Raw genomic sequence first — 115,343 nt, forward strand, 5'->3', positions numbered from 1 at the left:
TTGTAAAGTTGGAATTTATCAATCGAATTCCCTGCATTTCACGCTGCAAAGCGCTTATAGCAGAACTTGTCGCGCGCTCCCGTTAGTTTAAGTGGATTTTTTCACAATATTAATTTGCCTTTAGGCTATTTTATTTTTTAAACGGAAGCCTCGGACTTTCGTCTTTATATATGGAATAAGTCCATCCTCCATTTTCCATTGTTGAACATTTGTCATTATTGCAAGAAAAAAGATAGGTCTGCTCTTCAGTACGGACACTTACCTCAAAATAGTAAGGGAAGACTCCGCCTTTATTTTTATCAATACTTGTTTCAATAGCAATGATGTTGTCTTTTTCTACTATATTTTTATAATCTTCACTTTCAATTGTTTTTAGAACCATTTCACTTAAAATAACCTTTTCTTCTGAGGAAGGTTCATACCATTGTTCAACCACAAGCCATTTTCCTAATATATATAAATTTACACTTAAACTTATTATCAATAAAGCAAGCACAATCTTTTTCTTCATATATCCCCCATCCTTTATTTAAGTCTTTACTAACCTGCTCCTTTAGTTTAACATTAATTTCCTTTTAGCTGACAAAGAAAGAAGCACTCCTTACTGAAGGAATGCATCCTTTAGCTTAATAAACAGATGTTTCACTTCCCAATTTCACTTCCTTTAAAAAATACAATATTTAAAATGAAAGACCAGGCAAAAGCAGATATCAACCCAATCCAAAAAATAGCGAAGTTTGAAAACAAGTAACTATTTAAAATATAGTAATATGTTTGGTTTATAAACAAAGTTATTAAGAAGGTATAAAAGCCAACAATACAACCTTTTTCTCAATCATCTGTTTCCTTTTTAGTCATCTTTTTGAAAAATAACCCCATCCTATACCCTCATTTCTATATTGTTTCTTTTAATATAATCTGCTACTTTACTTTAACATTAATTTCCATTTAATTGATATAAAAAAAGGCGTTCCTTGTTAAAGAAACGCTCCCGTTACTTTAAGTACCTTTAGGGGTCCTGTATCAAAACGCTGAAAACATACGTTAAGCAAACTTCGTCATTTCTTCTCACTTCGAAATTAGAACGGTGTCGAATGAAATTTCTTTTTAAAAAGAAGTTTTTGAGTTCTTATTAAAGAATTTAATTTCTTAATTGAGTATTAACTATTAAAAGAAAGGATGAATGGAATGAAAAAGGGATTCAAATTAGGGATGAGTGTTTTGGCGTTGTCGATGGGGTTGTTCATTCCTTCTACTGCCTTAGGAAACACTGTAGTGCCGTTAGGTCCAGGAGAGTGGGATATATTAGGGACAAAATCAATTACATTAGGGAATGGAACGGTAACAATATATGATTCTAAACTTTGGTCAGGCGGTGGGATTATAGATTATATATAACCGGGGCGGATCCCTTGAATGTAATTTCAATAATGGTTTATGAAATGGATGGTGAAAGTAGTAGCTTTGTGGACGGTATTATTAAGAATGGAAACGGAAATGGCGAATTTAAATTTAGTACTCGAAATTTTACCGATGGAGACAATGGTAAAGCAGAATTAAAGTTTCAGATTTCTGGTTCATTACAGCCATCTGATAATATTATTGTTTCTTTTCAAGATTGATAAAGCTTAATTTTGAATATTTTTCGGAAGCACTTTAACTGAGAAATTATATTTAGAAAGCTCACTTTTATCTAAAACTTCTTTTGAAATTGTTTTAATTTCTTCTTCTTTTGTTGCGTCTCTATTTACTTTAGGGATATCAATTATAAACACCCAACCATTTTCTACGTTATATTGAATGGCTGTGCTTCCAAGAATTTTATAGTTATTGGCTGTTAACTTATCAGTGATTTGGTTAAAAACCTTTGATTTATTCATCTGTTCCATTTTAAGTTGAATTTCCTCTACTTCTTTAGAGCTTGTTAGTTGTTGTTGAGCAGTGGCATTATTATTTAATTGGTTTAAAAAATAAAATGTGCTAACTATCACTAATAAACTGATTAAACAAATAAAGATTAGTTTTTTTCTCATACTTAATCACTCCTCTAATACAATTTTTAAATAGGATATGTAAATTTTTATCAGGTATGCTATGATCAAGAAAAAGTGTATTAGGGGTTCCGGTATTAAAGCACGTAAAACACTCTTGTTGCACTAACCTGTCCGTTAGTTGAATTAGGGATGCTCTTATTGAACAATCGCTCACCGTTAATTGATTAAGAATTAAAAAGCCCCATCTCTTTCCATTGGTCAAAATACTTTTGATAACCCATTTCCTCAGCAGTCATAGTATATTGCATACCTTCCAATCTAAAAGTATGGATTCCTGACAAGGCTTCATAGGTCAGATCCCCTTCTAGATCCCCGAAAAGCGTTTCGAACGTATTCACGTCAACTGATGTTGTGTTTCCATTCTCGTAGGTTTCAAGAAGAATGAAATCAACCTCTCCCTGTCCTGCATCTCCCTTAAACATCAAACCTTTTTCATTTAATGACAAATACAATTGATTCATATTCATTACCTACTCTCCCTAAAAAGTCACTACCATATGGAACTAACCTGTCCGTTAGTTTAAGTGTAACTCTTCACATTCTCTATATTTAGTTTAACATAAATTTTTCCATTAATTTATAAAACTTCTATGTAGATATGTTTATATAAACATATACAAATTAATATAACCTTTAAAACCATTGCAAAAAGCACCTCGGATTGAGGTGCTTTCTCCATTCAATTTAATACACAATTTTTACTGCAAATTCACAAAAGTACTCGTCAACAAAACCCGTTACTATAAAGAGCACTTTTTATAAATGTCTACTTTATAGGGTACATCTATTTGTGTTGAGATTTTATTAGTGTAAATCAAAGCTTATAGTTGGTGGCAGCAGTCAAGCAATTACTGATTTTTAAAGCCCATACGGCCGTTAATCGTCTGACCCGGACTTTTTAATTGAAACATATTCGATCCATCGGAGTAATCAATCTTTAATTCTTTATCGTAAAAGACCATTTTAGGTTTTTCCACAAGAATTGGGAATTTGTTTGTTTCAATCGTTACATCCCCCTCTTCTGCTTCATCAACGTACCAAAGGACCGGTACACCATTCATCACACATCCTGTGCCTTCAGTATCGTATTTTAATTTTACATAGCCATTTTCATTTTTCATTTTTTCGCGAATTTTTTCAGCAGCTCGTTCCGTGATTTCAATTTTCATAGAAATATCCCTCCAGTTTCTTTAAGTATAACAGGCGAGTGCAGTGATTAAGAGTAACTTGCTTTTCAATCGATTTTCATTCATTATTTAGTTGAAAACGTTTCATAAATAATGGAGGTGCAACCAATTGGATAAAGTTCAAATTAAAGTAATGGATAATGGTTCATTAAAGGTTACAGGAGATGTGGAATTAATTGATGCAGATGGAAACCTTTTTCAAACAAAGAATGTGTTTTCGCTTTGCAGATGCGGCTTATCGCATAAGATGCCTTTTTGTGACGCTTCCCATAAAGGCAAATTTGAATCCTGTGTTCGTGCTGAGAAAATTTTAGATGAATAAATTTGCCAATTAGTTATTTTGAATGGAATCCCTTTTTGCCGACTGCCTCCACGATAGAAGGAAACAGCGTATGGATCTTCGCCAATCCATTCATCCATGCCGGTAAATTGATTTCCCTTTTATTAGTAAATATAGACTGTACCGTTTTAGATGCAACTTTTTCAGGATTAAGCATGTACCGTTTAACACTCTTCGCATATGTGCCGGATGAATCAGCCTGATCAAAAAAAGAGGTATCAATCGGACCGGGATTTATTACGGTGACAGCGATATTTTCCTCCGCTAATTCCATCCGCAAGCTGTTGGAAAAGCCGATCACTGCAAACTTAGTGGCAGAATAAATGCTCGACTTGGGAGTAGCGAGCTTCCCTGCCTGTGAAGCGATATTGATGATATGAGCTTTATTTCCTCTTTTCATAATAGGAATAACTGATTTTGTCAGGATAATCAGTGAAAGAACATTCACATTAAACATATCCTGCACTGTTTGTATGGAGGTTTGATCCAATCGTTCAAATAGACCAAAACCCGCATTATTTATTAATACATCGATTCCTTCCGCTTTCTCATTTACTGAATTAATAAGGCTTGGAATTTCGTGAACGTTTCTCAAATCGTATGGGTAAGCTAGAACTTCCCTTGCCCCAAGAATGCAGCATTCCTGTACAATCGCTTCCAGTCTGCTTTCGTTTCTTCCTACTAATAAAAGGATTGCACCCTGCTGTGCACATTTTTTGGCGATTTCGACTCCAAGCCCGCTTGAAGCACCCGTAATCATAATCTTTTTACCTTCCAATTTCCTGCTCATTTACTGGCTCCTTTATGTTCGTCAACGCACCGTAAAGAAAAGCATCTCCCCGGCGGTCTACTATTTCTATTTCCCCAAGAGACACTAGATAATCAATCTGCCCCATTGTTTCGGATAATGTTAATCCGAGCTGCTTTCGATAAACAGAGGGAAATAATTGCATACATATTTCAAACGCAGTTGATTCTTTTTGAGCAATAAGCTGTTTTACATACATTGCGCGCTCGTGCTGTTTTTTCAATCGATGTGATAGTAGATTTGAAGGATCTGACACCACAGGACCATGTCCGGGAAGCACAGCAGAAAGAGGCATATCTTGCAGTCTCTTTAAAGATTCATTGTATTGCAGCTGAGGCAGTGGTCTAGGTTCACCTGAACTGAACGGAGGCTCAATTAGAGGGTTAGAAGATACGTTTGAAAGCAGCATATCTCCTCCAATTAACAGCCCGTCGTTTTCTCTGAATAAAGAGATATGACCCTGAGAATGCCCTGGTGTCTCGATGACTTTCCACTTGGAGGCACCCTGGAGAATATCTCCTTCTGAAACCGCTTGATCAATCCCTCTATTTCCCAGCGCCTGCAGTGGCTCCTTCATTTTTTCAATCAGGACAAAATAAGATTCAGGCAGTCCCATGGATGAAAAAAATGTTTTATAAAATACGTCGTGATCTTTTATAAATTCATCGTCTCGGACTAAAAATCTTTCCCCCTCTTTCGATCCAATAACTGCTGCGTGAGGAAATCGTTCAATTAAACCGGCATGATCGGGGTGATGATGAGTCAGCACAACTTGATCGATTCTCTCAGGGACTAGTCCGATTGCTGAAAGTTGACTTTCAAGCGCTTCCCAAGCTTCGTTTGTTTTTGGGCCTGTATCTACTAAAGTCATTCTCTCACCCTTTATAACATATACATGAACATCTCCCACAGCAAACGGAGTAGGGATGGTTAATTGTGCTATATCTCTATACCAGACTGTCATTATTAATGCCTCCCAATTTAATGAATAGTCATTCACTTCTCTTCTAGTGTAGCTCTAATTTTAATAAAAGTCATCTTGTTCTTAATAGTGCTTGACAGAAAGTCAGAAGGTGCGCATAATCACTTATAATCAATCCATCTCCTAATGCAATGATAAGGACCAGTAGATAATGCTGATACGAAAGAGATCGGAGTTCAGCGGCTGAAAGACTCCGACGTGCCTCACATTATTGAACCTGCCTTTGAGCGACAGGAAAACCTGTCCGTTCTCCCTCGTTACGGGTGAAGAAGAGTGCCGGATTATTCATGTTCGGCAAATTAAGGTGGTACCACGGAAGCAGCCCTTTCGTCCTTTTACACAGGATGAACGGGCTTTTTTGTATTCAGGAAAGCGATAAGCCTAAAAACACTTTATGTCCTGACTCATTTCTTGTTTGACCTTCCGCTATAGCAGTCCAAGCAGTAATTAGAAAGCTCTGTTAGAAGGTTTAAACTGGATCATTCAATGTAAAGCAAAAAATTAAATCGTTAAAAAAGGAGGAATTGGAATGAAAGTTGTTTTCCTCGGAGCTGGGTCCATGGCAGAAGCACTTATACAGGGAATGGTTCAAGCTCCAAAACTAAAGGACATGGATTTGTGGGTAACGAATCGGTCTGATTTTGATCGACTTCAGAAGATAAAGGATTCTTATCAGATAAATATCAGCTATGATTTAGGAACGATGCTTAATGGAACTGAGATCATTGTTCTTGCAATGAAACCGAAAGATGCCAAAGCTGCTCTTGAGACTATCCGTCATTATGTTACCCCGGATCAGCTGATTATATCTGTTCTTGCAGGCTTGTCATCTGAGTTTATTGCAGAGCGTCTAAAGTTTAATATGCCCATTGCAAGAGCCATGCCAAATACATCTGCTTCGATTCAGCAATCCGCAACAGGATTGGCCTTTAATGAATTCGTTTCTGAAAGACAGCAAGGGTTAGCTTTTTCTATTTTTTCTGCTGTTGGAACTGTGACGATTGTAGACGAAAGCAGACTTGATCTGGTGACTGGCTTATCAGGCAGCGGACCCGCTTATATCTATTATGTAGTTGAAGCGATGGAACAGGCTGCCGTTGAACTGGGTCTTACACCTGAGGAAGCAAAACCATTTATCCTTCAAACGCTTGAAGGTGCCTCTAAAATGCTGACATTAACGAATCAATCCCCATCTAACCTTAGAAAAGCAATTACCAGTGAAGGCGGGACGACAGAAGCTGGAATTAAACAACTTGAAAAACATCATGTCAAAGAAGCATTTAAAGACTGTATTAAAGAAGCCACCGAGCATTCAGGCAGGCTGCGTACTTTATTTGAACAGTCTGATTAAGCATTAGCATTTGCTTGTTGGCCTTAAATTCTATTACGCTTATTAAAAAAAAAGGAAGAGGTCGCGATGATAATTCTACTAAGCCTCATTACTCTTTTCTGGTTTTTAGTTGCGATTGATACATTCAGGGGATTGGCAAATCTGAGTGACCTGGCATCTGAGCCCCCGACGGTCTCAGCAGGAATGGTCAGCATAATCATTGCCGCAAGAAATGAAGAGGATACCATCGAAAAAAGCATCCGTACGCAGCTTGGGCAAACCTATCAGCCTGTTGAATGGATTTTAGTGAATGACCGGTCAACAGATGAAACCGGCAAAATAATGGAAAAGCTGGCTCGGCATGATTCAAGAATTCATGTTCTTCATGTTCATAAGCTTCCTGAAGGCTGGCTTGGTAAAAATCATGCTCTTCATATTGGAGCGCTTAAATCCACGGGGAATCTGCTTATTTTTACGGATGCAGACGTACATTACGAACCGGACTTGCTTGCGAAGGCAGTTGCTTATTTTACAAGAAACTCTCTTCATCATTTAACTATTTCACCCAATCTGAAGGCAGAAGGCATCTTATTAAAAGGGTTTATTTCTTTTTTCTTATTCGGTTTCTCCTATTTCAAACGGCCATGGTCCGCAAATCAGGATCATAAAAAAACCGGAATGGGCATTGGTGCTTTTAACATGCTTAGCAGGACAGCCTATCAGAAAATAAACGGCCATAAAAAAATCAGAATGCGTCCAGATGATGATTTGCAGCTGGGGATGCTTGTAAAGAATAACGGGTTGAAACAACGTCTAGTTACAGGTCTTTCTCTTCTGCATGTAGAATGGTACCCCTCTTTGAAAGAAGCAATTAAGGGGCTTGAGAAAAATACATTTGCCGGTCTTCACTATAGCTATCTGCTTGCTGCGGCGGCTGTAGCTGGTGTATTTGTTTCACAGCTTTTACCTTTCCTCACTTTATTTCATAGCGACGCATCTGTGAGAGGGATGAGTGCTCTTTCAGTCGTATTGCTGGCTTTAATCAGCATTGCTATTATAAAAAAACTGACGTTGTTTTCTCCCTGGATCGTTGCCCTGTTCCCCCTATCTGTCCTGTTGTTTCTTTATGCTATTGGGAGAGCCGTCTTTCTTACATTGCAGCGCGGCGGGATTAAATGGAGAGGCACTACCTATCCACTTAAAGAAATTAAAAAACAGCTTAGAAAGAGCTGATCTTTTGGTTCTCATGAAACGGCTTGTTATACTATTTAGGAACTCTAAACAGTCCAGGAGGCAGATTAATGACAACCGCTTTATTTTCCCCTTATACAATCAAAGATGTAACATTAAAAAATCGAATCGTCATGGCGCCAATGTGTATGTATTCGAGCCATAACAAAGATGGAAAAGTAGAAAACTGGCATAAAATTCACTATAGCACCAGAGCGGTAGGACAAGTAGGCCTGATCATGCTCGAAGCTTCGGCCGTTACGCCACAAGGAAGAATTTCAAATGAAGACCTCGGCATTTGGCATGATGACCATGTTGCCGGGCTTAAAGAACTTGTATCTCTTATTAGTCAAAACGGCTCAAAAACGGCCATTCAAATTGCCCATGCCGGCAGAAAGTCGATGGCAGACGGAGACAGTATCGCACCAAGCAGTATTCCGTTTAATGACCAGATGAAAACTCCTTTAGAAATGTCCATTGAAGATATTCAGGAGACTATTGAAGCCTTTAAGCAAGCAGCAAGAAGAGCTGATGAAGCAGGTTTTGATATTATTGAACTACACGCTGCACACGGGTATCTGATTAATGAATTCTTGTCTCCCCTATCCAATCAAAGAAAAGACCAGTACGGGGGCTCTCAAGAAAATCAATACTTATTTTTAAAAGAAATCATTCATGCGGTGAAAGAAGTGTGGAGCGGACCTCTTTTCGTTCGCGTTTCAGCCAGTGACTGGGACGATCGCGGTCTCGCTGCTGAAGATTATATACCTTACGCCAAATGGATGAAAGAACAAGGTGTAGATTTAATTGACGTCAGTTCAGGAGCAGTCGTACCTGCAAGAATACAGGTTTACCCAGGCTATCAGGTTAAAATGGCCGAAACAATACGGACTGGGGCACAAATTCCTGTCGGTGCCGTTGGATTAATTACAAGCGGGATTCAAGCTGAGGAAATTTTAAAAAATGAGAGAGCAGATCTGATTTTTCTTGCCCGGGAATTGCTGCGGGATCCATACTGGCCCAGATCAGCTGCTAAAGAGTTAAAAACCGAAATAGAGTCACCGGTACAATATGAACGTGGCTGGAATAATTAAAAAAGCACCTGGAGCAGCATCGTTTGCCGCTTCAGGTGTTTTCTCGTGTAATAATGCCGGTTTCACTAAAATCATTGGCGAGATGGCTGTTTGGAAAAATGTCTCTTGCTTCAGCTATTAAAGATTCACCATCTTCTTCAATATAACGGGAACTTATATGTGTTATCCACAGTTCTTTCGCCTCTGCTTCCTTCGCTACCGAAGCTGCGTGCGCAGTAGTTGAATGAAAATACTCATGCGCCATTTCCTCACTCCCGCGTTCAAATGTGGCTTCGTGAACTAACAGATTCGCATTTTTTGCAAGCTGTATGGAACGGGAGCACAAGCGTGTATCTCCAAGTATCGTTACGATTCGCCCTTTCTTATCCTCACCCAAAAAGTCCGTTCCATTAATCTTGCTTCCGTTCCATTCAATCGTCTGCTTTTCTTTCAGTTTTTTATAGATCGGGCCGGGCTGAATGCCAAGCTCTTTTAATTGTTCAACCAGCAATTCTCCAGGCTGATCTTTTTCTACTATGCGGTAGCCAAAGGATTCAATTCCATGATCAAGTTTCCCTACTTCAATATGGGTCTCTTCACCTTCTATGATCATGCCATCATGCACTTCAACTATTTTAACTTGATATCTAAGATAAGTAGAGCTGACCTGCAGAGATGTTTCAATGAACGTCTTGATTCCTTTTGGCCCATATACCGTAACAGCCTCTTCCCCTCCCTGAAACGATCGGCTTGAAAGCAAGCCTGGCAAACCGAATAAGTGATCCCCATGAAGATGGGTAATAAAAATTTTTTCAATACGTCTCGGTTTTATGGTCGTATGTAAAATTTGGTGCTGTGTGGCTTCCCCGCAATCAAAGAGCCAAATTGATCCTTTTTTATTCAATCTTTTAAGCGCAATAGCAGAAACATTTCGATGCTTTGCAGGCACTCCTGCTCCAGTTCCTAAAAATAATACTTGCATGCTGCACCTCCATTTGAGCAATATCATATCATAATTACTATTTTAGTGTGAAAAAGATCTTTTTGTTTACATAATAAAATTATACATTAATCTTAACTTGTTGCAAGCTATCCATTTAGGATGAATTCATCTGCCATGTTGCAAAACGGTTGCATATACGTGAATGCATCTATACAATTTAGATATTGTATTTAGCAGTACTTCTTTAGCTGAAATTAGTATGACTACTATAAAAGTGAGGTCCTTAAACGTGACACAAGAAAAAACACAACCCACATTGATTATGATTTTTGGTGCAACTGGCGACCTTGCAAAAAGAAAACTGTTTCCTTCACTCTATCAGCTCTATTTAAAAGGAAGCCTTTCAACTAATTTTGCAATGCTGGGGGTCGGACGAAGAGAATGGTCACATGACCGCTTTAAAGAACATGTTAGAGAATCACTTGAAGCATCGTCTCATTCAAAAGAGCACATTGAGACTTTCATCGAGCATAGTTTTTATCAGTCCCATGATGTTTCAGACTCTGACTCTTACATACAACTTAAAACCCTGGCAGATCAGCTTGATGAAACTTTTTCGTTAAAAGGAAACCGTATCTTTTACCTTGCCATGGCGCCTGAATTTTTCGGGACCATAACAGATCATTTGAAGCAGGATGGCCTGACTGATACAGACGGATTCTGCCGCTTGGTTATTGAAAAACCATTTGGGCATGATCTGCCTTCTGCATCTGCTTTAAATAAACAAATTCGTCAATCATTTTCTGAGGAACAAATCTACAGGATTGACCACTATTTAGGCAAAGAAATGGTACAGAACATAGAAGTCATCCGATTTGCGAATGCGATTTTCGAACCGTTGTGGAATAATCGTTTTATTTCAAATATACAGATCACATCGTCTGAAACGCTTGGTGTTGAAGAGCGCGGCAGATACTATGAAACAAGTGGAGCTTTAAGAGATATGGTGCAAAATCATATGCTTCAAATGGTAGCACTTCTTGCCATGGAGCCTCCTATAAATTTAAGCACAGATGAAATCAGAAGTGAAAAAGTTCGAGTGCTTCGTGCTATGCGTCCTGTAGAAGGCAAAGAAGTGGATGAGTATTTCGTTCGCGGTCAGTATGGCAGCGGAAAGGTCAACAATGAACCTGTTGACGGCTACCGTGACGGAGAGAACGTAGATTCTCAGTCCAATACTGAAACCTTTGTTGCAGGCAAAGTCTTGATTGATAATTTCAGGTGGGCGGGTGTTCCATTTTTTATTCGAACAGGCAAAAGAATGGCCGTCAAGTCCACAAAAATTGTCGTTCAATTTAAAGATATCCCAATGAATCTTTATTACAATAAGGAACATTCACTGGACCCTAATCTGCTAGTGATTCATATTCAACCTGATGAAGGAGTAACGCTGCATTTAAATGCTAAAAAAACGAGTGAAGGTGTTAATACGAAGCCTGTAAAACTTAGTTATTCTGCCAGCAGCATAGATGGCATTAATACACCTGAAGCATATGAAAAGCTGCTTTATGACTGCATTGTGGGGGACGCTACGAATTTTACACATTGGGATGAAGTAAGAAAATCATGGAGTTATGTTGACAAGATTTCTGATCACTGGGAGTCGACAAAAGAAGAGTCCTTCCCGAATTATGCACCTGGTTCAATGGGACCGGAAAGAAGCTTCAAATTACTCTCTGACGATGGTTTTGAATGGTGGGCTGTCGGAGAACTGGATAATAAGAAATAAGGAAAAACCAAGACTTAAACAACTATCCGTTGTCAGTCTTGGTTTTTTTATATCTTATTAAAGTACTGAACTATTTAGGATCCCCCATTTTTCTGGACCATTGAATCATCGGCCATTGCAGCAGCACTCTTCCCCATAGCAGCAGAGGCATTGGCTTTAATCCTCGTTTCAATGGTTTATTTTGAATCGCCATGTAGACATTTGCCGGCCAAACAGCGATTAAAAGCCATGTCAGCATTTTACTGGCAAGCTCGGTTCCCCTGTTAATTACCAGAAAAATACCGATCAGAATTTCTGCTATGCCCGACACAATTACAAGCATTTTTTTAAATGGAAAAAAAGGCGGAACGATCCTCATAAACATTTTTGGTTTTTTAAAATGCATAATCCCCGCAAATGCCATAAATGCACCGAATACCCTTGAAAAGAATCCCATGTCCATATCCCCCTTGTAAAAAAACCTCTTTCTTGTGAAAGAGGCTTGATCTTCTATTATTCCATCCACTCCGTATGGAAAGTACCTTCTTTATCAACTCGCTGATACGTGTGTGCACCAAAATAATCACGTTGTGCCTGGATTAAGTTTGCAGGAAGTGTAGCTGTACGGTAGCTGTCATAATAAGCAAGTGCCGTAGAAAATCCTGGAACCGGAACTCCGTTTTGAACAGCAAGAGAGATCACTTCACGCAGTGCAGACTGATAAGATTCAACAATCTCTTTAAAATATTCATCCAGCATCAAATTAGCCAATCCCGGTTCACGGTCATAAGCTTCTTTGATTTTTTGAAGGAATTGCGCACGAATAATGCAGCCTCCTCTGAAAATCATCGCAATATCACCAAATTTAAGATCCCAGTTGTATTCCTCTGATGCTGCTTTCATTTGAGCAAAGCCTTGAGCATATGAAGCGATTTTAGACATGTAAAGTGCACGGCGGATCGCTTCAATCACTTCTGTTTTCTCTTTTTGCGGAGCCACTGGTGCAGGACCGTTAAGCACTTTGCTCGCATGAACCCGCTCTTCTTTTATCGCAGAAATAAAACGGGCAAAAACAGATTCAGTAATAATAGGCAGAGGCGTCCCAAGATCCAAAGCGCTCTGGCTTGTCCATTTTCCTGTACCTTTTTGGCCTGCTTTATCCAAAATAACATCTACCATCGGTTTGCCGGTTTCTTCATCTTTTTTCTTGAAAATATCCGCTGTGATTTCGATTAAATAACTGTCCAGCTCACCCTTGTTCCAATCGGCAAAAACCTCATGCAGATCTTCCGCGGTAAGTCCGAGTACATTTTTCATTAAAAAGTAGGATTCGGCAATCAGCTGCATATCAGCATATTCAATGCCATTATGCACCATTTTCACGTAATGTCCCGCTCCATCTGGTCCAATATAAATGCTGCAGGCTTCACCATTTACTTTTGCAGAAATCTGTTCGAATATAGGAGCTACCAAATCATAGGCCTCTTTCTGTCCTCCAGGCATGATAGATGGTCCTGTTAATGCTCCTTCTTCTCCGCCTGATACTCCAGTTCCAATGAAGTGAACACCGTGTTCGCTTAGTTCCTGGTTGCGTCGGATTGTATCTTTATAGAACGTGTTTCCACCGTCTATTAAAATATCACCTTTATCCAGCAATGGTAATAAGCTGTTAATGGTGGCATCCGTTGCAGCTCCTGCTTTTACCATTAAAAGAATTTTTCTGGGAGATTCTAAAGAGTCGACAAATTCCTCAAGGCTGTATGTACCATAAATTTGTTTTCCTTGAGATTCTGAAATCATATCATCCACTTTAGAAGATGAACGGTTGTAAACAGCTACTGAAAATCCTCTGCTTTCAATATTCCAGGCAAGATTTTTCCCCATTACTGCAAGGCCTACTACACCGATTTGTTGTTTTGACATGTTTAACGTCCTTTCTTTTGCAGATTGTAGTACGTGCTTAAATAAAACATCCAATTAATCAATCCTTATTGTAACACTATTTAAGCTAAAGGCGAAAAAAATGCTTTCAATCATGATCCTTTAAAAAGTCTTTACTGAAACTCGTTTCTGCTGCAGGAAATCGAGTCTCTCTTTTAAATTCAATGCCCCGGTTTAACTTGCCGGAGCCATATCGTTTATTGATTTCTTCAAGTACTTTATCTACCGGTTCATGTTTAGCATCTTCTTCATAGGAAAACAAATCAAGTTGTTTTACAGCCTGTTTTCGTTCCACAAGCTCCTGACCTGTTACACCAAGCAAACGGATCGAACTGCCATCCCAATGAGCTAAAAACAGGGATTTTGCAGCTGCCAGCAGGTCATCTTCATGATTAATCGGGCTTTTTAATGTACAGCTTCTTGTAATCGTTTTTCGATCTTTAAATCGAATCATGATGGAAAGGCTGTAACACAGCATTCCTTTAGCTTTCAGCCGCTGACTCACCTTTTGAGAGAGTTTAAATAAAACAGCTATCAGTTCGGACTGGTTAGACACATCTTTTGGCAATGTTGTAGAATTCCCAACACTTTTAAAATCATAAATACTTTCAGGGTCCACTTTCCTCTCATCAAACCCATTTGCCCGGTCTTTCAATCTTTTCCCGTTTATGCCGAGAAGGGCTTTAAGCTGAATCTCCTCTCCCTGGGCTAGATCTCCAATCGTCTTAACTCCTATATTGTAAAGCTTTTGAGCTGTTTTTTCTCCAATTCCGTGCATTTCCCTGACATCTAAAGGCCACATAATGAGCGGAACATCTCTTTTTCTCAAAACCGTAATACCCATGGGTTTTTTCATATCTGAAGCCATTTTAGCAAGAAATTTACTGGGTGCTACGCCAATGCTGCATGGCAGATCAAGCTCGCGCAAAATACGGTCCTGAATGGTTTGAATCAACTCGATCGGTTCATGGTCTGCTAATTCGGTTATATCTACATACCCTTCATCTATAGATACAGGCTCTACGAGTGTTGTAAAGGAGCGGAGGATGTCAAACATTGCTTTAGACGCTTCCCGATAACGGTCAAAATTCGGCCGCTGAACGATCAGGGAAGGGCAGAGTTTCTTAGCTTCCCATAATGGCATCGTTGTTTTAACACCAAAAGATCGTGCTTCATAGCTGCACGTAACCACGATTCCTTTTCTTTCTTCAGGGTTGCCCGCTATGGCCAGGGGCTTTCCTTTTAATGATGGATCATGCGCTGCTTCCACCGATGCGTAAAAGCTGTTCATATCAACATGCAAAATGATTCTGCCCCTTTTTTTCATACCGCACCCCCCTACGCTTATTGTACAACAACTGCAGTTAATCACATATTTTGAAGAATCCTTTGCATCATTCTCTCCCCTGCTTGGGACCAGATTCCTTTTACATATGTCTTCAAAGTATGAAAATAGTAAAGGACAAAAAAGAATGTTATCACGAAAAGTCTAGGTTCGTGATAACATTCTATTAATTTTTTGATGCCGTCCATGCTGCTCACATAATCAGTTCTTACTTTAGTGCATTTATTTAACAAAAGGAACCTTCTGTTAAAGCGCCGCATTCGTTTCTGTTTTTAACTTGTCGATATAGGTGACAACTTCCTTCATTCCTTCAAGGCTGTTTGCCATTTTAGCTGGATCCACTAAAGTAATTAAACGATTTTCTACTTGAGCAATCCCAGTTATATAGTTTGCTTTTGAATAAGCGATCAGACCCATTTCTTTTATAGAAGAATCAGATAGACTGAGGATCTCACGCGCTTCCTTTACACGCAGGGCCAGTATAAGATTATCCGTTTTTAAGACAAGAATATTCGCATGATTCATTTCATTTCCTGTACGCTGTCCCAAGATTTTTTCATAATCAAGAACCGGCAGCAAATCTCCCCGCACATTGGTAATTCCGAGCATATAATCAGGTAAATGCGGGATCGGTGATATAGCTTCATTCTTTTCAATTGAAAGAACAGATTCAATCTTGACCGCATATTCTTCGCTGCCACTGGTAAAAATCACATATTTTTGACTGTTATCCATGTAAGAACTTCCCTTCATTTCCAATAGATAAGTCTAATGTACCATATATCGATTGAGGGAAGTAGATTTTTTTACTTAACGATTGGCAACTTCCTTTACAATTGAAACAAGAAGTTCCGTCAATTTATTAAGTTCTTTAATAGGCATTTTTTCATTTTTCGTGTGGATCTCTTCGTATCCAACAGCCAGATTTACTGTTGGCACTCCCATTCCGGCAATTACATTCGCATCACTTCCGCCTCCACTAGTGAGCAACGCCGATTTTCTGCCAATTGCCTCTACGGCTGATAAAGCGATTTGTACAACCTCATCCTGCTCTTCGAACTTAAATCCTGGATACATTACTTCTATTTCAATCTCAGCCGTGCCGCCCATCTCATTTGCCGCGTTTTCAAACGCTTCTTTCATTGCCGCTGCTTGAGCTTCCATCTTTTCAGGAATGAGTGAGCGTGCCTCTGCTAAAATATCTACTCTGTCACATACAATATTTGTCGCGCTGCCTCCTTCGAATCGTCCGATATTAGCTGTTGTTTCTTCATCAATTCGGCCAAGCGGCATAGCAGCAATGGCTTTTGATGCAATGGTGATAGCAGAAACACCCTTCTCAGGTGCAACACCAGCATGAGCTGTTTTTCCATGGATGACGGCTCTTATTTTAGCCTGTGTGGGAGCAGCAACGATTATGCCCCCCACTTCTCCGTCACTGTCAACAGCAAAACCGTATTTCGCTTTTACATAGTCAGGATTAAGTGCCTTTGCACCGACAAGTCCTGATTCTTCTCCAGCTGTAATGATAAATTGAATGGTGCCGTGCTCGACTTGCTCTTCTTTCAGTTGATGAACTAATTCGATCATTGCCGCAATGCCTGCTTTATCATCCGCACCAAGGATCGTTGTTCCGTCTGAATGAACGTATCCCTCTTTAACAATTGGTTTTATTCCTTTACCTGGTGTGACCGTATCCATATGCGAAGTAAAATAGATCGGATCTGCTCCATCTTTTGTTCCTTCAAGCGTGCAAATTAAATTGTTGGCTCCATGCCCAGTTTCATCCATGCTGCTGTCTTCTTCAACATGTACGCCCAGTGAACTGAATTTGTTTTTTAGTACTTCCGCTATTTCAGCTTCATACTTCGTTTCTGAATCCACTTGAACCAGCTCTAAAAATTCTTCTAATAATCTTTTTTCGTTAATCATCAAAATTACCTCCAATTATGTATTCACGGTGTTTAGTATACCGTGAAATGATACGATTCACAAAACCTTGCCCTTAAAGAGGGATATTGCCATGCTTCTTTTTGGGACGGTCTTCTTTTTTGTTTCTGAGCATATCAAGAGACTGTATCAATTTAATTCTGGTTTCCCGTGGATCAATGACATCATCGACCATTCCTCTAGCAGCAGCCACAAAAGGATTGGCGAATTTTTCACGATATTCTTCAATCTTCTTTGCTCTTGTCGCTTCTGGGTTTTCGCTTTGAGCAATTTCTTTGGCAAAAATGATATTCGCTGCTCCCTGTGGACCCATTACCGCTATTTCAGCATTAGGCCATGCAAATACAAGATCTGCGCCAATTGATTTACTATTTAATGCAACATACGCACCGCCATATGCTTTGCGCAGGATAACTGTCAATTTTGGCACTGTTGCTTCCGAGTAAGCATATAAAATTTTTGCTCCGTGTCTAATAATGCCGCCATGCTCCTGTTTAATTCCCGGAAAAAAGCCGGTTACATCTTCAAAGGTTATTAGAGGGATATTAAATGAATCGCAAAAACGAATGAATCTTGATGCTTTATCACTGGAATCTATGTCTAATCCTCCTGCCATAACCTTAGGCTGATTGCAGACAAGTCCGACTACATCCCCTTTAATCCGTGCCAGTCCAACGACAATATTACGGGCAAATTCTTTTTGTACTTCCATAAATGAATCCTCATCCATAACTTGTTCAATTACCTTTCGAACATCGTAAGGTCTGATGGGATCAAATGGAATGGAATCTGCAAGATCAGGTCTGTCGTCTGATGAGGATGTCACTTCCCCTTTAGGCGGTTTTTCATCATTGGATAGAGGAAGGTAACTCAACAGTTTTCTTACCTGCTCTAGTGTTTCCTGTTCTGTTCCGGCTCTGAAATGAGCATTTCCACTAATGGAGTTATGTATTTTCGATCCTCCAAGATCTTCTGATGAAATTTTCTCACCCGTTACAGTCTCAATTACTTTTGGACCTGTAATAAACATTTGACTAGTCTTATCAACCATAAAAACAAAATCGGTAATCGCTGGAGAATAAACGGCACCACCTGCACATGGACCCATAATGACAGAAATTTGAGGCACTACCCCAGAATAAACAGCATTCCGGTAAAATATATGCCCATATCCATCAAGCGATACGACTCCTTCTTGAATACGGGCACCGCCGGAATCATTAAGCCCAATAAAAGGAGCACCGTTTTTTGCAGCAAGATCCATCACATTGGCAATTTTTTCAGCATGCATCTCACCTAAAGCTCCACCGAAGACAGTAAAATCCTGTGAAAATAAATAGATCGGTCTGCCGTTTACTTTCGCATAACCTGTCACGACCCCGTCTCCATGTCCTTTAAGTCCACCCATGCCAAAATCCGCTGAACGATGCTCGATAAATGGATTTAGCTCCATAAAGGATCCTTCGTCTACTAAAAGATCAATTCGTTCTCTGGCTGTAAGTTTTCCTTTCTCATGCTGACGCGCAATTCGCTCATCTCCACCGCCCAATTCTATTTCTCTTCTGCGGTCATACAGCTCATTAATTTTCTCAAACATATCACTCATGATGAGACTCTCCTTTTTCTCTTGCATGCTCACATAACTCATAGAGAACACCATGCGCCTGTTTTGGATGCAGAAAAGCTACGTCAGCTCCTCCTGCTCCTTTCTTTGGCTTATCTGTAAGGAAAGTAAGACCTTTATCTTTTAGCTGCTTCATTCTTGTTTCAATTCCTTCCTCTTCAAAAGCAATATGGTGAATACCTTCTCCCTTTTTTAACAGAAATTTTGCAATAGGTGACTCATCTGATAAAGGCTCTAGCAGTTCAAGTTTAACGTTGCCTGCATCTATAAATGCCACTTTAACTCCCTGTTCTTTAATAACTTCTTCTTTTAATAAAGTAAGCGTTAACATTTCGGTGTAAAATGGAAGTGATGCTTCTATTGACCGGACAGCAATTCCAATATGGTCCACTTTTTTCATTTTAAAACCCCCTGCCTTTGTCTTCATCTCTTATTGTAACGATATCTCTATCTATTGACTAGCTACTTGCGATTTTCTCACAGGAAAGATAAAATAGAATCACAATGCCTGTATACAAGGAGAGAGCGTATTGCGTAATCGTAAATTCAGAAAAATTGTTGTATATTTAATGATATTTGCCATGCTGGCTTCCACTTTAGCCATCGGATTGTCAATGGTTCTATAAGATTCAGCTCAAACAGCCTTCCTGTTCATACCAGGAAGGCTGTTTTTTACTGAGCAGAGGAAATAAGGTAATCACAAATTGCGTTTGTCACTTCTCTAGTAGAGTAGGCGCCCCCGACATCAGCCGTTTTAATGCCCTGTTTTGTCACTTCTTCAATCGCTTCTATTATGCGTTTAGAAGCATTTAAATGACCTAGATGATCGAGCATGAGTGCTGCAGTCCATATTTGTCCTATAGGGTTTGCCTTCTCCTGCCCTGCGATATCAGGAGCTGAACCATGAACCGGTTCAAACATGGATGGAAATCTGCCATCCGGGTTTAAATTGGCTGAAGGAGCGATACCAATACTCCCCATCACTGCTCCTGCTAGATCCGTTAATATATCTCCGAATAAATTAGATGCCACAATAACATCAAAATTTTGAGGTTTTGTAACAATAAAAGCAGCCAGTGCATCAATATGGATTGATTCTGTTTTAACGTCTGGATAATCTTTGGCTACTTCTTGAAATACACGATCCCAAAACGGCATGCTATGTACAATTCCATTTGATTTGGTGGCGCTTGTAACCTTTGATTCTCTTTTTCTCGCAAGGTCAAAAGCAAAGCGCATGGCCCGTTCAGTTGCTTGTCTGGTGAAAATGGCATTTTGCACTGCTATTTCATTGACTCCATTGTGAATGACACCACCAGATTCACTGTATTCGCCTTCACTATTTTCACGCACCACTATAAAATCAAACTTGCGAGGTGAGTGTAAAGGGGATTGAATCCCATTGATTACCCGCGCAGGTCTGATATTGAGTGAAAGCGATAGCTCCCGTCTAATCTTAATCAGCATCCCCCACAATGAGATATGGTCAGGTATTAGGGCCGGGTTTCCCACAGCCCCCAAAAATACAGCATCAAAACCTTTCAATGTATCGATCGCATGCTCAGGCATCATCTCTCCCGTTTCAATATAGTGATCTGATCCCCAGTTAAAGTCAACCAGTTCTATTTTCAGATCCTCTTCTACCGTTGCGAGCGTTTGCAGCACTTCTTTAGCAGAAGCCATGACTTCCACCCCTATTCCATCTCCCGGCAAGCATGCAATTTTAATTTTTGCCAATACAATTCCTCCTTTTTATCTGAAATCGTCTGGAAATACTGTGAGATTGATATCAAATATGATTGGTAGATAAAAATAAACAGCAATCGTAATAATGATGACGCAGGCAATATTTACCCAGAATCCATTTTTAACCATTTCGATAATTTTCAGCTTTCCAGTGGCAAAGATAATCGCATTCGGCGGTGTACCAACCGGCAGCATAAATGCGCAATTTGCAGCCATCGCAGCAGGCACCATTAAAGCATATGGATGCACATTAATGGCTACTGCCAATGAAGCTAAAACCGGTAAAATCATTGTTGCTGTTGCAGTATTAGAAGTGATTTCTGTTAGGAAAAGGACGAGTGCTGCTGTGATGACAATCATCAGAATAAAATTTACTCCCTCAAGAACCGTCAGCTGTTCACCAATCCAGTTTGCAAGTCCTGTTTCCCTAAATCCTGCTGCAATAGCCAAACCGCCTCCAAATAAAAGTAAGATTCCCCACGGTATGTCTTTTGCTACAGTCCAGTCAAGGAGTTTCTTGCCGCCTGATTTAGCAGGAATTAAGAATAATAGTATTCCGGCCGTAATGGCAATCATTGTGTCATTAATGCCTGGAATCACAAAAAAGTTTTCATTTTCCCATAAAAAGGAGCGGGTTATCCACATAAAAGCAGCAAAAGCAAAGATAATTGCTACCATTTTTTCCTCATAAGACGTTCTGCCGAGTTTCTTTTTCTCCGCCTGTATCAACTCTTTTCCTCCAGGCAGCTGCTTAAGTTGGATCGGGTGGGCTACCCTGGTTAAATAAAGCCAGGTAAAAAACAGCAGAATAATTACGATAGGGGCAGCAAATAAAAGCCACATGGCAAATGAAATCTGAATTCCGTAAAGTTCACTTACAATACCTGCCAAGAGAAGGTTTGGCGGGGTCCCAATAAGCGTTCCGAGACCGCCAATTGTACCTGCATAACCAACAGCAAATAATAATGCTTTTGAGAATTTCTCTTCTTCTAAAGAATAGTCTTTATCAGTGTTTTTTAAGCTTTGAGATACTTGATAGGTTATGGCAGTCGCAATGGGCACCATCATCATGACAGCAGCTGTATTTGAAACCCACATGGATAAAAATCCTGTAGCAATCATAAAGCCTAAGATGATATTAGAGGTCGAGGTGCCAACTATTGAAATAATGTTCAGGGCAATTCTCTTGTGAAGACTCCATCGTTCCATCGCTAAAGCGATCATAAAACCTCCCAAAAATAAAAAGACGATTGGATCACCATAGCTTGCGGTTACAGCAGAGCCTTCCAGCGCTCCGGTTACCGGGAGAAGAACAATAGGAAGCAAAGAAGCTGCCGGTATTGGGATAGCTTCAGTAATCCACCATGTAGCCACCCATAATGTTGTCGCAAGGACCATCACGCCTCCTCGGGACAGTGTTTCCGGCTGAAAAAAGAGAATGGTTATCAGAAAGAGAAGCGGACCAAGGATTAACCCGGTCCGTTGAGGAGTAGTATAACTAGGACCTTGTCCGGATGAATGATCATCTGCTTTTTTCGATTCTGATTTTTCTGGGTCTTCATTCATTTCTTTTCGTCCATCAAATGAAAAAAATAAAAGATTCTTTGTTTTTCTATGTGCCCGCCAAAGTGAAGCTGAAAAATTCTGATAAGACATAAAATCCCCCCTTTGTTTTTAAAGCGCTTACAATTATAATGAATTTAAAACTGTCGACTGTCGACAGGTATATGTAAAAGAATACAAAGCAAATCCCGATCCGTCAAATGAATTTTAAAAATTGTGACAATATTATTATTTTCTTATAAAAGGTTAGTTGACCAAATTTATCCCCTATAACAGGAGGAGATTTAGAATGAACAATCCGATAAAGAAACATAGAGCGATTCATGAACAGGTGCATGAGCTTATCAAAGAAAGGATTATCCAGGGGGACTATCAGCCCAATCAGCGTCTGTATGAAGCGCACTTAGCAAAAGAGTTATCCGTCAGCAGAAGCCCGGTAAGAGAAGCAATCAGGATTCTCGAACAAGAAGGTCTTATTAATCAAGATAAACAATCCAGGCTCTATGTTTACTCTCCCGGCCCTGTAGATGTGGAACAAATTTACCAATGCCGGGAAGTGCTCGAATCACTTGCCGCCTCCCTCAGCGCAGACAACGCGACAAAAAAACAGCTGGATGAAATACTGGCTACTGCGGTCGCCTCACATGATTACATCATGGCGGATCGTAATGAAGACAAGCACCGGTTAATCGAACTGAACAGTTTATTTCATGATTTAATTATCCGTTCAAGTCAAAATAGACGCCTCTTAAAACAGCTTGATAATTTGAGAACGCTCACCTTTATTTATCGCAGGATGAATATTCATGATGAAAATCGAAGAAGAGAAATAGCAGAACAGCATGTTAGAATCGCTGAGTTTCTTGTGAATAGAGAGGGTGATCAGGCCTCCTCGCTGATGAGAGAGCATATAGCCAGTGACAAACGTTTTTTAATGACAATTCTTAAAAGCCAAAAAAACAGTTTGAATGAATAAATCACCCAAACTGTTTTTTTCCTTTTTGGGATGGAAGTCCTCTAAAAGACTGTTTTAGTTGCAGGTATTCTTCCATTTCCCTTATAAATTGATATAACGCAGCTCTTGTTTCAAATTCTTCCCTATTTTTAGGCATGTCCATATCCTCAAAAAGAATTTTCATATCATATAATTTTTTTAAATATAAGATCGCTGTATTCCCCGGATGAATATGTTCACTTAAGTCCTCTACAAATTCGGCAATCATTTTCCGCTGCTCTACAGAAGAAGAAAGGGAAGAAATAAGCGGAAGCATACGCACGATCAATTCAAATTGTTTTTGCCTCATTGAAAAATAAAGATAATAATGACTTTCATTTCTTAAAAAATGGTTTTCTACATCTTGAAAGGCAAGTGTTTTTGCTTCCTTTATCAGCTGATCTGTTAAAGTGATCTCTTGACCGTTCCAGGCTGCATTTTCATCTTTTAAATAGGCAGCGATCTGCACAAAAATCGCATGAAAGTTGGATTCAATTTTTTCCTGAAATTTAACCAGCTTCGCATCCACGCTTGGCATGTACAAATTCATGATCAAAGCGACGCCAATTCCAATAACAATTAATAAAAACTCATTCAAAAGAGATGCAAATGTTACTTGACCGTCCATGAATATATGCACGATAATTACACTGCTTGTAACAATCCCTTCTTTTACATTCAGTGACACTGTAACAGGTATGAAAAAAAGAATCATCAATCCTATGACAATCGGATGGTAACCGATCACTTCAAAAAAAACGATGGAAAAAACCATTGCGAGCATACATGCAACAAACCGGCTCCATGAAGCGTCTACTGACTTCCTTTTTGTATTTTGAATACAAAGAATCGCGATAATTCCAGCGGATGCAAAATTATCGAGATTTATAAAATCTGCTATCATAATGGCAATCGCTGTGCCTATTGCTGTTTTTAATGTACGGTAACCGATTCGAAACATATTTTCCTTCCCCTCAAATATGGAATGATGATGGCCAACGGATTGCTATTATGAAGAGACGTTCGTTTAAAGGACTTTTTGCAAAAAAGCTCTCGCCCTTTCACTCGATGGGGCAGAGAAAAAACTGGCAGGCTCGCCTTCTTCAATCAATTTCCCCTCATCCATAAAAATCACCCGGTCAGCTACTTCTCGGGCAAAGCCCATCTCATGCGTCACGATGATCATCGTAATTCCGGTGTCAGACAAGGATTTTATTACATCGAGCACCTCTTTTATCATTTCAGGATCCAAAGCAGACGTAGGTTCATCAAATAGAAGAAGTGAAGGTTCCATGGCAAGGGCTCTTGCTATAGCAACCCGCTGTTTTTGACCGCCTGACAGGCGGTTTGGGTAATCCCCCGCTTTTTCTTTTAAACCTACTTTCGTTAAAAGGTCATTGGCTAACCGCTCTGTTTCTATTTTTTTAAGCTTTTTTACTTTTTTGGGCGCGTAGGCTACATTTTCCAGTACCGTCATATGAGGAAATAAATGAAAGTGCTGAAATACCATCCCCACGTTTGCCCTAAGCTTTAGTGGATTAAACCCTTTTCCCGTAATATCGAATTCCTTAATTTGAATAGACCCTGACGAGGGAGCTTCAAGCAAATTCAAGCATCTTAATAGTGTCGATTTACCTGAGCCGGACGGACCGATCACGGCAACAACTTCTCCTTCATTCACAGTGGTATGTATGTTGGATAGTACGTTTTGTTCTCCGAAATTCTTGTTTAACCCTTCTATCTTAATCATATACTAATTCCTTTCCTGTCAAACATTTTGTGCCTCAGAGGGATGCATACAATCATTTAAGATTCAAATAAAAAACGTATGCGTTTGCATACGTTTTTTACGCTTATTTACACTTCTTCACAATGAACTTCAAACAAACCCTGAAGATTTGTAATCACAGACATTGGATCATGACCTTCAATTTCGTGCCGCTCTACCATGGATAAAATTTTACCGTCTCTTAAAAGCGCAAAAGATGGCGAGGATGGAGGATAACCTTCAAAATAGCTTCTAGCTTTAGCTGTCGCTTCTTTATCCTGACCGGCAAAAACAGTAACCAGTCTGTCCGGGCGTTTGTCATAATGAATAGAATGTGCAGCTGCCGGTCTTGCAATACCTCCAGCACAACCGCAAACGGAGTTTACCATCACAAGTGTAGTTCCCTTTTCTTCAATTGCTGCTTCTACTTCTTCGGGAGTAGTCAGCTGTGTGTAGCCGGCTGATTCTATTTCTTCCCGTGCTTGACGTACAACATCATTCATAAATATATTAAAATCCATACTCATAGTCCGTTCTCTCCTTTTAAAAAGGTATCTGCATCTTAATAATAGTAGAAATTTCGGACTGAAGCAACTATTTGAATTTTTAATAAAAAAGCAGGTTTGCAGTTTGAAAACCTGGGTAAACTTAAAAAGAATTAAGCTTTAACCCCAAAACTCCCTAGATGATTTGACGGCTTCTTTAAAAGCCGTCCTTTTTTTATTGTGTGAAGAGTTTTTCGATCGCATCTGCAGGAGTAAGTTTTTTTGAGAGCACCTGCTCTTTTAAACGAGATAACTGCTCTTTTCTTCCCTCTTGTTCGATAAATTCATTGAACAGCCTGTCCATCATCAGTTGTGTCATCCACTCGAGCGACTGTGAAGATCTCCTTTTTTCAAACACACCGCTTTTTTGTGTTTCTTCTTTAAAGTGCATGATAACTTTCCAAACCTCTTCAATCCCGTCTCCGGTTATTGCTGAAGATGTATAGGCGGAGGTCTCCCACCCTTCTGTGGCCGGCTTGAGTAAGTGCAGCAGTTGACGGTAGTCCCCTTTTGCCTGGTTTGCTTTTCTCCTATTATCGCCATCAGCCTTATTAATGACAATCGCATCCACCAGCTCAAGAATCCCTTTTTTCATGCCCTGGAGCTCGTCACCTCCCCCAGTCAATGCTAGTAATAAGAAAAAGTCCACCATCCCTCTAACTGTGCTTTCACTTTGACCGACACCCACCGTCTCGACAATAATCACGTCATACCCCGCAGCCTCGCATAACAAGATGGTTTCTCTTGTCATACGATGGACTCCACCAAGCGTCCCTGCTGTTGGAGAGGGTCTTATAAACACATTCGGATCGTGAGCAAGCTGCTCCATACGGGTTTTATCTCCCAGTATACTTCCTCCTGATAAAGTGGAGCTTGGATCGACAGCCAAAATCGCAATCTTTAACTCTTTGCCTATCAGTATTTTCCCGAGAGATTCAATCCAGGTGCTCTTACCGGCACCGGGAACACCTGTAATTCCAATTCGAATGCTCTTGCCTGCTGCTGGCAGAATCCGCTGAATAAGCTCTGAAGCTTGTTTGCGGTGATTTTGCGAACGGCTCTCCACAAGGGTAATACTTTGCGCCAATGCTTTACGGTCTCCATTCAGCAGTTGTTGGGCAAGGGAATCAAGCGGCACTTCCTGGTTGGTTTTTTTCTTGAAAACACGTTTTTTTTTGTGTTTTTGGTATTCTTGATTATGGGAGTCAGTCATTTTGCTCCACTTCCTCATATCCAAGACGCCGATAAATTTCCTCGATTACCTTCTCAGCAGCAGCCGGGATAACCGTTCCTGGTCCAAAAATAGCGGTTGCTCCGTTTTGAATTAAAAACGGATAATCCTGGACAGGTATCACACCGCCGATGACAACAATAATATCTTCTTTCCCCCATTTTTTAAGCGCTTTCATTAAGGCTGGCAAAAGTGTTTTGTGGCCTGCTGCAAGCGAGCTGACCCCTATAACATGTACATCATTTTCTACTGCCTGGGCAGCTGTTTCTTCAGGTGTTTGAAAAAGAGGACCAATATCCACGTCAAACCCCAGATCCGCGAACGCTGTAGCGATTACTTTTGCTCCTCGGTCATGGCCGTCCTGTCCCATCTTCGCAATTAAAATCCTTGGCCGTCTGCCTTCCGCCTCTAAAAATCCATCCGCCAACTCTTTAACTGACTGAATGTCATTGCCCCCTTCAGCGTACGATTGGCTGTAAATTCCACTGATTGATCTTATAACAGCTCGGTGCCGCCCTTTAACAGCTTCAACAGCCGTTGATATTTCTCCAAGTGTCGCTCTTGCTCTTGTTGCATGAACCGCAAATTCTAAAAGATTCCCCTTGCCGCTTTCCACGGCTTTTGATAGATCTTCTAATCTTTTTTGCACTTCCCCGCTGTCTCTATTTTTCTTTAGTGTGTCAAGCCGTTTAATTTGATTTGTTCGTACCGTTTCGTTGTCAATTGACAGGATATCCAGCGGATCTTCCTGCTTCAGGCGATGCTTATTAACCCCTATTATTACTTCTTTGCCTGAATCGATTTTCGCCTGGCGTTTCGCTGCTGCTTCTTCGATTTTCATTTTGGGCAGTCCGGTTTCAATCGCCTTGGTCATTCCACCTAGCTGTTCTATTTCGTTCATATGCTTCCATGCTTTTTCCATTAACTGATTTGTTAGTGTTTCGACGTAGAATGAACCTCCCCACGGATCAATGACCGGGGTTAATCCTGCTTCTTCCTGTAAAAAGAGCTGGGTATTCCTTGCAATCCTGGCTGAGAAATCAGTGGGTAGAGCAATTGCTTCGTCAAGTGCATTGGTATGAAGTGACTGAGTATGCCCCATCGCAGCTGCATGAGCTTCAATAAGCGTCCGCATAACATTATTATATGGATCCTGCTCAGTCAGGGACCACCCTGAGGTTTGAGAATGGGTTCTTAATGCTAGTGATTTAGGGTTTTTAGGCTTATACTCTTTTAGCAATACAGCCCACATTCTTCTCGCTGCTCTCATTTTTGCAACTTCCATGAAGTAATTCATTCCGACACCCCAAAAAAAGGAGAGACGCGGTGCAAAATCATCTATATTGATTCCGGCTTTCAACCCGGTTTTTACATATTCCAATCCATCAGCCAGCGTATAAGCAAGTTCTAAGTCAGCTGGAGCGCCTGCTTCCTGCATGTGATAGCCTGAAATGGATATAGAATTGAACTTTGGCATGTGAGATGCAGTATATGAAAAGATATCTGCGATAATTTTCATTGATACTTCTGGTGGATAAATGTATGTATTTCGTACCATATATTCTTTTAAGATATCATTTTGTATCGTACCCGAGAGCTTCTCCACTGAAACTCCCTGTTCTTCTGCTGCAACTATATAAAAAGCAAGAATCGGTAAAACCGCTCCATTCATGGTCATGGAAACGGACATTTTATCGAGAGGAATTCCATTGAATAATAGTTTCATATCTTCAATTGAATCAATCGCCACACCTGCTTTTCCTACATCCCCCGCTACCCGCACGTGATCAGAATCATATCCTCTATGTGTAGCTAGATCAAAAGCTACAGAAAGGCCTTTTTGTCCCATTTCAAGATTTCTTCTGTAAAAACTGTTGCTTTCTTCGGCGGTTGAAAACCCCGCATATTGCCTGACAGTCCACGGCCGGTTCACATACATGCTCGGATAGGGCCCGCGGGTAAAAGGTTCAAGTCCGGGAAGATCGTGAAGATGTTTTAAAGACTCTGTATCTGATGAATTATATACATTTTTTAAAGGAATTTCTTCATTTGTATCCAGCGGTTCGCCCTTCGGAGCCCTTGATCGCCTTAGAGTCTCCCATTTAAATGGATATTGACTAAAGATTGGTTTCATTTGACTTCACCTCTTTAAGCGGTTTTACAACCTTCTCTAAAAATGAAATGATATTTTTGCCCTCACATATCGAATCAGTTAATCCGCATTCCGTCCATTTTTGCATATGATCAGATAAAATATCCCCTGCAACATAAACGGACTGATTAGGTTTTTTTTCTGTAAGAAGCTTGGTCATTTTATCGGTATAGGCCTCATTTGTTCCACAGATAATTTGAACCGGTGACGTTTGAAGGGTGGATGTGATCTGGTAGTTTAAACCAACTGTATTCAAAATCCCTGATACAAAGTCCAATCTTGCTTTATATTCATTTAACTCGCCTAAGCAAACAAGATCAATTGGCTTTAGATCCCCAGATAAGCTTTCTTTTTGAAGGTTGGTTAATAGTGCTTCCCACTGTTCACTTAATCTGTGCTTTTCAAGCGGTTTGATGACACCTTTTTTCGGTTGTTCATATTGCTCTTTCATAATTTCCTTGTTTACAGAAGCATAACGATTCGTACCTATTATTGCAGCTTTTCGCGTAGCACTATCCATTGCTCTCTGTTCCCACACTTCATTAATTCTGTTTTGAATAAAACCTTCTTTTAACGCTTCTTGTACTCCACCCAGTTCTTCTATTTCAAGAAAAAATGTCCATGCTTTTTCAGCAAGCTGTTTTGTGATTGTTTCAATATAGTAGGATCCTCCGGCGGGGTCCGCTATTCCTTTTAAAAATGTTTCCTCTTTTAGGATTAATTGAATATTTCGCGCAACTCTTACTGCTAAAGAAGAGGGGGATCCATTTAAAGAGTCGAACGGCTCAACATGCTGATAATTTACACCGCCAAGAGCAGCAGCGAACGCTTCATTTCCTGCACGCAGAATATTAACTTGGGGATCCTGTACGGTTTTAGTCATCGGTGAGCTTTGACTTCCAACTGATACAGGTAGATCTCCAACTTGATAACAGTCAATAAAATGACGCCAAAGAGCACGAAACGCTCTTATTTTTGCAATTTCAAGAAAGAAAGTAGAGCCAGCCGCAAATTGTATATGCATTTTTTCAACGATGTGCTCTACTTTCCACCCTTCTTGGGCAAGGTGATTGATCATCCAGGAAGATTCAGCAAGAGCCACGGCTAATTCCTGAACAGCATTTGCACCGGAATGATGATAGGGTACGGTTGAAATGACGATGGATTTTAAAGAAGGCTGCGTATGGGAAAGTTCATTAATTTCGCTTACCCATTGAGCTAAAAACTCTTCATTGACCAGACGGCCAGCTTGAGCCTCGCCAGAAATAAAGTCAAAGCCAAACACACCGGTAACGGGATATGCGTCTTTCAATTCGATTAATAAAGGAAGCCAGTTATTTCTTAGATGACTGTTCAAAATGAATATATGAGGTTTATCCTGAAGAGACAACAACTCTTTTAATTGATTACGGCTCCATTGTCCTTCCCCATCTTCTTTAATCGCAATAACCTCGGAACCATTCTGCAGTTCATTTTCTACTGCTTTACAGGCTTTTTCTGCTGATTCAGCCGATACTTGTTGAGCGGTATACCATCCGCTGTTCAACTCCCACCCGCGGGAAGGATGAAAGCCATCACTATCTGGACGTTCTGTATAGAGGGGTTCGAGCGTTAAGCCTTCATAAGTTTCCGTCTGCAAATCTTTCAGAGAGCGGCCCTTTAAGGTTGATTCCACGAGTTGCTGCCATTGTGAAACGGAATACCTTTCGAATTGCACATTTTCCTGCATCGTATCGCTGCTCAGCAGCTTCCCTCCTCCAAAAATATGTAATCGTTTTCAGTATGTACTACTCTTATTTTAGTACAAAGCGTCTATGGATGGAAGTACAACCATTTTGAGGTGTAAATTCATAATAAAAGAAACCGGTATCGATAAGATAGCCGGTCTTTTCTATGAGCACTCATTTATGTGTAATTAGATTAGTACACAGAAGTATTTTCATCGGATATATTCTCAAGTATTTGTTTAACTCTTTGCAGGAACCGCCCGCAAATCAGCCCATCGAGTACCCTATGATCCAATGATAAACATAGATTAACCATATCGCGCACCCCGATCATACCATGATCCATCACAACAGGCCTTTTTACAATTGATTCCACCTGTAAAATAGCTGCCTGCGGGTGATTGATGATTCCCATTGATTGAACGGACCCGAATGAACCAGTGTTATTTACCGTGAATGTACCACCTTGCATTTCTTCAGATTTTAATTTACCTGCACGCACTTTTTGCGCGAGTTCATTAATTTCTCTTCCAATTCCTTTAATCGTTTTTTCATCTGCATGCTTAATAACAGGAACAAATAGGGCATCCTCTGTTGCGACAGCAATTGAAATATTAATGTCTTTCTTTTGAATGATTTTATCCCCGGCCCACATACTGTTCATTTGAGGAAATTCCTTTAATGCCTGGGCGATCGCTTTCACAAAAAAGGCAAAATAAGTTAGATTAAATCCTTCTTTTGTTTTAAAATCGGCTTTCATAGCATCACGGAATGAAACTAAATTTGTCACATCCACTTCCATCATGGTCCATGCATGAGGGGCCTCATGTTTACTTTTCAGCATATTTGCTGCAATTGCTTTACGAACTCCTGTAACCGGGATTTCAATGTCGCCGGGAGAAGCCGAAATAGCTGGCTGAGCTGTTTTCGCCGGGATTGTCGATTCTGAGGATTTTGATGCTGTTTGCTGTTCTTTCCTCTCCCTGACCTCTGATTCATTTTTCTGAGGAATTCCCCCGCTGTCAATTAGCTTTTGTAAATCTTTACGGGTAATCCTGCCTTCTTTGCCTGAACCATTTACCTGCATCAAGTCTATGTCATGCTCTTGAGACAAACGTAAAACCGCTGGTGAATACCGGGCATTCGAAGATTTCTCTTTTGGCTGATCAGATTTCACATTAGCAGAACTAGGTGAAGACTGCTTTTCATCTTTACTTTCATTTTCGCTGTCAGATGGCTTTTCTGAACTCTCGCCGCCCTCTACTTCAATCGTGCAAATCTCTTCACCAACTTCAAGCGTTTCTCCTTCCTTAACAAGAAGGTCTTTCATTACTCCTGTAAAAGATGAAGGAACTTCTGCATTCACTTTATCCGTATTGACCTCAGCAATCGGATCATATTTATTTACATGATCTCCTGGAGAAACCAGCCACTTTTCAATCGTGCCTTCAGTTACGGACTCTCCAAGCTGAGGCATCGTCATTTTTTCAATTGCCACGCGTACGCCCTCCTTTAATGTCCTTAATATTCGGCTAATTCTTTCATTGCCTTTTCAACTTTATCAGGATTAACCATGAAGTACTTTTCCATCGTCGGTGCATACGGCATTGCCGGAATATCAGGACCGGAAAGTCTCATAATTGGTGCATCAAGGTCAAACAAACAATTTTCAGCAATAATTGCGGCAACTTCGCCCATTATGCTGCCTTCCTTAGTATCTTCGGTTAAAAGCAATACTTTACCCGTTTTAGAAGCCGCTTTTATAATAGCCTCTTTATCAAGCGGATATACTGTTCTAAGGTCGAGAATATGAGCGTCATACCCGTCCTGTGCCAATCGTTCAGCTGCTTGCAGGGCAAAGTGGACACATAATCCGTACGTGATGACCGTGATGTCTTCTCCGTCTCTTTTCACATCTGCTTTTCCAATTTCGAGAGTGTAATCCTCCTCAGGCACTTCTCCCTTGATCAGTCGGTAAGCACGCTTATGTTCAAAAAATAAAACAGGGTCCTCATCACGAATTGCCGCTTTTAATAATCCCTTTACATCGTATGGAGTTGACGGCATGACGATTTTAAGACCTGGCTGGTTGGCAAAAATGGCTTCTACAGACTGAGAATGGTACAGGGCTCCGTGTACCCCTCCGCCATAAGGTGCACGTATCACCATGGGACAGCTCCAGTCATTATTTGAGCGGTAACGGATTTTAGCTGCCTCTGAAATGATCTGATTAATGGCTGGCATAATAAAGTCAGCAAATTGCATTTCTGCAACCGGCCGCATACCATACATAGCAGCACCGATTCCAACACCTGCGATGGCTGATTCAGCAAGAGGTGTATCGATTACGCGGTCTTCTCCGAATTGATCATAAAGGCCATGTGTCGCTTTGAATACACCGCCTTTTTTCCCAACGTCCTCTCCAAGAACAAACACTCGCTCATCGCGTTCCATTTCTTCTTTCATTGCTAATGTAACAGCGTCAATATATGACATTACCGGCATCGGTTTGTTCCTCCCTTAGTTTTCTTCAGCATACACATATTTTAAAGCTGACTCAGGCTCTGCATACGGTGCCTTTTCTGCATATTCGGTTGCTTCATTTACTTCCTTCATGATCCGATCATTGATTTCTTTTTCAAGATTGTCATCCATCACTTTTGTTTCTTTCAGATACGCTCCGAATGTAATAATTGGATCTAGTGATTTAGCTTTTGCTACTTCATCTGGAGATCGGTATGCACGGTCATCATCATCAGATGAATGAGCAGTTAAACGGTAGGATACTGCTTCAACTAGTGTAGGACCTTCTCCGCGGCGTGCGCGTTCTGCCGCTTCTTTGACCACCCGGTATACCTCAAGTGGATCATTGCCATCTACTGTGACACCAGGCATTCCATATCCAATTGCACGATCCGACACATTTTCACAAGCCAGCTGCTTTTCAATTGGAACCGAAATGGCATATTTATTATTTTCACACATAAAAATAACTGGCAATTTATGCACTCCTGCAAAATTTGCTCCTTCATGAAAATCTCCCTGATTTGATGAACCCTCACCAAAGGTTACTAAGGTTACGAGATCCTTCTTTTCCATCTTCCCGGCTAAAGCAAGACCGACTGCATGCGGAACTTGTGTTGTTACAGGAGAGGAACCTGTTACAATCCGGTTTTTCTTCTGTCCAAAATGTCCCGGCATTTGGCGTCCGCCTGAATTCGGATCTTCTGCCTTAGCAAATCCTGAAAGCATTAATTCCCGAGCTGTCATGCCAAAGTGAAGCACAACTCCCATATCCCGGTAATATGGAAGCGCATAATCTTTTTCTGTGTCTAAGGCAAAAGATGCCCCAACCTGTGCTGCTTCTTGACCTTGACAGGAAATCACAAATGGAATTTTGCCTGATCGGTTTAGAAGCCACATCCGTTCATCTATTCTTCTGGCCATCAGCATTGTTTCATAGATTTCCAATACCTGCTCATTGGACAGACCTAATTCTTCATGTCGATTGTTACTCATTTATAATGCCTCCTTTTTTATCCTTAGCCATCTTAAGAGTGGATTGCTTTTCCATCAACTGCAAGAGCTGCTTCACCTATGGCCTCGCTAAGGGTCGGATGAGGGTGAATGGTTTGTCCTACTTCCCAAGGTGTTGCATCCAGTACACGAGCAAGTCCTGCTTCTGAAATCATATCTGTAACATGCGGACCGATCATATGTACACCAAGCAAATCATTCGATTTACGATCTGCAATCATTTTAACAAACCCGTCTGATTCACCAAACACAAGTGCTTTACCGATCGCTTTGAAAGGGAACTTCCCGATTTTTACGTCAAATCCCTGATCTTTTGCTTCCTGCTCTGTCATTCCCACACTTGCAGCCTCAGGACTTGAATAGATACATTTTGACACCAGTGTATAGTCGATTGGCGCTACCTCCATATTGGCTATATGCTCCACTGCGTGAATTCCTTCATGAGAAGCAACATGGGCAAGCTGGAGTCCGCCAATGACATCACCGATTGCGTAAATGTGAGACTCCTTTGTTTGAAGGGCCTTATTTACAGCTATAAAACCTTTTTCAAGTTGAATATCTGTATTTTCAAGTCCAATTCCTTCAACATTTGCCTGACGCCCAACCGATACAAGAATTTTTTCTGCCGTATAGGTTTCCACTTGACCGTTTACATCAGCTTGAATAGATACTTCCCCTGATTTGGATTGGGCGCTTTCTGCATCCACTTTAGCACCTGTTATAATCTTAATGCCTTTTTTCTTTAATAGCTTTTGCATTTCAGATGAGATATCTTGATCTTCTGTAGGAATAATCCGATCAGCATATTCCAAAACCGTTACTTCTACTCCAAAATCGTTCATCATAGACGCCCACTCGATGCCGATCACTCCGCCGCCGACGATAATTAAAGATGAAGGCAGCTGTTCAAGTTCAAGTGCCTGGTCAGAGCTGAGTATTTGACTGCCATCAAGTTCAAGGCCCGGCAATGATCTCGGTCTTGAACCTGTCGCTACAATAACATTTTTCGGGATCAGCATTTCGTTTTCCGTACCGTCAGTCATTTCAACTGAAATTGTTCCAGGCATAGGAGAAAAAATGGAAGGTCCCAAAATACGTCCAAACCCGTCATATACATCTATTTTCCCTTGTTTCATAAGGTGCTGCACACCTTTATGAAGGTGATCGACAATCCCCTGTTTACGGTCTTGAACTTTTGTAAAGTCAAGTGAAACCTCACCTGTTAAAACACCAAATTGCTCTGCATGCTTTGCAGTTGAATATACTTCTGCGCTTCTTAGCAGGGCTTTACTTGGAATACACCCTCTGTGCAGACAAGTACCGCCTATTTTTCCTTTTTCAACAATCGCCGTGGTCAAACCCAGCTGCGAAGCCCGGATTGCTGCAACATATCCACCGGTTCCTCCGCCTAAAATAACAAGATCATACTCTCTGGACATTCAAGAACCTCCTAGTTAATTACGTACCTTCCGCAAAGCATTTGGATATTCTTTTGCTTCTTCTTCTTCCCTGAGCACTCTAAGCGCACCTTCGGCTAAAGCTTGCAGTTCATTTTCACCGGGCTGAACAATAACATCAGCAATCCAGTCGATCCTTTTCCGAATCTCATCGACAAAGTCTTTGCCATAAGCCAAACCGCCTGTAAGGATAATCGCATCGACTTTCCCTGCCACAACCGCACTTGCTCCGCCAATTTCTTTTGCAACTTGATACGCCATCGCATGATAAACTTTTTTCGCTTCCTCATTGCCTTTTCCGATCATTTTCTCAACCTGAACGGCATCGTTTGTTCCAAGGTAGCCTACTAATCCGCCTTGACCTATGAGTTTTTTCATAATTTCTTCACGATAATAATCTCCTGAAAAGCACAGCTCAACCAAATCACCGGCTGGAACTGTTCCTGCTCTTTCAGGACTAAAAGGCCCATCCCCGTGCAGTCCGTTATTTACATCAATCACTCGGCCATCTTTATGAACGCCGACTGTGATTCCGCCTCCCATATGTGTGACAAGAAATGTTGATTTCTCATATTTCCTGCCAAGCTCTTTTGCTACACGACGTGCAACCGCTTTTTGATTCAATGCGTGAAAAATACTCTTCCGTTCAATCAGGGAAAATCCTGAAACGCGGGCGACATCATCCAGTTCATCTACTACTACAGGGTCTACAATAAAGGATGGAATGTTAAGGCCTGAAGCTATTTCATAGGCAATGATTCCACCTAAATTTGAAGCATGCTGCCCGGAATAGCCGGAACGCAGATCCTTTAACATTTCATTATTCACTGCATACGTGCCACCCTCAATCGGGCGAAGCAGTCCCCCTCTTCCACAAACTGCATTTAATTTTGAGATGTTGATCCCTTCTTCATCAAGCGCTTCAAGAATCGTCATTTTCCGGAAGTCATACTGGTCAATAATCTTGGAAAACGATTCAATTTCAGCTGTTTCATGACGAATTGTTTTTTCAAGCACAGCGGTTTCTCCGTCAAATACCCCTATTTTTGTAGAAGTAGAGCCAGGGTTAATGACTAAAATACGGTATTGAATTTCCTGCACGATATTCCCTCCAATATGACAGACTTATGCGCTTTTTCATCCTGCGCATAAGTCCAAAACTCTTTTTATCTACGGCTTAAAATGTGGTGCCCCTGCTGAAGAAACTGGCTTCTTGATTTACTCATTCTTTCAATGCGCTCTTCAGCCATTCTGTCAGCTGCAACGTAGCTTGGTACTTGATCGCGTTTTGCAATGTCAAATACTTTTGCTACATTGTCGTAGATTTTTTCTACATTTTTCATTGCGCGTTCACGGTTGTATCCATATAATTCATCCGCCACGTTTATTACTCCACCGGCATTAATTACGTAATCGGGTGCGTATACAATACCGCGTTCATGCAGGATATCTCCATGACGAGTTTCTTTCAGCTGATTGTTTGCTGCGCCGGCAACTACTTTCGCTTTAAGTACTTCAAGCGTTTCATCATTAATCACAGCACCTAGAGCACAAGGAGTGAAGATATCACATTCAACCCCATAAATTTCGTTCGGTTCAACTGCTGTTGCTCCAAATTCTTCTACAGCACGCATAACAGCTGCTTTATTAATATCTGTAACAATTAATTTTGCTCCTTCTTCATGAAGGTGGCGGCATAAAGTAAATGCTACATTCCCCACGCCTTGTACAGCAATTGTTTTTCCTTCAAGCGAGTCATCTCCGAATGCTTCCATTGCAGAGGCCTTGATCCCGCGGTAAACACCATATGCAGTAACAGGGGAAGGATTTCCTGATGAACCGAATGCAGGTGAAATACCCGTAACATAGTCCGTTTCCTCATGAATAAGGTCCATGTCCATTACAGTCGTCCCTACGTCTTCTGCTGTAATATAGCGGCCTGCAAGTCCCTGAATATACCTTCCGAAAGCACGGAACATTTCTTCATTTTTATCTTTTAACGGATCTCCAATAATGACCGTTTTTCCACCGCCAAGATTTAGCCCGGCAGCAGCATTTTTATAAGTCATCCCTTTAGCAAGGCGAAGCGCATCTTCAATTGCTGCTGATTCATTATCATACGTCCACATTCTTGTTCCGCCTAATGCAGGTCCAAGTGTTGTATCGTGAATAGCAATAATTGCTTTTAATCCGGAAGTTTTGTCCTGACAAAAAACAAGCTGCTCATAATCGTATTTCTCCATATAAGTAAATAATTCCATTTGTAATTCCTCCTAAGGGATGTTTGGTTTAATTAGCTGAACAAATTGCCATTGCCAGTGAATTAAGTTTGCTTTGAGCAGAATCTGAACGGGAGGTTAGGACAATCGGCGCTTTAGCACCTGCTATCACGGCTCCTACCTGGCTATTGCCAAAATACATTAAAGATTTGTATAGAACATTTCCTGCTTCTATGGAAGAAACAAGCAGGATATCTGCCTGCCCCGCTACTTCACCGCCGACATTTTTCTGCCTTGCTGCTTCTATTGAAATCGCATTATCAAGTGCCAGCGGACCATCGACGATGCAGCCAGTAATCTGGCCTCTTCTGTTCATTTGGGTTAATGCTGCAGCATCTAGTGTTGCCTGCATTCCCGGATTGACCACTTCAACTGCTGCTAACGGTGCTACTTTCGGCATCGAAACACCGAGCTTGTGCGCAACATTTACAGCATTTGCAACAATTTGAACTTTCTGCTGAAGATCCGGTGCTACATTCATAGCAGCATCCGTCACAAAGATACTTCTCTCAATTGCCGGCACTTCAAAAAGAGCGACATGCGAAAGCACATTGCCTGTCCGCATTCCTTTTTCCTTATGCAGCACCGCCTTAAGAAGGGGTGCGGTTTTAATATGACCTTTCATCAAAACAGCCGCTTCTTTGTCTCTTACAGCCTGAACCCCTTTTTCCGCAGCGGCCGCAGCATCCACTGCATGGCGCGTTACAACTCTTCCGTTTTGAAGAAGGGACGGAAATTCCTGCGCAATAAGATCATCTATTTTCTTTTCATCACCAATTAAAATGAAGTTTGCCAGTTCCCGTTCCGTTGCCATTTCAACAGCGCGAAGTACTTCTCTGTCCTCTGCTTTAACAACGGCAACGGTTACTTCTTCTTTAAGTCCGGCCTGTTCAATTAATTTGTGAAATGTATTCATTCTAGCTCCCCCTTTCTACTTCAACCTCATATTTTTCAATCTTGTAATATAAGTTGCGAATGGAAATATCCAGTTCTTTTGAAGCAGCTGTTTTATTCCCTTTATATTTCACTAGTGTCTGCTTGATAATTTCTTTTTCAAGCTGCTCAAGCTGCTTCGCAAGCGTTCCTTTTTGCTCGTTTACTTTTGGCTTTTGAGCATGGCTTGTGTGAAGAGGGATCAGATGTTTGGATTCAATCAGTGTATCCTGGTGGTGCATAAAGATCATCGCTCTGCTCAAGACATTTTCAAGCTCTCTGACATTGCCCGGCCATGTATAATCCATAAGCTCTTTGATGGCAGCTGCAGATACACCTTTGACATGTCTGCCAAATGCCTGATTTAAATTTTGCACAAGCCGGTCACAAAGAAGAGGAATATCCATCCTGTGGTTTCGTAAAGATGGCAGCTGTATCGGCAGCTTAGTTAAATGATAGTAGAGCTCTTCAAGAAATTTACCCTCTGCGATTGCCCGTTCTAAATTGTGGTTAGTTGCTGCTATAATTCTCGCTTTCAATAACACAGTTTCCTCACTATTCAGACGAGTGATCGTTTTTGTTTGAAGAGCTCTTAAAAGGGCCTTCTGTGTGCCGGTGCTCAACTCCCCAATTTCATCTAAAAACACACTGCCTTCTCCCGCTTGTTCAAGTAGCCCTTTTTTAATAGCAAGCTCACCGGTTGAAGCATCTCTTTCTTCACTTCCAAACAAGGCTTCTTGCAAAAAGGCAGCAGGCATGGAAGCACAATTGACTTTAAGGAAAGAATAATACCTTCTGCTGCTTGCATTATGGATAGCATGAGCAAACAGCTCTTTGCCGGTGCCTGCTTCTCCTCTGACTAAAACAGTCGTAGAGGTTTTTGAAGCCACCCTTGCCTGTTCGACTACCAATTGTATATCATCTGATTTTCCTATTATGTCTTCAAAGGTATATTTAGCTTCCAGTGTCCGAATGATACGTCTTGCCCTGTCAAGTTCAGAGGTCAGTGACTGTATTTCAGACATATCGTGAATAACGCCTACACTTCCTTTAAGCTGTCCATTCACAATTATTGGCGCAACATTTACCATAACTTCTTTTTTGTTCGGACCAACCAGCATGTTTGCTCCGCGTACCGGCCTTCTCGTTTTTAAAACCTGCATATGCATACTTTCGCCTTCAGAAATATCTGTTGTCGCAGGCTGATTGATTACTTCAGACTCACTAAGCCCCGTGAGACGGGTATAAGCAGGATTGATCAATAGCCCTCTTCCGTGCTCATCCACAACAGAAATAGCTTCGTCACTGGATTGAATAATGGCTTCGAGCATCGTTTGAATTTCTCTTAAATTCGTCATTTCTTCTGCAAGATTGACTACTTCTGTAATATCTTTAAAAACAGCAAAAGCACCGATAACTTCCTTTTGATCATTGATCATAGGAATTCTTGTCGTTACCACCTTCAGCCCATTATCAAGCACCAGTTCCTGATTACTCTCAGTCCGGCCGGTTTCAATAATCCTTGGAAGGCCGCTCATGGGTATAACCTGATAGATCGGCTGGCCCATCGCTTTTTCTTTTAGGATCCCCACCATATTTGAAGCCTGTTCATTAAAGAGAATAATCCGATGGTTACAGTCAATTCCAATCATACCGTCATGAGTTGAATTAACGATTAAGTCCCGAATAAACGATTCATTGCCCATTCGTTCAATGAGCGATTCTTTTTCTGTAAGGAGCTGGTAAATGAGTGAAGCTACACTCCCTGGAACTAAGACCGTGTGGGTGGACCTCGCATTTCTAAGATCGATGAATGTCTGTGCATCGCCCGTAACATCTATAATGATATCTGTTTCTTCAGACAAGTGCTTTTTCCACTCTTTGCCTGTTTCTATGTGTAAAGACTGTGCTAACGCAAGTCCAGGCGCCTGCGGATTGGGATCTACCACTGCATACACCTGAAAAGCATCTGACTCTGCCATCACCCGTAATAAAGCCGTCCCGCCTCGCCCAGCTCCTACAATCAGCACTTTTTGCAATTTTTTTCATCCCCTCTAATATGTAACGCAACTTCTTGCAACTTCTTAATTGTACATGAAAGCCTTTTCCTTGACAATCATTTTTCAAACAAGCATAGTTTTATGTAGAAACTTGCAAGGAGAATGAGAGATGTCACGAATAATCGCACTAATAATATTGCTGATCCCGGGAATTTTTGCTGCATATGGAATCAAATTGATGAGAGATATGTTTTTTGGCATACAAGTATCCTGGCTCCCTGCTTTATGGCTTCAATTTGTACTCGGCTTCTTATTCTTCGCTGCCGGCCTAAGTTTTATCGGCGGTTTTTTATTGCACCGCGACCGAAGAAACAATAAAGTACAGGAACGCTTTAAAACAAAATAAAAACACCTTTCTTTTTTCAGAAAGGTGTTTTTTTATTCTCTATGTCTCCAGAGAGTCTCTAATTTTCATTGCACGGTCAGGAAAATCGGTAATAATTCCTTGAAGACCCGCCTGCATCCATTTTATCAGCTTCCCCTGGTCATTAAGGGTATATAAGCGAACAGGAATATTCATTCTCTGGCAGGCATTCATTAATGCAGGAGTCATGACACGGTAATTAGCATGAATTGCATTGGCAGAAGTTGATGCTGCTAATAGGGATGGATTCACACCTTTTTTTGAATAAATGGGTGCAATCGTTGCGTTTTCATCCAGTTCTCTTAACCTGATAATGGACTGATGGTTAAAAGAGGAATATATTATTCTATGATCAAGATTATAACCTGCAACTTTTTGCAAAACATCTTCTTCCATCCCCTCATATGCGACTTTATCATTTTTTAATTCGATATTACAAAGCAATGAATTACCTTGAAGCCATTCTAATACTTCCTCAAGTGTCGGTACTTTGTTATGAGTGAACCATTTTTTTTTATTATAAGAAGCATCAAGTGCTCTTATCTGCTTTAAGGTTAATGAACCTACCATCCCTGTCCCGTTGGTGGTACGATTCACGGTTTCATCATGAATGACAACAAGATGGCCGTCTTTCGTACGCTGGACATCAAGCTCAATGCCATCGCATCCTGTTTTTTCAGCTTCTTTAAATGCTTTCATCGTATTTTCCGGATAAAGACCGGAAGCTCCTCGATGAGCAAATATCTGACTCATTTTATCACACTCCATTTAGATCCTTATCTATGTCAATACCCTTAAAAGACGAAAAAATGCTTTTAGGATATTGAATAAAAACTGATTACCTGAAAGTGGCTTTTTCATTCGTCTATTGAAACATACTCCCGCTGTTCCTTCATCGCTTCTTCATATGTTTTACTTACTTACGTTAGAGCTTATTATTTTCATGTCTGCCTCCCCAATTAATTCTGTTACCATTTGTATTATATTTTGGACCTCCTTCATTTACCCCCCAAAAAATACGCTTGTTTAACGAACGGGCTATTCGTTAAAGAAGCGTATTGTTTTGTGCAGGTTATTAAGTTGTCTTCCGAGTTAACTCGCTTTATGCTCAAGTCTCAGCTTGTCAGCGACCATGGCGATGAATTCTGAATTCGTCGGCTTGGATTTAGCGACGGAGACAGTGTAGCCAAACAAATTGGAAATGGCATCAACATTCCCTCTATTCCATGCCACTTCAATTGCATGGCGTATTGCACGCTCAACTCGTGAAGCGGTTGTATTAAACTTTTTACCGATGTCCGGATAAAGAACCTTCGTAATAGAGCCGAGCAATTCAATGTCATGATAAACCATAGAAATGGCTTCACGTAAATACATATAACCCTTTATGTGCGCCGGCACGCCAATTTCATGAATGATCCCTGTAATATTAGCATCTAAGTTTTTCGGCTTTGAAGCTGCTTCTCTTGGAACTCTGCGGGTACTTACATGTGATTGCACATTATTCCCCCGCACCTGCCGAATGTTCTGAACAAGATTTTCCATGTCAAAGGGTTTGAGGATAAAATAAGCAGCGCCTAATTCCACTGCTTTTGTGGTCACATCTTCCTGACCAAAAGCGGTAAGCATGATCACATGAGGAAGTTTTGGAAGTTCCATCTGTCTCATACGTTCAAGCCGTCAATGTGAGGCATGATAATATCTAAAAGGCAAACGTCGACTTCTGTGTCATTCAGAACCTCAAGACAATCCTGTCCGTTATATGCAGTCGCCACTACTTCCATGTCCGGCTGATTTGATATAAATTGCTCTAAAGTCGCCACCAATTCCCTATTATCATCCACAATACACACTTTTATTTTATCCACTTTTAAAATCCTCCTCATTCGAATTAACTTCCCCATCACTAATTCGACACTCGCCTCGAGAAATCCTTTATACTTGAAATTTTTTCGAAATACCCATACTTATCTTTACTTTACTTACAAATACTCTTCATTTTGATATATTTCAACAAATTTAGACATTCTGTCGAATCGGACCATGTATGTAGTGTAACACGGTAAAGAAAAAATCACCAGATCATTTATGGGTATATTATAAAAAGAGAATTTCTTTGAAAATTTCTTCTAATGTGCAAAGAAAATACCTGAGACAACTTTTGTCTCAGGCTCATTAACCGGTTCACTTCACTTAAGGTTTAACTTTATTTAATCATGCCGCCAGTATTTAGTATCTTCCTTTTAAGCGCGATAAGCTGCGTGACAGTATCAGTGTCCAAAATAATATTACGAAGCTTGTTTTTGTAACGTATTATGCCCGCTTTGTTTAATCATTTCTTCAATGGTCAATGCATATCCGGAAGTTGGATCATGAACAAGCACATGCGTAATCGCTCCAACAAGTTTTCCATTTTGTATGATGGGACTGCCGCTCATTCCCTGTATGATTCCGCCTGTTTTTTCAATAAGCTTTTCATCCGTAATTCTCACGAGCATACCTGTAATTCCACCAGGTGCCTGTGTTTTAGAACGGACAATCTCAATAGAAAATTTTTCAATGGTGTTATCGCGAAGAACGGTTAGCATCTCAGCTTTTCCTTCTTGTATTTCCGATTGTTTTGCTACAGTTAATGGACTTTTAAATAATTCATGAGCTGGTATTTCTTGAAGCTTTCCAAAAATTCCATATTGCGAATTTCGTGACACGGAACCAAGGATCGCATCATTTGTAGAAAATATGGCGATTTTACCTCCCGGCTTGCCCGAGATTCCCTTTTGAATCCCATCAATATGAGTTTGCATGACTGTTCCTTTTCTCATATTGACCGCTCTTTTCGTTTCTGCGTCTGCTACGACATGCCCCAAAGCACCAAATTGACCGGTTTGTGGATCTATATACGATACTGTACCAATGCCTTGAGTATGGTGCCGAACGTATAATCCCAATTGAGGGATCCCGTCCTCATTGAAAGTTGGATTTACGGATATTTTCATTACTTTTTCGTCCCGTTCAATCTCAAGCTGAATCGTCTTATTATTTTTCGTTTGCTGAGAAAGAACTTGTGACAGGTCTGCTGCTGTTGATACCGACACACCATTTATTTTCTTTAGTGTGTCCCCTACTTCAAGTCCTGCTTTTGACGCTGGCGTGTCTTCAATGGAGGTTTCATTTACCGAATGAAATCCAACGATCATGACTCCATTGGTTTCTAATGAAATTCCAATTGATTGTCCCCCAGGGATTAATTTTACAGATGAAGCATGTATCGATCCGTCCATTGAAGGGAACAACAACAACATATTTATGCTCAAGATCATCAAAACTTTATTAATTTTCAATCCATTTCCCCCCTTCTAAGACTGTCGAGTACTTTCTTAATGTGAGCGAAATCGAGGGGAATTATCACACGCAAAAAAATAAAAAGCCACCCGAAAATGGATGACTTTTCATATTAAGACGAGCAGACGTGCTTTTCCTTCGCTAAATGAATGCTGCACTGGATAATATGGTATTAAGATACTGCCGTTTTTTTGATGGAGTGTGCAAGTTCAAGCAATTCTTTCGCATGACTAAGCGTTAAATCTGTAATTTCAACACCAGAAATCATCCTGCTGATTTCAAGCACCCTATCCCGTTCTTCTAAAGGAGAGACATGTGTGATCGTCCTGTCATTTTTAACTTCCTTTGAAATAAACAAGTGATGATCACTAATCGCAGCAACCTGAGGTAGATGTGATATACAAAGTACTTGCGAATGAATGGATACAGCGTATATCTTTTCAGCAATCGCTTGTGCCACTCTGCCGCTGACTCCGGTGTCCACTTCATCAAATATAATGGATGTGATGCCCTGATGCTTGGAAAAAATGGTTTTCAAAGCTAGCATAATCCTGGATATTTCACCTCCAGAAGCCACTTTAGTTAATGGTTTTAATGGTTCTCCAGGATTTGTGGAAATGAAAAATTCGACGATATCGACTCCGTCTTTTTTATAATGAAATTTTCCAGCATCCCGAACAACCGGCTTATGAAATCGCACCTCAAAAACTGCTTTGTTCATATGTAGTGCCTGAAGCTGTTCATGAATTTCTTCAGTAAGTTTTTTGGCCCACTGTCCTCTTACAGCTGTTAATTGGTCTGCTTCCAATTGAAGGTCTTCAATGATCGAAGTTCTTTTAAATTCAAGGTCTTTAATAGTTGAATCACGATTTGTAATGGATTCGATCTCTTCCTCTATTGCCGCTGAAAATTGAACAATTTCTTCGATGGTTGTACCATATTTACGTTTCAGCTGGTTTATTTCATTTAATCTGTCTTCAATGACCTGAAGCCTGTCTGGATCAAATTCCAAAGAATCCAATTGCTGACGAATAGATTGAGCTGCTTCTTCTAATAAATAAAAACTATTTGCAACACTTTCACTTGTTTTCTCCAGTACAGGATCAATTTCAGCTGCTTGTTCTAGATTGGACATAGATAACCCGATCCAATCAAGGCCTTTTTGCTCTTCTTGGAGAGCATTGTAAGCTGTCTGAAGACTGCTGAACAAACGCTCAAAATTAGCAAGCCGTGTTTTTTCCTCCATCAATTGATCGTCTTCTCCGAGCTGTAAACCCGCTTCCTCAATCTCATTAAATTGAAATTGTATCAAATCAAGACGATGTGCCATTTGCTGCTCATCTTCAGTTAAAGAACGGATTTGCCGCTGTATCTGCTCATATTCCTGAAACAGTTCATAATAAGCTGATTTGGCCGGCAAAATATCCTGGCCGCCAAACTGATCGAGGAGCAGCAGATGCTTCGTCTCATCCATAAGTTCCTGGCTTTCATGCTGGCCATGAACATCGATCAGGGTCGTTCCTACTTCCCTTAACAAAGCAATCGTGACAAGTTTACCGTTTACTCTGCAGGCGCTCTTACCTGATTGTGATATATCACGTTTTAACAGCACCATTCCATCTTCAATATCAATTCCAAGCTCTTTACATTTCCCATAACATGGATGTTCATCATGAATGACGAATATGCCTTCAATTTCAGCTTTTTTTTCACCGTGCCGGACAAATTCTGAAGATCCCCTTCCTCCAACCAGCAACTGAACGGCATCAATAATGATTGACTTACCAGCTCCTGTTTCCCCTGTCAAAACAGTTAACCCTTCTTCAAGGGATAAAGAAAGTTCATCGATAATGGCAAAATTACGTATTGATAATTCCTGCAGCATGTCTTTTCACCTCAATCTTTTAAAGCATATCGATAAAACGCTGTGCAATGATGTCAGTATCTTCTTCCAGTTTACAAATAATTAAACAGGTATCGTCTCCACAAATGGTGCCCAATATTTCATCCCAGTCCAAATTATCGATCAGCGCACCGATAGCGTTTGCATTTCCTGGTAATGTTTTCATAACAAGGAGATGCCCCGCTCCATCTATTCGAACGAATGCATCTGTAAGTGTGCGCTTCAGCTTTTGCAGCGGATTAAATCGCTGATCGGCTGGCAGGCTGTATTTATAACGTCCGTCAATTAGAGGCACTTTAACTAAATGCAGCTCTTTGATATCCCTTGATATGGTTGCCTGCGTTACGGGAAATCCTGCATTTTTAAGTTGATCGACTAATTCATCCTGTGTTTCAATATCATTGTTTACAATGATCTCTCTAATTTTAATGTGACGCTGACCTTTATTGATCATTTTTTTCACTCCAGATTTCATAATGAATATTTATACTTTTATATACGTTTATCCTAACGTATATCAGGACGTTTGTACATTAAAAGCAGAACAGCTATAACTGTTTTTTTAAAAAAAAGCCGGCATCCGCAGATCCTCAAGTTTATGTTGAGGGGTCAGCAGACGCCGGCTGTTTATTTAGCTGTTTTTAATTCATCATGTGCTTCTTTTACTACAGCTTTGATATTGACTTCAGGGGTCTGAAGCTGTTCTGAATCCCGTTTGTATTTTAAGTGAAGCAGGAATTCTATATTGCCATCTCCTCCAGTAATAGGAGAATGTGTGGCCCCTGAAACTTCATATCCTTCTGCATATGAAAATTCAATAATTCGGCTTAATACTTGTTCATGTATCGAGGATTCTCTGACGATTCCTTTTTTTCCAACTTGATCCCGTCCCGCCTCAAATTGCGGTTTAACAAGAGCTATAATTTCACTGTTGTCGAGTAATAAGGTTTTAAGAACCGGCAGGATAATTCTCAGTGAGATAAATGACACATCAATAGAAGCGAAATTGGGTAAGCCTTTAATTAAAGCGTCTGGGGTTAAATAACGGAAATTTGTTTTTTCCATCACCACGACTCTTTCATCCTGCCGGAGCTTCCAGGCAAGCTGATTGCTTCCTACATCTACTGCATAAGACATGGCAGCACCATTTTGAAGGGCGCAATCTGTAAATCCTCCCGTTGAAGATCCTACATCTATCATTTTTTTCTCTTCTACATTAATCCTGAAATGCTTAAGCGCTTTTTCGAGCTTAAGTCCCCCACGGCTGACGTAAGGAAGAACATTGCCTTTGATCGTCAGGATGGTGTCTTCAGGAATTTTTTCACCAGGCTTATCCAGCCGGACTTCATTAGCATAGACAATCCCGGCCATAATGGATCTTTTTGCTTTTTCTCTAGTTTCTGCCAGTCCCTGATCAACCAGCATAATGTCGATTCGCTGTTTTTGTACTTTCATGTTTACGCCCTTTGCTGTTTTACTGGAGCAAGCGTTTGAATTACTTCAACTGCTCTGTCATCCGTCAGATTAATTTCTTCTAGAAGTTTGTCTACACTGCCGTGCTCAATGAATTGATCCGGAATCCCCATCCGTTCGATTCTGATGTGTTCTGCCGCTTGATCATGAGCAAATTCAATAACCGCACTGCCAAAACCACCCTGCAATACCGCTTCTTCAATGGTTAAAATCGGCAGACCTTCAGCAAATAAGTCTTTTAACATAGATTCATCAAGCGGTTTAATAAAGCGGGCATTTACGACTCTGGTTGAAATTCCTTTTTTTGAAAGCTTGTCCGCTGCACTTTTAGCAAGAGAGATCGTTGTCCCAAATGTAAGGATTACTGCATCAGTTCCAGGAACAAGTACTTCCCAGCTTCCAATCGGAATCGTCTTAAGCTCTTTATCAAGCTTTACGCCCAGACCGTTGCCTCTTGGATATCTCATGGCAATAGGTCCGTCATTGTATTCTATCGCTGTATTAACCATATGTTGACCTTCATTTTCGTCTTTTGGCATCATAACAACCATATTAGGCAAATGGCGGAGAAAAGCTATATCAAAAACACCCTGATGAGTTTCTCCGTCGGCCCCGACCAATCCTGCTCGGTCAATGCCAATAAACACATTTAAATTTTGCCGGCATATATCATGAACGACCTGATCATAAGCCCGTTGAAGAAAAGTAGAATAGATCGCAAGGAACGGTTTCATATTTTGGGTTGCCAGACCTGCGGATAAAGTTGTTGCATGCTGTTCAGCAATCCCTACATCAAACATTCTGTCCGGGAATTCGCTTGCAAATCCTTCAAGCTTAGAACCAACCGGCATGGCAGGCGTTACCGCTACAATCCGTTCGTCCTCTCTGGCAAGTTTTCTGACAGTTTCACTTACTAGGGAACTCCAGGCAGGAGCAATATTTTTTGATTTGATTAAGTCCCCTGTATCGATTTTATAAGGACCTGTTCCATGCCAAGTCCCCACAGTGTCACTTTCAGCCGGGTTGAACCCTTTCCCTTTTTTAGTTATCACATGAAGAAGAACAGGTCCTTTTGTTTTCTTAGCGTATTGAATGTTTTCTTCCAGTTCCTCAAAATCATGGCCATCAACTGGTCCCAGATACGTAAATCCGAGTTCCTCAAAGAATACTCCTGAAACTAGCAGATACTTTAAGCTGTCCTTAACACGTTCAGCCGTCGTGGCAAGTTTTCCGCCAACTGCCGGGATTTTTTTGAGCAAGTATTCTAACTCATCTTTTGCCCAATTGTATTTTCCGGCTGTTCTCAATCGGCCGAGTATACTGTGGAGCGCACCTACATTTGGGGCAATCGACATTTCATTATCATTTAAAATGACAGTAAGATCTTTTTTCTCATGACCAATATGGTTAAGTGCTTCAAGAGCCATACCGCCTGTCAGTGCTCCATCACCGATAATGGGAACGACAAAGTTTGCATCTCCTTTAATGTCACGTGCAATAGCCATCCCCATTGCAGCAGATAATGAAGTAGAGCTGTGACCGGTCTCCCAGACATCGTGCTCGCTTTCAACCATTTTAGGAAAGCCGCAAAGTCCTTTAAATTGCCGCAGTGAGCCGAATTGGCCGCCTCTGCCTGTTAAAATCTTGTGGACGTATGACTGGTGTCCTACGTCCCATAGCAATTTGTCAGTGGGGGAGTCAAAGTGTTTATGAAGAGCAAGTGTCAATTCTACAACACCGAGGTTTGGTCCAATATGCCCTCCCGTTAAAGATAAATTGCTGATTAAAAATTCCCGTATGTCTTCACTCAGACTTTCAAGTTCTTCTTTCCCCATATTTTTCAACAGGGACGGATCCTTTATTTTTGTAACATCCATCGGGATCACTCACTTTCATCCAGGGTTAAATATCCTGCTTATTTTTCATTTTTGTTTTCTTTGTATCTTTTATTATAACAATATGTAGCTTTTCCTCAACAAATTGTAGGGTTTTGCCGGCTCGAAAGATAATATCACGGGAAAATTCGATGGCGACAGACTTTCCGATCGCCTTTCCGCCAACCGTCAATGCAGCAATCAGGCTGGTGAGGCCGATATTTAAGCTGTTTTCCAGCAATGATCCAGAATTCATTTCAAATTCAGCTGCCAGCTGGATAATTACGATTGTTGCAGCCGCTCCACTTATTATACCCGCTATATCTCCAATTACATCATTGCAAAAGCTCGCAAATCGATCTGCATTGCGCACAATACGAATCGAATGGCGAGCGCCGTATACTTTATTTGCAGCCATCGCATGAAAAGGCTTTTCTTCCGCCGCCGCTGCGGCTATACCCAGCATATCAAAGAATACTCCTGTGATGACAATAACCAGAACTACAATCAGCCCTATTGTCCAGGTAACCTGATTCAGCACACTTGTAGAAGCAAGCGAAAAAATAGCCGCTAACACAGCTGTGATAACGGCTATACTTATACTCCATTTTAGTGTTTTATGTAAAAATTTCTTCATTTTATTAAACACACCAATCGTAAATAAAAATGGGGGTCATGATTGAAGTTAAAATTACGGCTTAGGTCCAGTAGGTTTTCCCAAACCAATACCAGCTGTTGCCATACTGGCGGTTTCCCTTTAAATTGGCTTCAGCTATGTCGCCATATGCCGGACTGGATTGCCACTTAGTCCGCACTGCAAGCCTTCAATCACGCTTTAAAGACAGTCTAGGAGATTTCCTCGGCAGCCTTACACTAGATTCCTTATCCTCTTTTGCAGAAATGATTTCATGCGGACGGAAAAGAACATATTAATGGCCAACTAATATGTTCCCTGTAACCGCAATCCCCTCATTCTCCACTCATGGCAGGCTACGCTGCGGTTGATTGTCATCACTCCCGCAGGTTCATACAATCGTTTTTATTGCATACGCTTATGCTAAAAAAACGAAAGCCTCCGCGGTAATCGGGTCATCGCCCACATGCCATTGTGGATCGCCCGAAAACCTTTACTCCCAGAAAAAGCCCAAGGCTGGGCGCCTCAAGCCAAGACCAGGAACTTCATCGATATGCCCTTTAGTGGATTTTTAGGCCCACCTTCGGAATCGGAAGACCGACTAGAATACTGCACCACCCTATTTGAAGTATTGTATCATAAATTCCAACATTTTTTCAGCAAAATGCTTATGAGCTGCGTTTGGCAATCATATCCGCTATAGAGTGTAACAAACTTTGTTCAAATTGAAGAGCAGATAAACTTTTTTTTGCTTCAAGTATGTGGAATTCAAGCTTTTGTTTTGCTTTGTCCATTCCAAGGAGGGCAGGGTAGGTGCTTTTATTTCTTGACTGATCACTCCCCACCGGTTTGCCAATTTCTTCTTCTTCACCTTCAACGTCGAGGATGTCATCCCGGATTTGAAATGCCAGCCCTATATGCAAAGCATACTGTTCAAGATGGTGTAATTGTGCAGCAGTTGCCTCACTCATTATGCCTCCAGCCAGTACTGCAAATTGCAGCAGTCTTCCTGTCTTCCTTAAATGAATGGATTCAAGTTGATCAATTGAGAGTTGTTTGTTTTCTCCTTCAATATCTGCAACCTGCCCCCCAACCATTCCTTCAGGACCTGAGGATTTGGCAAGTTCACTTATAATCCTTATTTTTTGATCTGAAGATAGATCGCTTGACGAAATAAGCGAAAAGCTTTGTGTTAACAACGCATCACCAGCCAAAATGGCCAGTGCTTCGCCAAAGACGATATGGTTGGTCGGTTTTCCTCTTCTTAAATCATCGTCATCCATACTTGGAAGATCATCATGTATGAGAGAATACGTATGAATCATCTCCAGCGCAGCAGCTGTTTTCATTCCTCTTTCACAATCTTTCTCAAACGCACTCATTGTAGCCAAAACTAGTAAGGGGCGGATGCGCTTGCCTCCAGCATCAAGTGAATACTTCATCGCCTTTTTTAATGAATCAGGAGCGTCCTGCCGATCCATCTCTTTAGATAATTCAAGCTCGATTTTCTTTTTGTATTTATCGATAAAATCTTCTAAAGGAATCATGATCCTTCTTCCTCTGTTTCAATGTCAAGAGGCTTTTCTCCTTCTTCTGTCATAACCGTAGCCATTTGCTTTTCTGCTTGCTGAAGCTTGTCATGGCAAAGTTTAGAAAGTTCCATACCCTTTTGGTAGATCGTTAATGCTTCTTCAAGCGGCACATCCCCTTCTTCTAGCTTTACTACAATCGTCTCGAGTTCATTCATTGCTTCTTCAAATGAAAGTTGTTTTTTTGCTGTCATTTTACTTCACGCTCCTTGACTTCATTAACGGTGCATAATAAATCCTTTGAGGGCAGAGAAACACGAATTTCCTGACCGCTTTCTATAGCAGATTCATCTTTGATTAATTTATTTTCTTTATCATACACCAAACTGTATCCGCGTTTCATTACTCCAAGGGGACTAAGTGCCTGAAGCGTACCTATAACTCCATTGAAATGGGCAGATTTTTGTTTTACCATTTGGTCCATTCGATAAGAGATCAATCGATCAAGCGAGGAAATTCGCTCATGCTGAATCGAAATCATTTGCTTTGGATGCATGCGATCGAGCCGGTGACTCATCCCTTTGAGTGTCTCACGCCTCGAATCGGAAAGCTGATACAATTCTCTCTTCAGTTGAAGCATCAATCTGTCAAGCCGCTCCATCTGCTGCTGATAGAGTCTTTCCGGTTTTTTAAAAATGATCGATCCTGAAAGCTTGCTCAATTGATGTTTTTTATGTGTTACTAACTCATTCATTGCTCTCCTATTTCTCATTTCTTTTGTCATCAGCCGTTCACGGACTTCATCAATATGAGGAACTGCCATTTCTGCTGCTGCCGTTGGTGTAGGGGCTCGATAATCGGCTGCAAAATCTGCAATGGTCGTATCTGTTTCATGCCCTACAGCGGAAATAACAGGGACCTTAAAATTCGCGATCTTTCTTGCAACGGCTTCTTCATTGAATGGCCAAAGTTCTTCAATAGACCCCCCGCCTCTTCCTACAATAAGCAATTCAAGAGAAGGATCCTGTTCGGCTTTTTCCATTGCAGATACGATACTTTGAGATGCTTTATCTCCCTGAACTGAAGCTGGATATAACTTAATTTTAGCGATCGGGTACCTGCGCTGTACAGTGGTAATGATGTCCCGGATCACCGCACCTGTAGGTGAGGTCACTACCCCAATTGTTTTAGGATATAGAGGCAATGGTCTTTTATGGGAGAGGTCAAATAATCCTTCTTTCGAGAGTTTTTCTTTTAGCTGCTCATAGGCTAAAAAAAGTGCTCCAACACCTTCAGGCTGCATGGATTTCACATAAAGTTGGTACTGGCCGGACGCTTCATAAACGGACACATCTGCCGTAATTAGGACCATCATGCCGTTTTCAGGGGTAAATTTAAGCTTACTGCTGTTGGCAGAAAACATGACGGAAAGGATTCTGGCTTTGTCATCCTTTAAGGTAAAATAACAATGGCCGCTTGAGTGACGTTTGAAATTGGATATTTCTCCTTGAATGAGGAGATTGTTTAAGTGAGGGTCTGCATCAAACTTTCTCTTTATGTATTTGGTTAATGCATTTACTGTGAGATATTTCCTTTCGCTCATGCTCTTCTTCACTTCCCTTCCATCAATAGCTTACATAATTCATCAGCAGTATTTCAATTATTAAAGCCAGGATGATGGAGAATAGTTAATCTTGTATGATAGTAAAGGAGCCGGCTGCTGAAGAGCCGGCTCCTTTACATAAATCAATTGCTTAGGTTCAAATCCACTACGTGCTTTTCTGCTGACTGCACCGTATTGGCGAGCAGCATTGTAATGGTCATAGGACCCACTCCGCCGGGCACTGGTGTAATGGCATGAGCTTTTGATCGACAGCCTTGAAAATCAACGTCTCCGCATAATTTCCCTTCGTCATCGCGGTTCATTCCTACATCAATAACGACAGCTCCCTCTTTTATATGATCATTCGTGATCAGTTCCTTTATTCCCACTGCAGCTATTAAAATATCTGCCTGCTTCGTGTGAAATGCAAGGTTTTTTGTTTTGGAATGACAATACGTTACGGTAGCATTTTCTTTCAATAGCAATTGCCCCATCGGTTTTCCTACAATGTTGCTTCTCCCCACTATCACAGCATGCGCTCCTGACAGAGCGATGTTTTCAAATTTAAGCATTTCAATAATTCCATACGGTGTGCACGGAACAAATCCATCTCCGCCTGTCATTAATCGTCCTGCATTTATAGGATGAAACCCGTCCACGTCTTTGGACGGATCGATGCTTTCAATTACATTTGTCTCGTTAATATGGGAAGGGAGAGGAAGCTGGACCAGTATGCCATGTATAGCTGGATCTTCATTTAATTCAGCTACCTTATCGAGCAGTCCCCGCTCAGTGATATCCTCATCCAGCCTGATTAGGGCAGAATGAATACCATGCTTTTTGCAGGCTTTTTCTTTCATGGAGACATAGGTTTTAGATGCTTGATTATTTCCAACTAACACAACTGCAAGTCCAGGTGTGATGCCGGATTGTTTTAAGGCAGTTACTCTTTCTTCAATCGTTTCCCGTATGTGTTGAGATATTTTTTTTCCATCAATTATTGATGCAGTCATATTAAAATTGCCTCCCCGTGAGTTTTAATCCCGCGAATGCAATGTACCTAATAGTTTAGATAATACCCCATTCACGAACTTACTCGATTTGTCATCACCGAAACGCTTGGAAATTTCAACTGCTTCATTCAACACCACATTATGAGGTACATCTTCTTTTTTATACAGCAATTCATAAAGGGCTATACGCAGAATGTTGCGGTCTACACGAGCCAGGCGCTCCATTTTCCAGTGCTGAAGATGCTCCTGGATCATCTTGTCGATTTCTTCTTTATGCTCATTTACACCGACCACTAATGATTCCAGGTACTCATCTTGTCCTTCATCTTCTAATACATTATCAATTGCCTCAAGTGGCTCCATCTCATTCATGTCCATTTGAAAGAGGGCCTGAAGTGCTTTTTCACGAGCCGTTCTTCTTTTCATTGCTTCATAAACTCCTTCACTAATTACGTATGTTTCCATGTCATAAAAAGATCATAGCATAAAATAACCGCACCGCATAACGGAACTTTGCGGATTCATTATTTTCATAAAAATGAAAAAACAGGCGCATATTCAATATGCGCCTGTTTTTAGTTATTCGGCTTCTTGTTCTTCCTGTTCAAGCTTTTGAGATTCAAATTGAATACCGACTACATGAATATTTACTTCTTCTGCAAGCAGAGCCGTCATGTTCTTAAGTGTCTGGCGGATATTGTCCTGGATTTTCTGTGCAACAGACGGAATGGAAACACCAAATTTGATGGTGCAGTAAACGTCTACTATAATGCCTTCTTCACCAAGCTCCACTTTGACACCTTTGCCGTGGTTTTTCTTGCCGAGGCGTTCAACAACACCTGAGGCAAAGTTCCCTCTCATTTGTGCTATACCTTCAACTTCAGAAGCAGCGATCCCTGCAATTACTTCAATCACTTCAGGTGCGATCTCAATTTTTCCAAGTTGATTGTGTTCCAAGCTGTTCATCTGCAATAGTTGCGGTTGATTTTCAGCCATGTAATCGACCTCCATTTCAGTCCTTTTTAGCCATAATATCATATGTCTCTAAAAATTTTGTGTTAAAGTCTCCTCCTACAAATGTTTCATGCTCAAGTAAGCGCATATGGAATGGAATCGTCGTATGGACACCTTCAATTACAAATTCGTCTAACGCTCGTTTCATCTTGGCAATTGCCTCGTCTCTGGTAGCACCGTGCGTAATTACTTTTGCAATCATCGAATCGTAGTAAGGAGGGATTATATAACCAGGATATGCAGCAGAATCAATTCGTACTCCCAGACCACCCGGAGGAAGATACATTTCTATTTTGCCAGCTGAAGGCATAAAGTTTTTCTCAGCATTCTCTGCGTTAATTCTGCATTCGATCGACCATCCTGAAAAGGTTACTTCCTCTTGAGTTAAACTTAATGTTTCACCGGAAGCTACGCGGATTTGTTCTTTTATAAGGTCCACGCCCGTAACCATTTCAGTAACCGGGTGCTCGACCTGTATGCGTGTGTTCATCTCCATAAAGTAAAAGGATTTCTCTTTTGAATCATAAATAAACTCTACCGTACCAGCTCCAGTATAGTTAACAGCTTGTGCTGCTTTAACAGCGGCATCTCCCATTTGAGATCTGATCCCCTGATCCAGAGCAGGTGAAGGGGATTCCTCCAGCAATTTTTGGAGCCTGCGCTGTATCGTGCAGTCTCTTTCTCCTAAATGGATAACCGACCCATGACTGTCGGCCATCACTTGAATCTCGACATGTCTGAAGTCCTCTATATATTTTTCTATGTAGACTCCAGGATTGCCAAAGGCGGTTTCAGCTTCTTGCTGAGTGATTTTAATTCCTTTTAATAGATCCGCCTCACTGCGCGCGACTCTTATCCCTTTTCCGCCGCCGCCTGCTGTTGCTTTAATAATAACAGGGTATCCCATGTCATTTGCAAGTTCAGTCGCCTCTTCGTCACTTTTTATAATTCCTTTTGAACCAGGTACGATTGGAACACCTGCTAGGCGCATTGTTTCTCTTGCTACGTCTTTTGTTCCCATCTTAGAGATTGCTTCAGGGCTCGGTCCTATGAAAATAATATTGCATTCGCGGCAAAGCTCTGCGAAGTCCACATTCTCTGCAAGAAATCCATAACCTGGATGAATAGCATCAGATCCGGTAAGTTTTGCTGCACTAATGACATTTGTAAAATTTAAATAGCTGTCTCTCGAGGCTTTTGGGCCTATACAGATTGCTTCATCTGCCATTTGAACATGCAGGGCTTCTTTATCTGCTTCAGAATAGACGGCCACTGTCTCAATATTCATCTCATGGCAGGCACGAATAATGCGTACAGCTATTTCTCCTCGATTGGCAATTAACACTTTTTTGATCATTTGAATTCTCTCCTAACTATTCCTTCACAAGAAAAAGTGGTTGGCCGTATTCAACTAGCTGACCGTCTTTAACCAGGATCTCAACTATTTCCCCTTTAACTTCTGCTTCTATTTCATTAAATAGCTTCATGGCTTCCACAATGCAAACCGTAGAATCTTCATTCACCATTGAGCCGACTTTTACGAAAGCTTCAGCATCTGGTGAAGAGGCATGATAAAATGTGCCTACCATAGGAGATTTGATTTCAACCGTCCCATCCCTGTTTGCTTGTGTTTCCTGCTGGACTTCCGGTGCAGGTTTTGTGCTGTCAGCAGGAGCTGGTTGAGCAGATTCAGGCGCAGGCTCTGCCTGTTCCTGTACAACTTTAGCAATTGCAGGCTGTTTAGCGGTTTGAACCTGTTTTTTTAATTTAATTTTTTCCCCGTCATTTTCATAAGTAAATTCATCAATGGTAGATTGATCAATCAGTTTGATAAGTTCTCTAATCTCTTGTACTTTTAACATAGTGGACACTCCTTGGCCTTTTTATAATAATGAATTAGTAGCAGCTGCTAATATCATACGTTAATTGAATGTTTGAATTCAACAGCCACCTGAAAAAAAGTCATATACAGGTGAAATGGCTTACACTGTTGCCATTGTATCATAATATGTAAAAGTTAGGTCCACCCCGGATGCATCCTTTCGTTTATCCTTTCTCCCACACAAAAAAAAAGAAACTAGCTAAGTGCGCTAGTTCCAAGGGATTCAGTTATTCTCCTTCGCCAGGCTGGAACTCTACATGAACCACCTTCGATTCTCCAAGCTCTTTTCTGCCTAATTGAATTAATTCATTGGCAGCTTCCTTTGAATGGCTGTTGTCTGCTGATTTTACAGAAATAATAATACGGTCTTCTTCTGACCGGACAAGAGCATCTTCATAGCCCAGGCCTTTGATCATCGTTTCAATCATCGCTTCTTTCGTTTCAAGATTTGTCAGATCATTAATTTCAGTGAAAGCTTCGTTTTTCTCGTCAGCAGAAAATTCATTTGACGCCACTTTTGTTCTCAATTGATCCTTTAGAGAATTCCGTTGATCCTGTACTTCCATTCTGAGCACTTCAAACATTTCATCTTCAACTGCTTCAGCTGAAACGTCCACATCATCTTCTACTACCCATTCTTCTCCATCTTCTCCAAGAACCATATCAGCTGTATCGTCCGGCATAATCGGAGCAGCCTGATCTCTCGGCGACGTTACATAGTACACAGACAAAACGACTACTAAACTAACCATTGTTAACAGCCATACCGTTTGTTTTTTCAGCATCATTGGTCACGACTCCTTCTGTTTGGTTGAAATAACTGCCACGCGGTGAGTAGAAATATCCATCACACGGGCAACTGATTCTGTGATCCATTTCTTCACCTTTATGTTATCTGCTCCTTCTGCCACAATCATGACACCCAGAACAGTTGGCTTTTCTACATAACTTAAAATCGGATCCCCATTTTGACCCTGATTTCCAAGAACCAGTTCTCTAGTTGAAGAGCGCCTGTCCATAGAAGATTCTTCATTTTCCCGTTGATCGGATGATTGATCCTGCTGGAGCGTTTCGTTTTTTTCGTAAATTTTTCTTTCACTCGTAGCCAGATTGACCATCACATTTACATCATTCGTTCCCAGTGCCTTTTTTAATATATCTGCTAACTGTTTTTCTATATCTTTTTCCATCTCTCTGATGGGTTCATCTTTTAAAGATTCACTTTCGCTTACCGCGTTTGCCGGATTTGAAGGAAGCTCCTGAGCAGGAGGCTTCGTTCCTTGCAGCAGCATCATGAGTGCACCTGCTACAACTAATACCATGACCAATTGCAGTTTTCGATTAGATGTCGGATCTCTTGAGGAAGCGATCCAATCCCTCAGCTTGTCCCATCCCTTTTTATCTGCCACAACTTCACTCCCCTACCTGCGTTAATTTGATGGATGCTGCCGGCACTCCCCATTCCTGCGCCAGCAGCAGCAGCAGCTCCTGTTCACTGTCAGAAGAAATTTGTGACAACCCGCTTAACTCCACTTCTACTTCTCCCTTGAATTCTTCTATTGAAGAATCGTTCGGCCAGATGATTACATTGGAAAGCTCGACATCAAACTCTTCCAAAACGATGGGGTTTGCCTGTTTTGCCAGCTTGTCTGATACCTCACTCCATATGTATGATTGATGTTTGTTATTCATGTCATGAATCATAGCTTCGCCTTCTTCTTGTTCTGCTGAAATACTCTGTTCAATTTGTGAAAATGGAATCGTGACAATCGATTCTTCATTTCTGAAAAAATAAAACAGAGGCTCCAAAAGCAAAATAAGCAGGAGACCACCTAATGCCAGCCTGATAAATGGCCGCCATGAATTTGATGGAACAAGCAGATCAGACAATGCCATCAGTACGACTAGTACTAAAAGATTAATGACCCATTGATAAACTGCATCCACAGTATCCACTCCTTATCGAATCATCAACGGTATATTGCTGACGATCAGCAGCACCACTATCCCAAGCAAAAACATGATGGATACTAAAACCAAAGCTCCGCAAAGATGAAAGAGGCCCTTGCTGACAGCATCAACAGCTTGTACCATTCCAGGGTGGCCTAAAGGCTCCATTACGACTGCACATATCCTATACATAAACGCGATAACAAGAATCTTAAGCGCCGGAAAAAGCACCATAATTCCTAAGACCAGCGCTCCTGCCAGACCAACAGCATTTTTAGCCAGTACAGTTGAAGCAAGCAAGAGATCCGTTGTATCTGCTACAACTTTTCCAATGAACGGAATAAACTGCCCAGCAATGGTTTTAACGGTTTTTGCCCCGACTCCATCTGTGACCGATGTTGTTACTCCCTGGACAGAAAAAATGGACATATAAATCATGACCACCACCCCTAAAAGCCACATCCCTACCTGCCTGCAAAGCCCGGCCATTTTAGAGGTTCTAAATGAAATAGATATCGTGTCTACAATATCGAGAAGAATGGATAGTACAAATAAAGGAACAAGAAAATACTGCATAAGATAATGGCTGAATTGAACAATAAAAAGGAGAATGGGATGAGAGGCAGCTGCCGTGGTAACGCTGCCTGACAAGGTCAGCATGGCCATATATAACGGTAAAAGAGCATACATGAAATCAGCCATAAGATCGACAGTCTCATTCACATATGTCACACACGTCTGGACACTTTCAATTACAATCATCAGCAATAATCCTGTCATTGCTACTGAACTGACTGATGCTACACCGCTTGAAGAGAACGACTGCTGCAGTGTTTGCAGGATGGATCCAATTACTAACAGCAATAGAAGCCAAAAGATAATATGCGCCTGTTCGGCCACCTCATGAAAAATAAATCGCAGAATTCCTGAAAACCATTCCGCTATTGAGGATTGCGGTTTAAAAATAAGTGCCAGTAAATCATGTTTTGTCAGTGACGGTAAATATTCACCATACACACCGGTCAGCTGATCCCAAAACCCCAGCCATGCTTCATGATTCTGACCGTCAAGCTGCTCGTTTACTTGCTGATTAACCTGCGCGTTTACTTGTTCGTTTAGATCAGATGGCGGATTATTTGGCTGGCTGTTAATAGGCTGAGCGCTCATGAAGCTGTTCATCCTCTCATTGTGCTCCGGGCAATAGTATCAGCATTCGTTGAAGCAATTCATAAAAGATGGGCAGCGCGATCATTAAGATGAAAATTTTCCCCGTCCATTCTACGACAGTTGCCAGAAGCTGCTGACCGGCTCCTTTTAAAAGATGAGAACTTGTTTCTGAAATAAAGGCGATCATTAATACTTTTATGAGCGTGCTTATATATAAATCCATTTGAGGCAAATAAGCTGAAAAACGCTGCACCATACCCATGACCAGCTGAATTGAGAAAAATAACTGGGTTAACAGCATGGCTGCAGCACACATCGATAAAAGCATAGAGATGGCAGGGGACTTTTCCTTTAACATAAGAGACATAAAACCGGCTAAAAAACAGATTCCAATTGTTCGTAGCAGCTCGTCCATGATGCGCTCCTACTCGTAAAACATAAAAACGGACCGAATTGTTGTAAAGAAAGAATCCAATGCCTGCAATACGATAAAGAGTACATACAAAAATCCCGCGAATGCCAGCCATTGTGCAAAATCCTTTTTGCCGACCTGATCTAAAACCGTGTATAGAAGCGCTACTACTAGTCCTACTCCAGCTATCTTAAATAAAGTATCAATGTCAATTGCCATAACGATCGCTCCTATCTTTAACTAAGAAGCAAAACAATCAATATGCCTCCCATCACCCCTAAAGCTTTATAAACCTTTCCCATCTGCAAGGCCAGATTTCTTGCTTCCTGATGACGGCTTCTTAACATATCTATAATGAAACTTAATTCTTTTTCAATAGATTGACGGTCATAGGGCTGAACTGCATCTCCTACACGAGTGATCCATTCCAGATCCTCAACTGACAAATTTGATGTCGGCTTATAGGCCAAAACTGCTTTTGTCCAGGCTTCTTTCAAAAGAGACTGATTCATGGTTAATTGGTCTTGGAAAAACCCAAAAAGTTCCCCAACTTCGCCTTTTCTTTGAATTTGTGTCTGGATAATCTCCAAAATCGGTGTTTGTCTTTTTACAATTTCATTTTGCATCCATGTTAATGCCTGCGCAAACTCAATTAAGGCTAGCTGTCTTTTTTGTAATTGATTTGATCGTCTGAATCCTTCCAGACTCGACCCTGTAATAAATAGAAGTGCTCCAATCCAGTGGATAGTCATCGTATTCTCTCCGATACAGCTACTTCCCTGTTATCTCTATATAAGGTGTAGCCGTTTTGAGAGCAGCAAATATAGTGATTAATTTCATTTTTTAAAAGCTTGTCCATTAAAGAACGTTTCTGTAATTCTGCAATTGAACTGGCATGTGCGGTCATGATCATCGTCACACCGGTATACATCGCGTCAATGATGGCATCTATATCTCTCTCATGTCCGATCTCATCAACAATCATTACTTCAGGACTCATAGAGCGGATCATCATGCTCATCCCTTCTAGTTTGGGACATCGGTCCAGCACGTCTACCTTCGTACCAAAGGTGAGTTGAGGAACTCCATTATGGCAGGCAGCAATCTCAGATCTTTCATCCACAATCGATACTTTTTTTGATCTATTTTCTGTACCAGGATGATGAATGGAGATATACCGTGCAAAATCCCTCAACAATGTTGTTTTTCCGCTTTTTGGTGGTCCAAAAAGAAGACAATGCATCCATCGCTTGGATTCAGGATCCCACAGCTCGTCCATAAAAGGGTCAGCACAGCCGATCTGCTGGGTCGCTTTCCGGATAGCGAAAGATGAAATGGACTGAATTGCTTTTACTTTCCCTTCCTCAAGTGTAACTTTCCCCGCAATGCCAACACGGTGCCCGCCTTCGATCGTCACATATCCCTTCCTCATTTCTTCTTCGAGCGAATAAAAAGAATGCTGAGAAATTTTTTCTGCTACATACTGCCGGTCATTATGCGATGGGATGTAATCTAAATCCTCTGTGCCGGAGTAAGTTTCTATTTGAACGGGACGACCGATTCGAATTCTAATTTCTTCTACTCCGATTAAAGATGCTGTATAGCTATTAACTAGAATTTGCTGCAGTCGTTCAGGAAATAAATAAAGAATCGTATGCATTCAATCAACACCCTTGGAATTCATCATTGTGGTTTATCCTATTGGCCGGCATGCTATTTTATGACATAAAAAAAGCTGTAAGGAAAATTCCTTACAGCTTTTACTTACTATTATTGTGCTCTTGAAACGTACGTAGAATCTGTGGTATTAATGATTAACACGTCGTCTTCATTAATGAAGAACGGAACGTTGACTGTGAGTCCTGTTTCAACTGTTGCAGGCTTGGAGCCTCCGCTCGATGTATCACCTTTAATACCCGGCTCTGTAGCAATTACTTTTAATTCAACTGTATTAGGCAGTTCAACACCTAACGTTTCAGTCTGATACATCATAATTTGAACTTCCATATTTTCTTTTAGGAATTTCAGTTCATATTCAATCTGACTGGCAGGAATTTCAATCTGGTCATATGTTTCATTATCCATGAAGACGTGCATGTCCCCGTTTGCATATAAATACTGCATTTTGCGATTATCTATTTGCGCTTTTGCTACTTTCTCACCAGCTCTGAATGTTTTTTCCTGAATGGCTCCTGTGCGCAGGTTACGAAGTTTTGAGCGCACGAAGGCAGCTCCTTTCCCTGGTTTCACATGTTGGAAATCGATCACTCGCCAAATTGAACCGTCTACTTCTACCGTTAAGCCTGTTTTAAAATCATTTACTGAAATCATCTTAATCCTCCTAATAATCGACCTTACAACATAATTAAATCTTTGGTTGAATGGGTCAAGGTTTCGTTTCCATTTTTTGTAATTACTGTATCATCTTCTATTCTAACACCGCCAAGACCGGCAATATAAATACCAGGTTCCACTGTAACGACCATGTTCTCTAAAAGTTCAGTCTCTGATCTTGAAGAAAGCCCCGGTCCTTCATGAACTTCGAGGCCTATGCCATGCCCAAGAGAATGACCAAAATACTCGCCATAGCCTTTTGAAGAAATAAAGTCTCTTGCAAGTGCGTCTGCTTCTTTTCCTGTAAGACCCGGTTTGATTTTTTCCATCGCAAGCAGCTGCGCATCAAGTGTTACCTGATAAATTTCTCTTAGCTTATCACTTGGCTGTCCTACAGCGACTGTCCGTGTTATATCAGAAACATATCCTTTGTGAAGTGCACCGAAGTCCATTGTTACAAGTTCTCCATTTTGGATTACCTTGTCACTGGCAATTCCGTGGGGAAGCGCTGAACGTTCACCTGAAGCAACAATAATATCAAAGGAAGAAGATTGAGCACCGGCCTTTCGCATGAAAAATTCCAGTTCATTTGATACTTCAAGTTCCGTTTTTCCAGGCTGTATAAAGTCCAATATATGTTTGAAAGCGGCATCTGCTATGTCCGCTGCTTCCTTTAATATCTTAATCTCTGAATCTGTCTTAATCAAGCGCAACTTTTCAACCATCCCAGATACTGGAACAAGCGCTGTCCCTATAGCTTTTTCATATTGCTTGAAAGTACCAAATACTACATGATCCTGCTCAAATCCCAGCCGATTAATGCCCAGTTTCTCTACTTGTGATGCTACCTCCTGGTGAATCGGTCCTGAGTGTTGAACGATCGTGAATTCTTTCGCCTGGTTTGCTGCCTGCTCAGTGTACCTGAAGTCCGTTATAAATACTGCTTCATCCTGTGATACAACAGCGATACCTGCTGAACCGGTAAAATTCGATATGTACTTTCGGTTGTAAGAACTTGTTATCATTAATCCGTCAAGATCCTGCTTAGCCATTTGTTCGCGCAGCTGTTCTAGTTTACTCATTTTCTGACTCCCCCTTGTTTTGTTCCATCAAAGCCGTCAATGCAAGCTCATATCCAAATACACCTAATCCAACAATTTGACCTGCAGTCACAGCTGACAACAGCGATGTGTGACGAAAGGCTTCACGTGCGTGGATATTGGAAATATGCACTTCAATAACGGGTAAATCCACTGACGAGATCGCATCCCTGAGTGCATAGCTGGTATGAGAATACGCACCAGGATTAAAGATGATCCCAAAAATCCCCTCATCAGCAGCACGGTGAATCGCATCAATCAGATCACCTTCATGATTCGACTGTTTCACTTGAAGATCCGTATTATGACTGTCTGCTAAACGCTTCAGCTTTTTCTCAACGTCACTCAAAGTGGCAGTTCCATAAATATCAGGCTCCCTTAAACCAAGACGGTTCAGGTTCGGACCATTTAATAATAAGTACGCCATTATGAAGTCACCCTTTTACAAAGTTATCTAGATAAGTGTATCATAATGATTCTTAATGTCCCACTATCTGCTGTGCTTTTCATTGTCGGTATAGGGTTCATCATAGGAAATCGAAAATCCGACAAATGCACCATGTAAAATAAAAAGACAACAAAAGGAAATGATTGAGTGGTGTTTTAATTCGGTGACATTAGGACCGATCTCCATCCACCAGCCGAGCAAAATGAAAATGATTGCAAAAAGAATCACATTTATAAATATACCAGGCCACATGGTATCTGACTTTTTGACGGTCCATTGGTATAATAATGCCCATATAATGGAGATAGCACAAATCATTAGCCACCATAAAATATGAGGAACAATTCCTTTTTGCCACGCAGGTGCCAAAAATTCCCATGATGGCATTAGTGCATTTTTGGGGATAAAATGAAAGAAATGAAATGCTTCATAAAATAAGATAAAAAATAACCCGCCTGTAAAACCAATGATAATGGTTAGCGGTGTTCGTTTTATTGTTGGCAATTCAACATTAGACATCTGAGTTCACCCTTTTTTCTTTTCAGTATGTCCATTGTTGGGCTTTTTTTAACCGGACTTCAGGAATAAAAATTCTTACATCTAGTAGGAAAGCTTATTTTTTAGTAAACTAAAGATACCTTTATAAATAAAGGAATGTATAACAATAGGTTGGTGCATGTAAATGAGTAATCAGAAAAAGCCCGCATACGGTGGTCAAGCCGTAGTTGAAGGGGTAATGTTTGGCGGACGGCGTCATACCGTTACCGCTATTCGTCGAAAAGATGACACAATCGAGTATTTCCATCTTCCTCGAAAAACGAAGCCATCTTTTCAAAAAATGAAAAAGATTCCTTTTCTTAGAGGGATTATTGCTTTAATTGAAGCCAGCGCCAATGGGACTCAGCATCTTAACTTTTCAAGTGAACGATTCGATGTTTTACCTGAAGAGGATGAAAAGGTTCAAAAAGAACAGAAATCTTCTAAATTGGAAATGATTTTTGGCATTGCGGCAATTGGTGTGTTGTCCTTTTTATTCGGAAAATTTATTTTTACATTAGTACCCTTGTTTTTAGCTGCTTCTTTAGAGTTTGTGATATCCGGCCGCACTGGCCAGGTTATATTGGAAAGTGTATTTAAGATTATGCTTCTCCTCTTATATATTTACTTTATCTCTTTGACCCCTCTGATAAAAAGAGTGTTTCAGTATCATGGTGCTGAGCATAAAGTGATTAATGCATTTGAAAACAAGCTGCCGCTGACAGTTGAAAATGTTCAATCTCAATCCAGACTTCATTACAGATGTGGTTCGAGTTTTATTTTGTTTACTGTCATCGTCGGAATGTTTGTTTATTTGTTAGTTCCGCATGATCCGCTTATTGTCAGAATTTTAAATCGCATTGCATTAATTCCAGTTGTGCTTGGAATATCTTTTGAAGTCCTTCAACTTACCAATAAAGTCCGTTCTGTTCCGGTACTAAAATTTTTAGGTTATCCCGGTCTGTGGCTCCAGCTGCTGACAACTAAGGAACCGAAAGATGATCAGGTTGAAGTTGCCATTGCTTCTTTTAACCGGATGCTTGAACTGGAGAAAGAGTCAGAGTCAGGTTTAAAAAAAGCAGCACTTGTCTAAACTAAAAAGTAAAGGATTGTTTTATGGGAGGTGGCTAGTGTGAATGTTAGGATGGCCGTTTTTTACAGTGTAATTGCTTTAGCCAGTTTTGGGTTAATATACACCCTTGTTACAGACCCGGCAAGTTTGTTAAGGAGAATAGCAATATACGCAGCGATCATTGGCGTTATCTATCTGCTCTACCGGTTATGGTCGTCACGTAAGCCAGGGCGGCAAGACCAGCAGGCGTTTAAAAAAGCGGTTCGACAGTCGAAAAAGCGATACGGCAACCCCGTGTCAGCTTCTAAACTAAAAAGTCCCGGCAAACAACCTTCAAAAAAAGCAATCCCTTTAAAAAGGTCTTCTGTCTCCCGGATAGATGGACCAAAACTGACCGTTATAGAAGGCAAAAAAGGAAAGAAAAAGAAGAAAATATCACTTTAAGTTCAGTGATTCCAAATAGTCGAGCGTATGTGCACGTCCTGATTTTATAAGGGCGTGCATTTCATTTGTTGTCAGGAATGCATCCGCTGGAGAAAGATCGGGGACTGGGATAATCAGTACATTTTTCCTTTTAATTTGCTCTAAGTGTCTTGCATCGTGCGCTTCTTTCATCGTAATAAATAAAGCGGAGTACAATTCAATCACATTTTTTATACTCCTTGCAGGCTCTTTTTGACGGGCCGATTGCAATTGAAATCCAATAATCGGGATGGAGTCAACCGCCCCTTTTTCCTCCAGCAGCCAGATGGGGAAGTTGCTGAGCACCCCCCCATCTACAATCAAATGAATATTCTTGCCCTTTGTCCATTTTACCGGTTCATAAAAAAAAGGAAGAGAAGCACTCATCCGAACTGCTTTTGCTATTTTCATTGAATAAGGATCACGGTCATAATAAATAGCGTCATCGGGCAAAACGATCATTTTTCCTGAAGTCAAATCGGAGGCTACCATTTTAAAGGAACCCACAGGCAGATCATTAAAGGTTTGAATTCCTTTCTCATTTAATTTTTGTTCCAGCCAATCCAGGAGACCATCACCTGAGTACAGCCCTTTTTTCCAATAAAGCTCGATCCATTTCACCCACGAAGGCAGCCATTTGTTTCGTTTATTTTCTTTAAAGAAAAGGTGAGAAAGAGCAGGAAGCATTTCTTTAATTTCTATAGATGTATAACCTGCTGCAACCAATGCTCCAACTACCGCACCGGCACTTGTTCCAGCTACCCTTCTTACCTTCACCCCTTTTTCCTCAAGTGCTTCAACTACTCCTATAAATGCAATAGCTTTCACACCTCCACCTGAAAAAACCAGATCAATAATCATCCCTCCACCTCCATATCCTCATTTATATGAACGTTTCGAAAAACCATGAAAAAAGTGCAGCCAGCCACTTTCGGCTGTCTGCACTTGATGTTCATTTTATAAACCGCATTTTAATTGAGCATTACAATTGGTACATGTGTTGCAGCCGCCGATTTCTTTTACCGTCCCTTTTCGGCAGACAGGGCATGTGTTGCCAAGTTCAGATCCGATCGTAACATTGGTTGAACGCAAATCTTGAATCGTATCAACGAGTACAACGTTCTGCTTTGTTTTTTTACCTGGTTCATTCATATTGTTATCTTCAGCTTTAAGCGTCAGCACTTGTGAATCCCGGCTTCCGTCTACATATACGGTTCCGCCTTTTGCTCCGCCTTTATACAATCTCTCATACACACTTTCTACCTGTTCTACCGCATAGCCTTTTGGTGCATTCACCGTTTTAGAAATGGAGCTGTCAATCCATCTTTGAATCACACATTGTGTATCGGCATGGGCTTCAGGAGCAAGTTCCATTGCAGTAACAAAGAAATCCGGCAAATCACTTTCTGAAGCGGAAGGATTCAGGCTGAGATACTCACGAACAATATCAGCTTTCACTTCAATAAACTTGCCTAAACGGCCGCTTCGATAGTAGGTAAATGAGAAATAAGGTTCAAGCCCTGTGGAAACACCAACCATCGTTCCGGTGCTTCCGGTTGGTGCTACCGTTAAGAGGTGGGAATTTCTAATGCCATGAGTTCGGATCCCCTCTTTAATGTCATCGGGCATTTTCTTCATAAATCCTGTTTCCGTGAAATTTTTTCTTAATTGCGCTGTTTTCTCAACAGAAGCACCTTCAAGGAATGGGAAAGCTCCGCGTTCTTTTGCCAGTTCAATAGAGGCCCGATAAGCTGTCACAGCAATCGTTTCAAAGATTTCATCAACTAATTTATTTCCCTCTTCAGAGCCATATTCCTTTTCGCAGTAGATGAGCAGATCAGCTAGTCCCATAACACCAAGACCTACTCGACGTTCTCCAAGAGCCTGGGTTTGATTTTCTGCAAGGAAATATGGGGTTGCATCAATTACATTGTCCTGCATGCGAACACCGATCTCGACCGTTTTTTTAAGCTTGTCAAACTGTACCTGTTTTGTTTCTTTATCGGCAAATTCAGCAAGATTAACTGCTGCCAGATTACAAACAGAGTAAGGAGCAAGCGGCTGTTCACCACATGGATTTGTGGCTACCACCTGCTGACCGTAGCTTTGAGCATTTGTCATTTCATTAGCGTTGTCTATAAAGAAAATTCCGGGCTCTGCTGAATAGGTAGCACATATATTAATAAGATTCCAAAGCTCTTTTGCTTTGATCGTGCGATACGTTCTTACAGCATTCCCTGATTCTTCCCACTTGCGAACATCGCCTACCTCATGCCAGGTGTCATTGTAAACAGTCATTTGTTCTTTTGTATAAGACTCTACATCCGGGAATCTAAGTTTATATTCTCCATCCCGTTCAACAGCCTGCATAAAGTCATCAGTTAAACAAATCGAAATATTAGCCCCTGTCAGAAATTCAGGATTATGGACAGAATACGTACCGCCTGTCGCTAATTTCTCCTCAGCTTCTTCAATGATCTGTTCATTAAATCCACCGAATCCCGGGATTTCTTTATAGTTTATAATGCTTTGATACATTCCAACTTCTTGTTCTGTCAGAGGAGTGAATTTTAATTTCTCCTGGGCAATTTTCTTAATGAACTCATCTTCTGTTGTTTCAAGAAGAAATCGCAGAATACGTGGATTTTGCATTTTAGAGATAATAAATTCGATAATGTCTGGATGCCAGTCAGACAGCATAATCATTTGCGCTCCTCTTCTGGAGCCGCCCTGCTCGACTAAATGTGTGAGCTTGGCGATATCATCGAGCCACGAGACAGAGCCTGAGGATTTCCCATTGACTCCGCGAGCCAACGTATTTCTCGGACGAAGGGTGGATCCATTGGTGCCGACTCCTCCCCCTCTGCTCATGATCTCCATCACCTGCTTACGATGATCTGAAATGCCTTCCCTGGAATCTTTTACAAACGGCATAACATAACAGTTAAAGAACGTTACATCAGTCTTAGCCCCTGCTCCGTACAACACTCTTCCCGCTGGAACAAAATGCAGGCTGGACAATTCTTTATAAAATTCCTCTGTCCATTTGCTGCGCTGCTCTTCCGTCTTTTCAACTGAAGCAAGGCCGGTTGCATTACGTAATGCTATTTGCTCATAATAAATCTCCAAAGGCTTTTCAATAACATCAAGCGAACGGACAACGATGCCCGTCTCCATTTCTTTTGGCGTGTCTAAAGAGTTCCTGAATTCTTCTTCAATGAGAACATGAGCTTCTCTTTTTTCGGAGTTGATACTTTGTATGTATCCCAATCCTCTTGCTGGAAATTTAGGATCTTCCCGAATAGTAAGCACAACAAAATCACCTGTGCGCAAAGATTTTTTTTCTGTATCCTTAAATGCATAACGGTCCAGCATCACAAGACGTGATACCCCTTTATGCGTTATTTTCATGTCCGGTGTAATTGGGTGAACCGGGTCGAATTTTGCAATATCTTGATTTAATTGTTCCACATTTAATGTTGAATGCTGAGTAGAGAGCGAGGTCATCGTTCAATCCCCTTTCTTATGATAATGATTTACTGTAGTGTACTCTTTTTTAAGGTAAAACACAACATATAGTACTGATATTTTTTACTTGCATACTATATATAGTTTTTTCAGTCAATTATTATAAAGTGTCAAATCGGCAATCAGCTGATTTCTGCAGAAAAAAGAAGCTTTCACTAGGAAAAATAGTCCATTTCAGCTGATTTCGATCGAATTTAAGACTTGCACTTTACGACAAAGTTTTCCTTTCCGTTTTGCCGTAACAAAAAAGAAAAAAACGAGCGAGCTTGCCCGTTTTGATTTGAAAAACTATTCATTAAGTTGCATTCACTTTTATAGAATTCCAGTTTCAGCATTAACATCTTTTTATGCTAACGTTTAAAATTCCAGTCGTCATTCTGGTACCGTCTTGTCATAATTTCATTTATATAGGCATGTTCTTCTTCATTTAATTCATAAGGTTCCAAATGAATCGATAACCCTTTTTCAAAGCCCTGGCGGAATGCTTTTTTCGCTTCTTCGAGTGAAACGGGTTCTGCTGACATTTGGTTAATCGCTACAGCTTTATTTTTAAATAGCTGCTGCATTCGTTCTTTTACCCGATCATTCGAGTATCGAAACAGACTGAACAACTTTTCTTCATCAATATCCAGCAGGATCGAGCCGTGCTGAAGAATCACACCTTTTTGTCTGGTTTGAGCACTTCCGGCAACCTTTTTCCCTTCAACGACCAGTTCATACCAGGAAGGCGCATCAAAACAAACCGAACTTCGAGGATTTTTCAGCTGATTTTTCTCATCAGCAGTTGTCGGCACAGAAAAATAAGCATCCAGACCTAAAAATCGAAACCCGTGTAAAATACCTTCAGAAATAACCCGGTAGGCTTCTGTGACCGTTTTTGGCATGGCAGGATGGTCTTCACTTACAATTACACTATAAGTCAGCTCATGCTCATGCAAAACGCCTCGTCCTCCAGTAGGCCGTCTGACAAATCCCAAACCTAATCTTTTTACTTCATCCATTTTAATTTCTTTTTGCACATTTTGAAAATAGCCGATTGACAGCGTGGCAGGATTCCAGCCGTAAAAGCGGATCGTTGGCGGGATCTTCCCTTCACTGTGCCAGTCCAATAAGGCTTCATCTAATGCCATATTATAGGCAGGTGACGCATTTCCTGAATCAATAAATCTCCAAGTTTCCATCACACATCTCTCAATTCTTTTAAATTATGTCGATTTTAGTCTAACAGAAGGAGAAACTTTTTCAAAGAGTCCCGTTTCTCAATAATTTTCTTTGAACTTCTGACAATTGACCCCTATAATAAAGGGTAGTGTTATAAATAGAAAGGGGTCAAAGAGTTGGAATCACTTTATGTATTAATAGGTGTATTAGTTGCGATTATACTATACTCAACTTACACATATTTTCGTCAAAAAAAGATTTTAAAGCCCTTAACTGAGGAAGAGTTTAGAAGCGGCTATCGCAAGGCTCAGCTGATTGATATCCGTGAACAGCGAGAATACGATGGCGGCCATATACTAGGAGCCAGAAATATTCCCCTCTCCCAGCTTAAAACAAGAATAGGAGAAATACGCTCGGATAAACCGGTCTACCTTTACTGCCAAAACGGCATGAGAAGCGGCCGTGCCGCTCAGCTTCTCCATAAAAAAGGAATCAAGGACCTTTATCAGCTTAAAGGCGGCTTTAAAAAATGGACAGGTAAAATTAAACGAAAATAGTCATTTAAATAGCAGTAAAAAGATCCAAAGATTGCTCTTTGGATCTTTTTTTATGCAGTAAACCTTAAACTTCCACTGTTTCTTTTTTTCTATAGCGAAGAACAGGCTGCCGAGCTGCTTTTGTTTCGTCCAGACGTCCTATAATAGTCGTGTGAGGTGCGTTCTGAACTACTTCTGGTGTCTCTTCCACTTCTTTGGCAATTTGGATCATGGCATCTATGAACGCATCAAGTGTTTCTTTTGATTCCGTTTCTGTAGGCTCGATCATCATGCACTCTTCAACATTCAAAGGAAAATAAATCGTTGGCGGATGGTATCCGAAATCAAGCAGGCGCTTGGCTACATCGAGTGTTCGTACCCCAAGCTTCTTCTGGCGCTTCCCGCTCAGAACAAACTCATGCTTGCAGTGACGGTCAAAAGGCAGATCAAAATGTGGAGCAAGCCTTCTCATCATATAATTTGCATTTAAAACAGCAAATTCACTTACAGCCTTTAACCCATCAGGCCCCATTGTGCGGATGTACGTGTAAGCTCGGACGTTGATTCCAAAGTTTCCGTAAAAAGGCTTTACCCTGCCGATTGAGTCAGGACGGTTATAGTCAAAGTCATATCGATCCCCGTTTTTAACTAGGATTGGCTTAGGAAGATAAGGAATTAAATCTTTCTTCACTCCCACTGGTCCTGAACCTGGGCCTCCTCCGCCGTGAGGGCCGGTAAATGTTTTATGAAGATTTAAATGCACAACATCAAATCCCATATCCCCTGGGCGTGCTTTTGATAAAACGGCATTTAAATTCGCACCGTCATAATAAAGCTTTCCACCTGCTTCATGAATAATGGAAGCCATTTCGAGGATATTTTCTTCAAACAAACCGAGCGTATTCGGATTCGTCAGCATAAGCGCCGCTGTATCTTCTCCAACGACCCGCTTTAAATCTTCCAAGTCCACAAGACCTTGGTTATCCGACTTCACTGTGATGGTATCAAAGCCGGCTACTGTAGCAGAGGCAGGGTTTGTTCCGTGAGCTGAATCGGGCACAATTACTTTTGTCCTTTTGTAATCACCATTTGCTTCATGGAATGCCCGGATCATCATTAATCCTGTCCATTCACCATGAGCTCCTGCTGCAGGCTGCAGCGTTACTTCATCCATACCGGTAATTTCAATTAAGTGCTGCTGCAGATCATACATTAATTCCATGGCACCCTGAACAGACGAAGTTTCCTGTAAAGGATGTACATGTGCAAAACCTGCATATCTTGCTACTGCTTCATTTACTTTTGGATTGTATTTCATCGTACACGAACCAAGCGGATAAAAGCCTGAATCCACTCCATGATTCCGCTTAGACAGTGCTGTATAATGACGCATAATATCGAGTTCTGCTACTTCAGGTAACTCTGGAGCAGTCTTACGAATAAATCCTTCCGGCGCGAGAGTTTGAATGTCTACATCCGGTACGTCAAGTGCCGTTAAGCTATAACCCGTTCTGCCTTCTTTTGATAATTCAAAAATAAGCGGCTGATCTTTTTTATGCATACTGAGCCAGCTCCTTTACAAAGGTATCGATGTCTTCTTTCGTTCGCTGTTCGGTCACTGCTACAAGCATCTGATTACGACGGTTTTCAAAATCTCGTCCCAGATCATATCCTGCAATAATTCCCTTTTCAAGCATTGCTTCATTCACTTCTTTTACCGGCTGCTTTAATTTAATAACAAATTCGTTAAAGGTAAACCCTTCTTCTGCTAATTCAATACCCGCTGAGGTTAACTGCTGCTTTGCATAATGTGCCTTTTTAAAATTTTGCTGTGCGATTTCTACAATCCCTCTTTTACCCAGCGCAGTCATGGCTACGGAAGCAGCAAGAGCATTAAGTGCCTGATTTGAACATATATTTGACGTCGCTTTGTCCCGTCTGATGTGCTGCTCTCTCGCTTGCAGTGTCAGGACATATCCCCGCTGGCCTTCATCGTCTGTCGTTTCACCAACTAAACGTCCAGGAACTTTTCTCATAAGTTTTTTTGTTACGGCAAAATATCCACAATGAGGTCCGCCGAACGCTTGCGGCAAGCCGAATGGCTGTGCATCTCCAACGACTATATCTGCCCCGAATTGACCTGGAGGCGTTAAAGCTCCAAGTGCCAATGGGTTGGAAGAAACTACAAACATTGACTTACTATCATGTGCCAGCGACTCAATTTCGTCTAAGCGTTCAATCTGGCCAAAGAAATTAGGATACTGTACCATCACAGCTGCAACTTCATCTGTCAGCATGCCTTTTAATGAATCCAGGTCTGTGATGCCATTTTTTTGAGGAACCGTTACAACCTCAATATGCTGTCCTGCTGCATAGGTTTCAAGCACGGCTCTCGATTCCGGATTTACGGCTTCTGACACAAGTACTTTTTTTCTTTTGGTCTGACCGGCTGCAAGCATTGCCGCTTCTGCAAAAGAAGTCCCTCCATCATACATAGAAGAATTTGCTACTTCCATTCCGGTAAGTTCACAGATCATGGTCTGGTATTCAAAGATTGCCTGAAGCTCTCCTTGTGAAATTTCAGGCTGATAAGGAGTATAGGCTGTATAAAATTCAGAACGGGAAATAACATGATCCACTATAGTAGGAGAATAGTGGTCGTAAACACCAGCACCTAAAAACGAAATGTAGTGTTTGGTATCAGCATTTTTAGCAGCCATATTCATCAGTTCTCTTGTAAGAGCAGTTTCAGATTTTGCGGGCTTGATATTTAACTCTCCCTGAAAGCGAACCTTTTTTGGAATATCGGAAAAAAGATCATCTATTTTCTCGACGCCTACTGCTTTCAGCATTTCTTTTTGATCCTGCTCGGTCATTGGCAAATATCGATGATTCATTTGTATCCTCCTTCTAAAATCCTATTTTCTTTTGTAAAATGGCGTTTTAACAATTTCAGCTTTTACCTTTTTTCCTCTGATTTCCACCCATACATCATTTCCAATTACGGCGTATTGCTTTTTGATTAGCACATGTCCTATATTTTTCTTTAAAGTCGGTGACTGAGTTCCTGTTGTGACAAACCCAATTTCTTCTTCTCCGGAATATACGGAATAGCCATGGCGGGGAATGCCTCTTTCAATCATCTCGACCCCAACTAATTTTCTTGGTGCACCATTTTCTTTTTGTGCTTTTAAAACATCCTGTCCAATAAATGGAGTCTCTTTTTCAGTCCGCACCGCAAATCCGATGCCGGCTTCTATAGGAGAAATTTCTGCCGTCAGCTCCTGCCCGTACAAAGCAAGCTTAGCTTCAAAGCGCAGTGTGTCTCTCGCTCCAAGTCCACAGGGGATAAGTCCGTCTTCCTTGCCTTCTTGCAGGATTTCATTCCAAAGAGCAGGGGCGTGATCCGCCTGGCAATAAAGTTCAAATCCGTCTTCTCCCGTGTAGCCTGTACGGGAAACGAGTGCAGATACATTTTTTATATGAACATCATTTTGAAAATGAAAAAATGAAATTTCAGATAAATTAGTCTTTGTCATTCGTTGCAGTATCTTTTCAGCTTGTGGCCCTTGAATCGCAAGCTGAGCAATTTTTGGTGAAATATTTGTAACTTGAACTTCTTCACTTACATGCTCAAGCAGCCAAGCAACGTCTTTTTCGATATTAGACGCATTGATGACAAGGAGATAATGTTCATCCTTTATTTTATATACGAGTAAATCATCGACAGTTCCACCATTTTCATAGCACATCGCCGTATAAAGCGCTTCATTATTCTTTAATTTAGAAAGATCATTCGTCATCATTTTCTGCAGATAGGCAAGGCTGTCTTTCCCCCTTACATCCACTTCACCCATATGAGATACGTCAAATAGACCTGCTTTTGTTCTAACCGCTTCATGTTCTGCTTTAATGCTTGTGAACTGAACTGGCAAAGCCCATCCTCCAAAATCAATCGTCTTACCGCCAGATTCCTTATAGAGTTCAAATAAAGGTGTTTTCTTCAATGATTCACTCACATGAATAGCTCCTTCCAATATAATTTGCTGCCATGTATGCAAAAAAGGACAGGGATTCCCCATAATCAATGGGAATCCCTGTCCTTTCACCTGAAAGTTTACCAAAATTCGGCTGTCCTCTTTGGTGGTTTCATTACGAAACGCTCTCCAGAGTTGCGTCCAGCAAGAGTCTTTTTGCCTGAGAGATTCACAAACATGCTTGCTCCTTCGGCGTCCTTTAAAAAAGGATCTCTCCCCCTGCTTTCATTCGCTCATATTTTATTAACTTATGGGCATACTATGAACAACAAACAAAGTTTTAAATGAAATGTTCGGTTTTTATTTTATTTTGACTAATGAATCCCCTTTATCCTATCATTATTTCTGTTTTTTGGGCAATGTTTTTTTATTCAGAAATTAAAAGATTCGTGTTTTGGCGTATTTATAAAATTTTTACTTTTGAAAGGTCTGATAATAATGAATCATTCACTTCACTTTCAAGATTCAAATTGGCCGAATGCGTTTTTGTCTTGGCTGAATTCTTCTCAACACTCATTTCACTCTTCTTTACTGATGCATTCTATGGCTACAAGAAAAGAAGAATACCTATATCCTGAAAATACACTGGGCTGTTTAAAGGAACTAGACCATCTAACCCTTCACCCCCATCAACTTGAGGCGGCTAAAAAGGTTGTTTTTGAAATGGGAGGAAGGGCCCTGCTGGCGGATGAAGTAGGGTTGGGGAAGACAATAGAAGCAGGGTTAATTTTAAAAGAGTATATGTATCGCGGGCATGTAAAATCTGTTTTAATTTTAGTTCCCGCATCACTAGGAGGCCAGTGGCAAAGTGAATTATTCGTTCACTTTGGGATTAACAGCATCGTGCATAAAGGAAAAAAAGAATGGCGCAAATCTCCTGTAACGATTGCTACGATCGATTTATTAAAACGTCCTCCTCTGCGTGAACAAATCGAGGAGCATCATTATGATATGGTCATCGTGGATGAAGCACATAAATTAACGAACCCAAAGACGTTGAATTATCAGTTCATAGACTCTTTATCAAAGAGCTACTGTTTATTTTTAACCGCAACACCCATCCAAAATAAATCAGAGGATCTATATCATTTATCTTCCCTTCTCCGTCCTGGCCTGCTAGGTAGCTTACGTGAGTTTAGAGACGGCTGCAAGGATGAAAAAGAAAAAATTGTCATTAAGAAGAAACTGGATGATTTTATGATCCGAACGAGACGAAAAGAAACAACTATCGCCTGGACGAAGCGGTCCATTCAGATAGAATGGATCGAGCAGCTTCCCTATGAAAGAGAACTATATACAGCAATCGAGAAATTTTATCTGAATCAACAAGAAGCGAATATGCACGCATTTTCTCATATCACATTACTTAAACAGGGCTGCAGTTCAATTATTGCACTTTTAAAGGCGTTAAACAGAGAACAAAATCAAGAAATCAGCCGACAGCTCGGAATCAATTTAGACGTTACCCCTGATCAACTGATTACGGCAAAAGCACAGCGTATTCTTTCGTTTATACAAAATACAGATGAAAAAGTGATCGTATTTACTCAATACAGAGCGACTCAGCTTTACTTAAGCTGGTTTCTTAAACAGCATAATATCACTTCTGTCCCTTTTAGAGGCGGTTTTAAAAAAGGAAAAAAACAATGGATGACAGATTTGTTTAGAGAAAAAGCACAGGTATTAATCGCCACTGAAGCCGGCTCTGAAGGGTTAAACTTGCAATTTTGCAAGTATATGATTCATGCAGACATCCCATGGAATCCAATGAAGCTTGAACAAAGAATTGGACGAATCCACAGAATTGGACAAAAAGAAGATGTAGAAGTTTTTTATCTTTTAAATAAAGACACCATTGAAGAACGGATCTGGCATGTTTTGCAAGAAAAAGTATCCCTTTTCCGCTATATAATCGGTGAACATGATGACTTGCTTTCTTCCACTTCAAAAAAAGAAATCGATCGCTATTTAGAAGATGCCTTACTCCATTCGCGCTCAGAAAAAGAAATGCGGCTGAAATTAAATCAGCTGGAGCACTTTTATGAACTTTCATCAATAAAGGAGGAATCGTAGTGTCTAACGCACTTCACTGGGAGCTCGTACATGAGTTTTTGAATTACAAAGGTGTTGAAGTTACAAAAGGCCCTTCACAATCCCTGGTTCATTTAAATGAAGAACTTGACCGAAAGTTTATGAACCGCCCTTTTTATTGGCATTATCGTGACGCCACTAATCAGGCGGGTGAGCCTATGACTATATCTATTTTAAAAAATGAGGGCGACTCCCCCCCTCCAAATGCCATTGTGGCTACATCCTTAAATCCGATTTTCAAACAGCTGGTTGAAGCCGCTCACTCGGAAACACGAATGTTTAAAGGATATGAAACAGTTGAGTCTACCTCCTCAAATTATGCACCACTCTACCCCTGGATTGTACTCCAGGGTTTGTTTACAATGGATCCTCCAGGCGCCCCTTCTCACTGGAAAGAAGTGGCTGTCTCTCTGACGACGGGCAGTATTAAAACCGGGGAAAATCTTTTTAATTACAAAGCATTAAAAGGCACTCTTCCGGATGGACATGTAACTATGTCACCTATTGTGCAATTTGAAAGAGCGATACACAAAAGCATAGCTGAGCTTGATAAGGTAGGAAAAACCTTGTTTGCAAATGAAATTACGAAAGCAAACGCCTTAAAAGAAAAAATGGTTCCCTTATTAAACCTTCTTAAAGAAAAAAAAGACTTAAGAGAATATGAACATCTTACTGCGCTTTATGAACCAAAAATAAGATATGATTATCCAATAGGCGGTCTTGTATACGCAAAGAGCAATTAAGTGAGTTTGCCGATTTTCTTCAAGATAGCTGAAATAGTCTCTTCAATTTCACCATATGATGGGACTGTCATGTCAACAGCCGCTCTTTGATAATTTTTATGACGTTCTGTAAAAATCCTCTCGAGCTGCTCTTTGGAATTTTGAGTTGCAACGGGTCTGTTTGAATCCTCAGCTATGCGTTGATATAAAATTGAAAATGGGGCTTCGAGATACACTACAGTTCCATTTTCTTTCATCCAGGCCAGGGTATCATCAAAATAGAGAATTCCCCCTCCCGTTGCAATCACTTTGTTCCCTTTGATCATTTTCAGGTATTCTGCTTCTTTTTCTCGAAAATATCGTTCACCTTTTGTAGAAAACAATTCAGGAATCGTTTTTTCTTCTGCATCTTCTACGACTTGATCCAGATCGATAAAATCTACTGACAGTTTCTTTGCGAGCAGAGATCCAACAGTCGACTTGCCTGCTCCCATAAACCCAATTAAAAATAAATGATGATTGTTCTCCATCCATAAACCTCCATTTTAAAACGATTAATGCTTTGTCCTGTCTATTAAACTTTCACTTGCAGAACGGCTTTCTATTGATCTTATACTTTTTACCTTCTTAAATTCAACCATCGCTTCACTTTCATAGTAGGCATTTAATTTCTCGTAGTGATTTATTTGCGCCATACAGGTTGCTGATAGGCCTCCTGCAATAAATATAACCGTGCTGAATGATAGAAGTGCAGGGAGCATCAAACTGCCAGCCTGTGATTTAATGATATGCCCCAAATCTTCCCTCTCTTTTTTTGCCATTTAAAAAATTCACCTCCAGCACAATCATTTGGTGAGTGAGTGCGAAGTTCAAGTCTTTCAGAGCTGTTAAATAAACTTCGTGTCCTTTCCCGTTTACCTGTCGCCTAAGCAAAGAACCATAGAGAGAGAACACGATTGTGTCCCCCTCCTTGCTTTTTAATGTGAGCCTTTTGGGTTCAATTCTTTCAATATCATGCAGTTTGACTTCATTGCGAAACTGGATTGAAAACATGTCCCATTCTTCATGAGCAGACTCCTCTACTTGCTTGTTTACTGAATAAAGATTGGCAAAAATTAAAGGCATAAGTGAGGCAATAATAGTCAGAACTGCAAGACAGATCATTACTTCAATTAAGGTAAAGCCCATATTGACGTTACTGTACACATGTTTCTGAGACCGCAGAGGATCGGTTTTCATACATTACACAAATCCTTTCATTTTCGATCCATGATGTTGTATAAATCGTCCCGTCTCTTTCAATGCGCTCAAGATAGTGACCGGTATTTTTTATACTTTGCAATTGTTCGGTTAATACAACCCAGGAAGCTGCTTTTCTTTTTGACTCATCAACCTTAATCACAGATTGAGACAGCACCGGGATAATTGCAGTACAAAGAAATACGATACAGGTGAGAGAAAAAATGGCTTCATATACTGCAAATCCCCTATGATCCTTCAGCAATATAGAACCTCCCTTTCCCTAAATAATAATGGACCGTATAAGGATCCCCGTTAACTAAAAAACGCAGTGCACCAAATGTATTTGTACTGCCGGAGGGTAAAAATTTAAACGAAGGCAATGTCGTGGTATCTAGAATTTCAATAGAATCCGGCAGTTCTCTTTTTGCAATATACTTTTCCTTTGAACCGGAACCTTTCGAAATATAGTAATGGGAGGTGTGAGGATAAAAATAGAGGGTAACATATTCTCCACTTGTTAAGGCAGTAAGCTGAGCATCCAATAAATCTTGTGATAACTGCTGTTTGAATACACGTTCTTCTTTAAACTGTAAGGATTTGTACATAAAGGAACCGCAAATTGAAATGATCACAGTCATAAGAAGCAAAACCATCATCAGTTCGATCATCGTAAATCCTTTATTGTGAAGCTTCAACGATCGTCACTTCTCCATCACTTTCAATTGACAGTGTTCTGCCGTCAGGACAAGCTGTTTCATCTTCTCTTAAATATCCATCTGCTTGAAGAGCTGCAATGGAGGCTGGCAAAGAATTGTTTGTTAACCGATAAGACTCCACTTGGGCTTGAACCATCTGCTGAAATGCCTGACATCCCTTTCCATTTATTGAACTGCTTTGAGAAGAGATATTCGGTAAACTCACTACTAGCAAGATTGAAATCACTAATAAAACAATGACCATTTCAATTAACGTAAATCCCCGATTATTTTGCAATGATTTAATAAGTATTTTTTTCATCTTTTCCTCCTAAATAGTTTGCATCAGTTGAAATACCGGCAGCAGGATGACAAGATAAGCTCCTATGATCGCCAAGCCTAAAAGCAGAAACAGACAGGGTTGCACAAAGGCAAAGATCTTTTCCGTTCTTGCTTCCAAAGAGTTCAAACAATAGCGGCTGTAAAATCTCCATTCTTCCTCAAGCTGCCCATTTTCCTCACCATGTTGAGTAATACTCTTTAATTCTTCTGTTAGATATGGAAGTTGAAGCAGGGTCTGATGCATGGATTGTCCTCTGCTTAATTCATCTGAAATAAACTCCCCCATATGATGATAAAGCTTGCGGTAAGGCTGTGAAATAAAGATTTTAAGCATTTCCTGAAAAGACATCCCTCCTTTCAATAAATAAGAGGCTTCTCTTGAAAAAACATAGCTATGATAATGCTGAACGTAATAGCCGATCAATGGGAGCGCCGCCAGTGTTGTCCATCTCTCATGAGAATCTTTGTTCTTGAAATAGTAAATGCAGCATGCACCAAACAGCAGTGCCAATGCGAACAAACCTGCGAGTATATAAGGCAGCTGGTGAAAGATGGAGGAGATGACTGATATCAGCCCGGTTGAATCCTGTCCTAATGAGGAGTAAAGCGTGGTAAATCGAGGCAGTAAATATAGGTTCAAAACAGATAAGATAATCACAAACAAACACAATAAAAATAACGGGTAGTGTAAAAGTTTAGCCAGCCGCTTGGTTTCTTTTCTTTTATGTTCTAAAAGAACAGCTGTGTCGGCCAATGTTGCTTCAACACTTCCAAATCTTTCTGCAAAGTAAAGATGCAGACAAACAAAAGCAGGAAATCCAAGCTTTTTTAACGTGTCGCTTAAAGAATGACCATTTAAGAAATCATCCAGAACCTCCTGGTGCACAGCTGATAGATTGATTTGCTGGCTAAGCAGTAAAAACTCTATTGCACGATCTAAAGGATACCCATTTCCCTTTAATTCACCTAGTTTTTTAAGGAACGGCCCCTGATGTTTGGGCAGGATGAGCGGGCTCTTCCCTCCATCTAAAATACTCCTCCTCAGAAACATATCCTAATGCCACTCCTTTTATAAGCAAATTGTTGATCGTACTTCTTTCTTTTTGTGGAGAAGTTTGATTTATGACAGCAGCAAGTTCTCCTCCGGTAATAATCTCAAGAATTGATGCTCTGCGTTGCGGCTGCCTTGTTTTATTCAGCTTTACAAGCCGCTGTCCGGTTACTCCCAGCAGTGTTTGCTTAAGCTCTTCTAAAGTAGAACCGAGATCGAGCATTCGGTATATGGCTCCTTCTGCATTTTTTGCATGCAAAGTTGAAAGCACTAAATGACCGCTTAAAGCAGCACGGACTGCTATTTGAGCTGTTTCTGCATCTCTGATTTCCCCCACAATAATAATGTCAGGGTCATGCCGCAAAACCGCTTTTAAGCCTGCTGCGTAAGTAATACCGGCACGTTCATTAATTTGCACTTGCAAAACATGGTCCTGCTGTCGTTCAATCGGATCTTCAAGTGTAATAATGTTACGGTTTAAGTGGGTAGCGCAATATTGAATGAGGGAGTACAAAGTAGTGGTTTTTCCGCTGCCGGTTGGTCCGGTGAATAAAATCATGCCATGGGAATAATTCACAAGGGATAAAAGCTGCTGTGCGGGTTTTGAAAAAAGGGAAAGCCGTTCAATGGGAATGGAAAAAGTCTGCGGTAACAATCGAAGTACGAGGCTTTCTTTGAAGGAGTATGCTGGAAGAGTGGAGATCCTGAGAGCGATCAATTCTTCATCAATTACAGTAGTAAACGAACCGCTTTGAGGTCTTCGCTTATCACCGATATCAAGTGAGGATTTAAACTTAAAGTGAGAGATTAAACGGTCACCCATTGAAGCAGATAAAGATTTGTACAGAACTAATTCACCTAAAATCCTGAACTGAATCACCATCTCCTCCCCTCTGGGTGTCATGTGAATATCAGAACAGTTCCTTTTATACGCTTCTTTCAGCAAATGAGCTGCAAAGCGATCCGTGCCAAAGGTCATTATTTCACATCCTTTCATGATGGTTCCATTTCACTATACATGATCATTTCCCAAAGTTCTATATTTTTTTACAAATCAAAAAATTTTTTTTAAAATGAACTAATTTACTCTGGTCATGGAATAAGTAAGCGCTTGGTGTTCAAAAAAAAAAGGAGTGGCAACTGCCCTCCTTTACTAACTTGTCATCATATATACTTGCTTCTTATTTGACAAACTTCTCAAACCCTCGGGATTGTACCCTACAATCATTTTGCTGCCATCTGTCAGAATTGGCCGTTTAAGTAATTTAGGATCTTCAATAATTAATTTTACCACCTCGGACAAAGGAAGATCTTCTACATTTTGTGTTAGATTTTTAAACGATTGGCTTCTTGTTGCTAATAGTTCATCCAGGCCCTCTGAAGTCATAGATAAAAGACGCAGCAGTTCGTTGTACGAAGGAGCCTCTCTGAATATATGTCTTTCTTCAAATTCGACATCATTTTCCTTTAGCCACTTTTTAGTTTTTCTGCACGATGTACAACTTGGGTATGTGTAAAATGTTATGGGATTCATTTTCTTTCCTCCTCATTTTGTATAACTATAGTTCAACCTTTGTATCGCATTTGTATAGATATTATTGTATACCACTTGTACAAAGCATGTACACCTCTTTTAAGTAAATAAATTATTTTTTTATAATTAATTTAAGAAAGATGATACAAAACTCGGAAACATGACTTAAAATGTAGAATATGGTCAAGTTTGAATAGACTTGCTTTAGAGCGGCAAACTAGAAGTATCTGTTTTACTAACGATCCTTAGAGGGATAAAAAGTAAAAATCACGTAATCGTCACAATCCAAAGTGATGTGTTATTTACATTTCAATATGGTATCCTATATAATAAGATCGATGGACTGTTCGTATAAAGGAGGGATTTGGATGGATAAGATGTATCGAGTCATGGGCTTCTGGACTGGAATTTTTTCTGTACTATTTTATGTTGGACATATGCCCAAGACATCATTGCTTTTCCTTGCTCAGACTGGATTTTTCATCCTGCTTGGGTATTTGAAATTATCTGAACGTATGTATGTTTATGTTTTCTTTGTATACTTAACGCTTTTCTTTGCAGGTTTTACTTACTATACAACCTTCAAAATGCCGCTCGAAGGACCATTATAATAGGAATAAAAGCCTCCAGTCAGCTGGAGGCTTTTATTTTATTCTGTTATCCATGCGTGAATCAAAATCCATGTAAAAATGGATTTGAATTCATTTCATTCTGAATTGATGTTACCGGGCCATGGCCGGGCAGCACATATGTATCTTCCGGGAGCGTTAACAATTTTTGATGAATGCTTTTGAGAAGAAGATCATGGTCTCCTCCACGTAAATCTGTACGGCCAATGCTGTTTTGAAACAGGGCATCTCCTGAAATCACCAGCTTCTCCTCTTTAAAATAAATACTGACACTTCCAGGGGAATGGCCAGGGGTAAAGAAAAGTTGAAAAGTCCATCCTTCTACCGATACTATTCCCTCTTCAGAAAACAGATGATCAGGGTCTGCTCCCTTTATTAGAGGAATTCCTTCAAAATGAGCAGAACCATTTTTTTGAGGGTCTCCGAGCCATTTACGCTCGCTTTCATGCAGATAGACAGGAATATCGTAAGTTTCCCTTATGGCATCCACAGCACCTATATGATCAAAATGTGCATGGGTTAAAACGATAGCAGCAGGTTTTAATTGCTTCTTATCAATAAATGATTTTATTTTGCCGGGCTCTTCTCCAGGATCCACAATTAAGCAGTTTAGATTTTTATTGTAGAGAATATAAGCATTTGTTTGAAGAGGACCTAAAGGCATTTGTATCCATTCCATATTCATCACCTCTACGTTAGTTTACCATGAAGGTGCGTGATATTATCGTTATTTTATCCTTCATCACCAAAGTGTCACGATTAGTTCTCGACATTGATCAAAAAAAAATATAAAATATAAGTAGAGTTTGCATATAAGCAGCACTATTATCGATCATACTTACTATAAGTGAATGGAATGAAAGGGGTGCAAAGGAATGAACGGTTTAACAATCATTTTAGCGTTAGTCACTATATTAGCTGTAATTGGGACGCTTTCTTCGTTCAAAGGAAAAAACATTATGGGTATTGCATTTGGTCTTGCAACACTTGGCGTTTTCGGATGGTTTACGATTATGACGATTGTGTATGACGGATATCCGGTTTAATTTATTTCATATGCTATAAACAATAAGAAAAGAGTTGACTACAGAGTCAACTCTTTTCTTATTGTTCCATCTGCTGTTGAACAGAAGCCATTTTATTCTGCATAGAATGATCATTATGGTCCCTTCTATCATCAATGCGTATATTAGTCGCTACCCGCTCAATACCCTCAAGGAAAGGAGATTCATGTATTTCTTTTACAACTTCAAATAACAAGGAAAGTTCACCTTCGATTAATGTGCTCATAGGTGTTAATTCATATGTAATTTTACCTTCAGAAGCCCATCTGGTTAATATTTTTTGGATGTTTGCCACATAGCTGCTGACACTTGGCGTTTCTGTCCCGATCGGTATTACTGTAATATCTATAATCGCCATTTATTCAATCTCCTCCTCCATTATAATCAATTTATTTGATTCTCCAGTATCCAGATTCACTACATTTGAAAGCTTTTGACCAGTAAGACAATAGGTCCCCCCTGGTGAACAGCTTAGTGGTGCATTATCTGCAAATTGTTGAATTGTTTTTTCCTTACCAGTAGATAGGTCAATTAAAATCATAGAAAATGTTTTTTCTTCAATTTCAGATACCCCTTTTGAATCCAGTCTAAACATGACTAATTCCTTTGTACTTACAATAAATTCATGCTGAGGGACCACCCAATCAGAAAAAAGTTTATGTCCGGGAGTAACAAAACGTACCGCCTCTTTAGCCGGCTGGTCGATTTTATATTGGTATGTACTGGTTTCATCATTCACATAAACAGAAAGAATAAATGGATCTTGAAAATCAAATGTTAATAGCTTACCGTCAATGTGCTCTTCTTTTTCTTCATGAATAAAAAATTCCATAAGAGCTGACGTTGACGCAGTGCTATCTGTTTCCCATTTTTGATAAAAGACGGAATTTTTCGTTTTCCACTTATAAAAAGGAGTCAGGTTTTCTATCTCTTTCCATGTGTTCTGGCTGCTATCTGCCAGCCACACCTTGTAATCCCAGTTTTCTTCAAATGCAGTAAACAAAATTTGAGATTCTTTAAAAGGGTTCCAGGTAAAGGTGAGTTCATAAGAATCAATCTCCTTTTCCCAGGTTATATTTCTGCTTTGCATGTCCATAAGGAGGATCTTTGCTGTATCTTTATCGACTGCCTGATGAACCAGCAAAGATCTCTTAGAAGGACTTAATGCAGCGTTAACAATGATCCCTTCAATCGAGTAAAGTTTATTTACATTCCCTGTCAAAAGATCGTAAGCCTGAATACTTGCTTTAGACCCTTCCCGCTTTATAAAAAGAAAAGATTGTTCGTCTAACCAGTCAACTACTTTATAAAAAGTATTTTCAGGAAGGATAAGCGGCTCAATCTGCTTGTTGTAATTATATGGTGATTTAGGGGCGGCTGATACCGATTCATTTGAGTCACTCTGGCACCCGGAAACCACAAAAAACATGAGGATAATAAAAAACATTAGTTTTTGCACACTTTCCTTCCTCCTATTCGCATCCGGAACCATCCATCTTTCTTATAAGCATATACTTATCTGGACGAATGCGATAGGTGAAAGTTTCATTTGTACATGTTTATTAGGTAATTCCTTTTATGCTTTGAATAAATACTGGATTCATTGCGTCATAAATTTCGGAAAACTGGTTTAACGGAAGCGGATTAACACCCTTGCCTAATTCAAAAGTAAACCCGGGTTTTCTAAATTCTAAAATAAACCAATCTTTATAGCCAGCATGACTGTCCACATAACGAACTGACCGGTAACCGCTTAATTCACTAAACAAGGATGCGTACAGCTGTGAGATTGCCGGTTCAAGGCCTTCGTAGCCCCAATAGAATTCGGCTCCTTGTGTGTGTAAAGCAATCATCATATCAAAAGGAATTTGATTTGCTAATTCTGCCATTGCTTGTGATTCCGGCTGATCTAAAGGGGCATTTCCAGAAAAGTCTCTTGAAGAAGGTGATGTGACTTTTGTTCGTTCTTTTTCGAGTTCCCACCCTGCAGGAAATTGGTCATTTAAATCAACTCCGTTAATATTCGCTTTCCAACCTGAAAAATCATCTGAGCCATTATTTATGGCCACAACCGATTCTCTATTTTCTTCAGTTGGCCCTTCCACCACCAAGTTAACTCCATCTGGATTTACCATGGCAATCACATAGAGGGAGCACTCACTATAGGTTTTAAACCTCTCTTTATGGCTGTTCGACTCTGTATTCGTCAAATGCCATAAATGTTCATTAAGCAGTGACATCAATATAGGGGTGGTAATCCATTCATTGGCGTGAAATGATGCATTCCATTGAACTCGGCGAGACCCCTCCCCAAGCTTCAGCATATAAATAGGTCTGCCTTCAACAGAACTACCTATCTCTGTAGCCGTTATAAACGGGTACGCTGATTTAATCTGATCTATATCACGCTCTAATTCATTAAATCCATATTCTTTGGCACGAATAAGAGGTTGATTATCGAGTCTGGCTGGAATGCGAATAATGCTCCCGATTCTAAGGGATTGCGGAGGAATAAGAGGATTAACGAATCTTAATCTCTGTATAGGGATGGAAAACCGATTATGAATTGTCCAAAAAGTGTCTCCTTGCTGGATGGTATATTGCCAAATTGTGTACCCGGGAATTTTCACCGCCTGACCGATCATTAAAACATTTGGATCTGCATCAGGATTTGAATCCACGATTAAGTCGAGCGGAACTGAAAATAGTTGAGAATACAGCGAGAATGTATCTCTCTCTTTCACAATTATGTCCATAATCTACCCCCTTATTAAACTCTATTCTCTCTTCTTGGATTCAATCACAAAAAACCGGGCTTCTCATTATGAGAAGCCCGGAATTAATAACACGAATTATTCTTCAACTAAAGTATCGTCCTCAATTAAACGTCCGTTTTTGGCATCATAGAATCGGAGCAAATCACCGTAAATGATTTCATCATTATAAGCAAGCTCTTCATCTGCCCGTTCTTTAAAAGGTGCACAGGCTTCCATATCGGTTTCTTCGCCTGTTTCCTTATCCCAGCATGTTTCACCTGCGTATACAAGATCTTCAGTGATAAATCTGCCATCCCTCAAAATAACAAAGTCATCATTTTCTTCAGAGAATATATCCTGTCCAAATTGAATCGAATTACCTGTATCAATTCCCATCAGATTTTGAATTGTAGGCTTTAAATCAATTTGACCCGCGAGAGAATGATCAGTTGTGCCAATGTCTGAACCTGGCACATGTATGAACATCGGCACTCTTTGAAGCTGTGTTGATTCAAAAGGAGTAATTTCCTTATCCATGTATTGACTCATTGCAGCATTATGATTTTCAGATATACCATAATGGTCACCATACATGACAATAATAGAATCTTCATATAGACCCGATTCTTTTAAAGAGGTAAAAAACTCTTTAATTGCTTCATCTGTATATCGAACTGTTTGGAAATATCGATTGAGCGTACCTGAATTCGAATCATATTCCTCAATGAACTTATCTTCTTCATCAAGATAAAATGGGTGATGGTTCGTCAATGTAATCATTTTAGAATAAAATGGCTGGTCCATTTCTTTCATATGATCAACTGACTGCTGGAAAAACGGAATATCTTTCATCCCCCAGTTTACTGCTTCTCCTTCTCCCACTGTGTAGTCAGGCAGAGAATAATACCGGTCATAACCGAAATTATTGTACACAATATCCCGGTTCCAGAAGCTTTTGTTGTTTGCGTGCATCGCTGAAGTAAAATACCCTTCATCATTCAGACTATCTGTCAGCGTATGATATTCGTTCCCACTATGCGTAAAGAAAACGGCTCCTCGACCAAGTGGATATAGTGAATTGTCCAATAAAAACTCAGAGTCAGACGTTTTCCCTTGTTCTGTTTGATGGTAGAAGTTATCCATATAAATGGTATCTTTATCTTCTGTCAATGAGTTAAGGAAAGGTGTTACCGTCTCTCCATTCATTTCGTTATTAATAACAAAATTTTGTGTAGACTCCAGTTTAACTACAATTAAATTTTTACCTTCAGCAATTCCATGATACTGACCGGCTGACTTAATTTTCTTCGTTTCAACATAATTATTTACATCTACTAGTTCACTGCTGTCTGCAAGAGCACGCTGCGCTGACTGTTTGGATTGAAGATAGACATCATATAAATGATAATTATATGTTCCAATGTTTTTAACCAGCATTTCCCGGTCAAATGTTCTTGTTAGTAGCTGAGGACGCTCAGTTTCGGCAAGTCCTAAGTTAAAGAAGAATGTAGCAATGGCTACTAGAAAGTAGGCTCTTCTGTTAATTTTTGCTGTTTCTCTAAAGCCGACAAATGACGGCTTTAGCTTCACAATAGCAATAAGCACTAAAATATCAATAAAGTACAGAGCATCTGTCCAATAAATATTTTCAAAAGCACTTCCGCCAAGGTCACCAAAGTTGCTTGTTTGGAAAAGTACCGGCAGTGTTATAAAATCATTAAAGAAACGATAAAACACCATATTTGAAAAAATGATGAGCGTCAGGACAGTTGAAGTCGCAATGACGTATATGTTTCTATTTCTCTCTTTTTTAATGAATAATGCTACTCCAAAGATAAGAAGCAGAAAACTCAAAGGGTTAATAAATAATATTATTCCTTGCATCATGTTATCGATTTGTATGCTAAATGCAGCATAGTAAGACACGTATGTCTTAATCCATAAGAACGCAATGGCTATAATGACAAGCGAAAGCTTTGGCATTGTCCATTTTTTGTTCATATTCCTTCCTCCTCTAATGCTAAATGATTAGCAATATCTTCTATTAATTTCTAAAATGTGGATATCGGTTTCTGGTCAGTCATTATATTACCTCTATTTCTTAATAATTGCAAATTAATATTTACACAACTTTAAGATCATATTTACAATTCCTCTATTATAGACGTATTAAACCTTGAAAAGTTTCTTATTTAAAGAAATTTAATTTAGTTTCCTGATTTTGTGTAAATATTGTTTAGATTTTATGAAGAGATGATAGTAACCTATTATACATAAAAAAGCTGTCATTTCAAGAATGACAGCTTAAAAACGATATTTTCCTTATTCATTTGCAGCACATAAAAGTAAATCACAGCAACAGGCATCAAATAATATTATTAAATACAAAGTGATAACGAATTAATGTTTGTATTTAATGAGCCAGGCAGCTCCAATTACTCCTGCATCATTACCCAATGTCGCTACTTCAATCGTTGTTGATTCTGCAACTGTTGGAAATGCATACTCTTTAAATTTGGCTCTTAAAGGCTTTAACAAAGTGTCGCCTGCATGGGAGACCCCTCCGCCTATAACGATTTTTTCAGGGTTTAATGCACTTCCCAGATTGGCTAAAGATAGACCCAGATAAAAGGTAAGATTATCAACTACTTTGACTGCGACTTTGTCGCCCTTCTGTGCCGCTTCAAAGATTGCTTTCGCTGTTAAACGCCCTTGCTGACTTAGAATTTCTCTTAAAACAGAAGGTTCCGCATTGCGGCTGAGCTCATCTGTAGCAAGACGGATGACGCCTGTTGCAGATGCCACTGTTTCCAGACAGCCATATTTACCGCAATTACAATAATATCCATTCACTGGAACTGCAGTTATGTGGCCAATTTCTCCCGCTGCTCCCTTAATTCCATGAGCAATATCACCATTGACTATTACACCGCCTCCAACGCCAGTCCCTAAGGTTACGCAGATGACATCTCTAGCTCCATCGCCAGCACCTTTCCACATCTCCCCGAGCGCTGCAACATTGGCGTCATTTTCAATTACAACCGGAAGATCTGTAAGCGCTTGAAGTTCCTCCCTTAAAGCAACCGGTTTCTCCCAGCCAATATTGACTGCAGTATAAAGAATTCCTGTTTGCATATTTACTGGACCGGGAGCTCCTACACCTATACCTAAAATCGATGAGGAATCGATTGATCTTTCTCTGATCTTATTTTTTATTGCTGCAGCAATGTCCGGAATAATATGAATGCCATTGCTTTTTGTATTGGTTGTGATTACCCATTTTTCTACGATCTCTCCGCTTTCTTGAATCAATGCCATTTTTATCGTTGTGCCGCCTATATCTACACCTATTATTAATTTATCCATCATTCTTTATCACCTGTCCGTCCAGAATTATTTTCAAGTTGAATTTCACGGCGCAATAACAGAACCGCTTTTTGATAATCCTGCATGTCAATAAGATTTGATTCATACAGGTCTTTAATTTCAACTTCCATCATTTCCAAGTTCGTTTTTCGTTCTCCTATGTAAACAAATATGCCAAAACGCTTCAATAATTGCTGTATGTCCCAGATCGTTGCCAGATCCATTTTAAAATAGTCCCCTTCTTCAACCAATCTCATGAACAAGTATAATGGATTGAATCAACAACCTCAATAGAAAGAAGCTGCTGTATTTAATCTCCATTACAAACGATTGCATCGTTTTGAATATTCAATTTTCCTTCATTAATTCATCTACTAATTTTTCGTACGGTTCGTGGTCAGGCTGAACTGATTTAGCGATCTTCGCATGCTCGAGTGCTTTTTTATTATCCCCCAGCTCCATTTGAACAAGCGCTAAGTTATAGTGCGCTTCATGGAAATCGCTGCGGCCATTTATAGCTTTTTCAAGATTGCGACTGCCCGCTCTGTAATCCTTCTCATTTAATTGAATATAAGCTAACAAAAAATAGGTTTCTGGAGTGGCTTCTCCTTCTTTCTCCAGTGATGACAAGTGATCATACGCTGAATGGAATTCTCCGTTCTTTATACGTTCATGAGCCAATGCATTGACCGACACTGGATCCATTTGAACAAATGCTCCATTGTATCCCACATACAGGGAAACAATAATCCACAGCAGTACAGTTATCAAATAAAGAACTTTTTTACCCGCTTTTTTCTCATTAGGCAAAGAAACAACACCCGCAGCAAGAAAACCTCCAATTAATCCACCAATATGAGCCGCATTATCAATACCTGGCAGAGCAAAACCGATTGAAAGATTAATGGCAATAACGATTAAGACATTGGATCCCATTGTTCGAAAAAATACTTTCTTGTGGCGTAGACCGAAATAAAGAAGCGCACCCAGGCAGCCAAATATTGCACCGCTGGCCCCCGCTGATATAGTAAATGAGAACACAAAACTCATAAGTGAGCCTGTAAAACCGGCAGTAAAATAAATAATGAGAAAACGGCTGCGGCCGTAGACTCTCTCTATAAATGGACCCAAATAAAAAAGCGCGAGTGTATTCATAAACAAATGAAAAATTCCAATATGTAAAAACATGGGCGTAAAAAACCTATACCATTCACCCTCATTGATTAAAGGGTTATACTTTGCCCCAAAATCGATTAAAACTTGCGTATCTGTACTTCCGCCATTTGTTTCCAATAGATAAAACATGATGAGATGAATCGCAGCTATAATATAGCTCCAGATCGGCTTAGATACATTAAAAAGTTGTTGTTCCTCACTTTGCTGTTTCTTAACCCATAAAAGCGTTTCTGTTTTTAACATGCGAACCCGTTCAATCATCTCGTGTTCAAATTCATGATCAACGTGCTCTTGTCTGAATAATAACCGATTGTTTTCAATATCCATACTTTCTGCATCAACGTTTACGAGTATTGTTCTTACCGAACACCGCTTGTTCTCCCCTGAAGGGCTCTCTATGGTCTCAAGTGCATTATTTTCAAGTTCATCATAAAAAAGATAGTTATCGATAGTCAACTTTCTTTTTTTCATTTGTTTTCTTATCCGCTCACCTTTTTCAGCGAGGGATGAAAAATCATTTTTTAAAAATGCAGAACGGTCGAATTCATTTACTAGAGCAGGTTCAGCATGGAAGAGTCTGACTACTTCAAAACCTTTATTATCTTCTCTTTCCAGCCATAGCTCATTATGGTCAGGAGAAAGGCTGATTAGCCGATAATGCTGATCCACAATTAAATAATGAGCTGCCTGCCAAAATACATCATACGATTTTCCATTCATTAGGCTCACTTCTTTCCACCAAACCTTGTCTTATAACTATAGCGAATGAACTGAAATTATGTAAGGGAAGATACTGCTCCTTTAGTCAGAAGAAAGATTAGAAGCAAGTACAAAGTCTTCCCCAATTAACATCTCTACTGGCTGATCGTGGTTTTCGACCGGAAGATCTTCAACCAGCTGCTCATCAAAACATAAAGAAAGTGTTACACCGCCGTAATTTGGCAAATACCGATCATAATACCCACCCCCATAACCAAGACGGTACCCTGTTTTTGTGTACGCAAGGCCTGGGACGATCATCAGGTCGATCTCACTCGATTTCGTTCTATTAAGTGTCTCCACCGGCTCAAGCAGGCCATAAAATGATGGTTCTACATCATTAAAGCTCTCGATTCTATAAAATATCATGCTTCGATCAGCGGGCTTACACTTTGGCACGGAGACTTTTTTCCCTTCCAGCCACGCCCGTTTAATAATTGAATACGTATCTATTTCAGGTGTTCGCGATATTGTAACGCCTATGCTTTGTGACTGTTTCCATACGTTTGTACGAAAAAGACTTTCATGAATCTTGATAGAACGTTCATAATGGCTGTCTCCATCTATTTTCTGTAGTTTCGAACTAATTTGTTTTCTCAGTGCGTATTTGTTCATCTGGTTCCTCCTATTTCTTCATTATAGTCAAAGTCAAACCAATTAAAAAATGCCAGAAACGTTTTATCAACATTTCTGGCAACTGTAACACATTATTTAGTCTCGCGATGAAGAGTCACTTTCTTCAATCGTGGACTATATTTTTTAAATTCAATACGGTCTGGGTTATTACGCTTGTTCTTAGTAGTGATGTAATTACGATCACCAGTCTCAGTGCAAGCAAGTGTAATGTTTACACGCATGTCTTATCCCTCCAAACATTCAAATGCTAATTAGCTATTCGATTTCATACGACTTTTCAATAATACCACTATTTAAAGAAAAAATCTATACTGAAAAACCCATTTCATAAAATTAATTATAAAAAAATGGACTTATTTTTAAAACGGATAACACGAACGAATAGGCTCGTGTTACAATATTGTACGTATTCTAATGGGGGTGAAACTATGCAGATCGCAGCATTGATAGTAGCAGGCATTGTCATTTTATTACTTGTACTGTCATTTTTTATAAAGGATCGTTCAAAATCTAATGAACAGGAAATTGAAGATCTTTCAATGAGTCTATATCAGGAAATATCTCAGCTTAAAAAAAGAATTAAAGTACTCGAAGAGGAACTAATGGTTGATACAAAATTTGTTCCCTCGAAAAAATCTCCTTCAGCACCTAAAACCGTTCAAAAAAAACCGATTAATGAAATCATTGTGAACCAAGTTCTATCATTACATAAGCAAGGCGTGTCAACTGATCAAATTGTTACCCTATCCTCTCTTCCAAGGGAGGAAGTTCAAACAATTATTCAAACAAGAAAGTGAGGTGCTTTATATGGATCGAAGCACAATACGGGCATTAGCTACAGGAGTGCTCATAGGAGGTTTTATCATGTTTGCTGCAAGCATGTACTTCTCTGATGAAGATCAGCAAACTACTGCTTCCTCCGACACTGAATCAGCAGATACTGTTACGTTAACAAAAGAAGAACATGATTCTTTAAACGCTCAAATAAAAGAATGGGAAAACAGGGTGATTGAACTTAGTGCTTCTAAAAATGAATCTCAGTCCTCTGATGGCAGTGGTACATCAGGTGTTACTACTCGATTTATATTAACGATTGAACCTGGGATGACTTCTCCTGAAATAAGCGAAGAGCTTGAGGAGTTCGATATTATTGAAGAAGCTGCCCTATTAGATGACTACCTGAAGGATCAGCAGTTAACCGAAAAAATTCAAATCGGCAAGTATGACGTTAACTCTTCCCTTTCAATAGAAGAGATTGCCGCTTTAATTACAAAATAACCTTTTCCACATCTACTAATTCTCTAAAAAAAACTGTCCGAATGCGGACAGTTTTTTTTCTCCTTTAACTGAATAAACTGCCGTGTTCATTGTTTATAACAGGACAGAAGGAACGCTATGCGAAATAGAATTGGAAGTACATCTGACCCTAAAGTTTTATTAGAAAGTTTCTTCAATGTGTGGGTCGATCATATCGTTTTAATCTGCACATAAGCTCCTATAACCAAAACTGCCTGGCCGTTGAAAGAACAGAAGAGCCTGACAATAGAAAAGCCCTGATGATCAAAATGATCATCAGGGCTTTTCTAGTTTTGAGAAAACAACTTATTACTTATTCAGTTCATATCTTGTTCCTTTTACAAGGTAAAAAATATTCTCTGAAATATTCGTTACGTGGTCAGCGGCTCTTTCCAAATATCTGCAAATGAAAGAAAGCTGAGTAATCTGCGGCAGCTTGTCAGGACTGTTAGCACTAATGCTTAAAAGTTCCTGTATTGTCTGGCCATACAAAGAGTCTACTTTATCATCAAGTTCAGCGATCCTTTTAGCTTTTACAACATCTTCTTCCATGAACGCCTCGAGAACAAGCTCAATCATAGTTGAAGTCTGAAGATGCATCTGATGAATATTCTCGATTGGTTTGACGAAAGGATCATTTCCAATTCGAATAGTAGACTTAGCAATGTTCACTGCAAAATCAGCAATTCTCTCCAAATCGGCAGCAATTTTTATAGCTGCGATTACTCTTCTTAAATCGGTTGCTACAGGCTGTTGTTTCGCAATAAGCAATATAGCCTGATCATTGATTTCTTCTTCAATTCTATTTGCTTTAATGTCTTCATCCATTATTAACAAAGAATCTTCAATATCATGGTTTTCAAGTGCCTTCAATGAACGATCCAGCGCATTTTGAGCAAAAGTACCAAGTTCCACGATCTTGCGATTCAGTTCACTTAAGTCAGCTTCATATCTTTCTCTTACAGACATTTAAACCCCTCCAGCTTTCTTTTAATCAGAATCTTTTATCCAAAACGTCCAGAAATATAGTCTTCCGTACGCTTATCGGAAGGATTAGAGAAGATTTTATCCGTTTCATCGAACTCAATCACTTCTCCGTTTAAAAAGAAAGCAGTTTTATCTGAAATCCGTGCAGCCTGCTGCATGTTATGAGTCACAATAATAATGCTGTACTCTTTTTTAAGCTCTTGAACCAGTTCCTCCACCTTTAGAGTAGAAATTGGATCGAGAGCTGAAGTAGGCTCGTCCATTAAAATAACATCCGGTTCAATCGCAAGACAACGGGCAATACAGATACGCTGCTGCTGTCCACCGGAAAGGCTGTATGCATTTTCGTTTAAACGATCCTTTACTTCATCCCAAATCGCTGCACCTCGAAGGCTCTTTTCAACAATTTGATCAAGTATCTTTTTGTTTTTTATCCCGTGGATACGTGGACCATATGCAATATTTTCATAAATTGATTTAGGGAAAGGGTTTGGTTTTTGAAAGACCATGCCAACTTTCGTACGCAATTCCTCAAACTTGTATCCTTTTTCTAGAATATTCTTGCCGCGATAAATGATTTCACCTGATGTTTTCACCGAAGGAATCGTTTCTGTCATTCGGTTAAGTGTTTTAATATATGTGGATTTACCACATCCTGAAGGTCCGATAATAGCTGTAACTTCGTTTTCTTTAATATCTAAATCAATATTTTTCAATGCATGATTAGTGTCATACCAAAGGTTCAGCTGATTTGATTGATAAACAGAACCCCTGCTTGCGGATTCTTTCTTTTTTTCTGGAACTTGAATTTTAGGTTTCACTGTCGTTGTCATCGGAAAAGCTCCCTTCATCCTCTTTATTAATTAATATCTTTTCTGATACTTATTACGAATAAATACAGCAATTGAATTCATGATGATAAGCAGCGTCATCAATACGATGATCCCCGCGGCCGCTACATCATGGAATGCAACCTGTGGACGTTTCGTCCAGTCGAAGATTTGCATTGGCAATGCGGTGAACGTACTCAAAATGCTATCTGGGGTAAACATTAAAATCGTCGGGATTCCCAATACTACAAGCGGTGCTGTTTCGCCAATAGCTCTTGATAAAGCCAGGATGCTCCCTGTTAATATCCCCGGGATAGCTGCAGGCAATACTATACGTAAAATAGTCTGCCATTTTGTAGCACCCATGGCATATGACGCATCTCTGAGTTCTTTAGGTACAGATCGTATAGCTTCCTGAGCTGCCACTATGATAATAGGAAGAATCAACAAACTCATGGTTAGACCCGCTGCCAAAATGGAGATCCCGAGTCCAAAGAAACGGGCAAAAATAGTAAGTCCAAGTAAGCCAAACACTACAGACGGTACTCCAGCCAAATTTGAAATATTTATACGGATAAAATTTGTTAGTTTATTTTTCTTTGCGTACTCTTCAAGATAAACGGCCGTTCCTACACCTAAAAACATTGAAATTGGTGCTACTACAAGCATCAGGTAAATTGACCCTAAGATAGCCGCCTTTATTCCTGAATTCTCCGGGATTCGAGACGCGAAACTCGTAAAGAATTCCAGACTCAGATACTCACTTCCTTGAGTGACAATGCGATAAAGAAGGATCGCCAGTACAATTAATCCAAACATCGTTGCTGCTAAAAATATGCTTTTAAGCACTTTGTTTTTTAATAAGCGGCTATTCGTCTTTTTCGCTACAGATTCATGATCAATGTAATTCATTTTAGTACTCCTCTCTAAAGCGCTTGGAGATATATTGTGCAAGCATATTCATGATCAGGGTGAAAATGAACAACGTAAATCCAACAGCGTAAATACTGTAGTAAATCGTTGTGCCATACCCAGCATCACCAGTAGTAACTTGAACGATATAAGCCGTCATAGTTTGAATAGAACCTGTCAGGTCGCCATCAAACCTTGGAGTTGATCCTGCTGCTACCGCTACAATCATTGTTTCACCTATAGCTCTTGAAATTGCTAAAACGGTTGAAGCGACGATACCGGATATCGCTGCAGGAAGAACTATTTTTATAGCGACTTCAAGCTTAGTGGAGCCGAGGGCGTATGCACCATCCCTCATAGAGTTGGGAACTGAATTCATTGCATCTTCAGAAAGAGATGCAATCATTGGAATGATCATAATTCCGACTACAATCCCCGGACTGATCGCATTAAAAATGCTTACCTCAGGAGAAATGGATCGCAAAATCGGTGTAACGAATGTTAAAGCGAAAAAACCATAAACGATGGTGGGAACACCTGCAAGCACTTCAAGAATCGGCTTAATAACTTTTCTTGCACGATGGCTCGCATACTCACTCAAATAAATGGCAGTGGCAATACCTAATGGCACTGCTACCAAAACTGCAATCCCGGTAATTTTCAGTGTACCTATAACTAATGGAAGAACCCCAAAGGTTGGTGTGGAATTTGCAAAAGGATACCATTCGGTTCCAGTAATAAACTCCCAAAATGGAACACGTGTGAAAAAGATATATGTTTCTACAACCAGCGTAGCCAGTATACCTAAAGTTGTCAAAACAGAAACAATAGCAATTGCCAGCAATAATTTCGGCATTAATTTTTCAACGAATGACAAGAGACCCCGATTGCTTTTTTGAGCAATCAATTCCTGTACATTTAGTGTTGAATTTGGTTCCTTCATCGACATGTGAAAACCCTCCTATATCCAAAAGACACAATGAGATGAGAAGCGTGAATTTCACGCTCCTCTTCTCCATCCATAATTTATTTTAAAGATTCAATCGTTTCCATATCTTCGTCATATAGTTCTTGTGGAGCACGAACATATCCTACAGCCTCTGCAAGGTCTCCAGCATTTTCGATTGCAAAAGTAATGAAATCTGCTGCAGCAGCATTCTCACTGATTGAAGAATTCTTTACATAAGTGAACAATGGACGTGATAAAGGTGCATATTCACCAGACTCGATTGTCTCATTAGTTGGTTCAACAGGTCCCTCACCGTTGTCAATTGGAACAACTTTTAATGTATCTTGATTTTCAAGATAATATGCATAACCGAAATATCCAATTGCATTCGGTGAACCTAGTACACCTTGAACAAGTACATTGTCATCTTCAGAAAGAGTAGCTGAACGGACAATGTCTTCCTCTTCCAAAATCACTTCATTAAAATAGTCGTACGTACCAGAGTCTGTACCCGGTGAATAAAATTCGATTGGCTCTTCCGGCCATCCTTCACGGATATCAGCCCATGTTTTTTCTTCGCCACTTTCAACCCACATTGCTTTTAGTTCTTCAACTGTCAGGTGATCCACCCAGTCATTTTCCTGGCTGACAACTACAGATAATCCGTCAAATCCAAGCTCAACTTCTGTATATTCAATACCTGCTTCTTCTAAAGCAGCAGCTTCTTCTTCTTTAATTGGACGTGATGCATTTGAAAATGCAGTTTCACCAGCGATGAATTTTTCAAATCCTCCGCCTGTTCCGGATACTCCGGATGATACTTGTACTTCAGGCTGAACCGCTGCATATTCTTCAACAATTGCCTCCATGATCGGTGCTACTGTAGAGGAACCGTCTCCTGTTACTTGGCCTTCTAATTCTCCATCTTCGCTTGAAGTATCAGAAGCAGCGTCTTCATTTTCAGAAGTTTCTGCGTCAGTAGCATCTCCATCTGTACCGTTTGATGCCTCTTCTTCTTCTCCGCCGCATGCTGCCAAAAATATTGCTGATCCCAGCATAGTTGTCATTGCCAAGTACTTAAAACTCTTCATACTGTAATTCCTCCTAAAGTGTTGGTTGGTTTGTCCTACAAGTAATACAATACTAGGCGACTGTTAAGTGCATATAAATCAAATGTAAAGCTTTTGTAAATAAACTTTAGTTTTGGTTTTAAGTCTTGAAAAAAAGGTTACAAAAAGCCAGATCCCGTTAGGAATCTGGCTTTCTCTCATTCTATCAAATTAATTTCCAGCTTCAGCTTCTTCTTCAGCCAGTTCGATTTCTACTGCTTCTTCACTGCCGCCTTCATTCATTCGTTCTTCTCTCAGCTCAAAATATTTTTCAAGAATGGCGGTTCCTAAATCTTCATTTGCGTCAACCCGCAGCGTTTCTGTTCCATCGTTAGGATAGACCCATGGAACCATTACAGAAAAAGCAACTTCGGGTTTATCTGCAGGTGCATAGCCGACAAGAGTTGAATTGATTGTGTCAGGCGGATCCCCCAAATAGTCTTCCACATATTTAGGTCCAAAGTAAACAACTTCCGCTGTGCCGGTTTTACCTGCTGCCACATAGCCGTTGCCTTTAAGATCCTGCCCAGTTCCGTTCGCGCCATTAAAACTTGCAAAGAATCCCTTTTTAACATGCTCAATTTCTTCCTGGGTATTATTCAGTTTGTTTAATACTTGAGGTTTCATTTCCTGAAGCAGCGGACCAAGGGTATCATTTTCCTGACTTGGCTCTCTGATTTGTTTTACAATTTTCGGTGCGATGCGGTTTCCTCCATTTGCAATTGAAGAAACATATTGCGCCATTTGCATCGCTGTATACGTATCAAATTGTCCAATAGATAAATCCAGGTATTTACCTGGCCCAAAGTCATTATTTGATTGAAAACCGGTGTTTTCCCCCGGAAGATCTATCCCTGTTTCCACACCAAGACCGAACTGTCCAAAGTAATTTCTGAACTTGGTAAATGATGATTTACCAATATCAATAGGTTGTCCCTTAGAATATTTTGCCCCTGCCATGTCAATAGCCACTTTAAACATATATCCATTTGAAGATACTTCGAGTGCCTCTAAATCCGTCATTTGCCGATAAGCTTCACGGTTCCCGTAATAAGAACCTTTTGAGGCAGTATCCTTAATTTCTATTACTTCATCCACATACCCTTTATAGGGATAGGACACTTCATCCTGATAGCCGGACAGCACTGTAGCTCCCTTGACGCTTGAACCTGCTTCATAGGCACTTGTAAATGCACCAATATTATAATCGATTATACTATTTTCATCATCATCAAACTGCTGGCCAACCATGGCAAGGACTTCTCCTGTGTCCGGCTCCATCATCACCACAAAAGCCCGATCAAAAATCGGGCGTCCTCCGCCTCTTTTTAAATCTGTAACATAATCACCAACAATTTTTTCGATTTCCCGCTGAAGTTCCATATCTATAGAAAGAACTAAATCTTTTCCGCGTTCGCCTTCATGGACTGTTTGACTGTCAATGACGTTGCCGGCTTTATCCGTAATGGTTTTTACTTTGGATTTTTGTCCTTGAAGAATATCTTCATACTGCAGTTCCAAATAACTGGTTCCTACCCGGTCGTTTCTCGTATAATCTCTTGCTAAATAGTAATCGATTTTATTTTCCGGTATGGACTTTACGCTGCCAAGTACGGAGCTAAATACATCTCCATAAGCATATTGGCGGGTCCAGTCTACAGTAGTATTTACACCAGGCAAAGAATCCAGGTGTTCACTGACCGCAGCAAACTCCTCATCGGTTACGTTATCATTTTTAATAATCTGAGGAGATAAATTATACCCGGATTGCATTTCGCGGTAAATAGCCAGAACCTCCAATTCTGCCGCTGTAATCGCGTCCAGCTCCTCTTCAGTGATGCGCTCTCTGATCAATTCATCGTATTTAGTCTGACTGATTTCGCCTTCTTCAAATAAAAGGGTTTCTTCCTTTGTGATTTTTTCTTTGGCAGCTTCAGGATTTTCACGCACCCAAAAGTCCTGTTTGTCACGCATCGTTACTTTTTTGGGCTTAAGTTCAATAAAGTCAGCCAGCCTTTTTGCCACCATTGTCATTTCTTCTTGAGAAGTCTGCTGATTTTTTGTGTATGTAATGGCATTTACAGGCTGATTATCGACAACAATATTGCCATTGCGGTCAAATATTTTTCCGCGCGGTACACTTGTGTTTACTTCAACCTCTTCGGTTCTTTCAAGTTCCCTGACGTAATTTTCCCCATTCACAATCTGCAGAACACCCAATCGAAGAATCAGCAGAGAAAACATTAAGAAAACTGCAAAGAAAAGCACGTTCATCCTAGATGAAACATGAGTCTTTTTTTGCTTTTTTTCTCTTGTTCGTGTTGCATTCTTTTTCAATCACATACTTCCTCTCTATTTTAAAGACTGCTTATATTCATTTTATAGAATCTATTTACTAACTTCTACAGTTTAGCACTTTTTTCATTAAAACGACAAAAAACCCGCACAATAAATGTGCGGGTTTAGTGTTTCTTTATTTAGCTGCTACGTAAAGTTTCTCTACTGCATTCCAGTCCACTACATTCCAGAAAGCATTAATGTAATCAGGACGCTTGTTTTGATATTTTAAATAATAAGCGTGCTCCCATACATCAAGACCTACGATAGGTGTTTTGCCTTCAGTAAGAGGTGAATCCTGATTAGGCGTGCTTGTAATTTCAAGCTGACCATTATTAACGACTAACCATGCCCAGCCAGATCCGAAGCGGCCTGCTCCAGCTGCTGCGAATTCTTCTTTAAATTTTTCAAAGCTGCCAAATTTTTCGTTGATAGCAGATGCAAGCTGGCCTGAAGGCTCTCCGCCGCCATTTGGAGAAAGAATTTTCCAGAAGAATGAATGATTTGCATGTCCGCCGCCGTTATTTCTTACAGCTGTCTTAACGGATTCAGGAACAGTGTTTAAGTCGATCATTAACTCATCAATTGTTTTTGCTTGAATGTCGCTGTGACCCTCAAGTGCATCATTCAGTTTCGTAACATATGTGTTATGGTGCTTCGTGTGGTGAATATTCATGGTTTCCTTGTCAAAATGTGGTTCAAGTGCGTCATACGAGTACGGTAATTCTGGTAATGTGTAACCCATGATTAAATTCCTCCTTATGTAAATTAGTCGAATCAACTGAATGATTCGTAAACTTCAGTCATAGCGTATCAAATACTGAATCATTCTTCAATTTTTATGCTCTGCTATTTTCTCTTACATCTTTAATTTACCCTAATTATTATGAACTAATCATTAAAGTACTTTAAACAGGAAATATGCAATCATGAATAGTTGCACTGCTCCTTTAGTAACAATTGAAGTGACAAATCCAATCAGCGATCCAAAACCGATTTTTACAGCTTGTTTAAAACTTGTTCTGTTTACAAGCAGTTCGCCGGCTACCGCACCGATGAAGGGACCTGCAATTATACCGATTAGCGGTAAAACAAAAGGACCAACAAGCAGACCGATTGTACTCCCCCAGATCCCCGCTTTTGATCCTCCAAATCTTTTAACACCAAAAAGGTTGGATACGTAATCTGCCCCAAACAGCAAAACGACGAATAGAAGCTGAATCGTCCAAAACAGCCAATTAAAAGGAGTAAATGAAAAAAATAAGCCATATAAAATAAATCCCGCTACTATAAATATGACGCTTGGAATAATTGGATAAATTAAGCCTATAAACGCTATAATGAAAACCAGGCTGATTAAAACCCAATACAACATTTCCACTGTTTTTCCCCCTCTCTACTATCACAAGTATACTGTATGTGTGTTCAAAATTAAATTTTTGTTTAAGTGAAACTGTATTGTTAGACTCCACCTTAAATGCAAACTAACAAAAAGAAAAGAGAAGAGCAATAAGCCCTTCCCTTTTTTGCATTTATTTACGAAGACCCAAAACGGCTTCTGCTATATTTACCGCATGGTCACCGATTCGTTCAAGATTTGAAACAATATCAACAAATACAATGCCTGACTGACCTGAACATTTGCCTTCATTCAGACGCAGGATATGTTTCTTCCTGAATTTACGCTCCATTTTGTCAATTAGATCTTCTTTTTCAGCGACATCACGCGCGATCGCCTGATCGTTTTGATCAAGGGCTTCAATTGAACTTGATACTGCATCAATAGTTAGAGTAAACATTTCCCGTAAATCATCCATGGCATCTTCGGTCATTTTAACTTTATTTGACTGCTGATAATCCACCAGCTCAATGATGTTTTCAAAATGATCTCCAATTCGTTCAATATCCCGAACTGAATCCATTAGGTTTGAATGTCTCTCGGATTCTGCAGCAGACAGAGAAGCGCTTGAAAGCTGCACTAAATAATCGGTAATTTTACTATCCAAATTATTTATCGCATCTTCAATTTGATAACCAAGCTCAGCATTTTTTGTATTTTTCGTTTTCAGATACTCAAATGTTTCATTTAATCCTTGAACAGCGAATGATCCCATACGAAGCACTTCTTCCTTTGCCTGTCCAAGGGCTATTGAAGGAGACTGTTCTATAAAATGCGGATCCAAATGCTTTGGTTTAAACTCAACCACAACATCTTTTCCTGGAATAATTTTCGTAACTGCTACAGCCAGTAAAGCTATAAACGGAAATTGTATAATTGTATTTGTTACATTGAACGTTCCGTGTGCAAAGGCAATCTGCATAGCAGGTTCTAATTGAAGGAACTGATCAATCCATACAATTAACCATGTGAAAGGCGCAAGTAAGAGCATGAAAATAATGGTCCCTATGATATTAAAAAGCACATGAACTGCCGCTGCACGTTTCGCAGCAACTGAGGCACCTATTGCTGCTAATACTGCCGTAATCGTTGTTCCTATATTATCTCCGAAAAGAACCGGAATTGCAGCATTAAGGGATATTAAGTCCTCAGAATACAGCCCTTGAAGCACACCAATCGTGGCGCTTGAACTTTGCACGATCATAGTGAAAACTGTTCCTACTATGACGCCTAGAACCGGTATCTCACTCATGCTCTGAGTCAAATCAATGAATGCTTGAAGTTCTCTTAGAGGCTTCATTCCTCCACTCATCAATTCAAGACCATAAAATAAAAGACCGAAACCAAATATAATCTGACCAAAATTATTTACTTTATTGTTTTTTATAAAGAATAGAAGCAGTGCACCTAAAGCGGCAATAGGCAGTGCATATTCTCCAATATCAATCCCGATAATAAACGCAGTTACGGTGGTTCCTATATTAGCACCCATAATAACGCCAATGGCCTGCCTTAAAGTCATGAAACCGGCACTAACAAGTCCAATGGTAATAACTGTTGTTCCTGTACTGGTTTGCAGAAGTATGGTCACAAAAATACCTGCAAGTACACCCATAAATGGGTTTGTGGTGAAACGATCTAAAATTTCTCTAAGGCGATCTCCTGCAGATTTTTGCAGCCCATCTCCCATATACTTAAGACCAAAGAGAAAGATACCCAATCCTCCAATAAATTGAAAGAATACTTCCTGCCAATTCACTTCCATCATTTCAACCCCTGTTAAACAAATTTAGACAAATTTCTTGAAAACCCTCTACAATTATTAATTCTTTTTATGGGTTAAGTAAAGACTTTTTCGCGAAAATTTACATTTGATTAATATATATCGTTTTATGTTACATTTGTGTTACAAAATGTTGAAAATTAGAAATTGTTCACTGAACTTTTTGTTTGAATAAATGAAGTGAACAATTAGAATAAAGAATGGATCTACAATAGTTTTAGGAGGATGTCCTTAGATGAATATCTTTAAACAATTTTGGAAAAGTTTGTACTCACCAAAGGATATTGCACGATTTCGCTTTCAAGGGATCGGAAAGACGATTCTTTTTTTGTTTTTCCTTGCTATTATTTCTTTAATTCCGGTAATCATCCAAGTAACTCAGCTCGGAAATACGTTGTTTACTCAGGGTGAACAATTACTTCAAAATGAACTTCCTGCTTTTGAAGTGGTAAACAACAGCTTGAAAGCGGCCAATGATGAGCCTGTAACTGTCAGAACTGCAGACTTGACGATCGTTATTGATGATACTGGTTCGATAGAAGCAGATGATCTACGGGGAAATACGAATACACTGGCGCTTTTACAGCAGGAGGCAGTTTTCACATTCGGTCCTCAAATTCAGCAATACCCCTATTCAACGTTTACAGGAATTAAGTTAAGCACAGACGGATTGACCCAATTACTATCTTCACTTGAAGGGGCTAAAGGAATTCTTTACTTTTTTATTTTTTTTGTTATGTATGTTATCTCAACAGGATTTCTATTTATTAAAGTTCTGGTTTTTTCAATGATTGGTTTATTATTCGCAAAAATTCTTGAAAGAAAATTATCTTATCGTCACAGTTTTCGCATAGCCGCTTACAGCGTCGCATTACCGACTTTGTTTTTTACAGTCTTTTCTCTGATTGGCTCCACGATACCGGCAGCCAATTTAGTCAACTGGCTCGTAACATCTATTATGATTTATCTTTCAGTAAAAGAAATACCTATAAAAAAGCTAAATAAATAACAAAAAAAATATTTAGTTCAAAAAGAAAGCACCCGTCAGGATGCTTTCTTTTTTGCGTTCCATTTAAATCGCTTTTTTCCTTTTGATGTAGGATCAGATTCTTCTCTCAATAGAGTAGAACTGCTTATTTCATCAAGTTCAGAGGATATTTGAGCCAAACGGTTTCCTAATTTCGCTGCTTGCAGCATTCTACTTTCCTGTACAGTAAATTCCGCCTTCACCAATTCTGCATTTGTATGGGCGGATTTTGCAATTGCAGAAACAGATTCAGTAGCTTCTTTAACTGCCGGCAGCGTTTTTTGAACAGTTTGTGTATGATTTTTTAATTCATTTAAACCAGATTCAGCCAGACTCATTTCTTCAATCATTTTATCGAAGGCCTTCTTTTTCACTTGGGCATCCTGAACTTTTAAAATTGATAATGCCTCTATTTCATTGAATTGTTCCACAGCCTGACTTGTCATCTTTTTCATTTTATTTAATGAATCTGAAATGGATTGGGTAGCCTCAGCTGCTTTCTCCGCAAGACTTCTTACCTCTTTAGCTACTACAGCAAATCCTGAACCCGCTTCCCCGGCTCTGGCTGCTTCAATCGCAGCATTTAAAGCGAGTAATTTCGTATTTTCTGCAATTTCATTGATAAATGCTACAACTTTACTTACTTCTTCTGACTGCTTTTCTATATTATGAATCGCTGATGAGAAAGGACTTAATCTCTGAACAAATTCAGTTAGAGACCCGGTAATGACGTCAATACTTTGCTCTCCTGTTGTTCTCGAACTTTTCATTTTTTCTGTATTTTCCATTAGTTCTTCCATTTGATCCATCATATTTTTCAGATGAATAGTCATTTGATTAAAATGCTCAAGACTTGCTGCTGATTGTTCGGAGGTCAATTCAGCACCACTTTTCATTTGAGATACATTTTTCTTCAGTGGAATATTGTTTAAGACAAGTTCTTCCGAAGCGTTTTTAAGCTCTCCGCCAACTGATGACAAATTCGTGCTTGTCTTTTTTAAGTTGCCTATTAGTAAGGAGATATGATCCATCATGACAGAGAAACTTTTGTTAAGAGAAAGTATTTCCGGGATTGTGGTTTTTAGTTCATTTCTTTTTTTATGAATAAAACCTTCTCTAACTGCCTTCATATCACTTTGCAGTAATTGAATTGGTTTTGATATCGACTGAACAATCCAACTTGTGAGAAAAAATGTGATAGCCAGTGCTATACAGAGTAGAATGAGAATAGATTCCGCCAGTTCCTGCTGCTGACTTAAGTAATTTTCCTGAGGGATCGCGATTACATATTCGCCTTTTAATTCCTGTACATTAAAAAATGCAAATATGTAATTTATCCCATTCTCTTCTTTATGAACAATCCCTTTCTTTTTTTCTTCTATTTCTTTTACTGTTGAGGCAGACAGCAAAAAGTTTTTTGACTGACGTCCTAAGCTTGATGTTTCTCCATCCTGAAGAAGGAAAATATCTGCGAATAATTCATCCTGGCCCAAGTTTGCTTTTTGCTGCTCTGCTGCTTGGTTAACCTGTTTTATAAACGCTTCCTCGTTCCCAACATGCATAAGCATAGAATTTCTTATAATTTCGTTTGATAATGTAACCTCTCTCATAAGTCTTTGTTCAATCAGTTCAGTTGTTCTGTCCACGGATGAAGAATAACTTTGAAAACCTATAATAGAAGTAGAAATAAAAACGATGGACAATAGCGGTACGAGAAGTCTGGTTTTTAGCGAGAAACCTTCTCTTTTCTTTAAACCAGTTTTACTTCTTAAGTTACCGGCCCATCGCCTGTACTTGAATATTCCTTGCATGATAAAATAACCCCCTATATGTAATAGGTCTATTTTCTCATCTCTCTTTCAATCTTTCATGCGAAAAAGATTAATTTGTTGTAAATTTGTTCTATGTTTTTTATAAACTCATATCTTTCAGTAGAAAGATGATGAGGTGATCATTTGAAAAAATTAATTATTGGTTTATTTATTGTACTGATTTTATTTATTGGCTATACGGACTTTACAAAAGGCACGATCAATCATGAATTACTCCATGAGAATGATTCAACCTCAAGTATAGAAGCAGAAGCAAAACCAGGCGATACACTTATAAGCATGATGGAACGACACGATATTTTACCTGTCAACTTTAACATCGATCAGCTTAGTCAAGATTTCACTCAATTGAATCAAGGACTTCCTCCCCAAAAGATTGTTGCTGGACAATATTATTCACTACCGGTCGTAAAATGACTAAAAGCACGCACCCTATTTCTTGTCACGAGCAATTGAAGACTGTTAAAATAATATAGAATCAGCTACAATTAGAAAGCAAGTACACAATAAGGGAGCGAATGACACTTGAGTGACATCATACATCGTTCAAAAACACGACCAGTTAAAGTCGGTGATCTGACAATTGGCGGAAGTGACGAATTATTTATTCAAAGTATGACCACAACAAAAACACATGATGTTGAGGCGACAGTAGCTGAAATACATCGTTTAGAAGAGGCAGGCTGCCAGGTAGTCAGAGTCGCATGTCCTGATGAACGTGCAGCAGACGCCATTGCTGACATTAAGAGACAAATTAATATTCCTCTTGTTGTGGATATTCATTTTGACTATAAGCTTGCTCTTAAAGCAATCGAAGGCGGAGCAGACAAGATCCGGATTAATCCCGGCAATATAGGAAGAAGAGAAAAAGTGGAGGCTGTTGTTAAGGCTGCAAAAGCAAAAAATATTCCGATTCGCATCGGGGTGAATGCAGGAAGCCTTGAACGGAAAATCGTTGAAAAATATGGCTATCCGACAGCAGATGGCATGGTGGAAAGCGCTCTGCATCACATAAAAATACTTGAAGACCTTGATTTTTATGACATTATCGTATCAATGAAAGCTTCGGATGTTAACCTGGCGATTGAAGCATATGAAAAAGCGTCCCGCGCATTTGATTATCCACTTCATCTCGGTATAACAGAATCAGGGACCTTATTTGCAGGCACAGTGAAAAGTGCTGCCGGGTTAGGTGCGATTCTGAGCAAAGGAATCGGTAATACTTTGCGAATCTCACTCAGTGCTGACCCGGTTGAAGAAGTTAAGGTTGCACGAGAACTGCTTAAATCATTTGGCTTAGCTTCAAATGCTGCAACACTCATATCCTGTCCCACATGTGGAAGAATTGAGATTGATTTAATTTCTATTGCTAATGAAGTTGAAGAATATATCTCAACAATTAAAGCACCGATTAAAGTAGCCGTATTAGGCTGCGCTGTTAACGGACCCGGCGAAGCGCGTGAAGCGGATATTGGCATCGCCGGAGCACGGGGCGAAGGTCTTCTCTTCATGAAAGGAAAAACGGTTCGCAAAGTACCGGAAGAAACAATGGTGGAAGAATTAAAAGTCGAAATTGACAAGCTTGCTGAAGAGCATTATAAAAAGCAGCGTGAAGAAGCGGAAGCTGCTGTGTTAACTCAATAAGGAAGCCGCTCATTTGAAGCCGGTAACCAGTTATAAAAGACGTTAAACTACCGGATACTTTGCCATTTACCCTTTATTGATTGAAAACAATCGGACTCGACATATTGCTGTCGGTCCGATTTTTATTTTTAGAAAAAGGGGGCAATTAAGAAACCGAAAAATATCGCTGCTGTCCCAAGTACTATGCCCAAGCCTGCTGCCTTTGTACTTCCCGCTTTTCGTGAGATAATCCCCAATACAATCGCACTCACACCAAATAACACCGGTGAAGTAAAGAAAGCGATAACCCCTATAATTATAGAAGATAACCCCAGCCAGGTTCCTTTATTCGTGTTTTCTATTTTTCCATCTCTTGTTGGTTCGTTGTTCGCATAGGATTGCTCATTCCCTACGCTTATCTGAGCCAGTTCGCTGGCCATTTCTTCGTTGTAGGAAGTTCTTTCATGAACTTTTTCCAAACCCGTTTGATTTTTTTCTTCTTCATACATTAACGTCTCCTCCTTTCCTGCCAGTTCGGCAATCTTAGTATGAGCGAAACCTCTCTCCCCTATTGATGGTAATTTTTTTGGGAGCATTTGTGGTACAATAGACGGACTAAGGCAAAGGAGTTTTGACTTTATGAGTAAACGATTTGGAATCGATATTGATGGAACTGTAACATGCCCTACTTCTCTTATACCGCATATAAATGAAGCATTTGATCGAAGATTATCACTTGATGATTTAACTGAATATGATTTAACCAAAGCGCTTCCTGATATATCACCCGAGGTCTTTTCACAATGGTTTTTAAAAGCAGAACCTTCTATTTATTCTTCATCTCCTGTTGTACAATATGCAGACGAGATTTTAGAACAATGGAGGTCAGACCATGAGTTATTCTTTATCAGCGCTAGGAGCGATAAGCATATCGACTTGACGATGAATTGGTTCCTCGAAAAAAAAATCGGCTACGACCATATCGAATTGATTGGCTCTCATGACAAAGTCAAAACAGCACAGAAATTCAATGTGGACATTTTCTTTGAAGATAAACATGATAATGCCGTTATGATCCATGAAGAATGCGCTATTCCTGTCATTTTATTTGACACTCCTTATAACCGCAGCCCCATACCTGATGGAGTGATTCGGGTAAATAACTGGCTGGATGCAAAAAAATGGGTAAATAACTGGATCCTAAAAACAACATAAAAATGATCCTCTTCCTAAACGGAAGAGGATCATTTTTATTGTGTACACGCTGGACATGTACCGTATATTTCGAATTTATGTCCAGAAACCTCATAGCCATTTAAGTTTTCACTTAAATCGATCATCGGACATGTATGAATTTCTTTTGTCTTTCCACAGTCCATGCATATAAAGTGATGATGGTGCTCATGGCTTTTGCACGTGAAACGAAAATGACGCTCACCTGATAATTCTGTTTCCTCCAAAATCCCAAGCTCTTCAAACAATGAGAGATTTCTGTAGATTGTATCAAAGCTCAAGCCTTTGTAATCATGACTCATCGCTTCAAGCACTTCTCTTGCGGTCATGTAGCGGTCATGTTTAGCAAAATACTCCAGCATAAACTCACGTTTGCCGGTATGTTTATATCCTTTATCTTTTAACAGCTGCATCGCATAGGTTACATTCATTTTACTTCACCCCAGTCTTATTTTCTCATGGTCTGAGTTTTTTTAAAAGCAATGGCAAGTAATAAAAGCAGGATCGATGACAAGACAATGGTTCCGCCTGGAGCCAGGTCAAGATAAAAAGCACTGAACAGTCCGCTTATAACAGCTATTTCACCAAAAGCAATCGAAAAGAATATGGTTTGTTTAAAGCCTCTCGCTATTCTCATCGCGGCAGCTACTGGAAGAGTCATTAGAGATGATACTAGTAGAATCCCTACAATTCTCATTGAAGCTGCAATAACCAGCGCCACCATAATCATAAAAACGAGATGAAGGAAACGGGTAGATAATCCCGAGGCCTTGCCGAATTCTTCATCAAACGATAACAAAAATAATTCTTTATATAATAAAATGACAACGGAAATAACCGTTACAGCAATTGCGAGAATAAGCCACAGATCACTTCTGCTGACTGCACTCACGCTGCCGAATAAATAACTGAATAAATCTGTATTAAAACCATCAGCAAGCGAAATAAATATTACGCCAATACCGATCCCTCCCGAAAGAATGATCGGAATGGCTAACTCCTGATAGTGCTTGTAAACCGTTCTGAGCCTCTCAATAAACAATGAACCCATTACCGAAAACCCCATGCCCAGCCATAGCGGATTAAGTCCATTGAAAACAACAAAGGTTTTGCTTAAAAATAAACTTGCTGCTATTCCGGACAAAGTGACATGACTCAGAGCATCTGCAATAAGGGATAATCTTCTTACCACAATAAATGCTCCAAGCAAAGGAGCAATAACGCCAATAATCAAACCAGTTAAAAATGCATTTTGTAAGAACTGATAGTCTATTATCGCCTGTATCATCGTGTCGGCGCCTCATGAGAATGCTCGTGATCATGATGCAGCCGCTGTACGTCATGTCCGTAAAACTGAGAAAGTTCGCTGTCTTTCACTTGTTCAAAATCTTCCGTGCTTCCGTGAAAATGCATCGTATTATTTAAGCAAGCTACATGCGTTACTTTATTCGTAATGGTTCCGATATCATGTGTTACGAGCATTAATGTAAGTGAAAGCTCTTTATTGAGACGCTCGAGCATGTCATAAAATGTTTGAACATTTTTAGAATCCACACCAACAGTTGGTTCATCGAGTATCAATACATCCGGTTCACTTACGATGGCACGTGCAATAAAAACCCGTTGCTGCTGTCCTCCGGATAATTCCCCAATATTGCGGTCCTGAAAATCCTCCATACTGACAGCGCGAATGGCTTTCTCAATCTGAGGCCTTCTTTTATTGCCGATCATTCGAAACAAGCCCGCTTTTTTTGTTAACCCGCTGGCTACAATTTCATACACAGTAGCCGGAAAACCCGAGTTAAAAGCATTTGCTTTTTGTGACACATAGCCAATTCTTTCCCAATCACGGAATTTTGACTGCTGCTGTCCAAATAACAAAACAGAACCTTTTCGCGGTTTTTGCAAGCCTAAAATGATTTTTAACATTGTTGATTTTCCTGAACCGTTGGGTCCCACTATCCCCAAAAATGCTCCTCTGGGAACAGCCAGATTTATATTTGTCAGGACAAGATCACGATCATAGCGATAGTGAATATTTTTTAATTCAATTACGTTGGATGACTCCATAGTAACATCCCTTTCGAACAAGAATCGTTCCGATTTACAAATACTGAGTATACACAAAAACAAATGCTTTGTAAATGTTTTCGTTTCATTCTCACCTAATAGCCCTGTTTTGCATACAGTGTCGTAGGAGGCGATTATATGAAGTGGCTTCAAACATTTGTGAACACAAAATTGCATCAGCTGTCGGCTGAAGAGCTAAGAAGGTATGCTGCCCCTTTTGACTTAAAACTTACTAATAGAGAAAGTGAAATTTTGGCTCGGCTTTTAAAACAGGACAAAATTGATTTCTTTAATGAAAAAGAAAGAGCATTGTTATTTAAACGGGTAGAAGGAGTTATTGGGACTGCTCGTGCGCGAAAATTAGAAACTATCGTCCAGACTTTTCTACAAGAAAATAAGCTGTGAGTCTCAGCTCACAGCTTATTTTTATTGAGTAAAGATTTCTTCGAGTACTTTTGCATTAAAGGTTTTTTCTTTTAACATACTGATTTCGAACTTATAAGGCGGCTTTTTATCTTTTTTATCTTCTCCCACATAAGGAGTTTCCAGTATTTTAGGGATTTCTTTAAATGCTTCATGATGAACAATATAGGATAGTGCTTCAAACCCTATATGGCCAAAGCCAATGTTTTCATGTCGGTCTTTTGCAGCCCCTCTGACATTTTTGCTGTCATTTACATGAACGACTTTGATTCGATTGATTCCCACCATCTTATCAAACTCATTAAGAACTCCATCAAAATCATTTACTAAGTCGTACCCTGCATCATGCGTGTGGCAGGTATCAAAGCAAACGGAAATTTTTTCATTGTGGGTTACTCCATCGATGATTCGTGCGATTTCTTCAAAACTTTTGCCGCACTCAGAACCTTTACCGGCCATGGTTTCCAACGCAATCTGAACTTCCTGATCTTTCGTAATCACTTCATTTAACCCTTCAATGATCCTTGCAATTCCCGCATCTTCACCTGCCCCAACATGCGCACCGGGGTGAAGGACAATTTGTTTAGATCCAAGAGCAGCTGTACGTTCCGTTTCAGAGCGAAGAAAATTGATGCCAAGCTCAAACGTCTCAGGTTTTGTTGTATTGCCGATATTAATAATGTAGGGGGCATGAACCACAATATCACTGATTCCATTTTCCTTCATATGCTTTGCCCCTGCTTCAATATTTAAATCTTCTATTGCTTTTCTGCGCGTATTTTGAGGTGCGCCTGTATAAATCATAAACGTTGAAGAGCCATAAGATGCCGCTTCTTCACTTGCCGCAAGCAGCATCTTTTTACCGCCCATTGATACATGAGAACCGATTTTCAATCTAATGATCTCCTTTCATAACTGTGATGATTAATCATTGTTGCGTCGATTTATGCGTCGTTCTCTCTTCTTGATTTTATCCATTTTAAATTGCATTTTCTTTTTATATCCTGGTTTTACTTTTTTCGGTTTGTGCACGAGTGATTTGGCTTTGGCATCCGTTTCGTTTTCTGATTTTTTACGGTTCGTCCGTTTATGACGCTCTGTTAAGTCAACCCACTCACCATTGCGCACTTCCTGATGCTTGAAGCTGATTCCTTTTTTCTCAATTTGGCTCAACGCATCTTCGTCACTTGGTTCGTACAGTGTGACCGCTGTGCCGGAATGACCAGCGCGGGCAGTTCTCCCAACTCGGTGTGTAAAGAAATCGAGGTCAGTAGGCAGTTCAAAATTAATTACATGGCTGACACCGGGTATATCAATTCCTCTTGCTGCAAGATCAGTTGCAACAATATATTGATACTCAAGGTCACGAATCTGTTTCATCATTCTAGAACGTTCCCGGGCAGGCAGTCCGCCGTGAACTCTCCCTACTTTCATTCCTTTCGTCAGCAGCGCATCCGCCACTTCATCCGCTTTTGCTTTTGTATTGGTGAAGACAATCGCCAAATATGGATTAAACGAATTTAAAACA

General features: G+C 40.1%; 122 protein-coding genes, 1 pseudogene, 2 riboswitches and 1 other annotated feature (1 of these 126 running past the window's edge). Of the genes and pseudogenes, 24 read left to right on the forward strand and 99 right to left on the reverse strand.

Annotation, left to right across the window (positions count from 1 at the left end; translation table 11 throughout):
• Positions 1–130: 130 nt before the first annotated feature.
• Positions 131–511, reverse strand: a complete 381-nt coding sequence (locus KR50_RS12290) for a hypothetical protein (protein WP_041059010.1) — start codon at positions 509–511, stop codon at positions 131–133.
• Positions 512–1,188: 677 nt separating this feature from the next.
• On the opposite strand from KR50_RS12290, the gene KR50_RS12295 reads away from it, so the two are divergent.
• Positions 1,189–1,398 carry a hypothetical protein gene (locus tag KR50_RS12295; protein ID WP_041059013.1) on the forward strand — a complete coding sequence of 70 codons (210 nt, stop codon included), beginning with the start codon at positions 1,189–1,191 and terminating at the stop codon, positions 1,396–1,398.
• Positions 1,399–1,412: 14 nt separating this feature from the next.
• The gene (locus KR50_RS12300) at positions 1,413–1,622 is read left to right on the forward strand and encodes a hypothetical protein (RefSeq protein WP_041059024.1); all 210 of its coding nucleotides are present in this window, start codon (positions 1,413–1,415) and stop codon (positions 1,620–1,622) included.
• Positions 1,623–1,628: 6 nt separating this feature from the next.
• On the opposite strand, the gene KR50_RS12305 is transcribed toward KR50_RS12300, so the two are convergent.
• The 3 genes from KR50_RS12305 to KR50_RS12315 all read right to left on the reverse strand — a co-directional run bounded on the left by KR50_RS12305 (position 1,629) and on the right by KR50_RS12315 (position 3,223).
• Entirely contained in the window at positions 1,629–2,033 is a 405-nt protein-coding gene (locus KR50_RS12305; RefSeq protein ID WP_041059027.1) for a hypothetical protein, read from the reverse strand.
• Between the two features lie 185 nt (positions 2,034–2,218).
• Entirely contained in the window at positions 2,219–2,521 is a 303-nt protein-coding gene (locus KR50_RS12310; RefSeq protein WP_232304281.1) for a hypothetical protein, read from the reverse strand.
• Between the two features lie 381 nt (positions 2,522–2,902).
• Complete coding sequence (locus tag KR50_RS12315) at positions 2,903–3,223, reverse strand: iron-sulfur cluster biosynthesis family protein (protein ID WP_041059030.1); 321 nt, start codon at positions 3,221–3,223, stop codon at positions 2,903–2,905.
• Between the two features lie 127 nt (positions 3,224–3,350).
• Between KR50_RS12315 and KR50_RS12320 the strand changes: the two genes are divergently transcribed.
• Positions 3,351–3,563, forward strand: coding sequence for a CDGSH iron-sulfur domain-containing protein (locus KR50_RS12320; RefSeq protein WP_041059033.1), 213 nt, complete (start codon positions 3,351–3,353; stop codon positions 3,561–3,563).
• A 13-nt stretch (positions 3,564–3,576) separates the two neighbouring features.
• On the opposite strand, the gene KR50_RS12325 is transcribed toward KR50_RS12320, so the two are convergent.
• Both KR50_RS12325 and KR50_RS12330 read right to left on the reverse strand, forming a co-directional pair.
• Positions 3,577–4,371, reverse strand: coding sequence for an SDR family NAD(P)-dependent oxidoreductase (locus tag KR50_RS12325; protein WP_041059044.1), 795 nt, complete (start codon positions 4,369–4,371; stop codon positions 3,577–3,579).
• Positions 4,349–5,353, reverse strand: a complete 1,005-nt coding sequence (locus KR50_RS12330) for an MBL fold metallo-hydrolase (RefSeq protein ID WP_041059048.1) — start codon at positions 5,351–5,353, stop codon at positions 4,349–4,351. The genes KR50_RS12325 and KR50_RS12330 overlap by 23 nt, the downstream gene beginning before the upstream one ends.
• A gap of 140 nt (positions 5,354–5,493) precedes the next feature.
• Positions 5,494–5,709: a binding site (T-box leader), on the forward strand.
• Between the two features lie 191 nt (positions 5,710–5,900).
• Between KR50_RS12330 and proC the strand changes: the two genes are divergently transcribed.
• From proC to namA, 3 genes are all read left to right on the forward strand, one after another.
• A complete protein-coding gene (proC, locus tag KR50_RS12335) occupies positions 5,901–6,722 on the forward strand; it encodes a pyrroline-5-carboxylate reductase (protein ID WP_041059059.1) in 822 nt (273 codons plus the stop codon).
• Positions 6,723–6,788: 66 nt separating this feature from the next.
• A complete protein-coding gene (locus tag KR50_RS12340; RefSeq protein WP_041059062.1) occupies positions 6,789–7,934 on the forward strand; it encodes a glycosyltransferase in 1,146 nt (381 codons plus the stop codon).
• Positions 7,935–8,002: 68 nt separating this feature from the next.
• A complete protein-coding gene (gene namA, locus KR50_RS12345; RefSeq protein ID WP_041059067.1) occupies positions 8,003–9,025 on the forward strand; it encodes an NADPH dehydrogenase NamA in 1,023 nt (340 codons plus the stop codon).
• Positions 9,026–9,056: 31 nt separating this feature from the next.
• Here the strand turns inward: namA and rnz are convergent, their stop codons facing one another.
• A complete protein-coding gene (gene rnz, locus KR50_RS12350; RefSeq protein ID WP_041059068.1) occupies positions 9,057–9,986 on the reverse strand; it encodes a ribonuclease Z in 930 nt (309 codons plus the stop codon).
• Positions 9,987–10,269: 283 nt separating this feature from the next.
• On the opposite strand from rnz, the gene zwf reads away from it, so the two are divergent.
• Entirely contained in the window at positions 10,270–11,736 is a 1,467-nt protein-coding gene (zwf, locus tag KR50_RS12355) for a glucose-6-phosphate dehydrogenase (protein WP_041060270.1), read from the forward strand.
• Positions 11,737–11,806: 70 nt separating this feature from the next.
• On the opposite strand, the gene KR50_RS12360 is transcribed toward zwf, so the two are convergent.
• The 7 genes from KR50_RS12360 to mce form a co-directional block, all read right to left on the reverse strand.
• Positions 11,807–12,172, reverse strand: a complete 366-nt coding sequence (locus tag KR50_RS12360) for a DoxX family protein (RefSeq protein WP_041059069.1) — start codon at positions 12,170–12,172, stop codon at positions 11,807–11,809.
• Between the two features lie 56 nt (positions 12,173–12,228).
• Entirely contained in the window at positions 12,229–13,638 is a 1,410-nt protein-coding gene (gndA, locus tag KR50_RS12365) for an NADP-dependent phosphogluconate dehydrogenase (protein WP_041059071.1), read from the reverse strand.
• Between the two features lie 106 nt (positions 13,639–13,744).
• Positions 13,745–14,983 carry a DNA polymerase IV gene (locus KR50_RS12370; RefSeq protein WP_041059073.1) on the reverse strand — a complete coding sequence of 413 codons (1,239 nt, stop codon included), beginning with the start codon at positions 14,981–14,983 and terminating at the stop codon, positions 13,745–13,747.
• Positions 14,984–15,247: 264 nt separating this feature from the next.
• Positions 15,248–15,736, reverse strand: a complete 489-nt coding sequence (locus tag KR50_RS12380) for a chemotaxis protein CheW (protein ID WP_041059081.1) — start codon at positions 15,734–15,736, stop codon at positions 15,248–15,250.
• Positions 15,737–15,811: 75 nt separating this feature from the next.
• On the reverse strand, positions 15,812–16,933 hold the full coding sequence (locus tag KR50_RS12385; RefSeq protein ID WP_041059083.1) for a M20/M25/M40 family metallo-hydrolase: 1,122 nt from the start codon (positions 16,931–16,933) through the stop codon (positions 15,812–15,814).
• Between the two features lie 73 nt (positions 16,934–17,006).
• Entirely contained in the window at positions 17,007–18,557 is a 1,551-nt protein-coding gene (locus tag KR50_RS12390) for an acyl-CoA carboxylase subunit beta (RefSeq protein ID WP_041059085.1), read from the reverse strand.
• Complete coding sequence (mce, locus tag KR50_RS12395; protein ID WP_041059087.1) at positions 18,550–18,975, reverse strand: methylmalonyl-CoA epimerase; 426 nt, start codon at positions 18,973–18,975, stop codon at positions 18,550–18,552. Before mce ends, KR50_RS12390 begins: the two co-directional genes overlap by 8 nt.
• Positions 18,976–19,105: 130 nt before the next feature.
• On the opposite strand from mce, the gene prli42 reads away from it, so the two are divergent.
• Positions 19,106–19,201 (forward strand): stressosome-associated protein Prli42, encoded by a 96-nt coding sequence (prli42, locus tag KR50_RS18525; protein WP_156969523.1) that lies wholly within the window; start codon positions 19,106–19,108, stop codon positions 19,199–19,201.
• Between the two features lie 46 nt (positions 19,202–19,247).
• Here the strand turns inward: prli42 and KR50_RS12400 are convergent, their stop codons facing one another.
• Both KR50_RS12400 and KR50_RS12405 read right to left on the reverse strand, forming a co-directional pair.
• Positions 19,248–20,312 carry a tartrate dehydrogenase gene (locus KR50_RS12400; RefSeq protein WP_041059088.1) on the reverse strand — a complete coding sequence of 355 codons (1,065 nt, stop codon included), beginning with the start codon at positions 20,310–20,312 and terminating at the stop codon, positions 19,248–19,250.
• Between the two features lie 15 nt (positions 20,313–20,327).
• Positions 20,328–21,977: an SLC13 family permease gene (locus KR50_RS12405; RefSeq protein WP_041059092.1), complete on the reverse strand. Its 1,650-nt coding sequence runs from the start codon at positions 21,975–21,977 to the stop codon at positions 20,328–20,330.
• A 196-nt stretch (positions 21,978–22,173) separates the two neighbouring features.
• On the opposite strand from KR50_RS12405, the gene KR50_RS12410 reads away from it, so the two are divergent.
• On the forward strand, positions 22,174–22,860 hold the full coding sequence (locus KR50_RS12410) for a GntR family transcriptional regulator (protein WP_041059094.1): 687 nt from the start codon (positions 22,174–22,176) through the stop codon (positions 22,858–22,860).
• A gap of 1 nt (position 22,861) precedes the next feature.
• Here KR50_RS12410 and KR50_RS12415 read toward each other — a convergent pair whose 3' ends face one another.
• From KR50_RS12415 to KR50_RS12480, 14 genes are all read right to left on the reverse strand, one after another.
• Positions 22,862–23,839, reverse strand: a complete 978-nt coding sequence (locus KR50_RS12415; RefSeq protein WP_041059096.1) for an aromatic acid exporter family protein — start codon at positions 23,837–23,839, stop codon at positions 22,862–22,864.
• A gap of 66 nt (positions 23,840–23,905) precedes the next feature.
• Positions 23,906–24,628 (reverse strand): amino acid ABC transporter ATP-binding protein, encoded by a 723-nt coding sequence (locus tag KR50_RS12420; protein WP_041059098.1) that lies wholly within the window; start codon positions 24,626–24,628, stop codon positions 23,906–23,908.
• Positions 24,629–24,735: 107 nt separating this feature from the next.
• A complete protein-coding gene (locus tag KR50_RS12425) occupies positions 24,736–25,173 on the reverse strand; it encodes a BrxA/BrxB family bacilliredoxin (RefSeq protein WP_041059103.1) in 438 nt (145 codons plus the stop codon).
• Positions 25,174–25,366: 193 nt separating this feature from the next.
• The gene (gene meaB / locus KR50_RS12430) at positions 25,367–26,404 is read right to left on the reverse strand and encodes a methylmalonyl Co-A mutase-associated GTPase MeaB (protein WP_041059106.1); all 1,038 of its coding nucleotides are present in this window, start codon (positions 26,402–26,404) and stop codon (positions 25,367–25,369) included.
• Positions 26,397–28,556, reverse strand: a complete 2,160-nt coding sequence (gene scpA / locus KR50_RS12435; RefSeq protein WP_052477081.1) for a methylmalonyl-CoA mutase — start codon at positions 28,554–28,556, stop codon at positions 26,397–26,399. Before scpA ends, meaB begins: the two co-directional genes overlap by 8 nt.
• Positions 28,540–30,303, reverse strand: coding sequence for a methylmalonyl-CoA mutase family protein (locus tag KR50_RS12440; protein WP_041059123.1), 1,764 nt, complete (start codon positions 30,301–30,303; stop codon positions 28,540–28,542). Before KR50_RS12440 ends, scpA begins: the two co-directional genes overlap by 17 nt.
• A gap of 191 nt (positions 30,304–30,494) precedes the next feature.
• The gene (locus KR50_RS12445) at positions 30,495–31,799 is read right to left on the reverse strand and encodes a dihydrolipoamide acetyltransferase family protein (RefSeq protein WP_041059130.1); all 1,305 of its coding nucleotides are present in this window, start codon (positions 31,797–31,799) and stop codon (positions 30,495–30,497) included.
• Between the two features lie 23 nt (positions 31,800–31,822).
• Positions 31,823–32,806: an alpha-ketoacid dehydrogenase subunit beta gene (locus KR50_RS12450; RefSeq protein WP_041059133.1), complete on the reverse strand. Its 984-nt coding sequence runs from the start codon at positions 32,804–32,806 to the stop codon at positions 31,823–31,825.
• Positions 32,807–32,821: 15 nt separating this feature from the next.
• Entirely contained in the window at positions 32,822–33,820 is a 999-nt protein-coding gene (locus KR50_RS12455) for a thiamine pyrophosphate-dependent dehydrogenase E1 component subunit alpha (protein ID WP_041059136.1), read from the reverse strand.
• Positions 33,821–33,852: 32 nt separating this feature from the next.
• Positions 33,853–35,277 (reverse strand): dihydrolipoyl dehydrogenase, encoded by a 1,425-nt coding sequence (gene lpdA / locus KR50_RS12460; protein WP_041059139.1) that lies wholly within the window; start codon positions 35,275–35,277, stop codon positions 33,853–33,855.
• Positions 35,278–35,292: 15 nt separating this feature from the next.
• A complete protein-coding gene (buk, locus tag KR50_RS12465) occupies positions 35,293–36,396 on the reverse strand; it encodes a butyrate kinase (RefSeq protein WP_041059142.1) in 1,104 nt (367 codons plus the stop codon).
• A 65-nt stretch (positions 36,397–36,461) separates the two neighbouring features.
• The gene (gene bcd, locus KR50_RS12470; protein WP_041059144.1) at positions 36,462–37,556 is read right to left on the reverse strand and encodes a branched-chain amino acid dehydrogenase; all 1,095 of its coding nucleotides are present in this window, start codon (positions 37,554–37,556) and stop codon (positions 36,462–36,464) included.
• Between the two features lie 28 nt (positions 37,557–37,584).
• Positions 37,585–38,490: a phosphate butyryltransferase gene (yqiS, locus tag KR50_RS12475; RefSeq protein ID WP_041059147.1), complete on the reverse strand. Its 906-nt coding sequence runs from the start codon at positions 38,488–38,490 to the stop codon at positions 37,585–37,587.
• 1 nt (position 38,491) lies between these two features.
• Positions 38,492–40,546, reverse strand: coding sequence for a sigma-54-dependent Fis family transcriptional regulator (locus KR50_RS12480; RefSeq protein ID WP_041059150.1), 2,055 nt, complete (start codon positions 40,544–40,546; stop codon positions 38,492–38,494).
• A gap of 130 nt (positions 40,547–40,676) precedes the next feature.
• Between KR50_RS12480 and KR50_RS12485 the strand changes: the two genes are divergently transcribed.
• The gene (locus KR50_RS12485; protein WP_041059153.1) at positions 40,677–40,913 is read left to right on the forward strand and encodes a DUF2627 domain-containing protein; all 237 of its coding nucleotides are present in this window, start codon (positions 40,677–40,679) and stop codon (positions 40,911–40,913) included.
• A gap of 39 nt (positions 40,914–40,952) precedes the next feature.
• Here the strand turns inward: KR50_RS12485 and KR50_RS12490 are convergent, their stop codons facing one another.
• From KR50_RS12490 to KR50_RS12625, 28 genes and pseudogenes are all read right to left on the reverse strand, one after another.
• Positions 40,953–41,684: a glycerophosphodiester phosphodiesterase gene (locus KR50_RS12490; RefSeq protein WP_041059156.1), complete on the reverse strand. Its 732-nt coding sequence runs from the start codon at positions 41,682–41,684 to the stop codon at positions 40,953–40,955.
• 339 nt (positions 41,685–42,023) lie between these two features.
• Positions 42,024–42,835: pseudogene (spo0A, locus tag KR50_RS12495) on the reverse strand (sporulation transcription factor Spo0A).
• Between the two features lie 384 nt (positions 42,836–43,219).
• Entirely contained in the window at positions 43,220–44,272 is a 1,053-nt protein-coding gene (spoIVB, locus tag KR50_RS12500) for a SpoIVB peptidase (protein WP_052477083.1), read from the reverse strand.
• A gap of 173 nt (positions 44,273–44,445) precedes the next feature.
• Positions 44,446–46,158 carry a DNA repair protein RecN gene (gene recN, locus KR50_RS12505; RefSeq protein WP_041059159.1) on the reverse strand — a complete coding sequence of 571 codons (1,713 nt, stop codon included), beginning with the start codon at positions 46,156–46,158 and terminating at the stop codon, positions 44,446–44,448.
• Between the two features lie 19 nt (positions 46,159–46,177).
• Entirely contained in the window at positions 46,178–46,627 is a 450-nt protein-coding gene (gene ahrC, locus KR50_RS12510) for a transcriptional regulator AhrC/ArgR (protein ID WP_041060275.1), read from the reverse strand.
• Between the two features lie 176 nt (positions 46,628–46,803).
• Positions 46,804–47,631 (reverse strand): TlyA family RNA methyltransferase, encoded by an 828-nt coding sequence (locus KR50_RS12515; RefSeq protein ID WP_041059162.1) that lies wholly within the window; start codon positions 47,629–47,631, stop codon positions 46,804–46,806.
• Positions 47,632–47,633: 2 nt separating this feature from the next.
• On the reverse strand, positions 47,634–49,526 hold the full coding sequence (gene dxs / locus KR50_RS12520; protein ID WP_041060278.1) for a 1-deoxy-D-xylulose-5-phosphate synthase: 1,893 nt from the start codon (positions 49,524–49,526) through the stop codon (positions 47,634–47,636).
• 25 nt (positions 49,527–49,551) lie between these two features.
• A complete protein-coding gene (locus KR50_RS12525; protein WP_041059166.1) occupies positions 49,552–50,160 on the reverse strand; it encodes a hypothetical protein in 609 nt (202 codons plus the stop codon).
• Between the two features lie 665 nt (positions 50,161–50,825).
• Entirely contained in the window at positions 50,826–51,704 is an 879-nt protein-coding gene (locus tag KR50_RS12530; RefSeq protein ID WP_041059169.1) for a polyprenyl synthetase family protein, read from the reverse strand.
• Complete coding sequence (gene xseB, locus KR50_RS12535) at positions 51,701–51,940, reverse strand: exodeoxyribonuclease VII small subunit (RefSeq protein ID WP_041059171.1); 240 nt, start codon at positions 51,938–51,940, stop codon at positions 51,701–51,703. The genes KR50_RS12530 and xseB overlap by 4 nt, the downstream gene beginning before the upstream one ends.
• Positions 51,937–53,289, reverse strand: coding sequence for an exodeoxyribonuclease VII large subunit (xseA, locus tag KR50_RS12540; protein ID WP_041059173.1), 1,353 nt, complete (start codon positions 53,287–53,289; stop codon positions 51,937–51,939). The genes xseB and xseA overlap by 4 nt, the downstream gene beginning before the upstream one ends.
• A 143-nt stretch (positions 53,290–53,432) precedes the next feature.
• Positions 53,433–54,302, reverse strand: coding sequence for a bifunctional methylenetetrahydrofolate dehydrogenase/methenyltetrahydrofolate cyclohydrolase FolD (gene folD, locus KR50_RS12545; protein WP_041059175.1), 870 nt, complete (start codon positions 54,300–54,302; stop codon positions 53,433–53,435).
• Positions 54,303–54,326: 24 nt separating this feature from the next.
• Positions 54,327–54,728, reverse strand: coding sequence for a transcription antitermination factor NusB (gene nusB / locus KR50_RS12550; protein WP_041059178.1), 402 nt, complete (start codon positions 54,726–54,728; stop codon positions 54,327–54,329).
• A 153-nt stretch (positions 54,729–54,881) separates the two neighbouring features.
• Entirely contained in the window at positions 54,882–55,298 is a 417-nt protein-coding gene (locus tag KR50_RS12555; RefSeq protein WP_041059182.1) for an Asp23/Gls24 family envelope stress response protein, read from the reverse strand.
• A gap of 16 nt (positions 55,299–55,314) precedes the next feature.
• Positions 55,315–56,673, reverse strand: coding sequence for an acetyl-CoA carboxylase biotin carboxylase subunit (gene accC / locus KR50_RS12560; protein ID WP_041059185.1), 1,359 nt, complete (start codon positions 56,671–56,673; stop codon positions 55,315–55,317).
• A 16-nt stretch (positions 56,674–56,689) separates the two neighbouring features.
• Positions 56,690–57,178, reverse strand: a complete 489-nt coding sequence (gene accB, locus KR50_RS12565; RefSeq protein ID WP_041059187.1) for an acetyl-CoA carboxylase biotin carboxyl carrier protein — start codon at positions 57,176–57,178, stop codon at positions 56,690–56,692.
• 247 nt (positions 57,179–57,425) lie between these two features.
• Complete coding sequence (locus KR50_RS12570; protein ID WP_052477085.1) at positions 57,426–57,986, reverse strand: SpoIIIAH-like family protein; 561 nt, start codon at positions 57,984–57,986, stop codon at positions 57,426–57,428.
• Between the two features lie 3 nt (positions 57,987–57,989).
• The gene (locus KR50_RS12575) at positions 57,990–58,607 is read right to left on the reverse strand and encodes a hypothetical protein (protein ID WP_052477087.1); all 618 of its coding nucleotides are present in this window, start codon (positions 58,605–58,607) and stop codon (positions 57,990–57,992) included.
• Positions 58,608–58,611: 4 nt separating this feature from the next.
• On the reverse strand, positions 58,612–59,145 hold the full coding sequence (locus KR50_RS12580; RefSeq protein ID WP_041059190.1) for a stage III sporulation protein AF: 534 nt from the start codon (positions 59,143–59,145) through the stop codon (positions 58,612–58,614).
• A gap of 12 nt (positions 59,146–59,157) precedes the next feature.
• On the reverse strand, positions 59,158–60,315 hold the full coding sequence (spoIIIAE, locus tag KR50_RS12585; protein WP_041059192.1) for a stage III sporulation protein AE: 1,158 nt from the start codon (positions 60,313–60,315) through the stop codon (positions 59,158–59,160).
• Positions 60,316–60,331: 16 nt separating this feature from the next.
• Positions 60,332–60,730 (reverse strand): stage III sporulation AC/AD family protein, encoded by a 399-nt coding sequence (locus tag KR50_RS12590; RefSeq protein ID WP_041059194.1) that lies wholly within the window; start codon positions 60,728–60,730, stop codon positions 60,332–60,334.
• A gap of 9 nt (positions 60,731–60,739) precedes the next feature.
• A complete protein-coding gene (spoIIIAC, locus tag KR50_RS12595) occupies positions 60,740–60,946 on the reverse strand; it encodes a stage III sporulation protein AC (protein WP_041059197.1) in 207 nt (68 codons plus the stop codon).
• Between the two features lie 17 nt (positions 60,947–60,963).
• On the reverse strand, positions 60,964–61,479 hold the full coding sequence (locus KR50_RS12600; protein ID WP_041059200.1) for a stage III sporulation protein AB: 516 nt from the start codon (positions 61,477–61,479) through the stop codon (positions 60,964–60,966).
• Positions 61,476–62,387 carry a stage III sporulation protein AA gene (gene spoIIIAA / locus KR50_RS12605; RefSeq protein ID WP_041059203.1) on the reverse strand — a complete coding sequence of 304 codons (912 nt, stop codon included), beginning with the start codon at positions 62,385–62,387 and terminating at the stop codon, positions 61,476–61,478. The genes KR50_RS12600 and spoIIIAA overlap by 4 nt, the downstream gene beginning before the upstream one ends.
• A 110-nt stretch (positions 62,388–62,497) precedes the next feature.
• Complete coding sequence (gene efp / locus KR50_RS12610; RefSeq protein ID WP_041059205.1) at positions 62,498–63,058, reverse strand: elongation factor P; 561 nt, start codon at positions 63,056–63,058, stop codon at positions 62,498–62,500.
• A gap of 23 nt (positions 63,059–63,081) precedes the next feature.
• Positions 63,082–64,143, reverse strand: coding sequence for a M24 family metallopeptidase (locus tag KR50_RS12615; protein ID WP_041059208.1), 1,062 nt, complete (start codon positions 64,141–64,143; stop codon positions 63,082–63,084).
• Positions 64,136–64,588 carry a type II 3-dehydroquinate dehydratase gene (gene aroQ, locus KR50_RS12620; RefSeq protein WP_408606156.1) on the reverse strand — a complete coding sequence of 151 codons (453 nt, stop codon included), beginning with the start codon at positions 64,586–64,588 and terminating at the stop codon, positions 64,136–64,138. The genes KR50_RS12615 and aroQ overlap by 8 nt, the downstream gene beginning before the upstream one ends.
• Positions 64,589–64,651: 63 nt before the next feature.
• A complete protein-coding gene (locus KR50_RS12625) occupies positions 64,652–65,128 on the reverse strand; it encodes a YqhR family membrane protein (RefSeq protein WP_041059212.1) in 477 nt (158 codons plus the stop codon).
• A gap of 163 nt (positions 65,129–65,291) precedes the next feature.
• Between KR50_RS12625 and KR50_RS12630 the strand changes: the two genes are divergently transcribed.
• Positions 65,292–66,239 (forward strand): DUF1385 domain-containing protein, encoded by a 948-nt coding sequence (locus KR50_RS12630; protein WP_041059217.1) that lies wholly within the window; start codon positions 65,292–65,294, stop codon positions 66,237–66,239.
• A 39-nt stretch (positions 66,240–66,278) separates the two neighbouring features.
• The gene (locus tag KR50_RS12635) at positions 66,279–66,662 is read left to right on the forward strand and encodes an SA1362 family protein (protein WP_041059221.1); all 384 of its coding nucleotides are present in this window, start codon (positions 66,279–66,281) and stop codon (positions 66,660–66,662) included.
• On the opposite strand, the gene KR50_RS12640 is transcribed toward KR50_RS12635, so the two are convergent.
• The 3 genes from KR50_RS12640 to KR50_RS12650 form a co-directional block, all read right to left on the reverse strand.
• Positions 66,654–67,541, reverse strand: a complete 888-nt coding sequence (locus tag KR50_RS12640; protein ID WP_041059224.1) for a patatin-like phospholipase family protein — start codon at positions 67,539–67,541, stop codon at positions 66,654–66,656. The genes KR50_RS12635 and KR50_RS12640 overlap by 9 nt on opposite strands.
• 96 nt (positions 67,542–67,637) lie before the next feature.
• Positions 67,638–70,187, reverse strand: coding sequence for a vitamin B12-dependent ribonucleotide reductase (locus KR50_RS12645; protein ID WP_041059226.1), 2,550 nt, complete (start codon positions 70,185–70,187; stop codon positions 67,638–67,640).
• 371 nt (positions 70,188–70,558) lie between these two features.
• Positions 70,559–71,389, reverse strand: a complete 831-nt coding sequence (locus tag KR50_RS12650; protein ID WP_041059228.1) for a lipoate--protein ligase family protein — start codon at positions 71,387–71,389, stop codon at positions 70,559–70,561.
• 156 nt (positions 71,390–71,545) lie between these two features.
• On the opposite strand from KR50_RS12650, the gene KR50_RS12655 reads away from it, so the two are divergent.
• Positions 71,546–71,926, forward strand: coding sequence for a rhodanese-like domain-containing protein (locus tag KR50_RS12655; RefSeq protein ID WP_041059232.1), 381 nt, complete (start codon positions 71,546–71,548; stop codon positions 71,924–71,926).
• Positions 71,927–71,990: 64 nt separating this feature from the next.
• Here KR50_RS12655 and gcvPB read toward each other — a convergent pair whose 3' ends face one another.
• The 3 genes from gcvPB to gcvT are packed head-to-tail and all read right to left on the reverse strand — an operon-like array spanning position 71,991 to position 75,924.
• On the reverse strand, positions 71,991–73,466 hold the full coding sequence (gcvPB, locus tag KR50_RS12660) for an aminomethyl-transferring glycine dehydrogenase subunit GcvPB (RefSeq protein WP_041059244.1): 1,476 nt from the start codon (positions 73,464–73,466) through the stop codon (positions 71,991–71,993).
• Positions 73,459–74,802 (reverse strand): aminomethyl-transferring glycine dehydrogenase subunit GcvPA, encoded by a 1,344-nt coding sequence (gene gcvPA / locus KR50_RS12665; protein WP_041059247.1) that lies wholly within the window; start codon positions 74,800–74,802, stop codon positions 73,459–73,461. The genes gcvPB and gcvPA overlap by 8 nt, the downstream gene beginning before the upstream one ends.
• A gap of 21 nt (positions 74,803–74,823) precedes the next feature.
• Entirely contained in the window at positions 74,824–75,924 is a 1,101-nt protein-coding gene (gene gcvT / locus KR50_RS12670) for a glycine cleavage system aminomethyltransferase GcvT (protein WP_041060287.1), read from the reverse strand.
• Positions 75,925–76,000: 76 nt separating this feature from the next.
• Positions 76,001–76,077: riboswitch (glycine riboswitch) on the reverse strand.
• A gap of 3 nt (positions 76,078–76,080) precedes the next feature.
• A riboswitch (glycine riboswitch) is annotated at positions 76,081–76,171 on the reverse strand.
• A 209-nt stretch (positions 76,172–76,380) separates the two neighbouring features.
• On the opposite strand from gcvT, the gene KR50_RS12675 reads away from it, so the two are divergent.
• Positions 76,381–78,015, forward strand: a complete 1,635-nt coding sequence (locus tag KR50_RS12675) for a DEAD/DEAH box helicase (protein WP_041059248.1) — start codon at positions 76,381–76,383, stop codon at positions 78,013–78,015.
• Positions 78,015–78,776: a YqhG family protein gene (locus KR50_RS12680; RefSeq protein ID WP_041059251.1), complete on the forward strand. Its 762-nt coding sequence runs from the start codon at positions 78,015–78,017 to the stop codon at positions 78,774–78,776. Before KR50_RS12675 ends, KR50_RS12680 begins: the two co-directional genes overlap by 1 nt.
• Here KR50_RS12680 and KR50_RS12685 read toward each other — a convergent pair.
• The 9 genes from KR50_RS12685 to KR50_RS12725 form a co-directional block, all read right to left on the reverse strand.
• Positions 78,773–79,285, reverse strand: coding sequence for a shikimate kinase (locus KR50_RS12685; RefSeq protein WP_052477089.1), 513 nt, complete (start codon positions 79,283–79,285; stop codon positions 78,773–78,775). The two genes, KR50_RS12680 and KR50_RS12685, sit on opposite strands and share 4 nt — an antisense overlap.
• Positions 79,286–79,309: 24 nt before the next feature.
• Positions 79,310–79,576, reverse strand: a complete 267-nt coding sequence (locus KR50_RS12690; RefSeq protein ID WP_041059259.1) for a hypothetical protein — start codon at positions 79,574–79,576, stop codon at positions 79,310–79,312.
• Positions 79,536–79,994: a competence type IV pilus minor pilin ComGF gene (gene comGF / locus KR50_RS12695; protein WP_084215591.1), complete on the reverse strand. Its 459-nt coding sequence runs from the start codon at positions 79,992–79,994 to the stop codon at positions 79,536–79,538. The genes KR50_RS12690 and comGF overlap by 41 nt, the downstream gene beginning before the upstream one ends.
• The gene (locus KR50_RS12700; protein WP_041059270.1) at positions 79,951–80,259 is read right to left on the reverse strand and encodes a hypothetical protein; all 309 of its coding nucleotides are present in this window, start codon (positions 80,257–80,259) and stop codon (positions 79,951–79,953) included. The genes comGF and KR50_RS12700 overlap by 44 nt, the downstream gene beginning before the upstream one ends.
• Positions 80,243–80,692, reverse strand: coding sequence for a competence type IV pilus minor pilin ComGD (gene comGD, locus KR50_RS12705; RefSeq protein WP_041059273.1), 450 nt, complete (start codon positions 80,690–80,692; stop codon positions 80,243–80,245). The genes KR50_RS12700 and comGD overlap by 17 nt, the downstream gene beginning before the upstream one ends.
• Positions 80,676–81,014, reverse strand: coding sequence for a competence type IV pilus major pilin ComGC (gene comGC / locus KR50_RS12710; RefSeq protein ID WP_041059276.1), 339 nt, complete (start codon positions 81,012–81,014; stop codon positions 80,676–80,678). Before comGC ends, comGD begins: the two co-directional genes overlap by 17 nt.
• A gap of 9 nt (positions 81,015–81,023) precedes the next feature.
• On the reverse strand, positions 81,024–82,085 hold the full coding sequence (gene comGB / locus KR50_RS12715) for a competence type IV pilus assembly protein ComGB (RefSeq protein ID WP_041059279.1): 1,062 nt from the start codon (positions 82,083–82,085) through the stop codon (positions 81,024–81,026).
• Positions 82,009–83,064 carry a competence type IV pilus ATPase ComGA gene (gene comGA / locus KR50_RS12720; RefSeq protein WP_041059282.1) on the reverse strand — a complete coding sequence of 352 codons (1,056 nt, stop codon included), beginning with the start codon at positions 83,062–83,064 and terminating at the stop codon, positions 82,009–82,011. The genes comGB and comGA overlap by 77 nt, the downstream gene beginning before the upstream one ends.
• 174 nt (positions 83,065–83,238) lie before the next feature.
• Complete coding sequence (locus KR50_RS12725) at positions 83,239–83,619, reverse strand: Spx/MgsR family RNA polymerase-binding regulatory protein (protein ID WP_041059285.1); 381 nt, start codon at positions 83,617–83,619, stop codon at positions 83,239–83,241.
• A 368-nt stretch (positions 83,620–83,987) separates the two neighbouring features.
• Between KR50_RS12725 and KR50_RS12730 the strand changes: the two genes are divergently transcribed.
• Positions 83,988–84,230: a DUF2626 domain-containing protein gene (locus tag KR50_RS12730; RefSeq protein WP_041059288.1), complete on the forward strand. Its 243-nt coding sequence runs from the start codon at positions 83,988–83,990 to the stop codon at positions 84,228–84,230.
• A gap of 61 nt (positions 84,231–84,291) precedes the next feature.
• Here KR50_RS12730 and KR50_RS12735 read toward each other — a convergent pair whose 3' ends face one another.
• Positions 84,292–84,927 (reverse strand): MBL fold metallo-hydrolase, encoded by a 636-nt coding sequence (locus KR50_RS12735; protein WP_041059289.1) that lies wholly within the window; start codon positions 84,925–84,927, stop codon positions 84,292–84,294.
• Positions 84,928–85,123: 196 nt separating this feature from the next.
• On the opposite strand from KR50_RS12735, the gene KR50_RS18310 reads away from it, so the two are divergent.
• A complete protein-coding gene (locus KR50_RS18310; protein WP_041059290.1) occupies positions 85,124–85,294 on the forward strand; it encodes a DUF2759 domain-containing protein in 171 nt (56 codons plus the stop codon).
• A gap of 58 nt (positions 85,295–85,352) precedes the next feature.
• On the opposite strand, the gene KR50_RS12745 is transcribed toward KR50_RS18310, so the two are convergent.
• The 9 genes from KR50_RS12745 to rpmG all read right to left on the reverse strand — a co-directional run bounded on the left by KR50_RS12745 (position 85,353) and on the right by rpmG (position 94,226).
• Positions 85,353–85,670 carry an MTH1187 family thiamine-binding protein gene (locus KR50_RS12745; protein ID WP_041059293.1) on the reverse strand — a complete coding sequence of 106 codons (318 nt, stop codon included), beginning with the start codon at positions 85,668–85,670 and terminating at the stop codon, positions 85,353–85,355.
• Positions 85,671–86,771 (reverse strand): YqgU-like beta propeller domain-containing protein, encoded by a 1,101-nt coding sequence (locus KR50_RS12750; RefSeq protein WP_041059295.1) that lies wholly within the window; start codon positions 86,769–86,771, stop codon positions 85,671–85,673.
• A gap of 103 nt (positions 86,772–86,874) precedes the next feature.
• Positions 86,875–88,068, reverse strand: a complete 1,194-nt coding sequence (locus tag KR50_RS12755) for a M14 family metallopeptidase (RefSeq protein ID WP_041059298.1) — start codon at positions 88,066–88,068, stop codon at positions 86,875–86,877.
• A gap of 96 nt (positions 88,069–88,164) precedes the next feature.
• Positions 88,165–90,069: an LTA synthase family protein gene (locus KR50_RS12760; RefSeq protein WP_041059302.1), complete on the reverse strand. Its 1,905-nt coding sequence runs from the start codon at positions 90,067–90,069 to the stop codon at positions 88,165–88,167.
• 399 nt (positions 90,070–90,468) lie between these two features.
• Positions 90,469–91,437, reverse strand: a complete 969-nt coding sequence (locus tag KR50_RS12765; protein WP_041059305.1) for an ROK family glucokinase — start codon at positions 91,435–91,437, stop codon at positions 90,469–90,471.
• Positions 91,434–91,658 carry a YqgQ family protein gene (locus tag KR50_RS12770; RefSeq protein WP_408606157.1) on the reverse strand — a complete coding sequence of 75 codons (225 nt, stop codon included), beginning with the start codon at positions 91,656–91,658 and terminating at the stop codon, positions 91,434–91,436. Before KR50_RS12770 ends, KR50_RS12765 begins: the two co-directional genes overlap by 4 nt.
• Before the next feature lie 124 nt (positions 91,659–91,782).
• The gene (locus tag KR50_RS12775; protein ID WP_041059309.1) at positions 91,783–93,330 is read right to left on the reverse strand and encodes a rhomboid family protein; all 1,548 of its coding nucleotides are present in this window, start codon (positions 93,328–93,330) and stop codon (positions 91,783–91,785) included.
• 81 nt (positions 93,331–93,411) lie between these two features.
• A complete protein-coding gene (locus KR50_RS12780; RefSeq protein ID WP_041059313.1) occupies positions 93,412–93,984 on the reverse strand; it encodes a 5-formyltetrahydrofolate cyclo-ligase in 573 nt (190 codons plus the stop codon).
• 92 nt (positions 93,985–94,076) lie between these two features.
• A complete protein-coding gene (gene rpmG / locus KR50_RS12785) occupies positions 94,077–94,226 on the reverse strand; it encodes a 50S ribosomal protein L33 (protein WP_041059316.1) in 150 nt (49 codons plus the stop codon).
• Between the two features lie 207 nt (positions 94,227–94,433).
• Between rpmG and KR50_RS12790 the strand changes: the two genes are divergently transcribed.
• Positions 94,434–94,802 carry a hypothetical protein gene (locus KR50_RS12790; RefSeq protein WP_041059319.1) on the forward strand — a complete coding sequence of 123 codons (369 nt, stop codon included), beginning with the start codon at positions 94,434–94,436 and terminating at the stop codon, positions 94,800–94,802.
• Positions 94,803–94,869: 67 nt separating this feature from the next.
• The gene (locus KR50_RS12795) at positions 94,870–95,283 is read left to right on the forward strand and encodes a hypothetical protein (RefSeq protein ID WP_041059321.1); all 414 of its coding nucleotides are present in this window, start codon (positions 94,870–94,872) and stop codon (positions 95,281–95,283) included.
• A gap of 327 nt (positions 95,284–95,610) precedes the next feature.
• On the opposite strand, the gene phoU is transcribed toward KR50_RS12795, so the two are convergent.
• The 9 genes from phoU to KR50_RS12840 form a co-directional block, all read right to left on the reverse strand.
• Positions 95,611–96,270 (reverse strand): phosphate signaling complex protein PhoU, encoded by a 660-nt coding sequence (phoU, locus tag KR50_RS12800; RefSeq protein WP_041059324.1) that lies wholly within the window; start codon positions 96,268–96,270, stop codon positions 95,611–95,613.
• Between the two features lie 35 nt (positions 96,271–96,305).
• Positions 96,306–97,121, reverse strand: a complete 816-nt coding sequence (gene pstB / locus KR50_RS12805) for a phosphate ABC transporter ATP-binding protein PstB (protein WP_041060293.1) — start codon at positions 97,119–97,121, stop codon at positions 96,306–96,308.
• Between the two features lie 30 nt (positions 97,122–97,151).
• Complete coding sequence (pstA, locus tag KR50_RS12810) at positions 97,152–98,030, reverse strand: phosphate ABC transporter permease PstA (protein ID WP_041059327.1); 879 nt, start codon at positions 98,028–98,030, stop codon at positions 97,152–97,154.
• A 1-nt stretch (position 98,031) separates the two neighbouring features.
• The gene (pstC, locus tag KR50_RS12815; RefSeq protein ID WP_041059330.1) at positions 98,032–98,979 is read right to left on the reverse strand and encodes a phosphate ABC transporter permease subunit PstC; all 948 of its coding nucleotides are present in this window, start codon (positions 98,977–98,979) and stop codon (positions 98,032–98,034) included.
• 77 nt (positions 98,980–99,056) lie between these two features.
• Entirely contained in the window at positions 99,057–100,070 is a 1,014-nt protein-coding gene (locus KR50_RS12820) for a PstS family phosphate ABC transporter substrate-binding protein (protein ID WP_041059333.1), read from the reverse strand.
• A gap of 189 nt (positions 100,071–100,259) precedes the next feature.
• The gene (locus KR50_RS12825; RefSeq protein WP_041059336.1) at positions 100,260–102,425 is read right to left on the reverse strand and encodes a peptidoglycan D,D-transpeptidase FtsI family protein; all 2,166 of its coding nucleotides are present in this window, start codon (positions 102,423–102,425) and stop codon (positions 100,260–100,262) included.
• Between the two features lie 136 nt (positions 102,426–102,561).
• Positions 102,562–103,170, reverse strand: coding sequence for a superoxide dismutase (locus KR50_RS12830; RefSeq protein WP_041059338.1), 609 nt, complete (start codon positions 103,168–103,170; stop codon positions 102,562–102,564).
• Between the two features lie 153 nt (positions 103,171–103,323).
• On the reverse strand, positions 103,324–103,806 hold the full coding sequence (locus tag KR50_RS12835; RefSeq protein WP_041059342.1) for a DUF456 domain-containing protein: 483 nt from the start codon (positions 103,804–103,806) through the stop codon (positions 103,324–103,326).
• Positions 103,807–103,957: 151 nt separating this feature from the next.
• Positions 103,958–105,589 (reverse strand): Na/Pi cotransporter family protein, encoded by a 1,632-nt coding sequence (locus KR50_RS12840; RefSeq protein WP_041059345.1) that lies wholly within the window; start codon positions 105,587–105,589, stop codon positions 103,958–103,960.
• Between the two features lie 253 nt (positions 105,590–105,842).
• On the opposite strand from KR50_RS12840, the gene KR50_RS12845 reads away from it, so the two are divergent.
• Positions 105,843–106,616, forward strand: a complete 774-nt coding sequence (locus KR50_RS12845; RefSeq protein ID WP_041059348.1) for a DUF1189 domain-containing protein — start codon at positions 105,843–105,845, stop codon at positions 106,614–106,616.
• Between the two features lie 35 nt (positions 106,617–106,651).
• On the opposite strand, the gene KR50_RS12850 is transcribed toward KR50_RS12845, so the two are convergent.
• Positions 106,652–108,445, reverse strand: a complete 1,794-nt coding sequence (locus KR50_RS12850) for a methyl-accepting chemotaxis protein (RefSeq protein ID WP_041059351.1) — start codon at positions 108,443–108,445, stop codon at positions 106,652–106,654.
• Between the two features lie 144 nt (positions 108,446–108,589).
• Between KR50_RS12850 and KR50_RS12855 the strand changes: the two genes are divergently transcribed.
• Together KR50_RS12855 and ispG are read left to right on the forward strand one after the other, a co-directional pair.
• A complete protein-coding gene (locus tag KR50_RS12855; RefSeq protein ID WP_041059354.1) occupies positions 108,590–108,883 on the forward strand; it encodes a hypothetical protein in 294 nt (97 codons plus the stop codon).
• A gap of 117 nt (positions 108,884–109,000) precedes the next feature.
• Entirely contained in the window at positions 109,001–110,110 is a 1,110-nt protein-coding gene (gene ispG / locus KR50_RS12860) for a flavodoxin-dependent (E)-4-hydroxy-3-methylbut-2-enyl-diphosphate synthase (protein ID WP_198134259.1), read from the forward strand.
• Positions 110,111–110,238: 128 nt separating this feature from the next.
• Here ispG and KR50_RS12865 read toward each other — a convergent pair whose 3' ends face one another.
• Positions 110,239–110,598 carry a hypothetical protein gene (locus tag KR50_RS12865; protein ID WP_041059360.1) on the reverse strand — a complete coding sequence of 120 codons (360 nt, stop codon included), beginning with the start codon at positions 110,596–110,598 and terminating at the stop codon, positions 110,239–110,241.
• A 130-nt stretch (positions 110,599–110,728) separates the two neighbouring features.
• Between KR50_RS12865 and KR50_RS12870 the strand changes: the two genes are divergently transcribed.
• Positions 110,729–111,304 (forward strand): nucleotidase, encoded by a 576-nt coding sequence (locus KR50_RS12870; RefSeq protein ID WP_041059362.1) that lies wholly within the window; start codon positions 110,729–110,731, stop codon positions 111,302–111,304.
• A gap of 35 nt (positions 111,305–111,339) precedes the next feature.
• On the opposite strand, the gene KR50_RS12875 is transcribed toward KR50_RS12870, so the two are convergent.
• The 3 genes from KR50_RS12875 to KR50_RS12885 are packed head-to-tail and all read right to left on the reverse strand — an operon-like array spanning position 111,340 to position 113,392.
• Complete coding sequence (locus KR50_RS12875) at positions 111,340–111,753, reverse strand: Fur family transcriptional regulator (protein ID WP_041059365.1); 414 nt, start codon at positions 111,751–111,753, stop codon at positions 111,340–111,342.
• A gap of 17 nt (positions 111,754–111,770) precedes the next feature.
• Positions 111,771–112,610 (reverse strand): metal ABC transporter permease, encoded by an 840-nt coding sequence (locus KR50_RS12880; protein ID WP_041059368.1) that lies wholly within the window; start codon positions 112,608–112,610, stop codon positions 111,771–111,773.
• The gene (locus tag KR50_RS12885) at positions 112,607–113,392 is read right to left on the reverse strand and encodes a metal ABC transporter ATP-binding protein (RefSeq protein WP_041059371.1); all 786 of its coding nucleotides are present in this window, start codon (positions 113,390–113,392) and stop codon (positions 112,607–112,609) included. Before KR50_RS12885 ends, KR50_RS12880 begins: the two co-directional genes overlap by 4 nt.
• Before the next feature lie 138 nt (positions 113,393–113,530).
• On the opposite strand from KR50_RS12885, the gene KR50_RS12890 reads away from it, so the two are divergent.
• Complete coding sequence (locus KR50_RS12890) at positions 113,531–113,797, forward strand: DUF2624 family protein (RefSeq protein WP_041059374.1); 267 nt, start codon at positions 113,531–113,533, stop codon at positions 113,795–113,797.
• Positions 113,798–113,818: 21 nt separating this feature from the next.
• Here KR50_RS12890 and KR50_RS12895 read toward each other — a convergent pair whose 3' ends face one another.
• Both KR50_RS12895 and KR50_RS12900 read right to left on the reverse strand, forming a co-directional pair.
• A complete protein-coding gene (locus tag KR50_RS12895) occupies positions 113,819–114,709 on the reverse strand; it encodes a deoxyribonuclease IV (protein WP_084215593.1) in 891 nt (296 codons plus the stop codon).
• 30 nt (positions 114,710–114,739) lie between these two features.
• Positions 114,740–115,343, reverse strand: partial view of a DEAD/DEAH box helicase gene (locus KR50_RS12900; RefSeq protein WP_041059376.1) — the 3' portion only. Its footprint extends 707 nt past the window's final position; only the last 604 of its 1,311 coding nucleotides appear in the window; its start codon lies beyond the right edge, outside the window; its stop codon occupies positions 114,740–114,742.

It is taken from the genome of Jeotgalibacillus campisalis, from assembly GCF_000829515.1.
Taxonomy (GTDB): Bacteria; Bacillota; Bacilli; order Bacillales; family Jeotgalibacillaceae; genus Jeotgalibacillus; species Jeotgalibacillus campisalis.

Bases quoted from the DNA above. Each gene is read 5' to 3' on its own strand.
- KR50_RS12440 (WP_041059123.1), bottom strand. From the start codon at position 30,303: ATGCAGGAAAATGTGCAATTCGAAAGGTATTCCGTTTCACAATGGCAG.
- KR50_RS12570 (WP_052477085.1), bottom strand. From the start codon at position 57,986: ATGATGCTGAAAAAACAAACGGTATGGCTGTTAACAATGGTTAGTTTA.
- KR50_RS12380 (WP_041059081.1), bottom strand. From the start codon at position 15,736: ATGGATAACAGTCAAAAATATGTGATTTTTACCAGTGGCAGCGAAGAA.
- dxs (WP_041060278.1), bottom strand. From the start codon at position 49,526: ATGGATGTTACAAAAATAAAGGATCCGTCCCTGTTGAAAAATATGGGG.
- mce (WP_041059087.1), bottom strand. From the start codon at position 18,975: ATGAAAAAAGTGGACCATATTGGAATTGCTGTCCGGTCAATAGAAGCA.
- KR50_RS12450 (WP_041059133.1), bottom strand. From the start codon at position 32,806: ATGCCGGTAATGTCATATATTGACGCTGTTACATTAGCAATGAAAGAA.
- KR50_RS12745 (WP_041059293.1), bottom strand. From the start codon at position 85,670: ATGGCGATTATAGATATTACAGTAATACCGATCGGGACAGAAACGCCA.
- KR50_RS12675 (WP_041059248.1), top strand. From the start codon at position 76,381: ATGAATCATTCACTTCACTTTCAAGATTCAAATTGGCCGAATGCGTTT.
- scpA (WP_052477081.1), bottom strand. From the start codon at position 28,556: ATGAAACCAATCTTTAGTCAATATCCATTTAAATGGGAGACTCTAAGG.
- KR50_RS12685 (WP_052477089.1), bottom strand. From the start codon at position 79,285: ATGGAGAACAATCATCATTTATTTTTAATTGGGTTTATGGGAGCAGGC.
- KR50_RS12420 (WP_041059098.1), bottom strand. From the start codon at position 24,628: ATGATTAAGATAGAAGGGTTAAACAAGAATTTCGGAGAACAAAACGTA.
- KR50_RS12525 (WP_041059166.1), bottom strand. From the start codon at position 50,160: ATGAAGAAATTTTTACATAAAACACTAAAATGGAGTATAAGTATAGCC.
- KR50_RS12870 (WP_041059362.1), top strand. From the start codon at position 110,729: ATGAGTAAACGATTTGGAATCGATATTGATGGAACTGTAACATGCCCT.
- KR50_RS12890 (WP_041059374.1), top strand. From the start codon at position 113,531: ATGAAGTGGCTTCAAACATTTGTGAACACAAAATTGCATCAGCTGTCG.
- KR50_RS12650 (WP_041059228.1), bottom strand. From the start codon at position 71,389: ATGGAAACTTGGAGATTTATTGATTCAGGAAATGCGTCACCTGCCTAT.
- KR50_RS12455 (WP_041059136.1), bottom strand. From the start codon at position 33,820: ATGAGTAACAATCGACATGAAGAATTAGGTCTGTCCAATGAGCAGGTA.
- KR50_RS12515 (WP_041059162.1), bottom strand. From the start codon at position 47,631: ATGAAAGTACAAAAACAGCGAATCGACATTATGCTGGTTGATCAGGGA.
- KR50_RS12305 (WP_041059027.1), bottom strand. From the start codon at position 2,033: ATGAGAAAAAAACTAATCTTTATTTGTTTAATCAGTTTATTAGTGATA.
- spoIIIAC (WP_041059197.1), bottom strand. From the start codon at position 60,946: ATGGCAATTGACATTGATACTTTATTTAAGATAGCTGGAGTAGGACTA.
- KR50_RS12555 (WP_041059182.1), bottom strand. From the start codon at position 55,298: ATGGCTGAAAATCAACCGCAACTATTGCAGATGAACAGCTTGGAACAC.
- gcvPB (WP_041059244.1), bottom strand. From the start codon at position 73,466: ATGCATAAAAAAGATCAGCCGCTTATTTTTGAATTATCAAAAGAAGGC.
- KR50_RS12735 (WP_041059289.1), bottom strand. From the start codon at position 84,927: ATGGAATGGATACAAATGCCTTTAGGTCCTCTTCAAACAAATGCTTAT.
- KR50_RS12370 (WP_041059073.1), bottom strand. From the start codon at position 14,983: ATGAAAAAAAGGGGCAGAATCATTTTGCATGTTGATATGAACAGCTTT.
- gndA (WP_041059071.1), bottom strand. From the start codon at position 13,638: ATGTCAAAACAACAAATCGGTGTAGTAGGCCTTGCAGTAATGGGGAAA.
- KR50_RS12405 (WP_041059092.1), bottom strand. From the start codon at position 21,977: ATGTCTTATCAGAATTTTTCAGCTTCACTTTGGCGGGCACATAGAAAA.
- KR50_RS12830 (WP_041059338.1), bottom strand. From the start codon at position 103,170: ATGGGTTACACATTACCAGAATTACCGTACTCGTATGACGCACTTGAA.
- KR50_RS12485 (WP_041059153.1), top strand. From the start codon at position 40,677: ATGTCACGAATAATCGCACTAATAATATTGCTGATCCCGGGAATTTTT.
- KR50_RS12875 (WP_041059365.1), bottom strand. From the start codon at position 111,753: ATGAATGTAACCTATGCGATGCAGCTGTTAAAAGATAAAGGATATAAA.
- folD (WP_041059175.1), bottom strand. From the start codon at position 54,302: ATGACTGCATCAATAATTGATGGAAAAAAAATATCTCAACACATACGG.
- KR50_RS12490 (WP_041059156.1), bottom strand. From the start codon at position 41,684: ATGAGTCAGATATTTGCTCATCGAGGAGCTTCCGGTCTTTATCCGGAA.
- KR50_RS12590 (WP_041059194.1), bottom strand. From the start codon at position 60,730: ATGGACGAGCTGCTACGAACAATTGGAATCTGTTTTTTAGCCGGTTTT.
- comGF (WP_084215591.1), bottom strand. From the start codon at position 79,994: ATGAAAACCGATCCTCTGCGGTCTCAGAAACATGTGTACAGTAACGTC.
- KR50_RS12340 (WP_041059062.1), top strand. From the start codon at position 6,789: ATGATAATTCTACTAAGCCTCATTACTCTTTTCTGGTTTTTAGTTGCG.
- xseA (WP_041059173.1), bottom strand. From the start codon at position 53,289: ATGAGCGAAAGGAAATATCTCACAGTAAATGCATTAACCAAATACATA.
- accC (WP_041059185.1), bottom strand. From the start codon at position 56,673: ATGATCAAAAAAGTGTTAATTGCCAATCGAGGAGAAATAGCTGTACGC.
- efp (WP_041059205.1), bottom strand. From the start codon at position 63,058: ATGATTTCAGTAAATGATTTTAAAACAGGCTTAACGGTAGAAGTAGAC.
- KR50_RS12795 (WP_041059321.1), top strand. From the start codon at position 94,870: ATGTTTGCTGCAAGCATGTACTTCTCTGATGAAGATCAGCAAACTACT.
- KR50_RS12630 (WP_041059217.1), top strand. From the start codon at position 65,292: ATGAGTAATCAGAAAAAGCCCGCATACGGTGGTCAAGCCGTAGTTGAA.
- KR50_RS12530 (WP_041059169.1), bottom strand. From the start codon at position 51,704: ATGATTCCTTTAGAAGATTTTATCGATAAATACAAAAAGAAAATCGAG.
- KR50_RS12780 (WP_041059313.1), bottom strand. From the start codon at position 93,984: ATGAACAAATACGCACTGAGAAAACAAATTAGTTCGAAACTACAGAAA.
- aroQ (WP_408606156.1), bottom strand. From the start codon at position 64,588: ATGGCGTACTTATTATTAAATGGTCCGAACCTGAACCGTCTTGGTTTA.
- KR50_RS12850 (WP_041059351.1), bottom strand. From the start codon at position 108,445: ATGCAAGGAATATTCAAGTACAGGCGATGGGCCGGTAACTTAAGAAGT.
- spoIIIAE (WP_041059192.1), bottom strand. From the start codon at position 60,315: ATGAGCGCTCAGCCTATTAACAGCCAGCCAAATAATCCGCCATCTGAT.
- pstA (WP_041059327.1), bottom strand. From the start codon at position 98,030: ATGAATTACATTGATCATGAATCTGTAGCGAAAAAGACGAATAGCCGC.
- spoIIIAA (WP_041059203.1), bottom strand. From the start codon at position 62,387: ATGCATACGATTCTTTATTTATTTCCTGAACGACTGCAGCAAATTCTA.
- nusB (WP_041059178.1), bottom strand. From the start codon at position 54,728: ATGAAAAGAAGAACGGCTCGTGAAAAAGCACTTCAGGCCCTCTTTCAA.
- KR50_RS12845 (WP_041059348.1), top strand. From the start codon at position 105,843: ATGAATATCTTTAAACAATTTTGGAAAAGTTTGTACTCACCAAAGGAT.
- KR50_RS12360 (WP_041059069.1), bottom strand. From the start codon at position 12,172: ATGGGATTCTTTTCAAGGGTATTCGGTGCATTTATGGCATTTGCGGGG.
- KR50_RS12820 (WP_041059333.1), bottom strand. From the start codon at position 100,070: ATGAAGAGTTTTAAGTACTTGGCAATGACAACTATGCTGGGATCAGCA.
- KR50_RS12885 (WP_041059371.1), bottom strand. From the start codon at position 113,392: ATGGAGTCATCCAACGTAATTGAATTAAAAAATATTCACTATCGCTAT.
- gcvPA (WP_041059247.1), bottom strand. From the start codon at position 74,802: ATGAATCATCGATATTTGCCAATGACCGAGCAGGATCAAAAAGAAATG.
- KR50_RS12415 (WP_041059096.1), bottom strand. From the start codon at position 23,839: ATGTTTCGAATCGGTTACCGTACATTAAAAACAGCAATAGGCACAGCG.
- KR50_RS12865 (WP_041059360.1), bottom strand. From the start codon at position 110,598: ATGTATGAAGAAGAAAAAAATCAAACGGGTTTGGAAAAAGTTCATGAA.
- KR50_RS12325 (WP_041059044.1), bottom strand. From the start codon at position 4,371: ATGAGCAGGAAATTGGAAGGTAAAAAGATTATGATTACGGGTGCTTCA.
- KR50_RS12425 (WP_041059103.1), bottom strand. From the start codon at position 25,173: ATGAGTATGGATTTTAATATATTTATGAATGATGTTGTACGTCAAGCA.
- bcd (WP_041059144.1), bottom strand. From the start codon at position 37,556: ATGGAATTATTTACTTATATGGAGAAATACGATTATGAGCAGCTTGTT.
- xseB (WP_041059171.1), bottom strand. From the start codon at position 51,940: ATGACAGCAAAAAAACAACTTTCATTTGAAGAAGCAATGAATGAACTC.
- rnz (WP_041059068.1), bottom strand. From the start codon at position 9,986: ATGCAAGTATTATTTTTAGGAACTGGAGCAGGAGTGCCTGCAAAGCAT.
- phoU (WP_041059324.1), bottom strand. From the start codon at position 96,270: ATGTCTGTAAGAGAAAGATATGAAGCTGACTTAAGTGAACTGAATCGC.
- lpdA (WP_041059139.1), bottom strand. From the start codon at position 35,277: ATGTCCAGAGAGTATGATCTTGTTATTTTAGGCGGAGGAACCGGTGGA.
- KR50_RS12410 (WP_041059094.1), top strand. From the start codon at position 22,174: ATGAACAATCCGATAAAGAAACATAGAGCGATTCATGAACAGGTGCAT.
- comGA (WP_041059282.1), bottom strand. From the start codon at position 83,064: ATGACCTTTGGCACGGATCGCTTTGCAGCTCATTTGCTGAAAGAAGCG.
- recN (WP_041059159.1), bottom strand. From the start codon at position 46,158: ATGCTGCAGGAATTATCAATACGTAATTTTGCCATTATCGATGAACTT.
- KR50_RS12730 (WP_041059288.1), top strand. From the start codon at position 83,988: ATGGATAAGATGTATCGAGTCATGGGCTTCTGGACTGGAATTTTTTCT.
- yqiS (WP_041059147.1), bottom strand. From the start codon at position 38,490: ATGAATACATTTCACAAATTAATTGAACAGGCCGGACTTAAAGAAGAA.
- KR50_RS12625 (WP_041059212.1), bottom strand. From the start codon at position 65,128: ATGTCTAATGTTGAATTGCCAACAATAAAACGAACACCGCTAACCATT.
- meaB (WP_041059106.1), bottom strand. From the start codon at position 26,404: ATGACTGACTCCCATAATCAAGAATACCAAAAACACAAAAAAAAACGT.
- KR50_RS12390 (WP_041059085.1), bottom strand. From the start codon at position 18,557: ATGAGTGATATGTTTGAGAAAATTAATGAGCTGTATGACCGCAGAAGA.
- KR50_RS12725 (WP_041059285.1), bottom strand. From the start codon at position 83,619: ATGAATCCCATAACATTTTACACATACCCAAGTTGTACATCGTGCAGA.
- KR50_RS12615 (WP_041059208.1), bottom strand. From the start codon at position 64,143: ATGAGTAAACTAGAACAGCTGCGCGAACAAATGGCTAAGCAGGATCTT.
- KR50_RS12645 (WP_041059226.1), bottom strand. From the start codon at position 70,187: ATGACCTCGCTCTCTACTCAGCATTCAACATTAAATGTGGAACAATTA.
- KR50_RS12315 (WP_041059030.1), bottom strand. From the start codon at position 3,223: ATGAAAATTGAAATCACGGAACGAGCTGCTGAAAAAATTCGCGAAAAA.
- KR50_RS12385 (WP_041059083.1), bottom strand. From the start codon at position 16,933: ATGATTAACGAAAAAAGATTATTAGAAGAATTTTTAGAGCTGGTTCAA.
- comGB (WP_041059279.1), bottom strand. From the start codon at position 82,085: ATGTTTCTGAGGAGGAGTATTTTAGATGGAGGGAAGAGCCCGCTCATC.
- accB (WP_041059187.1), bottom strand. From the start codon at position 57,178: ATGTTAAAAGTACAAGAGATTAGAGAACTTATCAAACTGATTGATCAA.
- rpmG (WP_041059316.1), bottom strand. From the start codon at position 94,226: ATGCGTGTAAACATTACACTTGCTTGCACTGAGACTGGTGATCGTAAT.
- namA (WP_041059067.1), top strand. From the start codon at position 8,003: ATGACAACCGCTTTATTTTCCCCTTATACAATCAAAGATGTAACATTA.
- KR50_RS12640 (WP_041059224.1), bottom strand. From the start codon at position 67,541: ATGATTATTGATCTGGTTTTTTCAGGTGGAGGTGTGAAAGCTATTGCA.
- KR50_RS12760 (WP_041059302.1), bottom strand. From the start codon at position 90,069: ATGAACAAAAAATGGACAATGCCAAAGCTTTCGCTTGTCATTATAGCC.
- proC (WP_041059059.1), top strand. From the start codon at position 5,901: ATGAAAGTTGTTTTCCTCGGAGCTGGGTCCATGGCAGAAGCACTTATA.
- KR50_RS12600 (WP_041059200.1), bottom strand. From the start codon at position 61,479: ATGACTATCCACTGGATTGGAGCACTTCTATTTATTACAGGGTCGAGT.
- KR50_RS12790 (WP_041059319.1), top strand. From the start codon at position 94,434: ATGCAGATCGCAGCATTGATAGTAGCAGGCATTGTCATTTTATTACTT.
- KR50_RS12840 (WP_041059345.1), bottom strand. From the start codon at position 105,589: ATGGAAGTGAATTGGCAGGAAGTATTCTTTCAATTTATTGGAGGATTG.
- KR50_RS18310 (WP_041059290.1), top strand. From the start codon at position 85,124: ATGAACGGTTTAACAATCATTTTAGCGTTAGTCACTATATTAGCTGTA.
- KR50_RS12770 (WP_408606157.1), bottom strand. From the start codon at position 91,658: ATGGATCTGGCAACGATCTGGGACATACAGCAATTATTGAAGCGTTTT.
- KR50_RS12755 (WP_041059298.1), bottom strand. From the start codon at position 88,068: ATGGACATAATTGTGAAAGAGAGAGATACATTCTCGCTGTATTCTCAA.
- KR50_RS12295 (WP_041059013.1), top strand. From the start codon at position 1,189: ATGAAAAAGGGATTCAAATTAGGGATGAGTGTTTTGGCGTTGTCGATG.
- KR50_RS12765 (WP_041059305.1), bottom strand. From the start codon at position 91,437: ATGATGGATAAATTAATAATAGGTGTAGATATAGGCGGCACAACGATA.
- KR50_RS12330 (WP_041059048.1), bottom strand. From the start codon at position 5,353: ATGACAGTCTGGTATAGAGATATAGCACAATTAACCATCCCTACTCCG.
- KR50_RS12690 (WP_041059259.1), bottom strand. From the start codon at position 79,576: ATGGCAAAAAAAGAGAGGGAAGATTTGGGGCATATCATTAAATCACAG.
- KR50_RS12775 (WP_041059309.1), bottom strand. From the start codon at position 93,330: ATGAATGGAAAATCGTATGATGTATTTTGGCAGGCAGCTCATTATTTA.
- KR50_RS12880 (WP_041059368.1), bottom strand. From the start codon at position 112,610: ATGATACAGGCGATAATAGACTATCAGTTCTTACAAAATGCATTTTTA.
- KR50_RS12290 (WP_041059010.1), bottom strand. From the start codon at position 511: ATGAAGAAAAAGATTGTGCTTGCTTTATTGATAATAAGTTTAAGTGTA.
- KR50_RS12310 (WP_232304281.1), bottom strand. From the start codon at position 2,521: ATGAATATGAATCAATTGTATTTGTCATTAAATGAAAAAGGTTTGATG.
- zwf (WP_041060270.1), top strand. From the start codon at position 10,270: ATGATTTTTGGTGCAACTGGCGACCTTGCAAAAAGAAAACTGTTTCCT.
- comGC (WP_041059276.1), bottom strand. From the start codon at position 81,014: ATGAAAAAAATACTTATTAAATCATTGCAAAATAATCGGGGATTTACG.
- pstB (WP_041060293.1), bottom strand. From the start codon at position 97,121: ATGACAACGACAGTGAAACCTAAAATTCAAGTTCCAGAAAAAAAGAAA.
- pstC (WP_041059330.1), bottom strand. From the start codon at position 98,979: ATGTCGATGAAGGAACCAAATTCAACACTAAATGTACAGGAATTGATT.